Origin of the sequence: Acetobacter sp. DmW_125128 (assembly GCF_008704325.1) — a bacterium.
Classification (GTDB): Bacteria; Pseudomonadota; Alphaproteobacteria; order Acetobacterales; family Acetobacteraceae; genus Acetobacter; species Acetobacter oryzifermentans.
On record NZ_VHOP01000049.1, the window covers coordinates 1 to 113,389 of the forward strand.

Sequence of the window (113,389 nt, forward strand, 5' to 3'; positions counted from 1 at the left end):
TCGATAAGGTCGATAAGGTCGATAAGGTCGATAAGGTCGATAAGGTCGATAAGGTCGATAAGGTCGATAAGGTCGATAAGGTCGATGGTAATCTGCCTCAGAAAGAATCTGAACACATTTTAGAGAATATTAGGAAAAATAAAGTGGAAAATGAAAAACTAATCGAAATTGCCAATAGAATAAGAGAGGAAAAAATATCGAAAAACAAACTTTATATAAAAGGGAAAAATAAACCTTTATTTGTTGATGTTGAAACAACTGGTCTTCATAGTGATGATCAAATTGTTAGCATATGTATGATTTTATTATATGCCGATAAAAGCCAAGAACTGCAAAAGCTAACATATAAAAGTTTATATTATATATTTGACCCTTGTAAAAAAAGTCATCCTATAGCTGAAGGTATACATGGATATAATGACTGGACATTAAGGCATCAAAATTTATTTGAAGAAAAAATGGAGCATATATTATCTTTCATAGAAGAAAGTGATGTTATAGTTGCGCATAATGTCAATTTTGACATGAAATTCATCCGAAATTCTTTCGCAAACGCTAAAATAGATATCGGTAAGATTGATACAATGTGCACAATGGAAATGCATGGAGGTAGCTTATCTGCATGCTCTAAAAGATTGGGAATACAAAGAAAAACATCAATTCATGATGCAGCTGAAGATGTTCTCATGTGTATGTGTCTATATTTGGAAAAGATGAGCAATATTAATGTTTTAGATATGTATCATAGCTTTACTCTTCCAAAGCTGAAAAATTTTATTGAACCGCCTCCCATTCCAGATGGAAAACTTCCCCGTAGAAATAATATCAAAAAACGTAATGAAATTTTAGGAGAAAAATTTATTAAATAAAAACAGAATTTTACGCGCGAATTTAAATTTCTTCTAAATTTTGTGCGTTTTTTACGCTTGCATTTTGTGCGTCTTTGTCGCACAAAAATACCCATCACAACCCGTGGTGGAGAAAAACCGTGTCGAATACACGATACAAAATTGAAGAAGCCGATGGCGGCTTTGTGCTGGTAGAAGAAAAGGGCGCGCCCGGTCGCCCGCCTATCAGCATTGTTCGCGTGCCCTATTCCATCGCGCAGGAAGCAGAAAGTGGAACAGACGCTGCATCCCGTAACGGTGATGTGCTCAGGGATCAGCGCAAATTGGAAGCGCTTAGGTTAGCGCGGTATGCCGCATCATTTTTTATCGAAAAAGATCCAGATGCCCACCACCTGCTCCGTATCCGTGAGCATGTGGAAAAACTGGTAACAGCTTCCATTGCGGAATTGCGCAAGAATGCAGCCGTGCCTAGCCAGCAAACAGAATAATAGGCACGGCCTATAGTTTAGATGTTAGGCGTTAGATACTATTTTGGCTTTGGGTAATCGGATTTCAGGCGCTCCAAAAGGTTATAAAACTCACCAGAAACCTTAGAGTGCTCGTATTCAGTGTTAGGATTACATCCTAAAGCAGAACGAGCACTTAAATGAGAAGCTGTTAATGTTGCAGCAGCCTGAATAAGAGCCGCCTCAATAGTTGTATCTATTTCGTCTGACATAGCGTTTTTCCTTTCTTGGGTCTGTTGGCGCGCCAAGAATGGAAAAAGTTGGGGGAGTCTGGCAACAGACTTCCCCTTCAAAGAGAAGCAAGATGACTTATAAGTCAAAACCGATGCTTGCAAGAGCAGAGACAAGCGAGGGGCCATTAGCAGCGCAGCAAGCGCGTGCTATCCTTTGCACAACACCTACACAGCATACCAAAACAGGCTTGCAGCATGATACAAATCCCCAAGACCACAAAATGTGGGAAAACACCCCAATCTGGTCTCAGGCTTTGGAAGGCAGCTCAGGCTATCAGGTTGGCAGAACTGCGCCTTGCGGCTCAAGCATCTGTTCTTATGGGGGCGCAAACACGCGCCACCAGCATGATTGGTTGGGTAGTAGCCGCTTTGGCCGCTTCTGCCGCTTTGGCTTTCAACACCCCGTATCATATAGCCGGAGCAATATTGTTGGTGGGGGAAAGCATTACGGGCATTTTAGCTGTTGTGGCTATTTATCCTTGCAAATGGTCAGAAACAGGCGCGCGCCCAGAAGTGTTTATGGATTCACCAGCGCAAACAGAATTAGCCTGTCAGGAATCTCTTGCTCTTTATTATCAAAATGCCATCCAGCGGAATATAGAGAGGCTAAATATTATCAGCATACTTATATCCGCAGGATGGATTATGTTTCTAGCAACGCCAATATTAGCTTGCTTGTTTCAAATGGTAATTTTTATGCAGAAGGCGTCTTAACCGGCCACTGCACGCGCCCTGTATCATCTGCTGGTAATGGTGCAGGCCGTGGCGGATATGGTTTTTCTTTGTCGCTCATTAGTTTCCTCATCGAGTCTTGTGAACGCCCGATGATGGAAAATGCGGGAGAGTACGGCAACCGTCTCTCCCGCAATTCCGCCAATAAAACCGCAGGGGCAAGCGCATGAACGCTATTCCCTGCCCTACGCTCTTGAGCGCATCCAAAACAATAAAATCAGCACGTCAGCGTGCAGAACTTATCCGCATTCAGGCAGATGCTCTTATGTCTCATGCCGCCGTGTTGGAAACCTACCACCGCGCAAGCGCAGCAAGCGAAAACGAATACGGCGCAGAATCATGGCGCAGGGTCGCACATCATGCGCGTGAAGAAGCCGAGCTTCTCTACACCCGCGCCAATATCATCGAAAGCTACATAAAATGAACAGCAAAACATTTCAGGCTGCCCGCACGCAGTTGGAGCAGCTTATCCACAACAATGTGGACACCAAAGAAAAGCTGACCATGCTTGCCCTGGTAAAAGATATGGCAACCGCAATGGAAGCCGAGCAGGACATTGCAGATGCCGCCTGCCGCATAGGCTACGCCAAACGCCGCACACCCCTAGCACGCGTGCAGGATTTCATTCTGGGTGAAGTGAGGGCTGCATGATGACAAATAAAGAAAAAGCGCTTTTTGATCTGGATCGCACATATGCTGAGTTCAAAAAACTTATCCAGTCTGCCCCTGAAAACGCTCGGTTCAGCATGGCCGCAGTTGCCACAGCAATAGAAGATGGTGGCTATACACCTGCCATATCTATATTTGGAGATACACCCAGCGATATTGTTTTGGCTGCTGCAACTGTATTTGGTTTTTCTTCTGGCCTGTCTGCACAATTCAAAAATCCAGAGGATTTTGTAGAGATTGTAAATTCTGGAATTCAATGTGGCACTGGCGAATTTCCTAACAGAAAGGTGGATGCGCCATGCTCCGCAACCAAACACTAGGCTGCCACCATGCACAACCCTGCCCCCACCCAGCGTCTAGTTATTCTGTGGTTCGTGCTGTCAGTTATCGGCATATGCGGAAACACGTTCCTATGGCTGCACAGATAGATATTGAGCAACTGCTTGGTACCTACGCACCACCACCGCAGGTAGAAGCGCCAAAGCGTATCCGTAATGATAAACACATGGGTTTTCGCATACGCCAACGCCGCCACGAATTGTGCATGAGCCTAGAACAACTAGGCCACGCCATAGGCTGCACCTACCAGCAGATGCAGAAATACGAAACCGGAAAAAACGCCATAAAAGCAACGCTACTGCCAACATTCGCCACCGCACTGGACGTACCACTGACATGGTTCTTTGAGGGATTGGAAGCATAATGGATGTCACGCCGCGCGGTATGCCTATTTCTGTGGCCGCTCAATATGTGGGGCTCAAAGAAACGGCATTTCGCAATACAGTCGCCAAAGAGGTTAAGCCTGTCTATTTAACACCGCGTAGGCCTGTCTGGCTACGTGACCAACTGGACAGATGGATAGATACACGCGCAGGAATTGCATCCAGCCCAGCACAAAACGATGATTTGATGCATGCGATCACCAACAATTAGACTGAAATACGTCCAGAGCTACAAAGATCGACACGGAAAACAGCGCTGCTATCTGCGGGTGCCAGGAAAAGAAAAAGTAAATCTGCCGCCCATAGATAGTCCTGATTTTGCCATTGAGTATGTAAAAGCGCTTGAAACCTTAAAAAACATGGAGCGGGAACGCAAATATGCTCCACGCTCCCTCTGTGACCTGATAGAAAAATGGTATGGATCACCGCATTTCTTGGGAATAAAGCAAACAACACAAGTAACGTATCGCCGTATATTAGAATACATGCGTGCGCAGGCATATGCGCAGTTCCATGTTATTAAATTCAGACCAACGCATATCAGGAAAATATTGGAGTCGCGTGCGGCCACACCAGCGCGGGCAAACCATATCCTGCGGATGTTCCGCATGCTGTTTGCATACGCAATAGAAATGGAATGGGTAGAAACAGATCCAACTGTTGGTGTGAAGCGCCTGAGAACCAAGGAACAGGGCGTACAGGCGTGGACAGAGGAACAGATATGCCAATATCAAAATCATTGGCCAATAGGAACACGGGAGCGCCTAGCATTTGCACTGCTGCTATACACCGGGCAACGGCGTAGCGATATTGTAGAGCTAGGCCGCTTTTCAATCAGAGATGGCGTTCTGCGTTTGTCGCAGATCAAAACAAACGCATACCTCGAAATACCAGTGCATCCAGAATTGCAGGCCGCAATAGATGCCTGCCCATCGTCTGGGCCAACATTCCTACAAACTGACAAGGGGAAGAAATTTTCCTCAAACGGATTTTACAATCAGTTTGTAAAATGGTGCGCACAGGCCGGGTTGCCAGCGGGATGCGCTCCTCACGGCATCAGAAAGGCCGCTGCACGCCGATTGGCCGAGGCAGGCTGCACAACGCACCAGATTGCAGCAATAACAGGTCACACAACGCTGGCAGAGGTGGAGAGATATACAAAATCAGCGCAGCGCAAAAAGCTGGCGGAAGATGCTATGGCAGCCCTGCAAGGCCGCAAAATTGTCTAACCTAATTGTCTAACCTTGGAGAGAATGGCGGTTTACCGCTATTTTTTGGGGGGTGTGGTGAGCCGGGAGGGACTCGAACCCTCGACCATTCGATTAAAAGTCGAATGCTCTACCAACTGAGCTACCGGCTCACACCTTTTAACCGAGCAAAACTTAATGTCTGCGCGATGGAGGTGTTCCTAAACGGATTACCTTACCTCTGTCAAGCAGTAGAAAGAATTTTGTGCCATTCCTGAAAAATCAGATGGTTCGATCGGTTTCAGATATAAAAAAAGCGCCACCCCAACCGGAGTGACGCTTTTTTGCAGATATTCGAAAAATCAGGATTTTTCGCCAACAGCCGGACGCATGCGAGAAATCCGATCCGGATCCTTCACCATGCCGGACATGCCAGACCCATGTTTGATTTTATCGACGTTTTCCATACCTTCGATCACTTCACCCACAATGGTATACTGGCCATCAAGGTGCGGAGAAGGTTCAAACATGATGAAGAACTGGCTATTAGCACTGTTCGGATCAGACGTCCGCGCCATGCCAATCGTGCCACGTTCAAACTTGGCTTTGTTTGTGAATTCTGCGGGCAGATCCGGTAATTTGCTACCGTGCATACCCGTACCCGTTGGATCACCACCCTGTGCCATAAAACCGGGGATGACACGATGGAAGGGTACGTTATCGTAAAAACCTTCTGCCGCCAGCGTGCGAATACGTTCCGCAGCCTTGGGGGCTAGATCTGGACGCAGTTTAATAATAACGCGACCGTGCGGGATATCCATATGAATGATATCGTTTTTATCTTCTGAAGACATCAGAAACTCTCCTTGTGTTTGCAACACCCATGTTTACCACGTCAGGCAGAAACGTTTTTCCTGTCAGCAAGGTGTGCCAACAAACGCACCTGCGTGCCCGGTGTTACAAATTCCGAAATATCTCCGCCGTAACTGGCAATTTCTTTCACCAGACGGGAAGAAATAAATTGGGTGCGTTCTGAAGCCATAAGAAACACGCTTTCAATTCCGGCATCCAGCTTGCGGTTTACGCCGCTCATCTGGATTTCGTAATCAAAATCAGAAAGCACCCGAAGACCACGAAAAATCAGTGTTGCGCCATGTTCTCGTACAGCTTTCACCAGCAGAGAATCAAATGGCACCACCAAGATATCCCCACCCGTGTTCTGACGAATAGCAGGCAAGGCTTCTTCCACACAGGCAATCCGCTCATCCAATGGCATAAGTGGATTTTTGCCTGGGTTATGGGCCACACCTATCACCAGCCGATCCACCAAACGGGATGCGCGTTCAATCACATCCAGATGGCCAACCGTTACTGGATCAAAAGTGCCCGCATAAAAACCTACACGTTTGGGCACCACAGAGCCTGCGGGGGCGTTCATTCCCCCTCAGCCTCTCCCGCTTCATCTTCACCATCATCCATAACAGGGAAGACACTGGTTACGCGCTCATCATCATTCAAGCGGAACAACGTTACACCGCTTGCCTGACGCGCCATAACACGCACCTGATCAACCGGCACACGGATAAGGCGGCCCGCATCTGTTACCAGCATAACATCCGTGCCTGCCAGAACCGGCAAAGTAGCAGCCACCTCTTTCCCACGCTTGTTGGCCGAGAACGTCATGTTGGTAATGCCTTGCCCGCCACGCCCACTGACACGGTAATCATACGCGGAAGAGCGACGACCAAACCCACCATCACTCACGATCAGCAGGATTTCCTCGGCGACTTCAAGCTGCTCAAACCGTTCTGGAGAAAGCAGAGCATCCGTATCGCTACCTTCTTCATCCGAATCGGGCTGCACCGCATCCACATCTTCCTCTGCCGCTTCCGCAGCATTTTCCGCTCTGCGCTTGGCATTCGCCATCCGCAGATAAGCCGAACGCTCTTCCACCGTTGCTTCAACGTGGTTCAGCACAGCAAGGCTGATCACACGGTCACCCTCGGCCAAGCGAATACCCCGCACGCCAGAAGAGCCACGACCGGCAAAAACACGCAATGTGTCATCGGTAATCTGGAAGCGGATACAACGTGCCCCACGCGTGGCAAGGAACACATCCTGCCCTTCACGACAGGTAGCAACACCTATCAGGCTATCTCCTTCATCCAACTTCATGGCAATCATGCCAGACGAGCGGATATTCCGGAAATCACTCAAACGGTTACGACGCACATTGCCGCTGGCCGTGGCAAAGACCAGATGCAAGGCTTCCCACAGTTCTTCATCCTGCGGCAGCGGAAGCACGGCCGTAATGCTATCAGAGCCCAAATCTGGCAACAGATTCACCAAGGCGCGGCCTTTAGCAGCAGGCCCGGCTTCTGGCAGACGCCAGACCTTCTGACGATATACCTTACCGCCTGAGGAGAAGAACATGACCCACTGATGGGTGTGCGCATTAAAGGATCGCACAACAATATCATCGCCACGTGTGCTGGCCCCCGTACGGCCACGGCCACCACGGTTTTGCGCCCGGAACACATCCAGCGGTGTGCGTTTAATAAACCCTTCCCGCGTGATGGTTACAACCATCTGGCCCGGTTCGATCAGGCTTTCATCGTCCTGATCTCCTGCATAATCCGCAATTTCGGTCATACGTGGGGTGGCAATTTCCGCCCGTGCTACGGAAAGTTCATCACGCAGCACTTCCATACGGCGAACGTGGCTACCGATAATTTCCAGAAGCTCGTTAATACGCTGAGCAACTTCCGAGAGTTCCTGCTGGATCTTGTCTCGTTCCAACCCTGTCAGACGTTGCAGGCGCAGTTCCAGAATGCCGCGTGCCTGTGCTTCTGTTAGCCGCACTTTGCCATCCACAACCACGTTGCCGTCATCATGAATCAGGGCCAGCAGCGGTTCCACTTCTGCGGCGTCCCACTGGGCGGCCATCAGGGCTTCACGCGCTGCGGCTGCATCTGGCGCACCACGAATAAGAGCAATAACCGCATCAATATTGGCAACGGCAATGACCAGCCCAACCAAAATGTGCCCGCGATCTCGCGCCTTATTCAGTTCAAAGCGCGAGCGACGCAGAATCACTTCCTCACGGAACGCAATAAAGGCTTCCAGCACATCCTTCAGGCCCATCAGGCGAGGCTTGCCACCATCCAGCGCCAGCATATTCACGCCGAAGGAAGTCTGAAGCTGCGTGAAGCGATAAAGCTGATTCAACACCACTTCTGGTGTGGCATCCCGCTTGATTTCGATAACCACACGCATACCGGAGCGGTCAGATTCATCGCGGATATCAGCAATGCCTTCAATCTGCTTGTTACGTACCAGATCAGCAATACGTTCCTGCAAGGTGGCCTTGTTAACCTGATACGGAATTTCCGTAACAATAATGGCCTTACGATCCTTACGGATTTCCTCAATATCTGCCTTGGCACGAATAATAACGGCACCGCGCCCTGTGGCAAAAGCACTGCGGATGCCAGAACGCCCAAGAATAATACCGCCTGTGGGAAAGTCTGGCCCCGGCACATATTCCATCAGATCATCAAGTGAAAGATCCGGGTTAGCAATCAGCGCCAACGTGGCATCAATAACTTCTGATGGATTATGCGTAGGAATATTGGTGGCCATACCCACCGCAATACCTGTGGCACCATTGATCAGCAGATTCGGGAATGTGGCTGGAAGAACAGTTGGTTCTTCCTCACTTTCATCATAGTTCGGCTGAAAATCTACCGTATCGCGGTCAATATCATTCAGCAGAAATGTAGAAGCTTTGGCCAGCCGAGCTTCCGTATAACGCATGGCAGCGGGGCTATCACCATCCACCGAGCCAAAGTTGCCTTGCCCGTCAATCAGCTTGACCCGCATGGACCAAGACTGCGCCATACGCACCATGGCATCGTAAATGGAGGAATCACCATGTGGGTGGTATTTACCCATAACCTCACCAACCGCACGGGCAGATTTACGGTAAGGTTTATCGTAGGTAAAACCACTTTCATGCATGGCATACAGGATGCGACGATGAACAGGTTTAAGACCATCTCGCACATCCGGCAGCGCACGGCTGACAATAACCGACATCGCATACGCGAGGTAGGAAGAGCGCATCTCCTCCTCAATGGTTACGGGCAGAAGGTCTGAGGGTTCCGGTACACCCGGCTGGTCAGAAATCTCGGTCAAGGTTTATCCGCTCTGTCATGCTGCACGCCCCGGATTATGGAGCATGTGCCAAATCCACTTCTGCACCGGTTACCCGGCACTTGCAGAATATTTTCTAGCACACAAAACCCGCACCACCTAGCGGCTGAAAGAGCAGACTTGCTTCAGGCAAAAGGCTGTGCCCATCATGACGGGCACTATAAGGAGTTTCAGCCATGCGCCTGCTTTTGGCATTACTGTTTCCGTGGTTTCAGTTTTTTACAATTGGTCGCCCTTTTTCGGGCATTATCTGCCTAATATTGCAGATAACGGTTATTGGCTGGATTCCGGCAGCCATCTGGTCTGTTTACGCACTCAATCAGTATGAAACAGATAAAAAAATTTCCCGCATGGGGCGATAAGCCTCCAATTTATGAGATGAGTAAAAAAGGCGGCTCCCAGTAGGAACCGCCTTTTTTATAGAAATCAGCATTTATATCTGGCAGGCTTAACGTCCTGTCATAATCCGATCCACCAACTGCTGTACTGTTGGCACAAACCCGTTGGCATAGAAAGGATCGGTCGCAAAGCGCCAGGCGTTTGTGCCACCGAACATCAGATTATGATCCAGCACCTGAGCAGCATCTGGCCCGCTGGCATGTGCCACAGCCTGAAGCGTTTTCTGAATACAGAAAGAACGTGGATCTGCTTTATGGCCCGTTGAATACTTGGGGCCACGCTGGCTCCAGTTAGAGAACTGACATTCAGACAGGCAGCCCATACAATCAGCCTGATCTGCCAGAATTTCTCGCGCTCTGTCTGGCGTTACAAAAATCAGGGTAGAATCCTGTGTGCGCAAGGCTTCAGTAAAACCCTGCTGTTCCCATTGCTGGATGCGCGGCACATCTTCTGCTTTTACAAACACTTCACGCTTACGTGCGCCAATGCCGTAGGGCGTAACCAGATCTTCTTCTGCCGCCATAGCAAAAGGAACCTGCCGCTCTGAGCGCTCGCGCAGTTCCTGTAAGAAACTGTTGTTAACCGCAGAAGAGTAAAAACCCGTAGGAGAGAAGCGGTTCAGGTACACATCACCCTTTTTCAGGGTGAGTAAGCGCTGCTTCCATGCTTCTGGAATAGGGCTTTCCTTCGTCAACAGCGGGCGCGTGCCAAACTGGAACACAATGGGGCCAAGTTCTGGATTATCAATCCAATCTTCCCATTCTTCCAGCCACCACACACCACCAGCCATGATGATGGGCGTATTATCCAACCCAAACCCGCGCATAAGTTTACGCAAGGCTGCAACACGCGGGTAAGGATCTTCCGGCTTTAATGGATTTTCCGTGTTGGAAAGGCCATTATGACCCCCTGCACGCCAAGGATCTTCATAAACCACGCCACCCAACAGATCGGCGGATTTATGATAGGCCCGCTTCCACAATGCATTGAAAGCACGTGCAGATGACACGATGGGATAATAATGCACCCCAAACCGTGTTGCAATTTCAGACAGCCGATACGGCATACCCGCGCCACATGTAAGACCGTGAATAAGGCCTGGCGCGCCTTCCAGCACGCCAGTAATCACCCTTTCGGCTGACCCCATTTCCCACAGAATATTGGCATGAATCCGGCCTTTTCCGCCGGATATTTCATGCGCTACACGCGCTTGGGTAATACCGCCACGAATGGCGTAATCTACCAGTTCCTCATGCCGCTCACGGCGCGTACGGCCGTGATAGATCTGGGGAACTGGCTGCCCGTTTTCATCATAACTATCTGCATTGACGATAGAAACCGTGCCCGCGCCGCCTGCTGCAGCCCATGCCCCGGCCGATACGCCTGTGGAGACAGAGACCCCCTTACCGCCTTCTACCAGCGGCAGGATATCCACACCCCCCATGCGAACCGTATTGATCGCCTTCATGACCGTCCTATCGTTCCTGCAACTATCCGTATGATTGAAAGTGACCCGAAAAAGGATGCTTATTCAGCATCCCGACGGGGGCCACGTGAGGGCTTTTCACCCACAGTTTCCGTGATATCCGCACCCGTGTTCTGATCAACAACACGCATGGACAGCTTAACCTTACCGCGATCATCAAAGCCGATGACCTTAACCTTCACGGTATCGCCTTCCTTCACCACATCCGTGGTTTTACCAACGCGGCCCTGCGCCAGTTCGGAAATATGTACTAAGCCATCACGTGCACCAAGGAAGTTTACAAACGCACCAAAATCGGCAGTTTTAACAACTTTACCGTCGTAAATGCGGCCCAGTTCCGGTTCCGCCACAATGCCGTTGATCCGGTCAATAGCCTTCTGTGCCTGATCATCAGAAGCGGCGGCAATGGTGATTGTGCCGTCATCCCCAATATCAACCTTGGCGCCAGAATATTCCACGATTTCGCGGATCACTTTACCGCCAGAGCCGATCACATCACGGATCTTTTCCCGAGGCACCTTCATGGTGGTGATCTTCGGTGCTGTGGAAGACACGTTGGTGCGTGTTTCTGTCAGCGCCTTGCTCATTTCACCCAGAATATGCATCCGGCCATCACGAGCCTGACCCAAAGCAATCTTCATGATTTCCGGCGTGATGGAAGTAATCTTAATATCCATCTGCAGGGCTGTCACACCCTGTTCGGTGCCAGCCACCTTGAAGTCCATATCCCCAAGATGATCTTCATCGCCAAGAATATCAGACAGAACAGCGAAATCATCGCCTTCCTTGATCAGACCCATAGCAATACCAGCAACCGGACGCTTCAACGGCACACCAGCATCCATCAGAGCTAGAGAGCCACCGCATACAGTTGCCATGGAAGAAGACCCATTGCTTTCCGTAATTTCGGAAACCACGCGCACTGTGTAAGGGAATTCCTTTCGGGAAGGCATCAGCGGGTGAATAGCGCGCCATGCCAGCTTGCCATGCCCGATTTCACGACGGCCCGGAGAACCGATACGCCCACATTCCCCCACAGAGAAGGGTGGGAAGTTATAATGCAGCATAAAGTTGGTGCGGTATTCACCTTCCAGCGCATCAATAACCTGTTCGTCCTGCCCTGTACCCAGCGTGGTCACAACCAGCGCCTGCGTTTCACCACGAGTGAACAGAGAAGAGCCATGTACGCGCGGCAGAATACCAACTTCCGGCACGATCGGACGGACAGTTACCAGATCACGACCATCAATACGCTTGCCGGTTTTCAGAACGGAAGAGCGCACAACATCAGCTTCCAGATCCTTGATCATCGGCTTGGCGGCTGCAACGTCCAGTTCATCAGCAGTCAGCTTTTCAACAATGGCTGCACGTGCTGCTTTCAGCTTTTCGTAGCGCACCTGCTTCTGCTTCTCCTTGTAAGCATCAGCAATCAGCTTGCGACCAGCTTTTTCCACCTGCTTGCGCAGCTGAATTTCTTCCTTGGTGGGCTCTGCCAGTGCCCATGGTTCCTTGGCTGCGTGCTCTGCCAAGGAGATAATGGCATCCAGAACCGGCTGGAATGCTGTATGGCCGAACGTTACGGCATCCAGCATAACTTCTTCAGACAGTTCGGAAGCTTCGGATTCCACCATCAGCACGCCTTCTGCCGTGCCAGCCACAACCAGTTCCAGATCTGATTCTTTGATCTGTTCCTGTGTCGGGTTCAGGATGAATGCGCCATCCTTAAAGCCAACGCGGGCTGCGCCAACGGGCCCAAAGAATGGGATACCAGACAAAGTCAGAGCGGCAGAACAGCCGATCAGCGCAGGAATGGAAGGATCATTTTCCATATCGTGCGTCAGCACAGTTGCAATTACCTGCACTTCGTTGCGGAACCCTTCAGGGAACAGCGGACGCAGCGGGCGGTCAATCAGGCGGGAAACCAGTGTTTCATTTTCAGAAGGGCGGCCTTCACGCTTGAAGAAACCACCGGGAATCTTACCTGCAGCGTAAGCTTTTTCCTGATAATTAACTGTCAGCGGGAAAAAGTCCTGACCGGGCTTTACCTCTTTTGCACCAACAGCGGTGCACAGCACAACGGTTTCACCGTAAGTGACCATCACGGCGCCATCAGCCTGACGGGCAACTTTGCCGGTTTCCAAAATCAGCGGGCGACCGCCCCATTCAATCTCTTTACGGAAGTAGTTAAACATTCTGTAAGCCTCTGTTCTATTTCACTTCAGAGCCACAGAACAACAGGACAGACCGGCTGGGCGGACAGCGCCTCGGACGGCATGGTGACTGGCGGAACAAACCTCCCAGGCGCCATGTGGTCGGAAACGCCGTGGCTTACCGGGCACGAAACGCCCTGATGCAAAACCTGTGGCTGTATCCAATATGGTGACGCCAGCAAACAAGTGCTAGCGAAAATTCCGAACGGGAAGAGAGATCATGCCTACACATCCCCCTCTTCCCGCCCGTTGAGCCGTTTTTAGCGACGCAGGCCCAAGCGGCCAATCAGCGTTTCATAACGCGTCTGGCTCTTGCCCTTCAGGTAGTCCAGCATGCTGCGGCGACGACCAACGAGAATCAGCAGACCACGGCGAGAATGGAAGTCCTTCGCGTGAGTCTTCAGATGTTCGGTCAGGTTGTTAATCCGTTCGGTCAGGATCGCCACCTGCACTTCCGGGGAGCCCGTATCACCCGGTGCAGTCTGGTATTCAGCAATAACTTGCGTGCGACGTTCAGCAGTAATCGACATCACATGTCTCCATCAAAAAACATATCAGGTTTTAGAGAATCCGTACCGGCTTCAACCACCCGTCTTCCAGGCGGCCAATACCCAGCACGTGCTCACCGTCCATAACACGCACAACGCCCCCCTCCTCGGCGGTCTGTGGGATACGCCCCATCAGATCAACAAGGCCGAGAGCTTGCCCGTGCCGTAGCAGAACCGCTTCATCCTGTGTCAAGGCCAGCGCCGGGATGTCGGCCAGCGCGGTCGAGACCGGACGCAGAAGTTCCGGTGAAGCATGGGCGTTGTCGTCGTTTGGGGTGATTTTGTCCAGCACAATCGCATCGGCTTCTGTAAAAGGCCCCACACGCAGGCGGCGCAGCACGGTAATATGTCCCACTGTTCCGCATGCCAAAGCCACATCACGCGCCAGCGCACGCATATAAACGCCCTTGCCGGATTCGACTTCAAACACTGCTGTATCCCGATCTGGCCGCTCGATCAGTTCAAACCGATCTACGCGTGCGGGCCGCGGCGGCAATTCCGGCGGACGACCTTCTCGCGCCATATCGTAGGAACGCTCTCCCCCCACTTTCAAAGCAGAAAAAACGGGAGGTACCTGCATGATATCACCCGTAAGCGCGGGTAAGGCTGCTCGCAGTTCTTCATCAGAAGGCCGCACATCAGATGTACCAATAACATTGCCATCGGCATCATCGCTATCTCGCGCTTCACCCATTTTAAGAGTGAAGCGGTACACCTTGGTTCCATCCATCACGTAAGGCACGGTTTTTGTAGCGGCACCAAAAGCCAGTGGCAGCAAACCCGTCGCCAGTGGATCGAGTGTGCCGCCATGCCCAACTTTTTGCGCATCAAACAGCCGTTTGGCGCGCCCCACTACCTGTGTTGATGTCATGCCGGAAGGCTTGTCTACTATAAGCCAGCCATTAAGTGGCCGCCCACGTCTGCGTCGCATGAAAACTCCCGTATGTGATTCATCAAATACCATGCAGCAGCCATGAACGGCTCAGCCAAAAGGTTTTTGCGTTAGTACAACTTATAATGGAGTGTGCACTCCATCTGGGGGTGCATGTAGCCGAAGGCTGCCATGCCGTGCAATGTTGCCATCAGGCGCAACGCTGGCCTGTTAAAAAGGACTGCCGACCAAGTTATTGTTCTTAAACCAAGGCAAACCCAAGGTTTGCCGCTTCTAGCATGTATGAACCAAGGGGGCTGGTCATAGGCTTGCCTGTGCCGTAATGTCGCCACCAAATTATGGTTGATCAATCTTCCTCTTCCGGTCTTCACAAGACTCCCGACACCCCTTCGTGGTCTCTCCAGAACACGGCAGATGGTGTATGTTTGAACGTTGAAGGGGCTTGGACAGTTCAGGCAGGGGGCGCAACTCCCTTCCCGCAAGATAAACTACCGGTAGAGCCGGGCCATACCCTCCATATTAATACAACCGGTTTAAAAAACTGGGATTCGGCTTTTGTTGCCTTTTTATGGGATGTCAAACAGGCCGCCAGCAAGGCACAGCTTCATTTTGATGAGCAAAACCTTCCGGCTCCCGCGCAAAGGCTTCTCGCCCTTTTACCCGATGCACCTGCCGAGCCTGCACAACCTCCGCGCAACAACGAAGGTATTTTTGCGCGTGTAGGTGATATGACCCTGAATGGGTTGACCGAAACAGGCACAGTAAGTGAGCTGGCATTAGATACCGCCAAAGGTGCCGCACAGGCTGTGCGTGGCAAAAGTGCCATGCGCATGAAAGACCTGTTGCTGGATATCTGGAATGCTGGGCCAGATGCCTTGCTGATTGTCGGCATCGTCAACTTTTTGGTAGGTGCCATTCTGGCTTTTGTCGGACTGGTAGAACTGCGAAAATTTGCTGCGGAAATTTACGTTACAGACTTGGTAGGCATTGCCTGCGCGCGTGAAATTTCTGCTATCATGACTGCTATTATCATGGCGGGCCGAACTGGCGGTGCTTACGCAGCCCGCATTTCCACCATGCTGGGCAACGAAGAAATTGATGCCCTACAGGTGTTTGGCATTCCCATCTCCAGTTACATTCTGCTGCCATCCATTGTCTCTCTCGCGCTCATGATGCCGCTGCTCTATCTATATGGCACTATTGTTGCGATTTTTGGTGGCTTTGCCGTTTCCATGAGCATGATGGATGTTTCCCCCATCGGCTATTGGATTTCCACCTTTGATGGTGTGGAGCTGAAGGAATTTATCTTCGGGTTTATCAAATCCTTCTTTTTCGCCAGCTTTATTGCACTGGCAGCTTGCCGTGTAGGCTTAAAAGCCGGGCGCAGTGCGGCTGATGTTGGCATTGCCGCCACACGCGCTGTGGTTATTGGCATTGTGGGTATTATTGCCATGGATGCCATTTTTGCCGTGATAGCCAACGCGCTTGGAATCTGATGATGTCTGATGCAGAAACCCTTATTTCCGTTCGCGATCTGCAATTATCGTTCGGCCCCAAGATCATTCAGCAAAATGTTTCCTTTGATCTGAAACGTGGCTCCATCTTTGCCATCATGGGTGGTTCAGGCTGCGGCAAAAGCACGCTGCTTAAAAGCATGATCGGGCTGCTACGACCAACTGCCGGGCAGATTCTGGTAGATGGGGAAGATTACTGGGCGCAATCAGATAACCGTCGCACTGATATTAACCATCGTTACGGTGTACTGTTTCAGAGTGGTGCTTTATGGAGTTCCATGACGGTAGGGGAAAATGTAGCCCTGCCCTTGGAAATGTTCACCTCACTCAAGCCTGACACCATTCGGCGGTTGGTGGAATTAAAACTCGGGTTTGTTGGTATGGAACAGGCGATTGATCTGTTCCCCTCTGAAATCTCCGGCGGCATGTGCAAACGCGCAGGACTTGCGCGCGCCATTGCTCTGGAGCCCGATATCCTGTTTTTTGATGAACCCTCCGCAGGGCTAGACCCCATTACGTCTGCCCGGCTGGATGATCTGATCCTGACATTACGGGATGGGCTGGGGGCAACCATTATGATTGTCAGCCATGAACTGCCCAGCCTGTTTGCCATTGCAGACGATGGCATCTTTTTAGATGCCAAAACACACACACCCATTGCGCATGGTTCACCGCGCGCATTGCATGACACCTGCAAGATTCCAGAGGTGACGGCGTTTATGAACCGATCTGCCTCTATTCCCTCCGCAGATAAGACAGAAGGCTGAGCGGCATGTCTCAAAGCACAAACCGGAAAACTCTGATCGGCGCGTTTGTGATCCTTGGCGGCTTGCTGGGCCTGTTCATTATTATGGCTTTTGGACACATGCGCTTTTTCACACCCTCGCGTGAAGCCGCTGTTGTGTTCCAGAACTCTATCACCGGTCTTTCTGTGGGTGCGCCTGTAAATTTTCGCGGCGTTAAGGTTGGAACAGTTAAAAACATTACGCTGCGTTTTGATCCGCAAGACCGTAAAGCTTACATCCCTGTTGTGCTTACGCTGGAGCCAGATCAGATTCATGTAGTGCGGGATGTGCCGGGGGGCACAAAAGTGAGCATTCAGGAAATGATCAGCAACGGACTCCGCGCTGAACTGAACCTGCAAAGCTTTGTAACGGGCCAATCCAATATTGAACTGGATTTTGATAAATCCGTCACACCCGTTTTACACCCACGCATTACCGACTTGCCGGAAATTCCTGTGCGTCTTTCCACTATGGAAAAGCTGAAGGACACTATCGGCCAGATTCCGATCAAGGATATCAGCCACCATGCAGATCTGGCTCTGCTGTCTATTACATCCCTAAGCGATCATCTGCGTGATGATCTGCCGCCGTTGATTTCCAGCGTAAAGGAAACAGCAGATCGCTCCCACGAGACGGTGCAGGCCGCAACCGATGCCATTAAGGATCTACAAGCCAAGCTGGATGTAACGCTCCTGAAAATGGACAAGCTGATGGACACCGGAAATACGCAGCTTGATGCACGCGGCAAAGATCTGCACGCAACGTTGGCCTCTGCTACAAAAACTCTGGATTCCTTGCAGGATATTCTCTCACCACGTTCTATCGACCGAGCAAATCTGGATGCCTCACTGCGGGATATTGCTGCTGCGGCGGCCTCCCTACGTGGCTTCGCCAGCGATGTGGAACGTAACCCGCAACTTCTGCTGATGGGACGCCGCCCATGATGTTTCCTCCTCGCCGTATTGCTCTGGCTTTTTTGGGAGCCTGCACCCTGCTTGCAGGCTGCGCCTCTCCTCCCCTTCGGCTTTACACACTTGGCATGCCGGGAGACCGGGACGTTCAGCAGCCGCACCTTTCTACCCACTTGACCACCATAGAAATTAGCCGCACGGTACTGCCTGATTATCTTGATAGCCAGGACATGATCACCCGGCAGGGAGAAGAAGTTATCCGTAGCCCGCGCTCACGCTGGGCAACACGGCTCTCTCTCGGCATTACGGATTTGGTGACCAACGAAATTGCATCATCCCACCCCAACGAACTGATTACAGATCAGCCATTGGCCGATGCAGCCAATATGCGCGTTCAGATCAACGTTTCTCGTTTTGATGTGAATGTAGATGGGCAGGCGGTCTTGGATGCAAACTGGGCCGTTATCCCACGGGATCCTAAAAAGCCGCTTATTCGTAACCGTGCGCATCTTACAGCTACCGGGTCTGTTTCTACGGATGCGGATACAGCATCCTTAATGCGTAATCTGGTTATTCAACTGGCAGACCAAGTTAATCTGTCCATTCCATCCACGCAGTAACAAAGCTGCCCGATATAACCACTTACGCGTAATTTCTGGTTATATCGGGTTGGGCTGCTAACCCCGCTTTTTAACTGAAGCAGTTTTGCGCGGTTTTGCGGCTACTTTCTGAGCCACAGGACGTATTGTTTTTGCCGCAACAGAAGGCGCTGCTTTTTTGGTAGTGCGTGCAGCAACAGTTTTACTGGCAGCACGACGAGACACTGGCTTTCTTACAGGCTTTGCTGGCTTTTGTGTTTCTTCCAATTCTTCAGAATAAAAAAGACCAGCCTCAGCTCTGTGCGTTGCAATCAAACGCGCAATAAGCGCTTCATATTCAGCCAGATACGACTTGATACACAGAGTTTGTTCAGCTTTTTCTCTAACTGCGCGACGCAAACGGGTTGCCAGCGGCTTATTATTCAGCAGTTCCAGCACACCATCGGCAATTTTGTCTGGTTCTGTAAACGGCACCAGCACAGCCGTTTCCTGATCTGTCAGAAATTCCTGTACTGGGGCTGTCGCGCTTCCAACAATAGCGCACCCCATAGCCATTGCCTCACGCAGAGACCACGAAGCCACAAAAGGATATGTGAGATAAACATGCGCATCTGAACGTTGTAGAAGACGCAGAAAATCTGGGTAATCAACTTTACCAGCAAAGTGTACCCGGCTTAAATCCAGTTGCCCTTCCAGCTCCTGAAGCATTTTCTCCCGCCAACAACCAGATGCCAGCGGTGCGCCGTAACTCACACCATCTCCCCCAACCATAATGACATGCGCGTTAGGTTCTTCTTCCAAAATTTGGGGAAGCGCACGCATAAACACATGGAAGCCGCGATAAGGCTCCAGATCGCGCGAGACATAGGTAATCAGCTTGTTCTTAGGTGAAATTTTGATATCACCCAGCTTGAATATTTTTTTTGCAAGTTTGGGATCTGGTTTACAGGTCTCCAGATCTACACCTTCACGCAGCACGGTAATTTTGTCTGCGGCCCATGCTGGGTAAGCGCTTTTCTGGAAATCAGTAGGCGTCTGGCCATAGCTGGGGCCAGTAAGAGCCAATAAGTTAATGGCGTTCTTGGCTCGCACAACAGGCAACATTTGGGGCTGAAGCGGAAATTCTGGATCAAACCCAACATCAAACCCAGGTTCTGTATGATAATAGAACTCAAAATACCCCAAGACAGGCACATCAGGGTACACATCCTGAATATTCAGCAGTTCTCCCCACCCGTGGTGGCCGATAATAATATCAGGCTGAAATCCTAGGTTTTTGAGGGTGCGAGCGGCTTTTTCTACTTCATTGGCCCGCACCATTCCCATATCCAGCTCGCGCACGGCCAGATGAGCCTGTGCCGCAGCCCCACGGGGCATACGGTACCTTACCCGGCGCACACCCTTGATGGCGTTTTGATTATCTTCACTAATGAAAACAACTTCGTTATCACCGTTTTGCACCAGATGGCGCACAATGTGCAGATACTGGCCGGGAAAATTTTGATGGATAAAAAGGTATTTCAAACCTGCACCTGCGTGCTGCTCTAATCACAAATAAAAAACAGGCCCGATATTTCAACCGGACCTGTTCCTACATATTTAACGGCGGGAAGGCTTGCGCCCACGTGCGCCACCGCGCCCTGCTGCTTTAGGCTTTGCCGCTTTCTGAGCGGTAGAAGAAGCACGACGAGGCTGAGGTTTGGCTGCGCGCCTTACTGGTTTAACCAGAATTTCCTCTTCAGCATCATCTTCTATTTCTTCTTCAAGCTCTTCTTCCTCAAGAAGTTCGGCTGCCTCTTCCAGAACTTCAGCTTCCAGTTCTTCTATTTCTTCTTCCAACAGAGCGGCTAAGTCTTCTGCAGCATTCTGCTTCCGTTTACGCCCACCCCGCTTGGCTTTACTTTCTGCATCGCGCGGAAGAATTTCAACAAGGAAAGCTTCTAATGGTGCAAGGCTATCAGCTTCTACGGGTTCACCGTTATCAACAGGCCCAATTTTGGTGCCATCCGTAAAGCTGGCTGTAACTTGGCAAATGAATTTTTTAGCCGCAGCACCTTTCAGGCGCACACACAAACCCAAAATAGGCAATGCCATTCCGCGGCTGCCACAATACTGGCCACCTTCTACCCACGGAGAGAGCCACCCTTTACCCAGAACAGCCTGATATTCAATATCATCAGACTGAATGAGATGAGCGGGTGCAATACCAAAACCTTCAATCCATGCCTGGCTACCCGGCACACCCATCCATTCACCAAGGATACCGGTAACATCACCACGCCGTTGGATATGGGCCCCAATTTCTGGCTTCTGGGCCAGCGCAGCTTCTGCGGGTGCTGTTTCTTTTGGAGCAACAGCGGCTCCTTCAGGTGCTACAGGTACAGCAGCAGTTGCAGGAACGGGCAACGGATCAGATTCCGCACTTAGCTGAATCACTTGCAAACGCGGTGCATCATGCCGCGTGTTCATTTCCTGATAAATAGTGATCATCACCTGTGCTGGGCCACGGCGCACACGTACCAATGCAGCATTGTTTCTGCCGCCCATCCAGCCATCTTGCTCAAACGTGACAATCTGCACATTGCCCGGAGCAGAAACAGGAGAAAGAGAAACACGAACCCCAGGCAAACCGGCAGATGTTGGCGGCTGCTGACCTGCTGCATGGCTGATGCAGAACAGACCGGTCTGGAGTGTCATCAGATGACCTGTGACTTTCAGATCAGTAATCCGCTGCTGGCTTGCCTGAGACATAAAACCTCTTCCATCCTAAATTTTCAGCTAAACTGTAAAACAAAAAAACACCGGTAAGTAAAGAAAGAGTTAGGTAAGCGAAAGCCTTCTTTTTTTCTCCATCTCTCTCCCCTTTTCCAGTAATTTCTTATTCAACTCCTGTATGGAAATACCAAACGGTACCACGCTTCCCAATCCTGTGGAACGAATGCGCTCTGCTGGGGCTCCCAGATCAAATGCAACAACATGCAATCCCGCTTTCCAGATATCTCCCAAAGCAAAACACCATGTTTCCGGCCATACAGACGGAAGCAAAGCGATGTCCGCATCTACTGCATGGATTAAGGAAACAACATCCTCTTTTTGGAACTCACCTGTTACAAAAATACGTTCTGTTTTTAACAATCGCGCATCATCACGTGTATGGCCTACAACCACAAACTCCAGCGGCAAATCGCGCAAAGCAGCATCCACTGCCAGTGCGAGCAAAATGTCATAACCTTTTTCTGGCCCTATGCCACCCACAACACACACCCGAATACGCGGTGCAGTGCGTTTAAGACCTTGCGCCAAAAATGCACTTGCTTGTGCTGTTTTACGTTCAACCTGAACTGGAAACTGAAATTGCTTTTTTAAAAAGCTGTCTTTTTCCAGCCTTCGCACAGAAAAACGGACATCAGAAAAATATTTTTGCATCCTTCGCCCTGTATCGCGCGAGGGCACAAAAACCTGCTCTGCTTTTTTTAGAAAAATATGTGCCGCTTTACGATAGGCCGCAACACTCAGCGCATCATCCACGCGCCGCCCTAGCACCGCCACGCACACTTCACATGTGGCCACATCGGGTTCACCGCAATAACGATTTTCCCACCCCATTAATGAAATACGCGGGCAAAACCAGATATAATCATGCACAAACACATCATATGCGCATTTCAAACGTGCAGGCAGATCCATAACTTGCTGATCATGCCCGGCAGTTTGATGGAACTCAATTCGTCCCACGCCTTCTGCATGTAAGAGACGCAGCAAAAGCGCCATCTCCTTGGCAAACGTAAAATATAAGGAAGGATATTTTGCTGGGCTCCCCCCATCTTCCAGCACACATCCCTGCTCAGATGGACGTAAGATAAGTGGGCGTATTTTCCGGTCACACCAAAAGGCTATGCGCTCTTGCACCACCTTTTCCACACCACCACCTACGGCATGTGTGACCAACAAGACGGCTTGATCTGAAAAATCTTCTGCCCTGGCACTTCTAAAACGAACAAGATCAAGGCGCCTGCGTTCTGGAAAAAGTGGATCTGCCGCCATCCAGCGCGCAACGTAATCATGATACCCAGGGTGCAATTGCTCCAGAACCTTTTGGTTCCGCACCATTAAGGGGCTGCCACTTTCTCCAAACGAACTGCTACCCACATGCGCCACAAAAACACCGGAAGCAGCCATATGCTTCCACCCAAGAGCACGGGCACGCATACAAAAATCGTTTTCTTCACCATAGCCTTGTGCAAACACATCCTCACGGAGCAACCCGGTCTGCTGCAAACAGTCATGGCGAATATACATGCAAAAACCATGAGCCGTGGGCACTTCTACAGCACGCCCCTTATTGGCTGCCTGTGCCATTTGCATGAACATATCTGTTTCTTCCTGATCCGGTACCGGATTTGCACCGTTTTTATCTGGATAGGAAAAAATACTGGCATCATTAGAAAGCGGCGTTACTGTTCCTGTATCTGGTGCTGCATAGGCAATTTTGCGTAATGCTTCCAGCCATCCTTCTGCCACCAATGTATCGCTATTCAGCAAGACAGCATCATGCGCAATGAGATGACGAAGCGCTTCGTTTACCGCACATGGGAATCCACCATTGCGCGCCCTTTCCAGATACCGGAAACCTGCCTGCTGACAAAAAACTGAAACAGAGGTGACCAAATCTGGCTCCGGGGATGCATCATTCACTACCCAAACGTGCACAGCGTCTTTTGGTTTCAGACTTGCTCGCACACTATGCAAACATGCTAAAGTAAGCATAGAATTTTTAAAAACTGGAATAACAACAACGGTTCCAGCAGTATCACCCAAAACCTTTGGTTGTGCGCCACCATCTTCCATAACTGGAATAGGTATAATTTTTGGAACAGACACGCATGCTTGAGACAGATCTTTCCCTTTGGTCTGCTCTGCTATGTAGTGTGCAATCTGGCTAACCCCAGAACGCAGCATATCCGGATCTATCGGACTCCCAGCTAGATCTTTTCCATCAGGCCCCACCACCCTTACCGGACCTTCTGGCAATGCAGAAAAAGGAATTGTGAACGCCCTATATCGCGCTAATGGTTGTTTTGAACTCACAGAATCACAAAAATCTTCTGCGGAAAACGTTAGAATTTTCTTATTTGTTTTTGCATCTAGAATGTTCAAAAGAGGCGCGTTAGCGGAATCATGCGGCAACCAGACCCAGCCTGTCAGTCCTTCTTCTCCTGCATCCACCAATCCTTCGCACTGCATGATTTTTTGTGGACACACACCGCCATCTGGAAAAATCATGCCCTGAGCAGGCATTATGCAAAGCGTATGCGCCGTTTTCCACCCTGATGGACAAAACCAAGCCCCCTTTTTACGCACGGCTTTTTTTAGATGACCATCAACAACCAGTTGCAGTCCTTTTGCTGGAAGGCCTACCCCTACAATTTGGCCATTCCCCCGCACTCCATACCAACTGGGCACGCCATTCAAACGCGCAATAATTGTTGCCAATTTTTCTATATCTGGTGTGCAGGCATAATATGTGAGCAAATGCCGCATAGAGAGCAAAGCCTGATACCCAACACCATTGGCCTGCTTTAATGTTGCCCGCAGGCTCCACCCTTCACGAAAATCAAATTTTTCTAAAAGCTGATCTAAAAGTTCAATAGCAGCATCATTGTCTCCCACTGCCTGACGCGCCAAAACCAGCGCAAACATAACATGTGGGTTATCACGCGCTTGTCTGTTCGCTCTTTCCAGCCAATCCCGCGCTAGGGCGTAAGACCCTGCTTGCCAGGCAACATTTCCCTGCCTAAAAGATTCCTGTGCTGCCGCACTTGCATGTTGTTCATACGCTGTTCGGTCTGCCTCCGTGACAAACCCTGCCTGCTGACTCTCAGACTGTTTCAGGGCTGCCATAAATATGCACCTACTCTTTTAATTATACTGTAAAATAAAATACCAAACCTTTTGAAATTTGAAGAACTTTTCTAGGAAGGTGCTTTGACACCCTCATCAACTCCAAGCTTGGAAAGCTCAATACTTGCCTGCAGAATATTCTGCTTTTCTGCTTTGCGATACCAAGATCTGGCTTCGTCCAGATTCTTGTCTCCACCAATTCCATTGGCCAGATAACGCCCCATCATCAACTGCGCGAGGCCATGACCGCCTTCTGCCGCCTGTTGAAACCATGACCGTGCCAGAACCAAATCTTCTGGAATTTCATGCCCGCCACCATACATAGCGCCAATAGAGAACATAGCATCCACATTGCCAGAATCCGCTGCTTTTCTATACCATTGTAGGGCCTGTGGATGATCTTTTACACCGCCTGTTCCTGTAATCAGCAAGTGTCCATAGGTAAGCTGCGCTTCGGTCATGCCAGATTCAGCAGCCTTTTCCATCCACTCCCGCCCTTCTTGAGGGTTACGTTCTGCACCGCGTCCCTCTAGCAGCATACGTCCATACCAATACTGCGCATTTACAACCTTATCGGCAGCTTTACGTATCCACTTAAGAGCCTCTTCCTCATTCTTCTGAGAGCCAAGCCCTTGGGCAAGCGCAACACCAACATTAAACGCAGCCAGAAAATCATCCTGTGCCGCAGCTTTCCGATAACATTCTAAAACTTCGGCAGCTTCTGCTGTGGGAACAATACCTGCCAAGGCCAGATTACCCAATTCAGCCGTAGCTTCCTTATCGCCTTGCTCTGCTGCAATTTTAAACCACTGCGCGGCTGCCTGCGGATCTTTTGGTACCCCCGTACCACTCAGATAAATATTGCCTAATATACGACTGGACGCGGCATGCCCCTGATCCGATGCAAAACGATACCAAGAAATAGCTTCTGCATAATTGGGGGGCATATCGCCTCCCCGTCCGTGCATATCCCCCAAAATGGCAGCGGCTTCACCATCCCCCGCCAAGGCGGCACGCCTTAACCACGTTTCACCTCGCACAGTATCACGCGCAACACCCTTGCCAGAAAGCAGGGCCAAACCATATTTTGCTTGCGCACCACGAACTTTCTTTTCCGCTGCTTTTGCAAAATATTGTGTGGATTCAGGAATGTTTTGCGGAATACCTATGCCACGTTCCGCCATAACACCCATAAGATATTGGGCAGTACCCATATCGCCATCAGCAGCTTTTTTTAGCTCAACTGCGGCATCTGCATAATCTTCCTGCGTTTTTGCTTTAGCAAGCGCTGCAAGACCAAGCCCCAGATGCCCCTGCACGCAACCACTGGCAGCAGCTTTTTGATACCAATCCAAAGCCTGTTCAGGATTACGAATTTCTTCCGGGCCAGCTGTTAAAATATACCCATACAGGGCCTGACCATCAGCATATCCAGCCTCTGCTGCACGCTGGGCCCAGTGTGCAGCTTTAATAAAATCGGGCTCTCTCTTGGTTTGCTCGGCTGAATTATCAAAAATTGATTTCGGTGCTTGATCTTCCACTTCCTGTGGCAGACCATGCAGATACAACGTTGCAAGAATAAAAGAAGCCTGCGCCCATCCATTCTGGGCAGCGCGGCGCATCCAGCGTGCGCCTTCCACCAAATCTGGCGGTGCCCCTTTTGCCGTTAAATAACATTGACCTACTAGAAATTGAGCTTCAGGACTTCCTTCCCGCGCAAGAACGGCCAGTTGGCTGAACGCGACATTAGGTTGGTTTTCCAGTTGTGCTTTGGCCTGCTCAAGCCGCGTTTGTATATCTTTGCCCGACTTGCCAAACGTTTTCTGAAACAGTTTCCAGACCAAAGCACCAACCCTCTACAACTCAGAGTATTATATTTCACCCTTTCTAATCAGGGTTCGCGCATACCATTTGTCATCAATGGCACAAAGCTGTTCAGCATATATTGCATGATAGTACGCTTACCAACACGAATATCCGCCGTAACTGGCATACCTGGCTGTGGGTGAAAGAAATTGGGCACATTATGCAATGTATATTTATCTACCCGCAGACGAACTCTGTAAAAGGACTTGGAAGTGTTATCTGGCGTAACATCTTCTGAGCTTGGCCCACTTCCGTTACCCGACACAAAAGAGTCTGCACTGATAGTTTTTACAGTTGCTTCAGCACCACCATATTGCTGGAAAGGGAAGGTCGCAAACTTCACCAAAGCTTTATCACCAAGACGCACAAAACCTGCATCTTCTCCGGACATAGCAGTTTCAATTTCCAGCCCCTTACCTACAGGCACAAGAGTCATAATTTTTTCGGCTGGCGTTACAACAGATCCGACTGAAACTTTGGCAATATTAAGCACAACAGCATCTTCATCCGCTTTAAGCCCTACCATACTGTTATGTAAAACAGCTTTTTGATAAGAGCCTTTGGCTTCGGACAGCTTATGCTGCGCGGAAATCAGATCTTTATAAATCTCTGCTTTCCACGTTTGAATGTAACCTTCTTTTTCAGATATAGCAGCCGCCAGTTTATTCCGTGTTGAAGATGCCTGCTGCTGGGCCGAAATCTGTGAGCGCTCAACTTCCATCAAATCGTTCTGAGCACTTAAAGTGGAAAGTCGGCTACCTACCTGATCCTTCTGCAACTGCATACGCATTGTATGCACATCACCAGCTACCTTTGCGCGAGCGGCATACATTGCAGCATTTGCAACGTAACCCTGTAAATCACTTTGCAAACTGGCAATCTGCCTGTTGTAGTTTTCAACTTTAGCATCAAATTCTGCCATCCGTCGCAAATAGGCTTCGCCCTGCGGCAAGGTTGCAGCATTGTTTAGGTCGGGTTTGTAAGTCTGTCCGTTAGCTTCTGCTGTAAGGCGATCCACCTCTGCTTGATACTGATCCATCTGAGTTTTCAGATTTTCACTATCTGCACCAGTTTGCGTGGGGTCTAGATGCGCAAGAATATCACCTTTATGGACAAAATCCCCTTCCCTCACATCAATAGACCGCACAATTGATGTATCCAAAGGCTGTATTACCAATGAAGCTTCACTGGAAACCAATCGCCCTTGAGTAGAAACAACACGATCCAGCGGAAACACTGTAAGCCCGATTAAGGAAAACAGCATCAATCCGCCAATAATCCAAATCATATACTGAGCGGTGGGCGTGGGTGGCATATTGACCAGCGCCGCCGTTGGAGAATGAAACTCCAACAATGCAACGGGCATATCCCCTGGTGCATACGGATCATCCGCCTGCTTAAGGAAATCATCCGAAGAGGGCACTACCTCTTGCTGCTGGTTATTGCCTGAAGAACCTTGTGGCACAATATGTGCATCCTGTTCGCTCATGGGATTATTCTCCTTCCGCGATCAAAGATGCATCTCCAGATTGGGCACGAGATTCCGTATGCCGGTTCTGCTGCATCCAAAGTGTCCGATAAATATCACACCGTTCAAGCAGAACGTCATGTGGCGCAATATCAACCACTGCGCCCTGATCCATCACGCAGATCTGATCACAATTCACCAAAGAAGATAGTCGATGAGAAACAATCACCATGGTACGGCCTTTACCAATCCGTTCCAGGTTGGCGTTAACCAAAGCTTCACTTTCTGGATCCAAAGCAGACGTTGCTTCATCCAAAATCATTAGCTTAGGATCAGTAATGACAGCACGCGCAATGGCAAGGCGCTGGCGTTGCCCACCAGAAATATTGGTTGAACCTTCCTCAATAAAGGTTTCGTAACCTGCTGGCATCCGCTCGATAAATTCTTCAGCACCTGCCATTCTGGCAGCGTGAACGACATCATCTATCGTAAACCCTGGGCGGCCAGCGGTAATGTTATCACGAATAGTGCCACGAAACAGGAAGTTATCCTGCAACACAACCCCGAACGAACGGCGCAAATGGGTTAGATTAATTTCACGCAGATCAACACCATCCAGCTTGAGATAGCCTGTATAAGAACGGCTAACACCTTGTAGCAGACGTGTAATGGTGGATTTACCCGAGCCGCTTCGGCCAACAAGCCCAAGCATGGTGCCTGCGGGAACTGAGAAGTTTACATCCTTCAAAGCCAGCCGGGTAGAACCTGGATAAGAAAAATTCACATTTTCAAAGGAAAGTGCCCCCTGAATACGTGGACGCATACCCGTTGTAAGGGCTTGTGTTTCTGTAGGCTGGTTCAACACCGAAGCAGCTTCCCCCAAAGAAGCCATAACTTCGTTGAAGTCATCCATAAGCCTTGCCAATCCAACCAACGGAGCAGCCACACGGCCACCCAGCATCATGAACGCAATCAAGCCGCCCACGCCCACTGTGCCAGGGCTAACAAGAGCCAGATAGGCCCCCACAAGAATGATGCCACGACTGATAAACAGATCTAGCGGCATAACCAATGTTTGAGGCCAGTTTGAAAAACGCCCCACGGCAAGCTTCCAGCGGATAACGTTTGCCGTAGCATCATCCCATGTCTGTTTGCGGATTGGCTCCAAGGCCAATGTTTTCAGCGTACGAATACCAGCCACGCTTTCATACAAAATGGCGCTTCGTTCCCGGTCTGCAGCAAGCTGATTCCCCATCAGCTTGGCCAGCGGCCCCATAGCTACCACCACAATCAAACCAATAAGGCCAGCACACGCCACAGTCATCCATGCCAGCGTCGAACTGAGAATGAACAGGAAAGGCAAAATAACAACCAGTGTGAACAAATCCAGAAAGGTCGACATCAGCCGACCTGTCAGAAAATCTCGCACTTTATAAATGGCCATTACACGCCCAAGCACGTTCCCCGCCTGTTGCCGTTCAAAATACTCCAACGGCAAGGATACAAGACGATTAAACAGATGCAGTGAAATACGAGAATCGATACGCGTTGTGAGCACCAAGGACAGCTCACGTCGGGCGTAACTGATTAAAACTTCATAAATCGAAAATATAAACAGCAACCCAGAAATCGACACAAGTGTCGACATCGAATGGTAGCCTACAACCTTGTCCACCACCTGCATAACAATAAGCGGGGGGAAAATTTGCAACAAACTCAATGTCATGGATGCAATGCATATATCACGCAAGGAGCGCTTTTCACGCAGCACCATCTTAGCCAGCCAACCCAGACTGACTGGTGCCTCGGCTTCTGATTGCCCTTTGCGCTGCTTAATAAGCAGAATATCGCCCGTCCAGATTTGGGACAAGCGCAGCTCATCCACCGGCACGGCGGCTACGGCAGCCCCTTTAAGCGGATCTTGCAGCCATACAACACCACGCTCTGGTGTTGCGTTGGTCATCAACGCTGCCGAACCATCACGGAACATCAGAACGATTGGCGGCGAGTTCACCATCTTAACAAGATAACGCCACTTTATCCGTATTGCCTTTGCAACAGCACCCTGATCTTCCAACCAGCGCACCAACGTTGCAGGAGATGGCGTATTTTCCCCCGGTTCTGCCGCAAAATCACGGATATCCAGCTCCAGACCGTGATACTTGGCAGCTGCAATAACAGCTTTCAGCCTGATAACCGGTGCAGAAACAGGAGCCCCTTGGCCGCGCTCTGTATTTGAAGAAGAACCGGCCTGTTCCGGCACATGATCAGTCTGGTCCACGCACAACCCTTTTGGTTAAACCAACTCAACAAACAGCAATACCGTACAAATATAGCAGAGACTTGTTCGCCCGGCACATGCGCCGTTATGACAGGAGAAGACACACTCTCCAAGTTTTTCTATGTGGTTTATCACAAAATCCATGAAGAAAACGAAGCAGTACCTAAAGTTAGAAACCATTTTAATCAGGAAATTGATAAAAAGAATTTAAAAACCCTTCTTTCCGCAACCGGTTGCGCACTTTTTGTGCTTCATTTTCGCAACATATAACCCATACCGAGCGATAAGGCTCGCAGCGCCCCAGAACACTTTGTTGAGCCTGCGCCAGCAAAAAAGCCGATAGGCCCCCTTGCCCCACACAACAGACGCATTGGGTAGAATGACGCCCAAATTCTGGCCCCAGCACTCCGCTCCAGCGCCAGACATGCTGCCATTTTGCCTTCTGCTCTTCTGTTACTTCTGTATTAACAAGTAAAAGTGCATCTTTGCACCCATATGCTGCATCATCTGGCACTGATGTACAAACATGCAGCATTATCCGGCCATCCTTGGGCTTTGCGCTCTGCTTCATAAGGCTAGTGGACATACGGGCTGCTCTCTGAAATAACGTGAAACCCTGTGCTTTGCGGTGTTGGGAAAGCACTCTTCCCTTTCCTTTTATATTTTATGGTCGCCATGTCTTCTCGTCTGCCTCTTCTTGATGCCCTCCGTGATCAGGTTCTGCTTTGTGATGGAGGCATGGGCTCACGTATCCAGATGCTGGATCTGGATGTCCAGCGTGATTACTGGGGGCAGGAAAACTGCACCGAAATTCTCACGCTCTCACGCCCGGAACTTATCCGTGAAATCCACCGCGGTTATTTTGAAGCTGGCGCAGACATGGTGGAAACCAACACGTTTGGTGGCTCCCCCATCACACTAGGCGAGTTTGGGCTGACAGATAGAACGCGGGAGATCAACAAAAACTCCGCCCTATTGGCGCGCGAAGCCGCAGAAAGCTTTGTCGATGGACGCGCCCGCTATGTTCTGGGTTCCATGGGGCCTGGCACCAAGCTGCCCTCTCTGGGCAATATTGATTATGATAGTTTGGAAGCTGCTCTGGCAGAACAAGCACGCGGTCTGATTGAAGGCGGCGTAGATGCCATCCTAATTGAAACCTGCCAAGACACACTCCAGATTAAAGCTGCCGTAAACGGTGTAAAAATTGCCCGTGCAGAACTTGGTGCTTCCACGCCTATTTTTGTACAGGTTACCGTAGAAACCACAGGCACCCTTCTGGTAGGGCCAGATATTGCTGCGGCAGCCACAGTCATTCACAGCCTTGATGTAGATCTGATGGGTCTGAACTGCGCTACAGGCCCGCAGGAAATGGCCGAACATGTAAAATGGCTATCTGAAAACTGGCCGCGGCTGATTTCGGTCCAGCCCAATGCGGGCCTGCCTGAACTCGTAAACGGCCAGACCCATTACCCCCTAACCCCCGCAGAAATGGCCACATGGGTTGAGCGCTTTATTACAGAAGATGGCCTAAATCTGATTGGCGGATGCTGTGGCACTTCCACACCGCATACAGAAGCGCTGGATGCCATGTTGCGCCGCCGTGCAGAAGGAACAGGCCGCCTGCGCCCTGCCCCTGTGCCGCGCACATCCGTATGGGTGCCTTCTGTTGCCAGCCTTTATTCTCAGGTGCCGCTCCGGCAGGAAAACGCCTATTTCTCCATTGGGGAACGCTGCAATGCCAACGGCTCCAAGAAATGGCGCGAACTTCAGGAAGCGCATGACTGGGATGGCTGTGTAACTGTTGGGCGCGAACAGATACGAGAAGGCTCTAATGCTCTGGATATCTGCACGGCCTTTGTAGGCCGTAACGAACGTGCAGAAATGGATGAAGTAATCAAACGCTTCACCTCATCCGTAAACGCACCATTGGTAATTGATTCCACCGAAACACCGGTGATTGAAGCCGCTCTCAAGCTGCATGGTGGCAAGCCCATTATCAACTCCATCAACTTTGAAGATGGTGAAGGTCCTGCTTCAGACCGCATGACACTGGCCCGTAAGTTTGGTGCCGCTGTTGTTGCCCTGACCATTGATGAAGAAGGCATGGCCCGCAAGCCAGAAGACAAGCTGCGCATTGCCAGCCGCCTTGTGGAATTTGCCTGCGAAAAATACGGTCTACCACAATCTGACCTGATGATAGACCCCCTCACCTTTACCATCGCCACCGGTGCGGAAGATGACCGCAAACTGGGGCAATGGACGCTTGAGGGCATTAAAATGATTCGGGATGCCTTCCCGGATATTCAGATCGTACTCGGCCTCTCTAATATTTCCTTCGGGCTGAACCCAGCAGCCCGTGCCGTGTTGAACTCGGTCTATCTGGATCATGCCGTCAGAGCAGGCATGACAGCCGCTATTGTGCATGTTTCCAAAATCCGTCCACTGCACCTAATTGCCCCCGAAGAGGTAAGGGTTGCGGAAGATCTGATTTTTGACCGCCGCACAGAAGATTATGACCCATTACAAACACTTCTGGCCATGTTTGCAGACCGTAAGGCAGCAGATGCGGTGAAGCGCAAACGGGCTGAAACGGCAGAAGAACGCCTGAAAGACCGTATTGTTGATGGGGACCGAAAAGGGCTGGAAGCAGACCTTGAAGAAGCCATGCAGAACATGGCTCCGCTGGATATCATCAACACCGTTCTGCTGGATGGTATGAAGGTGGTTGGAGAACTGTTTGGTGCAGGCAAAATGCAGCTACCATTCGTGCTGCAATCTGCCGAAACCATGAAAGCCGCCGTTGCCTATCTGGAACCGCATATGGAGCGGACAGATGGCCAGCAGCGCGGCACAATTGTGCTGGCTACAGTAAAAGGCGATGTGCACGATATCGGCAAAAACCTTGTAGATATCATTCTCACCAACAATGGGTACCGTGTTGTCAATCTGGGCATCAAAGTGCCTGTGCAGGACATGATCGAAGCCGCACGCAAGGAAAAGGCCGATGCCATTGGCATGTCTGGCCTGTTGGTGAAGTCCACCGTTATCATGCGTGAAAATCTGGAAGAAATTTCACGCGCTGGGCTGGATACACCCGTTCTGCTGGGTGGCGCCGCCCTTACCCGCAACTATGTAGAAGAAGATTGTGTTGCTGCCTATGCACCCACAGGCCGGGTGGCTTATGCGCGTGATGCTTTTGATGGCCTGACCCTTATGGATCAGGTCAGCCAGAAAAATTTTGATGATTATCTGGCCGCCATCCAAAAACGGCGTGAAGGCAAAGCCACCCGCACCAATGCCCGCGCGCCAGAAACGGCAGAAACACGCGGTTTTGGCCCTGTTGATGTTGCAGCAGCCCGCGCACGGCGCGAACGCCTGACAGCAGATGAACCACCCATGATTCCGCCATTCTGGGGTTCCCGCGTTCTGGAAGCTACACCGGAAGCCGTTCTGCCGTTCCTGAACGAACGCGCACTTTACCAGTTCCAGTGGGGCTTCCGTAAACAAGGCCGCTCCTTGGATGACTTCTTGATCTGGGCACGGCAGGAATTGCGCCCGATCCTGCGCCGCATGCTGGATCTGACAGCCAAAGAAAATATTCTCAAACCGCAAGCCATTTATGGCTACTGGAAAGCCGCCGGCGATGGCAACGATCTGGTGCTGTTTGAAGAAGACGGCACAACCGAAGCCTGCCGTTTCACCCTGCCACGGCAGCCAAAAGCGGATGGCGAATGTATTGCTGACTTTGTGCGCGATATATCAAACCCAGAACGTGATGTTATCGGCTTACAGGTTGTAACAGTCGGCCAGAAAGCATCCGACATCGCCCGCGATTGGTTTGAAGAAAACCGGTATCAGGATTATCTGTACCTGCACGGTCTTTCCGTTGAAATGGCAGAAGCCATGGCCGAATACACCCACAAGCGTATCCGGGCCGAACTTGGCTTTGCTGGAGAAGATGCCCGCGATATGGAAAAGCTGCTTCAGCAGGGATATCGCGGATCTCGCTATTCCTTTGGGTATCCGGCCTGCCCACGCCTGGAAGACCAGCACCCCATTCTGGCCCTGCTGGATGCCGAACGCATTGGGGTTTCCCTAACAGATGGAGATCAACTCCATCCAGAACAGTCTACCTCCGCCCTTGTTATTCTCAACAAGCACGCAAAATACTTCACAATCTAACACCATTGACCAAGGGTGAAGATGCAGCGCATCATTCACCTTATGGTTACCTCACCCCCACCTGCCTCTCCTCCAGCCAGCGTCGCTCTCAAGCGGCTCTGTCGGCAGGTTGGGCTCCATGCCACAAACTGCACTGCTGCGTTTATAGATAACCGGCAGCAGGATGTGGTGCATGAAAGTGCCTTGTTCCTGCAAACCCTACACAAATTGTGGGAAAGCCAAGACGTTGATCCGGCTGAAGTATGGACAGAACTGCTACGTAGGCTGGAAGTGGCAGAATTGCTGATGAAGCTGAACCAACCCCCGCACAGAAAAAAACGAAACGGCAAGATCGTGCGCCCTTGGCGCGTCACCACCAGCAAGCTGCCATAAAATACAGAAGCGCATGACAGGTCGCTCATTCATTGGCATAAAGCGTCCCTCATGGCTGCCATAGATGCTCTCTCTCTGCTGATTATTGGCCTGTCTGCTCTGCATGGCGCATGGCGGGGGTTTACGCGGCATGCGTTAGGCTTTGTCAGTTGGGGCATTGCCATTGTGCTAGCTCTGCGGTTTCACGCAGTTTTTCTGCCCTATGTGCAGCGCTTTATCACCTCTTCTGCGGGTGCGCAGATAGGCGCCTTTATTCTGCTGCTGCTGGGCGTGCTGTGCGCTGGCTATGTGCTGTCTGCAGCTATTGTCCGAATCGTGAAAGCAACACCATTGGATGCGCTGGATCGGCTTCTTGGGCTGCTTTTTGGTATTGTGCGCGGGATGTTTTTGGTGGTCGTGCTCTTCATGGCGGCACAATGGCTTTTGCAACCCCAAGACATGGCCGCCCTGACAGAAGATAGCCGACTGGCCCCTTACATCCGGCTCGGTGCATCCCATATCCAGCCATATCTACCGGATTTAAGCGCAAAAGGGGTTGCGCGGAATCCTTCTACAGGTCATGACGCCACCTTGTGATCCCATACGGCCAGTTTCTGACCTTCTGCGGAGGCCCTGCACGCTTATGCTCGCCCATCCCACGCCGTCTGCTTCCTTACCTGATCCACTGACACTGGATGATGACCATCCGCACGAAGAATGTGCTGTCTTTGGTATCTGGAACGCTAAGGATGCTGCCCCCCTTACCACTCTGGGTTTGCACGCCCTTCAACACCGCGGGCAAGAAGCCGCTGGTATTGTGTGTTTTGACCCGCAGGAACGTCGCTTCCATTCTCACCGGGGCCTTGGCCTTGTCAGTGATGTGTTTGCAGATTCCCGCGTTATGGCCACGCTTAAAGGCACACGCGCCATTGGTCATAACCGCTACGCCACAACAGGCGCTACGCTGCTCCGCAACGTGCAGCCTTTGTTTGCTGAATTTGCGTTTGGCGGCTTGGCCGTTGCCCATAACGGCAACCTCACCAATGCGGACACCCTGCGCAGCGAACTTATCCGCCGTGGTTGCCTGTTCCAATCCACGACAGATTCGGAAGTTTTCATCCATCTGATTGCCATCTCTCTGTACGCAACAGTAGAAGACCGGCTGATTGATGCGCTTAAACGGGTAACCGGCGCATATTCGCTGGTTGTGCTATCTGAAGAAGCGCTGATTGGTGTGCGAGACCCCATGGGTGTGCGCCCGCTGGTGCTCGGCAAGCTGCCATCTGAAGATGGTAAACAACCTTCTTGGGTGCTCGCATCAGAAACCTGTGGTCTGGACATTATCGGCGCAGAATTTGTGCGTGATGTGGAACCGGGCGAACTGGTTGTGATTGATGAAAACGGTATCCGCTCTTTGCGTCCGTTTGGTGACACGCACCCACGCTTTTGCGTGTTTGAATACATCTACTTCGCACGCCCCGATTCTGTTCTGGAAGGCTTGCCTGTTTACGAAGTGCGTAAGCAGATCGGCCACGAACTGGCGCGCGAAAGCCATGTAGATGCGGATGTTGTGGTGCCAGTGCCCGATTCTGGTGTGCCTTCTGCTATCGGCTATGCTGAAGCCAGCGGCATTCCTTTTGAACTGGGCATTATCCGCAACCATTACGTGGGCCGCACCTTTATCGAACCCACAGATCAGATCCGGCATTTGGGCGTGAAGATGAAACACTCCCCCAACCGCCCTATTCTGAGCGGCAAGCGCGTTATTCTGGTAGATGATTCCATTGTGCGCGGCACCACATCCCGCAAGATTGTGGATATGGTGCGGGCTGCGGGTGCAACAGAAGTGCATATGCGCATTTCTTCCCCACCCACACGGCATTCCTGCTTTTATGGCATTGATACGCCAGAACGCAGCAAGTTGCTGGCTGCCCAGAATGATCTGAAAGCCATGGCGGAACTCATTGGCGTAGATAGCCTTGCCTTTATCTCGCTTGATGGGTTGTATCGCGCTATGGGTTATAAAGACCGTCAGTCGAGCGATGCCCGCTATTGCGATGCCTGCTTTACGGGGGAATATCCTATCCCCCTTATTGACCATGATGCGGAGTTTGGCCCGGGCACCGCCTGAAGCCAGCATTCTCACCAAATAAAAAAGCGGCCAACTTGGCCGCTTTTTTTTGTAACCTTTATTCTCCACGCTTTCGCGCAAGATCACCCATGCTGTGCTTTCTTGCGCACAATAGTATGCCGCCCAGAGGATTGCCCGGAAGGAAGCTGGCGCAACTGCTGCGCAGCAACATCTGCCAATTGGCCCAGAAGCTGGCTTAACACCTGTACCATTGGCATGGTGGCACTGGCCTGTGTGCCTTGCAGTGTAAAGTTCTGCATATAATACTGCTCATCCTTACCGGGAGCGCCAGCAGAAGCAGGCTGGATGGATAACGTGGCATCCAACTCCACATTACCTGATGGGCCAGTTGAGAAGCGGCTGATGGACATATCCACATAGGCCTCTGGTTCTGTCGCCACTGTATCATTCTCTACAAACACGCCTGTACCCGGAAGGCGCTGTGCCAGATCACCCGCCATAACGCGGCTGATCTGTGCTGGCAGAGAATCACTCCATGCATCAGCAGAAGATACTGTAAGCTTATAGCCACTATCTACCGTAACAATCCGATCCCGATCCAGACCAGATGCCACGGTTGGTAGGCGCACTTCTACAAAGCGCGGGCCACCCGGTTGCGGTTGGCCGGGCGTAACCGCCAATGTGTAAAGTGAAGGGCTACCGCCAGAGCATGCGGTTAGCGTAACAGCCATAACACCCAATCCGGCCACACCACTCAGGCGGAGCAACATACGCCGGTCAAGACGGGTGTTCATGGGCTTACAAGAAACAGTTTGCGTCATGATCTTATCGTCCTGAAAGCAGTGCGGAAGGATGATTGGTCAGGAAGTCTGACAGGAAACGCAGGGAGCGCGCTGTCTGCCCCAACTGCACCACCATGGATTGCAGATTGCGATGGAAATCACTGTTGCCGCCATAACTGGCCAGCAAGCGGTTGGCATTTTGCAGGGTTTGATCAAGCTGCTGTGCCATTTCTGGTAGACGCTTGCTCAACGGTGCCATGCCGTTGCGCAGATCCTTTGTAAGTGCCTGCAGGTTCTGCATGGAATTCCGCAACCCAACCAGAGACTGCTTTACATCTGGGCTCACCAGTGTCTGATCTGCATGGGCTAGCAGGTTATTGGCGTTTGTACCAATCTGTTCAAATGGCATCGCGGCCAAACGAGATGTAATGGTGGACAGGGAATCCATAATCCCGCCCATACCACCAGCTTGGCTTGGAATAACCAGTGTTGCGCCTTCCATGCTGGTTGTAGCGGGCGCTGGGTTCTTGATAAAGTTAAGGGAAATCATCCCCTCCCCCGTCAGGAAGCTCACGCTATCTGTTGAGGCACGCAGGCCGTTCGCTACCAAAGTGCGGAACATGTCTGTCAGATTATTATTCCGTAGCTCAGCCGAAGACAGCACACGTTCAGGCTGCACTTCCATGCCAATACGTACGCGCGGATGCCCGGGGTTGGAGCTTAGATCCAGCTTTACACTGGTTACATTCCCCACCTGAATCCCAAACATCGTCACCTGGCTGCCAACATCCAGACCTTTGACAGAAGACATCACATAAGTCGCAAGGGGCACGCGCTCACGGTAGCCCGCATTATCTGCATCCTCATGCGTGTCATACAGCTTGAACACTGTATTAGCCGGAGCCTCTGATGCCGGGTGCATGCGGCTTTCTGCAACAGGTGGCAAACCAAAAGCCACGCCACCAGAAAACAAAGCCTGCAAGGATTGCAGCTGCACTTTAAGCCCACCGGCACCAAATCCAACCTTAACGCCAGACACATTCCAGAAGCGGGAATTGGTATTCAGGTAATGGTCATAAGGGTCGCGCACAAAAATCTGGATCATCACCGGGCCGCGGCCGCCGGGTGGCATGGTGTACCCCAGCACTTCCCCAACATCCACATCACGGAAGAAAACAGGAGCGCCCTGCCCGATAGACCCAATATTACCCGCTACCAGCGTGTAAATACGGCCCGGCTGATCAGACCGCACACCCGGGGGCGCTTCCAACCCTTCAAACGTTGTGGTGCGTTTGCCTGCGGGGTGGCCATTTTTGTTCAGGCCAGGATCAAACGCAATATACGCACCAGACATCAGGGTTTCCAAACCGGTAATGCTGGCCCCATTGATACGCGGACGCACAACCCAAAACCGGCCGCTATCCGTAAGCATATCATTCGTACCCTTGTTCATACGGATACGCACTTTGACATGCCGCAGATCATCAGTCAGCGAAACATCTTCCACCGTACCTAAAACCACAGATTTGTTTTTCACCTGTGTCTGGCCGCTGGTCAAACCATCTGCCGTATCAAATACAACGGTAATTTCTGGCCCGTTATCCATAAAACTGCGCCAGACCAGAAAGCCCGCAATCAGCACGGAAACAATGGGGATAATCCAGATAATGGAAAACCGAATGCGCCTTACCAGAGCATCCTGAGCACTTTCCCCTTCTGGAGGAGAGAAATGATTATGACTGTGTCCGTTCACGCCCTGTCCGGCTCCATGTTGTCCCAATATGCAGCGGCCTCAATTTTTGCCGGACAATTTTGCCCGGCATCGGCTGGGGCCGTATCGCCGTTTTTGCCCGCTGCATCCCACATCAGCCGAGGGTCAAATGCATGCACTGCAAAAATTGTCAGCACCACTACGGCGGCAAAACATACCACACCACCATTGGCGCTGATGCTAGCCATACTGCTGAAGCGCACCATAGCCACCAGAATGGAAACCATGAACACGTCAATCATAGACCAGCGCCCGATAACATCTACCAGCCTGTAAAGTCTGGATCGAGCAGGCAGATTTCGTGCAGAATGGCACTTGGTGCTGATCACCATAAACATCAGCCCGATAATTTTAAGAACGGGCACCAGCACGCTGGCAAAAAGTACCAACAGGGAAAGCGGGATCATGTTGCTCTCCCACAGCTCTATGGCCCCTTCCACAATAGTATGCCCTGTTCCCGCACCCAGCCGGATAACGGTCATAACCGGGTAAATATTGGCAGGCAGGTAAAACACCACCGCAGAAACAAGCAGCGCCACAGTGCGGGCAATGCTGTCTGGCTTGCGTTGCCGCAACACATGCCCACAGCGTGGGCAAAAACCCAGTGGAGCTGTTTGATCCAACTTTTCATCAAACACCAGCACCGCAGAGCAAGAAAGGCAGGATACCATATGGCTGGCTGGTGGGATCTGATCATCCGGCCCGATTTCCTCGCAGGTCAGACGCACACGTTGATTATCCATCCGCCGCAAACTGGTATCTGTTTGCCTGCGTCGCCAAATCAGTTCCGTATCCAAAGTGGCATCTGTGGCAGACATGGTAACCATAAGTGAGGCAACCAGAAAGACTGCTGCCCCAACTTGTACGTAAGCCATATCTGACAGCTTGGTATAGGCCACGAAAACGCCCAGAATATATACTTCCACCATCGACCACGGGCGTAAACGTTCATACCACTTCAGAAGATGCGGCACCCAGAACGGCAGCTTGGGCTGAAGCGCGCCCACCAGCACAAGCATCATCATGCTGATAACAAGCCCCGGCACAATAATGGTGGCTATTGCCACCAACACGCCAATTTCGCCCCAGCCCTCATGCAGTAATTCTATCGGGCCGGTAAGGATATCTACGGTTCTCTCCCGCCCATACAGATCCAACATCATCAAGGTGGAAAGCAGCATGGCCAGGTAGAGAGATGCCGAACTGATGCAGAAGGCCAATGGCGTTGCGATAGGAGAGGTACGATTACGCCGATCCAGCAACTGCCCACACCGACAACACCGTGCCTGTGTTCCGGGCTTAAGCTCTGAAAGGTGCTGGTAATGACCACAACAGGGGCATTCAACAATACCCTGCACAAGCCGAACATGCCGCTTTTCATCAACCGGAACATTCTGCCCGGGATTAAGGGCCTCCCGCACCAGGCCAAATAACTGCGACATATTCATACGGATAGTTCTTAAAACGAAAAAACCGTTCCGTCACACTCAAAACAGAATGGCACCCCTGCTTAAAGCCAGAAATGCCGTTTTGTTGTTGTTCAAGTCACCAAGTGAATTGCAATTTCTCCTTGCGTAGGCATGGGGATCATGATAGTCACCGCCCCGCAAACAAAATGTGCCCGCTTAGCTCAGTTGGTAGAGCACGTCATTCGTAATGATGGGGCCGGTGGTTCGAATCCGCCAGCGGGCATTTCCTTTTGCACTTCCCAAAATACTGAATACGCTTTTGCATTATGCTGTAGAATTGCGTTTTATATCCACCCAATCAAACAGATTTACTACTTTGGTGGCGTATTCAGCTTGTACAAACTTATAAGCAAATGGCGGCCGTTAGAATAATTCATCCCACCTACAGTGCCCAGACTGACGGCATCTTTCGCTTTATTCCCCAACGCTGCCATAAATACTGATGTATCTCGCTTATCAACAAGCGCGACCGTGCATTTTGCATCTGCCTTCATGGCTGATGCCGCATTTTCTGCGCCTGTTAGCAGCACTTTGCCCCCAAGCAGAAAGACCAGACTGGGTTCAGAAAATGACACTGAAACAACATGCGACTCTGCACACGGTTGGTGCGCCTGCACCAGTGCTGTCAGGCGTGGTGCCAACCAGATGCTCTGAATCTGCGGCACAACAACTGTAAACAGCCCCACATAAAGCAGTATGGCAGCAGCCACACTGCTTAACGCTGCCTGCTGCAAACGCGCACGCGTAATGTACCATGCAGAAAGACCAACAAGCGGCAACACACCCACAGCCAAAACAATTGCTGCTACAGATATCTGGTGTTCAAGCACCCAAACAAGCGTTGGACCGGCAACAGCCAAGGCAATACCTACCAAAGCCCATGCAACAGCATAAATGCCTAGCAATACCTTGCCCCAAACACGAACAGGCCAATTGCGCCATACATCCCCACCCTGAACCAGAAACGCGGCTGTAAGAATGGCAATAGCTGGATAAGTAGGCAGCACGTAATGCGGAAGCTTTGTAGCAATAGCTTCAAACACCAGCCAATGCGGCATAATCCAGCACAGCAAATAGCGCACAGTCTCTTGCTTACGCGCATGCCAAACCAAGGGCACCACGCACGCAGCAAAAAATGATCCAGGCCAGAACGCCAGCAGGAAAACCAGCAGATGGTAACCTGGCGGCAGCCCATGCGCTTGCTGCCCAGAAGCCACTTTGCCTAAAAAATTGGTGCCAACAGCATTCCGAAAAAATTCACCGTGGCTCACAACCCCAATAGCTACACACCACGGCACCAGAATAGCAGCAGACAAAAGCCAGCCCCATGCCGGGCGCATTCTGCGCCACAAACCGAAATCCCGCTCCAGCATCCCCAACACCAGTGGTGTGGCAAGAGATGGGATAAGAATGACCGGCCCTTTCAACATCAAGCCGCAGCCAATAGCGCCCCAATACAGCAAAGCCCGTTTTACTGGTGTGGCCACGCCTTGCTGGCGATCTCGCAAAGCACCTGTTAGCGCCAATTGGGATAGCAGCACCGTCAGCAACAAGCAGGAATCGATCGTAGCCATCCGGCTTTCTGCTGCCACCAGAACAGAAGCCATAAACAGCAAACCCGCACCAAGTCCGGCCGATGCCCCAAACAGCATGGAGCCAATAAGCGCCGTTAGAACAACAGCACCAGACATGGCCAAAAGCGAGGGAATGCGATACGGCCATACAACCCGCTGATGCTGCATGCCTGTAAGAGAAACAGCAGCAGCCTCCAGCCAGTAAATACCAGCGGGCTGTAAATAACGTGGTTTATCCTGAAAGCGCACATCTACAAAGTTGTGCGATTCTAGCATCTGCGCCGTGGCTTCCATGTATCGGGGTTCATCCCGATCGAATGGTGGCGTAACGGCCCGCCCCGGCAAAAACAGCAAAAAAGCAGCAAGGCCTAAAAGCAGCAGGGCTTTAATAGAAAGTGATTGGTGACCGTTTTTCTGCTTCAGCATTCACGAATCGATTTTGGAAGATGTGTGCGATTCCGTAACCACATCACGCCCAGCAGATCCCGCACCCCAACGACAGCGCGATTGAAGTTGGTATATTTAGACTGCCCATGCAAACGCGGCCTGTGTGTAACTGGGTGACACACCAACGGCACACCGTAAGATGCAAACAATGCTGGAAGAAAACGATGCAAACCTTCAAACTGCGGCAAGCGCAGAAAGTCTGCTCGCTGAAAAATTTTGATTGGCGCACCTGTATCCGGGCACTGATCATTTAGTAATTTTTGTCGCAGCCCGTTAGCGAAACGTGTTGCAAAGCGGCGAGACCAACCATCTTTACGGCGTGTGCGCACCCCTACAACAAGCGGTGGCCTACCCTTGGTAGCCTGTGCCTGCGCAAGGGAAATCAACTTACCAAGTTCACGCGGATCATCCTGGCCATCGCCATCAATTGTGGCAATCCAAGTCCCTCGGGCAGTTGTAATGCCTGTACGCAACGCGGCAGACTTACCGCAACGCCGATCATGAGAAAGAATACGCAAGTTCGGCAAACACTCATCCCGCAAGCGTTGCAAAACTTCTACGGTTTGATCCTGGCTGCCGTCATCCACAAAAACAACTTCGGCCGCAGGCAACTGCTGCATGGCCTCGGCTAATTCTCGGCAAACCTGTGGCAGGTTATCCTGTTCATCCAAAACAGCAATAACGATGCTCAGTACGAACTGAGCATCGTTATGCTGTGACGGTGCGGCTGAAACCAGACCTGTCACATCTTCACCATTCAGCTGATAATGTTTCAGGCTGCCTTGCGCGCAAGAGCGGCAGGCAAACCAGCCAGCGCCTGATCAACAAGCCCTGCGGCTTTCTGTTCATCAAGCGTCTGAGGAATAACACCATTGGCAGCCTGTACAGCCACATCAATTGCAAGCTGGCGCACTTCTTTAATAGCCGCACGTTCTACAGCAGCAATACGATCACGTGCCATTTGTTCATGGCGCTGCACAGCGGCTTCTGCCTCTGCGCGTGCTTTCTGGGCCATTTCGGCAGCCTGCTGATGAGCCTGCTCCACATAAGATTTGGCTTCTGCCAGTGCCTGCTCACGATCACGCGTGGCATCTTCTAGCATCTGCTCTGCTTCTCTTCTCAAGCGGGCAGCTTCATCCAGTTCTTCACGGATACGGTTGGCGCGGCTGTCCAGAATGGTGGCAATAGGCCCCCAAATCTTTTTACCAACCAGCACAAAGAACAGAACAAACGAAACAGCGACCCAGAAACCCGCTTCGTGAAAAATGCCAGACATGACGAAAATTCCCCCGGAGCTGGTCAGATAGTGCTGTGCGCCGAAGCGCTTTCAACCTTCTGGGCAACAAGCTGAGCATCAGGCACAATACCCGTCAGACGCTGAACCAGAGCCTGCGTGGTATCACCCGCAATTTCTTTAAGCGCGCTCAATGCACGCGTTTTTTCCTCAGCCACGCGTTTTTCGGCATCAGCAATTTCTGCTGTTACTCGCGCGTTGATTTCCTGCATCTGCTGTTCGGCTGCTTTATGTTCTTCTGCCAGAACCTGATCAAGATGCGCCTGGGCTTCTGCCATAGCATCTTTACGGGCCTGCTGAAGTTCAGCAACAGCTTTATCGGCATCCTGCTTGGCCGCACGTGCAATTTCCAGATCCCCGGAAATACGCTTGCTACGGTCTTCCAGCACCCGGGTAATACCGGGCAGCATGGCTTTGCTGAGCACCATATAAAAGACGAAGAAAATTACCGCGCCCCACATAACCTGACCGGTTACAAGGGGGTTGGCAAAATCTAGCTGAGGCATTCCCGTGGCATATGCACCAGGCGCGGAAACGGCCAGAAGAGACACACCGGAAACCGTTGCGAACAGACCGGCACGAAGCATCTTCTTAATCACACCCACAGGAATGTTCTCCTCTTTCCTGAAAGCTTTCTCAGACGAACAGGATCAGGAACGCGATCAGCAGCGCGAACAGAGCGATAGCTTCTGTCAGAGCAAAGCCGAGCATACCCAGACCGAACACATGCGGACGGGAAGCCGGGTTGCGCGCAATGCTGCTTACCAGCGTGGAGAAGATGTTGCCGAGGCCGATACCAACGCCGGCAAGGGCGATCACGGCGATACCTGCACCGATTTCCCGGGCTGCAGCGATGTCCATATCAGTCACTTCCTTGTTTCAAGTACAGTTCAAACGAAACGGGCAAAGCAGCTCCTCAGTGAGCCACGGCCTCCCGCAGGTAGATGCACGTTAGAATGGCAAACACATAGGCCTGCAACACACCAACAAGCAACTCAAGAGCCATCAGTGCCACGTTAATGGCAATCGGCCCAACCGCAAACACGTCACCCACCACACCAAAACCGGCGAGCATGACAACAAAGCTTGCGAAAATATCGAACATGACATGCCCGGCAACCATGTTGGCGAACAGTCGGATGGAGAGGCTGACAGGACGCGAAAGAAAAGAAAGAATTTCAATCGGGATCAGCAGCGGAGCCAGGAATGGGCTAGCGCCTTCCGGCATAAAGTGCGCAAAGAAACGCAGCCCCTGCACCTTAAGGGAGACAATAACCGTAAGCACAAACACCATCATGGCCAGCGCAAAGGTTACAGCAATATGGCTGGTAAACGTAAAGGAAAACGGCAGCAGACCAATATAGTTACCGGCCAGAATAAAGAAGAACAGCGTGAAGATGAATGGGAAGAAAGCCGTGCCTTCTGGCCCGATCGTATCAACCGCCATGTTATGAATAAATTCGTAACAAACTTCTGCTGCGGCCTGCAAACGACCAGGAACCACCGCTGCTGGGCGCATACCAAAATATAGGAATGCCAGAACCAGACACACTGCCACAATCATGTACAGGGGGGATTGGCTGAAACGCAATGCTTCGCCCAGCCCACCAAGAACGGGATGAAGCTCAAACTGTTCAAGTACGTTGATGCTGGAACCGCCCGCCACAACCGCTCTCCTAAAACCCTTTACCGCATCCGAATCATATCCGGATTACAGCTTCTTACTTACCGTCTATCGACTTGACCAGCCGCCAAACATTCAGCACGCCAGCACCTCCGCCCATCAGTGCGAAAATAATGAGAAAAACTGCCCGGGTTTTTAGCCAGTGATCTAGCTCCCACCCAATGGCAACGCCCACTATCAGTGCTGAAAGCATTTCTGCCCCAGCTCTTAGCGCCAACCCAGGAAGAGATTGCTCTACAGCATCTTCTTTCTCGGCTGAATCTTCCTTTTTTTCCAGGCCGGAGCGGCGTTCTGCCGCCTTTAGCCGAGCATCAAAGGAATCGTTACCGTTCTTACTCATTCTTCGCCCCTTCAGAGGGGTGCAGGCGCTTGCTAACGGGGCTGTCATATCCTGTCAAGAAACCATGATGGGTAGATGCATCAAAATCTGTCTTTTCCATCATAATTCCCCACAAAAAATCAGACTGTGTCCGTCACGCCCACTAAACCGCGCGCATAATCCACAGCGGAGAACGGCCGCAGATCTTCTGCCTGTTCACCTACACCCACAGCATGCACAGGCAACCCAAACTGATCAGCCAGCGCCACCACAATGCCCCCACGGGCAGAACCATCCAATTTTGTCACGACCAAACCGGTCACATTCACAAGTTCGCGAAACACACGCACCTGCTCCACGGCATTCTGGCCAGTTGTGGCATCTAGCACCAACAACACGGAATGTGGCGCTGTTTCATCGAACTTACGCATGACGCGAATAATCTTGGCAAGTTCTTCCATCAACGCACTTTTATTGTGCAAGCGGCCAGCCGTATCTACAAACAGCAGATCAGCCCCTTCCGCCTTACCGCGCTTAAGTGCCTCAAAGGCCAGACCAGCCGCATCTGCACCGGGAGGACCGGCAATAACCGGGCAACCCGTTCTTTCACCCCAGATCTGCAACTGCTCTACAGCAGCGGCGCGGAAGGTATCACCCGCCACCATCATCACCTTCTTACCTTCTTCGGTAAAAAAGCGGGCCATTTTGCCAATAGTGGTGGTTTTACCTACGCCATTCACACCTACCACCAGCACAACATGGGGTTTGTGTTCAGGATCAGGCTCAAAAGGCTTTGCAACGGGCTCAAGAATCGCGGCAATTTCGTCTGCCAAAGTTGTGCGGATTTCCTCATCCGTCACTTCGGTTCCGAAACGGGAGGAACGGAAGGATTCGATAATACGCTCTGCAACAGCCGGGCCCATGTCTGCTGTAATCAGCAGGTCTTCCAGCTCTTCCAGCGCTTCGTCATCCAGCTTGCGCTTGGTGAAAATGCCCGTAATCCCCCCACCCAGTTTTTGGGTGGAACGCGACAAGCCCTGCTTGAGACGAGAGAAAAAACCAAGCGCCATCTCAGATCCTTTCCACCACCAGCCCGGCCTTATCGGCCATTGTGGGCTGAAGGGTTATAATTTCCCCCACTTCGGCTTCACCCTGCGCAAGCCGCACCGGCGCAAACTGTTCACTATGGCCGGTTGTGGGGGTTTCCATCAGCACACGTAGCGGCTGACCTATAAGACTTTCATAATACCGGGCGGCAGAAACCGCCCCCACCTCCCGCAACTGCGCAGCACGTGCCTTGCGCTCGGGCACAGGCACTGCACGCATACGTGCAGCAGGCGTTCCTGGGCGTTCACTATACGGAAAGACATGCAGATACGGCAGCGCCTGCTGGGCAAGAAAATTGCATGTTTCTTCAAACAGCGATTCGTCTTCTGTTGGAAAGCCCGCAATAATATCAGCACCAATTCCAATATCTGGCCGCAAGCTTCTTGCACGTTCCACCACCCGCGCCGCATCAGCCACCAAATGCCGCCTCTTCATACGTTTGAGAATAAGGTCTGACCCAGCTTGCAAAGAAAGGTGCAGATACGGCATAAAACGCGGCTCTTCTGCCAGAAGAAGCCAGATATCCTCGTCAATTTCTACCGGATCAACCGAAGACAGACGCATCCGCTCCAACTCTGGCACCAAACGCAACACGCGGCGGCAAAGCTGACCAAGCACCGGTTTGCCGGGCAGATCTTCCCCCCAGGATGTCATATCTACCCCGGTGAGCACGACTTCCCGATACCCAGACTGCACCAAAGCACGCACCTGCTCCACCACTGCACCAACTGGTACAGACCGGGAAGGCCCGCGTCCAAACGGAATGATGCAAAACGTGCACCGATGATTGCACCCTTGCTGAACCTGCACAAAGGCCCGTGTACGGCCTGCAAACTCAGTAACCAGATGCGCAGCAGTTTCCTTGGCTGCCATGATATCGGATACAGCAAGCGGCTGAGACAAAGCAGCTGCAGACCAACTTTCGGCCTTTAGCTTTTCCTCATTCCCCAACACACGGGCTACGCCGGGCAGATCACTCCAGCTTTCGGGGTTAATCTGGGCAGCACACCCGGTAACCACAATACGGGCATCCGGGTTTTCACGATGCGCCCGACGAATAGCCTGCCGCGCCTGCCGCTCTGCTTCTCCCGTAACGGCACAGGTGTTCACGATAATTACATTATCCAGTGAAGATGCGTGATTACGCATCACTTCACTTTCCCATGTGTTCAAACGGCAGCCAAATGTGAGAATTTCCGGCTTGCTCATTCCGGGTACACGGCCAGATCAACCGTCCCTTCAAAAGCTGTTGTTGCAGAGCCTGTCATGAGCACATGATTGTTTGGTGCCCATTCAATCTGCAAAATACCACCATCCAGCTCGACTTCACACACACGCTCTACCAAACCGCGCCGCGCCGCATTCACCACCGCGGCACATGCGCCAGAACCACAGGCCTCCGTCACACCGGCTCCACGTTCATGCACCTTAAGCCGCATACGTGCAGATCCATCAATACGCGCAAACCCAATATTGGCCCGTTCAGGAAAAAGCGGATCATGCTCCAGCGCCTGCCCTTGGGAGAGACGCGCAAAATCTTCCACAAAAAACGTTGCGTGCGGGTTCCCCATAGATGCAGCCGCGGGATCACCCTCCAATGGCAGATGCAGCGTATCCATTTCCGCAACCAAAGGCACATCCTGCCAATTCAGGCGAGGTTCACCCATATCTACCGTAATCAGCCCGTTTTCTTCTATCCGTGCAGGCAAACGCCCAGCACGCGTTTGCAGCACAGGCGTTCTGTTGCCCGTTTCACGCCAGATCAGATCAGCCACACAGCGTGATGCATTTCCGCACGCGCCTGCCTCTGATCCATCGGGATTAAAAAAGCGCACAAAAACGTCTGCCCCTTCCGCACAGGCCGGACGCAACGTTACCAACTGGTCACACCCAATGCCACGGCGCCTATGCGCCAAGGCAGCAATACGGGCTGGCGTAAGGGGCAAATGCCCACCACGCTCGTCCAGAATGACGAAATCATTCCCCAGACCATGCATTTTACGGAAAGATGTCAGCATGCTGTGGCTTATACGCCACTTTAAGCGCCGATGCCATGAGAGAAAGCAGCCAACAGGCCCGGAAATCAGTCTTTTCCGCGCCCTGCTGGCATAATTGTAACGTGCTTACACAAAGCGCCCCGGAGCACCGCGCTGCAATACTTCAATTTTATAACCATCCGGGTCTGTCAGAAAAAAGAACTGCCCAACCACATGGCCTTTGTTTTCCAGCGTTTTAACCGGCGTAACCGGGTGCCCGGCAGCTTCCATACGCGCATGTTCACGCTGCACATCTGCAACAGACACGGCAAGATGGCCGTAACCCTCACCTAAATTATAAGGCTCAGCCCGCCCGTGGTTAATTGTAAGTTCAAGCTCAAATGTCTGCTCATCATTTGCCAGATATACCAATGTAAAACTCTCAAATTCAAACCGACCCACAGGTTTGATGCCTAACGTATCTGCATAAAAATGTGTGGATCGTGCCTCATCCAACACCCGCAACATGCTGTGGATCATCTTGGCCATAAAAATATTCCTTTACCAAACAGAGCATAATAAAAACCGAAGCCTGTGCTTAACGCACATCTTTTTTCCCTGAAATTATTTTTTAAGGAGAGAGCTCTTTACGGCAAGCCAAGGAAAATGGTTCACATTCATATAAGAACCACTTCAACAATATTTGAAAAGCGAATGCGCATCTTCCGCCAGTTTTCCTGCCGCATGGCACATCATATTAAAACAGGCCTATGCATGGGCACTGTGCTGGCTTCTGGCGGAATGGCCATGAATTACGCTTTTCCGGCTTATGCCGCGGCAGATGATGCGGCCTCCCTTGATGCGTTGGAACAGCAAATTTCGCGCATTCAAGCCGAACAGCACGAATTGCAAAAAGCGTTGGTAAGCGTGCAAAAGCAGATTGCCCAGCGGCGCGGCACAGCACACGCCAGCAATGGCAACTCCTCTACGGGCAGGGCTGTTTCTGGCAGCCACCACGCAGTTGCCAACTCAGGTTCAGGCTCTGGTGTTACCGTTGCCATGCAGGATGGCACAATTGCCAGCACAGCTTCCACTGATCCGGGTATTAGTGCGCCAGCCTCAACGCGTTCTGGCGGTTCCTTGCGCCATGCTATGGGCCCAGATGCACAACCTGTGTTTTCTGGCAAAAATGATACCCCGGAAGTGGAATCTGTTGTCGGGCATCGCGCAGAAGATATGATTGCCCGCATTGCAGACAACCAGGTTGGCGCGCATCAGCGTGAAACTGCTGGCGCACAGGCTGCTGGCGCGCTGGGTGACCACGGGGTGTTCCACCTTGGGCCGCTTACCCTGATTTTGGGTGGCTTTCTGGATGCCGCAGCGGTGGAATCAAACCGCCATACCTCCACCGGCACCTTCAACTATTGGGCGGACATGCCTTACAAAGGGGATGCCCGTTACCATACAGACAACTTTGAGGGTAGCGCACGTTACAGCCGCATTTCTCTTATGGCTCGCGGCAACATAGATAAAAACTCCACCATTTCCGGCTTTTACGAAATGGACTTCGGGGCTGGCGCCTCCACAACAGATCCGTACGAAAGTAACAGTTACACTTTCCGTATGCGCCAGCTTTATATGGCCTACGATAACAGTGCTCTGAACTTCCACTTTCTGGCTGGGCAAGCATGGAGCATGCTCACACCAGGCCGCGTGGGTATTATTCCGCGTCAGGAAAATCTACCACTCACCATCGAATCCTCCATGCTGGCAGGCCAGACATGGGCGCGGCAGCTACAGTTCCGGTTTGTAAAAGACTTTTTCCAGCACAGACTGTGGGCCGGTCTTTCCATCGAAAACTCGGCCACGCTGTATAATGTCGACAGCTTTTCCAGTGTAACGGATGGGCAAGTGCGCTTACCAAACGGGCGTATTGCAACCATAGGGTATGACGGCACCGGCCTGACCAACAATGCCCTTTTCCCCAACGAAATTGCTCCAGACATTATTGGCAAACTGGCATGGGATCCACACTGGGGCCACTACGAAGTTGAAGGCATTCTGCACTTTCCTCATACACGTGTTTCTGAACTTGGGGGCGGGCGCAACCATACTGCCATTGCTGGTGGTGGTGGTGGCTCTGTTGTCCTTCCAGTTCTGCCGCATAAGGTAGAGGTGCGTCTTGCTGGTTTGGCTGGGGTGGGTATTGGCCGTTACGGGTCTGTGCTGCTGCCGGATGCTACGCTTAATTCTAAAGGTGAGCCCTCACCAATTCCATCCATACAAGGCACGGCTGGTATCATTGCCCATCCTAACCAACTTATTGATGTGTATGGTTACTTTGGATATCAGCAGGCTGGACGTCGTTACTTTAATGCCAATGGCTCTGCCTATGGGTATGGCAACCCATCGTTTGATAACAGCGGCTGTAATGTTGAAATGGCCACCGAGCTTTCAACCCTTGGCTGCACAGGCAACACCCGCAGCGTCATGGAAGCCACCGTTGGCGCATGGTATCGTTTCTTCAAGGGCCATTACGGCACTGTGGAAGCCGGTTTGCAGCTTGCTTATTCCCGCCGCAAGGCTTGGGAAGGGCTAGGTGGCGCGCCAAGTGCTGGTATGAGCCAGGTTTTTATGGATTTCCGCTATCTTCCTTTCCAGTAAAAGCGCATAATTCCTGTGCTATAAAATCATGCAGTACAGGGTTCTGCCGTCAAACTACTAGCTTTTCCGGGCAGGAACCTTTATCTCGCATTTCTATTCCCGTTGCCCGGATCCGGATTGTATGCCTTTTCAGAATGCTCCTGCCCCTCTCGCTCGTGCTCTTGCTGCACGCGGCTTTACTGCTCCTACCGCTGTTCAGGCCGCCGTTCTGGCCGATGATGCCAAAAATCGCGACCTGCTGGTTTCAGCCCGCACCGGATCTGGCAAAACTGTTGCTTTCGGCCTCACGCTGGCTGACCTGCTGCTGAATGATGCAGGCCGCTGTGTGCCATCTGGCGCGCCTATTGCTCTGGTTATTGCCCCCACGCGTGAACTTGCTTTGCAAGTACGCAGTGAGCTGGAATGGCTGTACGCCGAAACCGGCGCACGGATTGTTTCTTGCGTTGGTGGCATGGAACCCCGCAAGGAAGCCCGCGCCCTTGCCTCTGGCTGCCACATTGTTGTGGGCACGCCGGGCCGCCTGTGTGACCATCTGCGCCGCGGCGCACTTGATCTTTCACACCTGAAAGCCGTGGTGCTGGATGAAGCAGATGAAATGCTTGATCTGGGCTTCCGTGATGAGCTGGAAACCCTGCTGGACGCCATGCCCAAAGAGCGGCGTACCCTGCTGTTTTCCGCAACCATTGCCCGCGATATTGCAGCCCTTGCACGCCGCTATCAGCAGGATGCCCTGCGCATTGACACGGTGGGGACAAACACCCCCCATGCCGATATTACCTACCGCGCCGTTCTGACAGAACAGGGCGATATGGCAGGCACGGTTGTAAACGTGCTGCGGCTGATGGAATCCTCCGCTGCCATCGTTTTCTGCCATACGCGTGAAGCTGTACGCCAGTTGCAGGCGATTCTGACGGAACGCGGTTTTTCCTCCGTCGCCATTTCAGGCGATCTGGGACAGAATGAACGCAGCCGCGCCATAGAAAGCCTGCGCCACGGCCAAGCCCGTGTATGCGTGGCAACAGACGTGGCCGCTCGCGGTATTGATATTCCGGATTTGGGGCTGGTTATCCATGCCAGCCTGCCTTCCAACCCTGCAACCTTGCTGCATCGCTCCGGTCGTACAGGCCGCGCAGGCAAAAAAGGCACTTGTGTACTGCTGGTACCGCCAGCACGCAGAAGATTGGCAGAGCGTCTGCTTCAGGCCGCCAAGGTAACCGCAGAATGGAGCGGTGCCCCTACTCCAGCAGCTATTGCTACTGCGGATGCCGAACGCCTTTTGGCTGCGCCATTCCTTTCTGCCCCAGCACCAGAAGATGCAGAAACACAAACGCTGATCAGTCGCCTAGCTGCCGAACACACACCAGAGCAACTTGGGGCGGCCCTTGTTGGCCTGTGGCATAAAAGCCTGCCTGCCCCTGTTTCCGTGCGGGTGCTCACACCAGATGCACGCCGTGCTGCCCCGCGTGAGCGTGATCCCAACCGTCCTGTGCGCGAAAGAGAACGTGCACCCGCCATGGATGGCAAATGGTTCCGTCTTTCTGTTGGTCGTGAAGATCGGGCAGACCCCAAATGGCTGGTGCCTATGCTGTGCCGGTTGGGGAACATTAAAAAGCAGGATATCGGGTCTATCCGTATCACGCAGGATCATACACTGGTTGAAATTTCTCCAGATAAAGCCGAGCAGTTTGCATCTTGCGCCTCTGCTACGGACCCGGACGAAATTACAGTTGAACCCGCAGCAGCACCCCGCAAAGGTGGCGGTGGCGGATCTCGCCCAGCCTATGCTGATCGGAAACCAAAAGGTGGCCGCTCCTTTGCACCACGTCGGGAAGGCGCTAGCAAAAGCAATTCTTCCCGCAAGCGTAAGCCGAAATAAACTTTATACGCATCAACTCATCAGGCCGCACGTAGCGGCCTGATGTCGTTTAAGCCAGCCTTACAAAGGCGGTAGAGTGGTTGCATCCCGAAGGTCGGAAGAAACCCGGTCTTTCTGAGCTTTCCAAGCCTTCCGCGTATTTTCCCCCGCATTAGTCCAACGATCTGTAACATTTTTTTCTGCATTGGTTACACGGTCGCGTTGAGCCTGCAGCTTCTCACGTGCTTCCTCACCACTGTTGTTCCAGCGGTCACGCACATTCTTTTCCGCGTTGGTTACACGGTCGCGCTGAGCCTGTAGCTTCTCACGTGCTTCCTCGCCACTGTTGTTCCAGCGATCACGCACATTCTTTTCCGCATTGGTTACACGATCGCGCTGAGCCTGTAGCTTCTCACGTGCTTCCTCACCACTGTTGTTCCAGCGGTCACGTACATTCTTTTCCGCGTTGGTTACACGGTCGCGCTGAGCCTGTAGCTTCTCACGTGTTGCTTCGGTGCTGTTGTTCCAACTATTTCGCACCTGATCCCGCGCAGCCTGACCACTATTTCTGAAACCAGATGTCAGATTATTTGCATCATTACGCACGCTGTCACGCGTTGCATTCAATTGATCTTTTGCATCCTGCTGTAAGCAACCTGTTAGAGACAAACACGGATCAGCGTGTGCCAAAGATGCCGTACCTGCCAGAGCTGCTACAGATAAACTCATCACCGCAAATTTCTGAACAAATCGCATAATAACCTATTCTTTCTTCAATCCTGTCCACATAAAGCGGAACGTTGATGAATTTTTAGACATGTAATTCTGGCAAAAAATAGTCCACCCCGGCCCTTGCGAGAACACGATTGCAGACGCAGCATAGCGGTAAGTATTTTCGACAGAACCAAGGATCATGCGTATCGTGATGAAACCTGTTTTCCACCCGGCAAAATGGCCAAATTTTAACAAGCTAAAGCTTGCTGGCTCTTTGGCTGTTGCCCTTAGCCTCTCCACTACAGCCATAGCCGCAACTGAACCATCACCACCGCCCGCCAAGGCCGTCCCCTCGGTAACGGGGCCCGCTCCAGCGCAAATCCAAACAGATACATTCCACAATGCAGCCGCCCTGCTGCCCCAAGATGCCATCACACATCACACTGGCATTTTTGATAAGCGAAAGATCTCCTACACAGCCCATACCGGCACCCTGACTTTACGGGATGATGATGGTGCCCCTACTGCACGTGTTTTTTACGTTGCCTACACGCAGGATGGCGTAGATCCGGCACATCGGCCTGTTGCCTATTTCTTTAACGGAGGGCCCGGCGCAGGTACGGCTTACCTACATCTGGGTGCCGCTGGCCCCTCTATTCTTTCTTTTCCCAATGGCAACCCGGCAGATGGTGCCAACGCCCAGCTTACCCCCAACACAGAAAGCTGGCTGGCTGCGGCGGATCTGGTGTTTATAGATGCCCCTGGCACTGGCTGGTCTATCCCCACAGATGCTAAAAAAGCTGCCAAAACATTTTATGGCGTCAAACAAGATGCCCACGCATTTGCCAAGGCCATTCAGCTTTGGGCGCAAAGCAATAACCGCCAGATTTCTCCGCGCTATCTTGTAGGTGAAAGCTATGGTGGCCTACGCGCCATTGAGGTGGCAGATGCCTTGGCGCAGGATCAGAATATTCTGGTGAATGGGATCATCATGATCTCACCTGCACTGGATATGACATTGCTGGATACGTCCAACGATATTCTGGCAACCAGTTTTGTCCTGCCTTCCTTAGAAGCATCTCAGCTAGCGCTCCAACATAAACTGACACCAGAAAACGCTGCGGGGCATTTGGATAGCGCATACCATTACGCTATTGGCCCTTACCTGAGCACATTGGCCAACGCACCACTTGCCGGAAACGCTGCGCAGGATTTTTACGAAGACGTTGCCACGCATTCCGGCATACCGCTTGAAACGGTGGCAAAAGAACGCGGCATGCTGCAGCCAGAAGCCCATGATGTGCGCAGCCGCAATGGGCGGCTTTATTCTCTGTATGACGGCACGTTTTCTATTGCCGACCCGTTCCCCGAAGGTGTGGAAAATGGTGCAAGCCCTGACCCCATTCTGGATGGCTTTACCCGGGCCTATGGCAGCGCATTTGAGCAATATGCCGCAACCAGCCTGAACTTCCGCACATCACTGAGCTATTCACTTTTGAACATGAAGGTGAATGAGGAGTGGGATTATCGGGATGGTGGCAGCCCCATTGTCCGCCCTATTCCGACGCTCCGCCGCCTTCTGGCACTTAACCCAACCCTGCGGGTTTTTATTGCCAACGGGTATTATGATCTGGTCTGCCCTTTTGCCTCATCCCGCTGGGTGGCTGAGCATATTCCAGTAGGCAGAAACCGCATTGCCCTGCACACATACCCCGGCGGCCATATGATTTACATCCGGGCAGACAGCCGCGCAGCACTTGCGCAGGATGCCAAAACTTTCATGACACCATAAAAAAACGGGTGGGGAATTGCTTCCCCACCCGTTTCGGCCAAACGGTAAACCGTTTTTCCTGACAGATCAGCGCTTGCTGAACTGGAAGGAACGACGAGCCTTGGCGCGACCGTATTTCTTACGTTCCACCTTACGAGAGTCACGCGTAAGGAAGCCAGCTGCCTTAAGGATGCTGCGCAGTTCTGGTTCGTAATGTGTCAGCGCACGGCTGATACCATGACGAACAGCACCTGCCTGACCAGACAGACCACCACCCGTTACGGTGCAAACCACATCGAACTGATTGTAACGGTCAGACACAAGGAAAGGCTGGGTCAGCAGCATGCGCAGCACGGGGCGCGCAAAGTAAGTGCCAACCGGGCGACCGTTAACGGTGATTTCACCCTTGCCAGGCTTGATCCACACGCGAGCAACTGCGTCCTTACGACGGCCTGTTGCATAGGAGCGGCCCTGCGCATCACGCTTGGCTTCATAAACCGGGGCATCAGAAGCAATTTCTGGAACCACGGTCTTCAGATCGGCCAGCGTGCCTGTACGTTCCTGAGTTTCAGACATTCTGCTCAGCCCTTCTGCACGTTAACAACGTTCTTGCGGTTCATGGCCGCAACATCAAGCTGCTGGGGGTTCTGGCCAGCATGCGGGTGTTCTGCACCAGCATAAACATGCAGGCTGCGCATCTGCTGACGCTGCAGCGGGCCGCGCGTGATCATGCGCTCCACAGCTTTTTCAACCAGCTGACCCGGATTTTTGCCTTCAAGGCGCTGCTTTACAGTGCGTTCCTTGATGCCGCCGGGGTAACCGGTGTGATAGTGGAAGAGCTTCTGATCAGCCTTACGGCCTGTCAGGGCAACTTTTTCCGCGTTGATGACAACAACGTGGTCACCGCAATCAACATGCGGAGTAAACTGAGGCTTATGCTTGCCGCGCAGGCGCTGGGCAATGATGACGGCGAGACGACCTAGAGCGAGACCTTCGGCATCGATCAGGATCCAGTTCTTCGTCACCTCCGCGGGCTTCAGCGAGAGGGTGGTCTTCATGACACTGATTCCATACTAGAACAGTTGTGTATCCAAGATGGCGCCTTATGCGGTGCCTAAAACAAAACGTCAAGCATTGTTTGCGTTGATGTCTGTATTTTCAGGGGGTTTTCTATAGGTAACATGTTACCGTGCTAGCGCTTGCAGCCCCATCCGCCATGCACTAAAGCTGGTTTTGTGTCCCGAAACAGTAGGATTTCCAACGGGTGAAGAAGAACGTTCTGGTCATGATTTCCGGCATTGCCATTCTAGGCGGCATTGGTTGGCTTGGTGCACGCCATGCCGAACACCTTATGCTGGACAAAAGCATAGAGCGTTTTAGGCAAACCTTGGGGCCTGATGCTTCTTTTACCTACAAAAAAGCCACTCCCGGTGTGCTGGGGCGCAGTGTAAAATTTACCAGCCTTGTATTCCGCCAAGGGCCAGAAACCATAACGGCAGATGAAGCAGAGGTTTCTAAACCCGTTACCAAGGGCTCCGAGTCTCCGCTTATCGAGCATCTTTCCTTCCGCAACTTTCAGATGGCAGATACGGCAGGCAGCTTGCATCTGGCAAAATTGGCCATGGAAGGCGTTACGCTTCCGGTAAAGGAAGACGTGCACACGCCAGCCCATACGCTTTCTATCCAACATGCAGAAGCCACAAAGCTGCACGGGTTTATTGATAGCCTGCAATCCGATATCTCTGCTGATACTGTTACAGTAGATGATTTTGGAGAAAGCATGGCCTCGCATCTTGAGGCCACAAAGCTGCAATTTTCTGCGGATGTTCCCCCTGCCCGCCATGTTTCTGCTGACCATGTTGGCATTGATGGCCTAGATCTGGCTGGGTTGTACAATAGCCTTACAACCGGCGCGGCTTATACTGCCCGCAACGGCACCCGCGATATCCAGATTGATCATCTTGCCATTGATGGCGACAGCCCACTTTTGCGCGCTGTGAAGATTCTGTCTCATTCCAGCAAATCCGAATCTGCTGAGCAGGAAGTTTCCAGCGTGCAGGATGCAGAACTCTGGCCGAGCATGCCTAATCTCGCATGGTTACCCACCCTGGGTTATGATCGCCTACACGCCTCTCTGGTTTTGAACGATACACATGATCTAAAAACAGACAAACTGCATATTGAAGAACTGAGTATAGATGCTGCTCAAATGGGCCGTCTGCATTTGGATGGAGATTTTGCGCAGGCAGGTTCCCACGCTGTTGTGGCTGCAAACGCAGATATGCAGGTTTTACACATGCATATGAACTATATGGATCATGGGCTTGTGCCTAAAATATTGGATCAGGCAGCCAAGGCGCGCAACATGAACCTGCACGATATGCTGGCCACATGGCAGGAACAGACCAAGCAGGGCAATAACCCAATTCTGACCCAAGCACTTACCTATGCCCTACACCCTGAAAAAGGCCCGTTGGATATCTATATCCAGCCGCAACGCCCGCTCCCACTCATGACAGTTCTGGCATCTTTAGGGGCTGTGGGTGTGGCACCACAAATTGCGCAGCAGGTTGGCCTTTCCCTGCATACGCCGTAATGCTGCCTCTTCATACACTTCAGCCTGCGCTAGGTCCGGTTCATGTTATTGGAGCCTCAGGCCGTTCTGGGCGAGCTGTGTGTCAGGCTTTGCTGGCACAGGGTATTCCCATCATCCCGGTTGTGCGTAACGCCAGCCGGGCTGATGGGTTAGAAAATATTCGCATTGCCGATCTGACAGCCCCTACCGAGCTTTTAAAACCCGTGCTGGCAGATGCCACGCGTATTGTCTGCACAGCGCACGCGCGTAATATCCCTGCCTTGCTGGCCGCTGCGCCAGCTTCTGCCAAACTGGTATGCCTTGGCAGCACACGTAAATTCACACATTGGCCCGATGCACATGGCAATGGCGTTCTGTTAGGTGAAAAAGCCCTTATGGCTTCGGGGCGAGACAGCATTATTTTGCACCCCACCATGATTTATGGCGCTCAGGGTGAAAATAATGTGCAGCGCCTAGCTGCACTCCTACGCTTTTTGCCAGTTATCCCTTTACCAAATGGCGGAACAGCTTTGGTGCAGCCTATCTGGCAGGGAGATGTAACCGCCAGTATTCTGGCCGCACTTGCACAAACATGGCACGGCCCACGCAGCCTTGTTATTGCTGGAAAAAACGCCGTAACCTACAAACAGTTTGTCACTTTGGTGGAACAGGCCAGCGGATTGCGCCCGCGCCCATTTATTTCATTACCTGCCAAATTGCTGATGGCGTGCACCCATGTAACCTCTCGGATTCCGGGGTTACCTGAAATCGGGCCAGATGAAATTCGTCGCCTGCTTGAAGACAAGAATTTCGATATTTCACCAATGCAGCATTTTTTAGGCGTGCAGCCCATAGATCTGCAGGAAGGATTAGCGCGTACCTTTAAAGGCTGATACGCGCCAACCTTTGATCTTATACAATCAAGACTCTTTATGAGTGTCTTTTCTGGCAGCGCCACCGCGTGGGCGCACTGCTGGCAGCATATTGCCGGTTACAGCGTAGTACACCCGCTCTGCAATATTGGTGGCGTGGTCACCAATACGTTCCAGGTTTTTCGCAACAAACAAAAGATGGATACATGGGCCGATCTTACGCGGATCTTCCATCATATACGTGACCAGTTCACGGAACATGGCTGTATACAGCTCATCCACAGCGGTATCTGCATTCCACACTTCCATGGCGCGGGTGCTGTCATTTTCCACCATGGCCTCAATGGCCTTGTGCAGATTTTCCTGAACAAGACGCGCCATTGCCCGTAACGGGCTGAAGGAAAACGCACCGTCCAGCGGCTCCACCTTCATGGCGCGGCGGGCAATACTGGAAGCGTAATCACCAATACGCTCCAAATCACCGCTCATTTTCAGAACAGCAACAATCATGCGCAAATCCACCGCCATTGGTGCGCGCAGGGCCAGAATGCGGATCGCCAGCATTTCTGCCTCACGCTCCAGCGCATCCACCTCTGTATCCAGTTCGGGTGGTTCAATAGCGGCTTCTTCGTCCTGATCCACTACTGCGGCAATAGCCTGCGCGGTTTGGCGTTCCACCAAGCCACCCATGCGGGCAACAATTCCACGCAGTCGATCAAGCTCCTGATCGTATCGGGTAACGGTATGTGCGGGTTCGTTTCCCATAACGTGTTCCTTTCTGCTTACCCAAAGCGGCCGGTAATATAATCCTGCGTCTGCTGTTCACGCGGGGTTGTGAACATGCGCGCTGTGCTGTCCACTTCAATCAGCTTGCCCATATAGAAAAATGCTACCTGATCCGCACATCGCGCAGCCTGCTGCATGTTGTGCGTTACAATAGCAATGGTGAACTCCGTTTTCAGTTCATCCAGTAACTCTTCAATACGAGCGGTGGAAACTGGATCCAACGCACTTGTGGGTTCATCCAGCAGAATAACTTCAGGCCTTACGGCAATCGTGCGGGCAATGCACAAACGCTGCTGCTGGCCACCAGACATAGCCGTAGCAGAACTGCTGAGCCTGTCCTGAACCTCAGACCACAAAGCCACGCGTCGCAGAGCATCTTCTACCCGCCCATCCATTTCTGAACGAGAAACACGCTCATGCAGCCGAATGCCAAAAGCAATGTTATCGTAAATGGACATGGGGAATGGTGTGGGTTTCTGAAACACCATGCCAATACGTGAGCGCAGTACGTTCAGGTCCACTCCGGCAGACAGAATATTCTGGCCATCAAATATCACCTCACCCGTGGCCTTTTGCCCCGGATACAGATCATACATCCGGTTCAGCACACGCAGCAGAGTAGATTTACCGCACCCTGAAGGGCCAATCATACCCGTTACGCTGCGTTCGGGAAAATTAAGAGAAATATCGTGCAGCGCGTGTGACTTACCATAATAGAAATTCAGATCCCGCACTTGCAAAGCAATCGGGCGGGCATCTTTTTCTGTCTCGGCAACAGTCACTGTCTGCTCTGCGGCAACGGTTTCCGTTTGGACCTCTATGCTCATGTCCGTCCTCCACGGGTTCCGACCCGCACCACAATATTAATAATCAACACACCGAGTGTAACCAGCAGCGCGCCTGTCCAAGCCTGCTGCATCCAATCCTGATAAGCTGAACCTGCATACTGGTAGATAGCCACAGGCAGGCTGGCCATGGGCCGATTCATATCAACAGACCACTCGGAATTCCCCAGTGATGTAAACAGCAACGGTGCTGTTTCACCCGCCACACGCGCCACAGCCAGCAGCACACCTGTAAGAATGCCGCCACGTGCTGCACGCAGGCAGATAAACAGGATCACCCGCCATTTTGGAGCCCCTAGCGCAATACCGGCCTCACGCATGGCAACGGGCACCAGATAAAGCATATCTTCGGTTGTGCGCACCACAATCGGCATGGCCAGAATGGCAAGGGCCAGAGAGCCTGCATAACCAGAAAAATGTCCTAGCGGCGCCACCAGCACCATATAGATGAACAGGCCAATCAGAATGGATGGAGCAGAAAGCAGCATGTCAGAAACAAAGCGCACCGTGCGCGCCAGCACACTGTTTGTGCCGTATTCTGCCAGATAAATACCTGTCAGCAGACCTGCTGGCGTGCCCAGCAGAATTGCCAATCCAGTTTGCAAAATGCTGCCCATAATGGCATTGGCCAGGCCGCCATTCTGGCCCGGTGCGGCCATGGAATGTGTAAACAGGTTAATGCTTAGCCCAGCTAACCCGTTTTTAAACAGTGTCCATAAAATGGACCCCAGAACACACACAACAATCAGCATGGCCAACCAGCTCAGGCCGGTTGCCATTCTGTCGGTCACTTTCCTGCGCAACAGAAGCGAGGCAGAACGATCAGACCGAAGCAGGGAACGTGATGTGGCCATTCTTAACCTCCCGCAGCTTTCTGCCCACGGGCCAGAAGCCAGCGAGAGAACCAGAGTGTCAGGAACGAAATCGCCATCAGAATAGCCCCCAGCGCCATAAGAGACGCCAGCTTCAGGCTCCCTGCCGGGCTTTCGGGAAATTCCAGAGCAATAAGAGAGGCAATGGTGTTGGCCGGTGCAAAAAGTGACCAACCAATATGGTTGCTATCCCCAATAACAAAGGTCACAGCCATTGTTTCACCCATGGCACGGCCCATGCCCAACACAACAGCGCCAATCACACCCTGCCGAGACCACGGCAGCACCACGTTGCGCATAACCTCCCAGCGCGTTGCGCCCAACCCGTAGGCACTTTCACGCAATACCGTGGGCATGGAAACAAACACATCCCGCATAACGGCGGTAATGGAAGGCGTAATCATAATCGCCAGAATAAGGCTGGCAGTGAACAGGCCGGTGCCAAACGGTGCGCCTGCCACAAGCGCAGAAAGCCCAGGCACATGCCCGAACAGATGCCGCGCTGTAGGCTGCACATAGTGGGCAACCAACGGCACCACCACAAAAAAGCCCCACATCCCGAAGATAATGGAAGGAACAGCAGCCAGAAGCTGCACAGCCATGCCAATAAAAGCCGCCGCTGCCGGAGGCGCAAGGGCTGCCAGCCAGAATGCAGTCCCAAAAGCCAATGGCACCGCCACAACAAGCGCCATCGCACTGCTGACAATAGTGCCAAAAACGGGTGCCGCTGCCCCAAAGTGCTGGGTAACGGGGTTCCACACCGCAGATATAAGGAATTCAGGCCCAAACACAGCAAAGGCTTTCCAGCCCCCTACTGCCATCACGCCAATAATGGCCCCCAGCACCACCAGAACACCAACACCGGTTGCTATCACCAGCATCCTGAAGAAAGGATCTGCTGTGCGAACACCTCCGGCTGGGTGGTTCTTTTTTGTTGCGGGCAGGGGCTGCCTTGCGGAAATTTCCATCTGCTCTCCGTTCCGAACGTCCGCCGGATGCGAGGAGGAATACTGAACGCCTCCGTCTCCTGCAACATATCCCCCGCAAGAAAGCTGGGTAAAAGCAGATTTGTCACAAAACTGTAGCAGGAAAAACCACTATCCGCGGTCTAGCCACAATCCCGGCCTGACAGAAGTTTCTTTGTAGTCTAATGTGCAGCCCCCATATATCTGGCGGAAGCCAGATTGCTCCGGAACCACACAGCAGACAGAAACCAGAGAGAAGACCCCACCATGGCCGGTTACAGATCCCGCACCACCACACACGGGCGCAACATGGCAGGCGCTCGTAGCCTGTGGCGCGCCACCGGGATGAAAGACTCCGATTTTGGCAAACCCATTATTGCGGTTGCCAACTCCTTTACCCAGTTTGTGCCCGGCCATGTTCATCTTAAGGATATGGGCCAGCTTGTGTGCCAATCCATTGCAGAAGCTGGTGGAATTGGCCGTGAGTTCAACACCATTGCGGTGGATGATGGCATTGCCATGGGCCACGGCGGCATGTTGTACAGCTTGCCCTCGCGCGAGCTAATTGCTGATGCTGTGGAATATATGGTGAATGCACATTGCGCAGACGCATTGGTGTGCATCAGCAACTGCGATAAAATTACGCCGGGCATGCTTATGGCCGCCATGCGGTTGAATATTCCCACTATTTTTGTTTCCGGCGGCCCAATGGAAGCCGGGCGCGTAACATTGGCGGATATTGAACAGCGCGCAGACCTTGTGACCTCCATGGTTTCTGCTGCCAACCCAAATGTAAGCGATGCCGATTCGCTGGCTATTGAACGCTCCGCCTGCCCCACCTGCGGCTCCTGCTCTGGCATGTTCACGGCCAATTCCATGAACTGCCTAACCGAGGCACTGGGCCTCTCCCTACCCGGCAATGGCAGCCTTGTGGCCACACATTCCGCACGCCGCGGCCTGTTTGTAGAAGCAGGCCAGCGTATTGTGGATATGGCCCGGCGTTATTATGAGCAGGACGATACCTCCGTGCTGCCACGCAGCATTGCCACAATGGATGCGTTTGAAAACGCAATGTCCGTGGATATCGCCATGGGCGGCTCTACGAACACCGTACTGCACCTTCTGGCCTCCGCCCATGAAGGCGATGTGCCTTTTACGATGAAGGACATTGATCGCCTTTCCCGCAAGGTGCCGCATCTGTGCAAGGTTTCTCCTTCCCGCCCAGATGTGCATATGGAAGATGTGCACCGCGCTGGTGGTATTCCAGCCATTATGGGTGAGCTGGATCGGCTGGGCCTGTTGCATCGCGATGTGCCCATGGTGCATGCCGCCAACTTGCCTGAAGCCTTGAAAAATTGGGATATCCGCGCACCAGGTGCTGAAACCAACACCACAGCACGAGACTTCTTCCGCGCCTCTCCGGGCGGGGTGCGCACTACAGAAGCATTCTCGCAGTCCAGCCAGTATCATGAACTGGATATGGATACAGAAAACGGTGCCATCCGTAATGGCGCACATGCGTATAATCAGGATGGTGGCTTGGCTGTTCTGTACGGCAATCTGGCCGAAGATGGCGCTATTGTTAAAACAGCAGGTGTTGCGGCTGGCTTGGAAACATTTTCTGGGCCAGCACGTATTTTTGAAAGTCAGGATGCCGCTGTTTCCGCCATTTTGGGCGACAAGATCAAACCCGGTGATGTGGTGCTGATCCGCTACGAAGGCCCCAAAGGCGGCCCCGGCATGCAGGAAATGCTCTACCCCACCAGCTATCTGAAATCCAAAGGGTTGGCTGAAAAATGCGCCCTCATTACAGATGGTCGCTTTTCGGGCGGAAGCTCCGGCCTGTCTATTGGCCATATCTCCCCTGAAGCAGCCGAAGGCGGGGTTATCGGTTTGGTAGAGGAAGGCGATATTATTGAAATTGATATCCCCAACCGCAAACTGGCTGTAGCTGTACCGGAAAGCGAATTGTCTGACCGCCGGGCACGTATGGATGATCTGGGTGATCAGGCATGGCAGCCCAAGCGTGACCGTGTGGTTTCCAACGCCCTGAAGGCCTATGCGGCCCTGACCACCAGCGCAGCCCGTGGTGCCGTAAGAGATGTAAGCCAGCTTACGCGGCGGACACCGCGTTAATACACAGCTTTTCAGCACATTAAGCAACAAAAAGCCCCGGTGGAAAAATCCACCGGGGCTTTTTCATGCCGTTTCATCCAGACCGGATATCACCTCAAAAAAACGATATCCACGCAGATAAACTCTTACTGCCCTGCTGCTGCCGGAGCTTCAAGCGGAGCAGCAGCAGGAGCCGCCTGTGTTGCAGGGGCTGCTACGCTATCACCACCCGGAGCGGCAAGTTGCGGCCCACTGGTGGGCGGCTGGGGCACGTTTTCATTGGTGATGACGTAAGAAATGGATTCCGCACGGGTAATATCCACCACATCACCAATTTTCAGAGTCGCCAGAAAATCCTGCATAGCCTGCGTACGCAAAACGGCAACATGCAGCGCGCTATCGTCCGTTACAAAAGAAACCGTGTGGGTTTTCAGGTCAATCGCCTTAATGGTGCCACGTTCACGATTGAAAGCTGCAATAACACCACGCGGGTGGCCGTGCGCATAACCACGGGCAGTTGTGAGTGTGGATTCGGGCAGCGGGCTACCTGGAGGAGCCATCTGGGCACCCAGTGTTTCCACAAAGCGAATTTTGAGGTGATCACCTTCATGCAGATGCGGCAGATCACGCACAGCACTACCATATTCAATGGTGATCAGATGCCCATTGCCTTCACGCAGCAGCACTTCACGCGCATCACGGTCCACTGTTTCAACCACAGCGGTTGCGGTCTGGTTTTTCAAAAGCACGGAAGCCTGAGCATGAGCTGCGGAAGGAGCAGCAGCTAAGCCAGCTACAGCGAGCGTGCACACAGCCACAGAACCTGTGACCAAAGAAGACATACGGGAAACGAGAGGATGCAACGCTCTTAATCCTTTCCAACATCAGTCTGATGCAGCCATGCGCCAGACACTGGGTTATTTTAATGCCCGTGATACAATGGTTTCACCATAACACAAGCCATGACGCCATGTTATGGTGTCTGACAACGACGCGATCAGAAAACAGAAAGCCCGTCTGGCAGACCAGACGGGCTTTGCTGCATGAAATCTGCAAGAAGCAAATTTTATGCGCAGGACTTCTTCTTACGCAGAAAATACACCACTGTTGCAATCAGTCCGGCAACCAGAAGGCCACGCACACACGGAGATTTCGGGCACTTAACCGCACACTTGGACATGTTTTGTTATCCTTGATCTATTCCGCCCGTTACAATCAGGCAGATAAGTTACCCTACCCTATACGGGCCTGCACGTCATGCCATTGAAACAAATGTTGGCATATGTTCATGACAGCTGCGCAAAAATCTAGACTGTCAGAATCGTACTACCTGTTGTGCTGCGCGATTCCAGCGCCCTATGCGCTTGCTCGGCTTCTGCAAGCGGGAAGCGTTGGCCAATTGCTGGCTTCAACACCCCCTGCTCTACCATTGCAAACAGTTCCTGCGCCCCGACCTCCAACTCCTTGCGGTCTGCAATATATGTCATCAAAGATGGGCGTGTCAGATACAAGCTTCCATGGGCACTTAAGGTACCTACAGATACCCCTGTCACCGGCCCGGATGCATTACCATAACTGACCAGAAGCCCACGTGGCGCAAGGCAGTTCAGGCTGGTTTCAAAAGTATCTCGCCCAATGCTGTCATATACAACGGGTACCATTTTCCCGTCAGTCAGTTCCCGTATCCGGGCAGGTAAATCTGATATGCCAATAACAACATCTGCTGCACCGCAAGCCTTAGCAATAGCCGCTTTTTCCTCTGTAGAGGTTACGCCTATCACCCGCACACCCAGATGCCGCGCCCATTGGCACACAAGCTGCCCAACACCCCCTGCCGGGGCATAAACCAAAATATCCTGTCCTGTACGAACCTGATAAACTTGGCGCAACAACATATGGGCCGTAAGGCCACGTAAGGTAACTGCCGCAGCAATCTCAAATGGAATAGCATCTGGCAGCACCACCAGCCTGTCTGCTGCAATGGTGCGATAACGGGCATAGGCCCCCAAAGCTCCGGCATAAGCAACTCGCATACCGGGCCGAAGATGTTGTACCCCTTCACCCACTTTTTCCACCACGCCTGCGCCCTCATTCCCCGGAATAGCTGGCAAAGTTGGAAACGGGTACAGACCGGAACGAAAATAGGTATCTATAAAATTAACACCTATGGCTTCCTGCCGTAGCAGCACTTCCCCTTTTTGAGGCTGAGGAACAGGAAGCGTTTCAACACGCAATACATCTGGTGGCCCTGTGTGATGTACACGCACAACTGTGTTGAGATCACTTGCCATTTCTTGCCTCATTTTCCACTGCCCGCTGCATGCCCCTCCGTCATGTTTCCAAGCAACACAGCGGCCAATAAGTTTATAGCGTTCCAGACATGCAGGGCCTGCCTTCCTGAAAATCAGGGGCGGTCTGCGTCATCCTCACCCAGAAAACTGATAATATGCTTCAAATCCGTCAGCAGGATTCCCACAACAAAACGTATGATGGGGTCTGCCGTTTCATCTTCTGCTGGAAGGGCAGAAATAACTTCTGCCGCCACACGGCTATCATTACCTGAACGGGCAGTGGCTTCATCATTGCAGCGCTGAATAACCCATTGGAACCCACGCAGCAGACCAGCACTAATGGTGGCCACCTGTTGTGGAGGGATAGTGGAGCCTGAATGTGGAAAACGCAGCATGGCGCGCGCTACCACCAATGCATCCATTTGCAATTGCCGCACTTCCTTGGGCAGTTGCGCCAGCATGGGGTCTCGTTGCTCCAACGGTTTCCAGTGTTCGCGCCGCGCCTCTTCCAACGCAGCCTGAACCTTGCGCAACGATGCCGCGCAATCATCATTCATGTCCTGAATGGTCACCCAGTCTGTATTTCCAGAGCGGGCTTTTTGCAGCATGGCCACAATTTGCGTCACTGTTTCCGCAGCGTTGCGAAAGGCATCTCGTCGTGCCTGCTCATGCAGCACAACGTACGTTACCAGTGTGGAAACACCTACCCCGATCAGAATAGCCAACACGCGCTCAATAGGCCGGAGGTAAGGATCTCCTTCTGATGGAAACAAAGTGGCAATCATAAGCGTAACCACGCCCATGCGTGCTGCGGGCTTCCAACTGACCAACACGGCCAGTGGAATAAAGGCGATTGCAAAGGCCTCCCATAATGGCCAACGCAAAAACATCATCAGCGTAATGGGTACAATACTGGCAACCGCTCCAATCAGGGTGCCAACAATCTGATCCCGCCCTTTGGAAATAGTGTCCGTAATGCTGTTTTGCGTGACAATGACGGAGGTAATAATGGCCCAACCCGGCTCCTGCAGATTGGTAAGCCACACCATAAAGCCAGAAAGACCAACGGCACTCAGCAGCCGTACAGTCTGCCGCGCCACAGCATTGTTCAGCCATGGCGCCTGAATAGAAAATGGAACCATTTATTGAGACGTATCTTCACCCGTTAAGGAAAACGGAATCCAGCGCAAACCATCCGAATCATGCACAAGCAGCAGCACTGAACGCTTTTTGTCCTTCTTGGCTGCTTCAATCCGTTTTTTCAGATCTGCTGGCGTATTGACTTCTGCCTGCTGCACTTCGGTAATCACATCTCCGGGCTTTAACCCTCGGTCTGCGGCAAGACCATCATCCTGCACCGATGTCACCAGCACCCCTTTCTGATTTGCAGACAGGCCGTATTTCTGCCGGGCTGCTGTATCAATCACACCAACAGAAAAACCAAAATCTGCAAAACTAATAGTTTCCTTGGTTTTAGATGGGGCCGCTGGTTTCTGCGGCGTATCAGCCGCAGGCTCTGGCAATGCTGCAATAGTGACAGGCAGATCCAAGATTTTACCATGCCGCCATACGCCAAGATGAGCCACACTGCCTACCGGCAATTGGGCAGAAAGGCGTGGTAATGCCTTGCCTTCAATCGGCTGCGCATTCAGCGCCTGAATAACATCCCCGGTCTGCAAGCCCGCTTTGGCAGCGGGGCCATTTTTTTCCACCCCGGCCACCAAGGCGCCGCGGGCAGGCGTAAGCCCCAGACCATCCGCAATATCCTGCGTAACATTCTGGATTCTCACTCCCAGCCACCCGCGTGAAACCTTGCCGGTTTTACGCAGTTGCTCGACCACATTGCGGGCCTCGTTGGAAGGAATGGCAAACCCAATACCAACAGATCCGCCGGAGGGCGAATAAATGGCTGTATTTACGCCAATAACCTGCCCATTCATATCAAACAACGGGCCACCGGAATTGCCTTTGTTGATAGGCGCATCTGTCTGGATGAAATCATCATACGGGCCTTGGTCAATATTGCGCCCGCGTGAGGAAATAATACCTGCCGTAACCGTGCCAGACAAACCAAACGGGTTACCAATAGCCAGCACCCAATCCCCCACTCTGTGGCTATCACTATTACCGAACTGCACAAAAGGCAGAGGCTTTTTACTTTCCACCTTCAGCAGTGCCAGATCTGTTCTATCATCATGCCCAACAGCCTTGGCCGTTAGTACCGTGTTATCCTGCAAGGTAACCGTAATACGGTCTGCCTTACGAATAACGTGGTTGTTGGTCACGATGTACCCGGTAGGATCAATAATAAAGCCAGACCCCAATGCCTGCATCCGCCGTGGCGGTGCATCTGGCTCGGTCTGCCTGTTCATGAAATCATGAAAGAACTTCTCGAACGGAGAGCCCTGCGGAAAATTGGGCATCTGTGGCAGTTGGTCATCTTCATCATCATCGTCCGAATCTGCCCGCACTGTCTGGGTAGTGGAAACATTCACCACAGCAGGCAAAAGCTTTGCCGCCAGATCTGCAAAGCTTTCCGGCACACGCTGCGCAACCACGACAGGTGGCGCAGCCGTGGAAGCCTGATCTGCCTGCGCAGGATACGCAAAGCTTGCCCCCGCCAGCAAAAGACCAGACAGAGAAAAAACACGGGCAAAACGGGCAGATATACGCATGAAGAAACAGTCTTTCTGTCAGACAGCGGCAGGAAAGGATATTGTGAGTTTATGGCATGAACATACTGAAAGGTCAGCCCGATTTACACATGCGGTTTTTTGTTCTGCCCATATCGACCCAATTTGAAGCCGTTATTCCGCCGCTAAATCCAACACCCACTGAGCCACGGCCTCACCTAACAGGCGGTAGCCCGTATCACCCATATGAATGCCATCGGGGGAAAGATCTTCCCGCCCTAAACCGTATGCTTTGCTCCACAGCTTCATCAGCTCAAAACGTGGGAACACAGGCATTTCCAGTTCCTGCCCCAGCGCATGCACCGATGCCTGAAAAGCTGGCGCCACGGGGCATTCATCCAACAAACGGCACCATTGCAAATCCATGAGCGCAACGTCTGCTCCATTTTCACGCAGGGCAAGCAGATCATCCCGCGTTATCTGTTCAAAATCTGTCAGATTTATGCCTGTTAGCGGATCATTTACACCGCCTTGCCAAATTACAAGATCTGCCTTGTCTGCCAGAACCTGTGCCAGCCGTGCATGCATCTGCATGGCCCCTTGCCCACCAATACCGCGATTGATGACTTCCAGCTTATCAGGCACCGCAGCGCTCATTTTTTGCTCAAAAACACCTGCATAACTGGCAGCGAGTGATGAGGCACCTACCCCTTCTGTGGAGGAAGATCCAAACAACGTTATTCTTACTGGCTTTTTGTGCCGCAAAAGCTGGGCCACATGCGGTAGGGAAGAAACCTTGGTTAAGGACATGGTGTTTCCTTCACAACAATCGCTGGCACTGTATTACTTACTGGCAGCCAATGCAGCCCGTTGGCGTGTACGGCGGGCATCCAGCCAAGCGGCCAGCCAGAACAGCACAGCCAGCCCCACAATGTTGACCGCCACCTGTAAGCCCCAACCTTCACCAAACGTGCTAAAAATAAGCCGTGCGTACAGATCCAGCACCGTGCCCACCACAAAGATTTCCAAGGAATGACGGCCAACCCGTGCCAGAATTTGCCCCAGCTTACTTTCCGCCGCCCACTGCCGCGCTTTATCTGAGGACTGAACCAGATAAAAAATGGCCACAACATCCAGCAGACGAAACGGAGAAAGCCATGTTTTAGCAGGCGCTATGGAATCTCCAAACGGGCGGAAATCTGGCAGCCCCCACAATGTCCACGGAAAAGCCTGAATGGCAGAAAACGCCAGATACAACATGCCGGCTATCACCAGTAACCGCTTCTGCGGCAGATCCCCCCCACGCCGCTCGGTTTCGGCTGAGGCCGTAAGACCCAGCGCAAACAGAAACTGCCATGCAAACGGGTTGAAGTACCACCCATCCGGGTCCAGCCAGTTAGGAAAGTTTATTTCCGGATCAAAATTAACGAACAACCATACGGCACCAGAAAGCACGAGCGCGAGTGAGCGATGCACACGCATTAGCACATAAAAAAGTGGGAACCCGCCCAGCAGAACAATATAAAGAGGCAAAATGTTAAGGTTACTGGGCAAGGCATCAAACATCATCACACGCCAGACCCAGCCCATGCCATGTGCCAGTTCAGGCTCCAGATAATCGACTGAAACCGGAGTAAAATGACGCCATGCCCTTACGGTGAAGACATAAGCCGCCACCATAATAGTCTGGCCAATATAAAGCTGCACACACCGGCGAAAAATCCGCTTTAGAATTGTGGTTACACCGTATTTTCTAAAGCCACGCCCATATGCCAACCACGATGCATACCCTGCAAGCAGCACAAATACTTCCGCCGCATCTGCAAACCCGACATTGCGCATGGTAAAACGGTTGAGCAGGTTTTGAGGGATATGGTCTATAAACATCATCAGCAACGCCACACCACGCATGGCATCAATCCGATGATCTCGCCCTCGGCCCGCAACAGGCTTGGGTGGCTGTGCAGAAACAACACCAGATCCTGAAGTTTTTTCAGCCTGTGAGGTCATTTTGTTCACCCGGCCATCCGCCACTGCATTTACCATGTGCGTCATCTACCGGCCTCATCTGTTCTGTGCCAGAAAAAATCTGTCACACGCAGGAAACACTCTAAGCCTGCACACCATCCCGCGCAGCGTTGCCTCTTGACGGCAAGCCATGCTTGCTGTTGCCAACACACCAAACCTCATTACCTTCAACAGGAGCAAAATTGTGGCCCAGCCTCCCTCCATTTCCTCTCAGGACATCGCGCGCGTTCTGGAAAATGTAAAAGACCCACAAACGGGCAAAAACCTGCTGGCTTATGGGCATCTGGAAGGCTGTTCACTCACAGAAGGCAAACTTTCTGTGGCCTTTGCTGTCGCGCGCGAACACGCCCAAACAATTTCTGCTTTATGTGATGGTGCAGCCCGCCAACTAGAAACACTCCCGGGTGTGCAAAGTGCAAGCATCATTCTCACCGCACATCGCCCCGCCGGAGCAGCAGCCAAACCTAAATCAACATCTGGCGGACATCGCCCTTTAGGGGGCACGACACCCGCTGATGGCAATGCCCCTATTCTTCCCGGTGTAAAAACCATTATTGCCGTAGCTTCGGGCAAAGGCGGCGTGGGCAAATCCACCACCGCAACCAATCTGGCTGTTGGGCTTGGTTTGGAGGGCCTGAAAGTTGGTCTGCTGGATGCCGATATTCACGGCCCTTCCCTGCACCGCATGTTGGGCGCAAGGGGCAAGCCTGAAGTTGTAGATGGCAAGCTGCAACCCGTTGAAGCATGGGGCATCAAGGCTGTTTCCCTTGGCATGCTGGTAGATGAAAAGGCCGCCATGATCTGGCGAGGCCCCATGGTGATGGGCGCCATCAACCAACTGCTGACAGATGTGACATGGGGAAATCTGGACGTGATGGTGGTGGATCTTCCACCCGGCACTGGGGATGCGCAGCTCTCTCTTACGCAAAAAGTGCCTCTAACTGGGGCTGTTATTGTGTCCACTCCGCAGGATATCGCGCTAATTGATGCGCGCCGTGGGGTGACAATGTTTGAAAAAGTAAATGTGCCCGTATTGGGGCTAATTGAAAATATGTCCTATTTCTGCTGCCCGAACTGTGGACACAACACAGAACTATTCGGCCACGGCGGCGCCAAAAAAGAAGCCGAAGCCATGGGCGTACCTTTCCTTGGGGAAGTCCCTCTGCTGGCAGACATTCGCGCCAGCGGAGACAAAGGCGTGCCTGGCATTATTGAAAACCCGGATGGTGAAGGCGCCAAAGCGTGGCGCCACATTGCACATACAGTTGCAGAGATGCTGCGACCACAGATACAAAAGTAAACAATTTTAAAAGCAGAAACAGACCTTTCCATTAAGTATAAGGGAAAGGCCTGTTTTTTCTATAAACCCAACAAACAGTTTATTTGGATTTCGGCTTATGTGCCGGAGATGTTTTTGAACCCTTTTTGAAAAAAGCCCGGCACTTAGGGCTGAGCTTATCCTGCTTACGTTCCATACATGCTGTAATTTTCTTTTCATTGGGAATAGCCAGAGCACAAAGGCGCACAGCATCCCCTTTACAGGCTTCTGTCTGCTTATCCCGCAATGTGTCTGCATGAACAGGATATGCCAGCCCGATCATGGCCACACCAGAAAATACCATAGAGATACGCCGCATAAAATGTGTCATTCTATACTCCATTAAATTTCAGAATTTTCCAAGCACTTGTAACATGCCAAGATTAAGGATTTGTACATTTAAAAATACTCACAAACCCAAGCAGGTTGAAAGACATATCCTCACCTGCCCTTCTGCATGACATCCTTACCGGCCAAGCTGAGGGCAGATATTTTTCATTCCACCTTGCTCATGATCACAGAATTGAAAGTGCCAATTATCTTTGGTGGGTGGAGCATTCAAAAACAGAACACCCCACACAACTACAAGCGCTACAGCAATAACCACAAAAGGCCATAGTGGCGGCAAATGTCCTGCCTTCAAAGGTTTCCGTAGCGTTGTGCTTTGCTGGCCTTCCTGCACAATCTGCTCAAAGAATGGCGTTCCCCCCTTTGATGCATCTGTATCATCCGGCTTGTTTATCATGATCAGGATAACACTCTAGCAATCAGCCTTTCAAACTGGCCAGCATTTCATCCCATTCACGACGGCTAAGGCCAGAACCTTTCTGCTCTACTGTTTCTCCAGCCAGCATACGGCGCAAAACCTGCATCATTGTTGCCGAGAACGTGACAGCACCACGGCGATATTCTTCAAAGGCGCTGGCTGTTACCGGCACCCATGCATGCAGAATTTTCAGCATGATTTCTGCATAAACCCGGATTTCATACTGCGCATGCGGGTCTATCCGCAGGGCCAGAAAGTGCATGAGGTTATGGAGGTCTATTTTCCAGTACCATTGGGTATAGGTGTTCAGGGTCAGATTAATACGCCCCAGTTCACGCGCCAAACCGTATCCATTTTCCGCATCCAGCATTTTTTCGTAATCACGATACGTGCGCATGGCATCATCACGCAGGATATCCAAAACCTCTGCTGCCTGCTCTGGGGCCAGAATCTGCCCTCGGCCCTGCCGGTTTACTTCGCTCTGGGCGGCCATATGCTCTGGCGCAGGCAGATAAAATTCACTGTCCAGAATGGAATAGCGTGCCGAATATTCATTCACGCTGGCCATGCGATGGCGAATCCACTGCCGCGCCACAAAAATCGGCAGTTTGACGTGAAATTTCATCTCACACATTTCAAACGGTGAGGAATGGCGATGGCGCATCAGATACCGGATCAGCCCCGCATCTTCTGAAACCTTGCGGGTGCCCCGACCGTATGAAACGCGTGCAGCCTGCACAATGGCAGCATCGTCCCCCATATAGTCAATAACACGCAAGAACCCATGATCCAGCACTTCCTGCGGTTCATACAGCATAGCTTCCAGCGCCGGCACGGTAGGCCTGCGCGTGGCAAAGGTTTCCTGCCCGTGAGCTGCTATTTCCGCCCGCTGTTCGTCGGTCAGTGACATGGTCTGGCCCTTACTAAAATCTTTGCAAAACACGGAACTGAGCCAATAGCGACCACCCCGCGAAACGCGGGTATTTTACGTACACAACGCACTATAGGAAAGAGGGAGAAAGGGTTAATTCCGCTTGCAATCCATTACCGGACTTCCTATGTTTGGGGTGTGAGAAGTTCGCTTCTGACTATGGCAATAAACGGGGTATGGAATAGGCGTAGTGGACCCGGGGGCGGTACCCGGCGTCTCCACCAATCATTCAGCCTGTAAAGGTTTGGACAGATGGGGACGAAATAGGCTCGACACGCGCAGTAAAGATATTCTTTTTGCCCGGTATTGTACCACCGTTATCGGGCTATTTTTACAAGTGCCAATGATAACACTGAGGTGCTCGCTGTCGCTGCATAAGCGATAAGCGCGGTTCGGGAGGGCACCGGGCAACAGAAGCCCTCCCACCTCATTTCCCCGTTCAGTTCTGCTTCAAACACCACGGCTTGCATGGCTGGTGTTGCAACAAACATGCCCGGCGTGCTTGCGCTTGCGTGATCTTTCGCGCATCCCTGCGTTATATAGATATCGATCAAAAAGCCGGGGTCTCCCCGGTGGCGGCAAGGAGCAAATGATATGGCTGATGACCACGACCCCACACAGGACGAATCCCTTTTCCCGGCCACCAGCCTGCTGCCTTATGAACGCTGGTTGAACGATGCCTCACGCAGCGTGATGCTGAATGCGCTCGAACATGTGAGCCGTGAAGGGCTTGCAGGAGAGCACCATTTCTATCTGACTTTCCTTACGGATTTTCCCGGCGTGGATATTCCTGCCCGACTTCGCGCCCAGTATCCGCATGAAATGACCATCGTGCTCCAGCACCAGTTCTGGGATTTGAAGGTGGACCGGGCAGCCAAAACTGTTTCTGTCGGCCTTTCCTTTGGGGGTGTTGGCTCCATACTGGTTATTCCCGTGCAGGCCATTACTGGGTTTGCTGATCCTGCCGTAAGGTTCAGCCTGCATTTTGCTGCCATGGAGCCAACGGAGGAACCCACACCGGAAGAACCCACCACTGGCCAGCCCGAACAGGACAGGCCGGAGGAAAGCGACTCGTCCTCACAGGTCGTGAGTCTTGACGCTTTCCGCAAGAAAGGACCATCACCCGCCTGAAGCCCCGGCGCAAACGGGGCCAGGTTGACGGAGAAGACACGAAGAAATGACCAGCCAGCCCCCTCGCCCCCCGGTGCCGGAATTTGCCTATTCTCCCCTATTCCCGCTGGGAGAGGATAAAACCACCTATCGCAAGCTGGATCTTGCGGGTGTGAGCACATCACAGTGCGGTGGCAAAACCGTGCTGCATGTTACCCCCGAATCCCTTACAGAACTAACAGCGCAGGCTTTTCATGAAGTGGCGCATTTTCTGCGGCCAGCACATCTGGCGCAGCTTGCTTCCATTCTGAAAGACCCCGAAGCTTCGGATAATGACCGCTTTGTGGCGCTTGATCTGCTGAAAAATGCCTGCATTGCAGCAGGTGGCGTGCTGCCCATGTGTCAGGACACTGGCACCGCTATTGTGTTCGGCAAAAAGGGCCAGCGCGTCTGGGTGGAAGGGAACGAGGAAGTTGCCTTCTCCAAGGGGGTGTACGAAACCTATACACGCACCAATCTGCGCTATTCCCAGATGGCGCCGCTAACTATGTTTGATGAAAAAAACACCGGCACCAACCTGCCCGTTCAGTGCGATCTTTTTGCCAGCCCCGCTGGTGAGCACGATGAACAGATGGATCTGATGTTCGTGGCCAAGGGGGGGGGCTCTGCTAACAAAACCTTCTTGTTCCAAGAAACACGCGCCCTGCTGGGGTCTGAACAGCAGTTGCTGGATTGGCTGGACACCAAAATCAAGACGCTTGGCACATCTGCTTGCCCGCCGTACCATCTGGCCATTGTTATTGGCGGTATGTCTGCTGAACAGACACTCAAAACAGTTAAGCTGGCTTCCACCCACTGGTACGATTCCCTTCCAACCAAAGGGGATATGACCGGCCACGCCTTCCGTGATGTTGAGATGGAACAGAAGGTGCTGGAACTTACCCGCAAGTTGGGCATTGGCGCACAGTTTGGTGGTAAATATTTCTGCCACGATGTGCGCGTTATCCGCCTGCCCCGGCACGGTGCATCTTTGCCTGTTGGCATTGGCGTTTCCTGTTCGGCAGATCGGCAAATCAAGGCACGCGTTACAGCCGAAGGTTTCTTTCTGGAACAGTTGGAGCATGACCCTGCCCGCTTCCTGCCTGAAACCACAGATGAACATCTGGAAGGCGAAGCCATCAAAATCGACCTGAACCGGCCGATGGATGAAATCCGTAAGGAGCTTTCCAAATATCCCGTCAAAACCCGTTTGGCTCTTACAGGTACCGTGGTGGTTGCGCGTGACATTGCCCATGCCAAATTCCGCGAACGCCTGCAAAAAGGCGAAGGCCTGCCGCAGTATCTAAAAGATCATCCCGTTTATTACGCAGGACCGGCCAAAACGCCGGCTGGCATGCCTACAGGCTCCTTTGGCCCCACAACTGCTGGCCGTATGGATTCTTACGTAGCAGAACTTCAGGCCAATGGCGGTTCCTACGTCATGCTGGCTAAAGGCAACCGCTCCAAGGCCGTAAAGGATGCCTGCCAGAAATATGGTGGCTTCTATCTGGGGTCTGTTGGCGGCCCTGCCGCACGCTTGGCTAAAGACTGCATCCGCAAAGTAGAAGTGCTGGAATACCCCGAACTGGGTATGGAAGCTGTCTGGAAAATTGAAGTAGAAGATTTTCCTGCGTTTATTGTTATTGATGATAAGGGCAACGACTTCTACGCTGAGTTGTAAGACAGCAGCCTTGGCCCCTTTGCTGCAAAGGGGCCAACAGCAAGGGAGCGATGCGGTTTCATGCGTTTTACAGTAGATCGGTTAGACCATGTGGTGCTGACCGTAAGGGATGTAGAAATTTCTGCCTCATGGTTCCAGCGCGTGCTGGGGATGGATCGGGAAGAATATGGCCGTAACAATCGCACGGCGTTACGTTTTGGGGGGCAAAAACTTAATTTGCGCCCTTACAACGCCGAAGGGTGGGAAACTGCCACCCACGCCCTACCCGGTGGAAACGATTTATGTTTTGTAACTGCCATTACCAGTGAAGATGTTTGCGAACACCTAAAAACCTGCGGTGTGACCATTGTAGAAGGCCCCGTGGCACGTCTGGGTGCATTAGGCCCTATTACATCCGTTTACTGCCATGATCCGGATGAAAATCTTATCGAAATTGCATCTTATCAAGGTTAAAAAATGGCTTCCCTCTTAAGTTTTATAAAAGAGGGAAGCCTGTCATTTTCAGCCTTTACGGCGCACGATTGATGAAGGTTGTTGCGCAACCTGTTGCAGCCACCCACCATGAAAACCAGCTTGAAGCAGGCCGCGGCGAATAACGGTGCTTTGCCGCATTGTCTCCCACACAAGGCCACTTCGCCAGTTTTCCACCATCAGCAAAATAGGCCCTTGGTCGATACCCAGGTAAGTATTATCCGCCCAGTAATCCTGCTTTGCATCATGAAAGCTGGGATTGAACGAATCTGCAAAACCATATTTGTCATAAATATGATTTCCGTATTTGCTTTTCATGGTGCGTAGCGCTGGAATAGCAATTTCTGGCGCAAAGGCAACAGAACCACCGGCTGCCGTTGGGGCAATGGTGCCATCATCCTGCGTATAATCACGCCCAACACCGCGTGCACTGTAAGACAGAAAATGGCGTGTCTGCCCGTTTTCTGTTTTGGTCACATCGCCGGGGCCATCACTGGCTGTCAGGCCCCATGTATTGGCATCGTATCCCTGCCATTTACCGGGGTTAGACACAGCATAATTACGTTGTGCATACACAGCGCGCCGGCTGTTTTCAAAATAATCAATGCCCTTGCTGCTAATCCAATTATCCTGAATGCCACGGAAATCTATCCACGCGTGGGAATACTGATGCCCAAACAACGGCGCAAAATTCAGGAATGTCTGCCCGTATTCCTCGCCCCATCGCTTATCATTTGTTGCCAACCACGCCTGCCAAGAAGCAGGCTGCAAGCCATGTTCTGGGGCACCTAAAGCAAGAATATACAGCATCATCCCTTCGCTGTACCCTTCCCAGTAATTGGGAAGGAAACCATGCTCGGGTGACCACCCCATGCTCAACCGATGGTCGGGACGTTCCATCCACTGCCAGTCCACCCGATTAAAAAGTTGGTCTGAAAGCTGGCGAATTTCTTTTTCCTGCGTTGTATCCTGCGTATAAAAATTACGACAGAACAGAACACCCTGCATTAATAATGCGGTATCAATACTGGAAAGTTCAATATCCGGATTCAGACGCAAGCCTGTGCGGTTATCCAGAAAATGATAGAAAAACCCGTGATAACCAGAAGCTTTGTCCGCACTCTCATTTTGCGGTAGTTTCCACATATAGCGCAGCGTTGTAAGCGTACGTTCTACAGCCTGCTGCCGCGAAATATAATGGCGCTTAACACCAATACCATAAGCAGTCAGGCCAAAGCCTACGGAAGCAACACTATCCTGCTTTTGATCTGATGGATAGCGATCTGGAATAAGCCCCGTAGCCGGATCTGCTGAATCCCAGAACCACTGGAATGTACGGTGTTCCAGATCCGATACCATCGCCACATCAGCCGGTGTGGGAACATAAGCCTGTGGTGCCTGCCCAGAAGGTGCAAGCGCATAGGCCTGCCCACTGATACTGGCAACGCCAACAAAGAGGCTTCCGGCAAGGAGCAAAGCCCCTGTTTTTAGAAAAGATTTTCTTTTTTCAGAAATATCCGGCTTTTTACTTTTCCATACATCAGGCACGCACTTTGTTTTCATAACCGCCAAAAATCCGATTGTTACCCCAAACCGCCCCGACCATTACGTTACAAAACCGCACTGCCACGGCTTGTATGCAAGACGCATGAAAACATTCCAGCAACTGTGCAAAGTTCCCACAAACGTGAGCATGAAACACAGAGCATGCAAAAACAATGCTTTTCAGGATAGATTTTTTGCGGTGCGCACAAGCGGAAAACGCATAAAGCACTTTCCGCCCGCACCTGAAAACAAGTTCTGATAATGAAATTATGACTGACGATAACGGAAGATATTCAAATCAGCCGTATCAATATCTGGCTTTTTGTTGGACATAAGATCCGCCAAAACTTTGCCAGATCCACATGCCATAGTCCACCCTAACGTACCGTGCCCAGTGTTCAGGAACAGATTATCCAAGCCTGTGCGTCCGATAACTGGTGTGCCATCTGGAGTCATTGGGCGCAGCCCTGTCCAGAAAAGCGCCTGCTCTACATCGCAACATCCAGGAAACAAATCTGTTACGGAATGTTCCAGCGTTTCACGCCGTGGCTTACGTAAACGGCGGCTAAAACCAGCCAATTCCGCGGTGCCCCCAATACGCACTCTGTCTCCCAGCCGAGTAATACCAATTTTGAATGTTTCATCCATAATAGTAGAAACCGGCGCAGCATCTGCATTTTGAATAGATGCTGTTAAAGAATAACCTTTTACAGGATATACTGGAAGATCAATCCCCAAAGGCCGTAGAAGGGCGGGAGAAAAACTGCCTAATGACAGCACATAGGAATCTGCGGTTAATACACCGCGAGACGTTTCTACACCCGTAACACGCCCACTTTCTGAACGAATGCGGCGCACAACCGTATCGTACAGAAACTTCACGCCTGCTTCCTGCGCCATACTGGCCAAACGCTGTGTGAACTTAAAGGCATCTCCGGTTTCATCACCCGGCAAACGCAAACCACCTACAATCTTCTGGCGAGATGCGGCTAAACCTGGTTCGGCAGCCACGCAACCTTCTACATCCAAAAGTTCGTAGGGCACATTGTATTGTTTAAGAACAGCAATATCCTTGGCTGTTGCATCAAGCTGTTTCTGGGTTCTAAAAACCTGTAGCGTGCCCTGCTGGCGGTCATCATACGTAATGCCTGTGCTGGATCGTAAATCCTGCATCACATCACGGCTATATTCTGCCAACCGAACCATACGGCCCTTATTGCGATCATACGCAGCAGCCGTACAGTTTTCCAACATCTGTAAAAGCCATTTCCACAAATGCGGGTCTGGCATTGGCCAAAACACAAATGGCCGATATTTCATCATCAACCAGCTAATGGATTTTAGCGGCACACCCGGCCCTGCCCATGGCGCAGAATAACCGGGGGAAACCTGCCCCGCATTAGCAAAACTGGTTTCCATACCAGCTTCCGGCTGGCGGTCCACCACTGTAACCTCATGCCCTGCCTTGGCCAAATACCAGGCAGATGTAACCCCTACAACACCACTTCCCAGAACCAGAATTTTCATTTCTGCTTATCTTTCTGTTGGGTAAACTGTTCAGGCAGCCGTTGTGTAAACACGGTGATAACGCCGCCCCAGAGATGTCAGTACTTCGTAACCAATTGTGCCTTCTGCTTTGGCTACAGCATCCACGCCGTAAGACGCGTTTAAAAGTTCCACCATGCTATCTTCCTCCAGCAACCCTTCGGGCACTTCAGAAAGATCAACAGTCATGGAATCCATAGAAATGCGGCCCAGAATTGGCAGCCGATACCCTTTATACCAAGCACAGCCAGCTGCAGCCCCTGCACGGGCAAAGCCATCTGCGTAACCAGTTGCAATGGTGGCAACACGGCACGGACCATGAGCCTGCCATGTCAGCCCGTAACCTACCCGATCCCCTTTGGATAAATGGCGAATTTGCAGAATATGGGCTTGCAGGCCAACCACTGGCTTAAGTGGGTTCTCACCCTCATTTTGTGGTGCCACGCCATATAAAGCCGCACCAGGGCGCACGAGATCAAACTGAAACTGCGACCCCAGAAAAATGCCAGATGAGGCAGAAAGGCTTAAAGCTGCTTTGGGCAGCATACGTGCATATACCTCAAACCGTTCACGCTGCATGGTATTTGCTGGGTTTTTTGGAGTATCTGCGCAAGCAAGATGGCTCATCACCAAGCTGACGGATAAGCCTTCCAGCAGTTCTGGAGATACTGCCAGTTTATGGATATCAGCTTCTGAAAGGCCAAAACGAGACATGCCCGTATCAAGCTGAATGGCCACATCCAGCGGCTTATCTATTTTGGCTGCCAGCTCTCGCAAAACAGCAAGCTGTTCTAAACTATTCAGAACAGGCCGCAAATTATTGCGTACACAAACTTCAGCTGCATCTGGCCGAGGGCCATGCAACACCGTTACCGATGTTGTGGAAGATAGATAGGGCCTAAGAGCAAGTCCTTCATCTACGTGTGCAACAAAAAAATGTTCTGCACCCGCTTTTTCCAAAACGGGAGCCACCTGCGCAACACCCAGCCCATAGGCATCTGCTTTAACCACTGCGGCGCAAACTGTTTTGCCCAATCGGCCTTTAAGGTAACGGTAATTTTCAGCAATGGCGGATAGATTAACCGTAAGAACTGCCCCAGCGCGAGATGCTGGCCACAGTGTTCTAGCTGAGGACGAAACAGTATTCACAACCGCCACCCTTATTTGTTTCGATTCCAGAATTTTAACAGGTATTTTATAAGATATCCTGTCTGTGTGTTGCAGAATATATTATTTTTCCTATATTTTAGAATAAAATTTCAATATCAGCCCACAAAAGGCAGATTATGCCAGACCGTGTAACAGAAGCTATTTTACGGCACCTTGAACATAACGGCCGCCTAAGCAATGCTGAACTGGCTGAAAAAGTGGGCCTTTCGCCTTCTGCTTGCCTGCGCCGCGTGCGCATGCTTGAACAGCAGGGCACCATACAAGGCTACCGCGCCCTTATTACCCGGCAAAAAAGCCCAGCAGTTGCCACGATTATTGTGCAGATCACGCTGGAGAAGCAGACAGAAGAATGCCTTCGGCGTTTTGAAAGCCGCATCAAGGAATGTGCCGATGTTAAGGAGTGTTACCTAATGACAGGTGATGCCGACTATCTACTACGCGTAGAAGCCCGAGACATGCAGGATTACGAACGTATCCACAAAGAGGAATTATCCCGCATGCCCGGTGTTGTGCGTATTCAAAGCAATTTTGCCATTCGCCCCGTTGTGCAGCAGGGCAAATGTAACTGAACGATTAGTCTTCCGGTTCTTCATCTTCCGAGGAAGCGCCCAAATCACGCTGCACTTCGGGTGAGCGCAGCAGTGTATCCATATGCATGGCCGTATCCAGCGCTGTATCTGGCTGGAAATGAAGCTCCGGCACAGTACGCGCACGTATTTTATGCGCAAGCTGTGTTCTTAACCACGGAGCCACCCGCTTTAACGCAGGTAGAAGCTCAGCAACATCACTACGCCCCAAACGAGTAATAAAAACCGTTGCGTGACGAAAATCTGGAGAAAGCCGCACCTCTGTTACCGTAAGGGCAACATCTACCAGATCTGGATCACGAAACGTGGTGCGTGCAAAAACTTCAGCCAGCACACGCCGCACTTCTTCCCCTACCCGCAACTGACGCTGCGATGGGCCAGATGGAGCAAGACCGGCGAGATACCCCGCCGGCCCTGCTACTTTACTGCCTGATCCGTTCTTACGGCTCATGCTGGAACCAGCTCACTTTCAAAGCATTCCACCACGTCGCCTTCGCGCAGATCATTGTAGCCTGCAAAGGAAAGGCCACATTCGTAACCTTTGCTGACTTCCTTCACATCGTCCTTGAAACGCTTGAGCTGGCTCAAATCACCTTCATGAACCACTACGCCGTCACGCAGCAGACGCACGCCACAGCCACGTTTGACAACGCCTTCTGTAACGTAACAACCAGCCACCTTGCCCACCTTGCTGATTTCGAACACACGGCGGATTTCGGCATAGCCAAGGAACTTTTCGCGATGCTTAGGTGCCTGCTTACCGCGCACAAGCTGTTCCACATCATCAGCAACCTGATAGATGATGGAATAGTAGCGGATATCCACACCTTCGCGCTGCGCCAGTTGGCGCGCCTGTGCTGTGGCACGCACATTGAATGCAATAATCACTGCATCCGATGCCTTACCAAGCTGCACATCGCTTTCCGTGATCTGACCAACAGAAGCATTAAGAACGCGAACGCCCACTTCTTCATTTGCCAGCTTGAGCACTGTTGTCTGAATAGCTTCCGCAGAACCTTGAACGTCTGCCTTGATCAGAACAGAAACTTCTTTCTGATCACCCGCCTGAATACGGGCTAGCATCTGATCCAACGTGCCACGTGCAGCAACCTGACCAGCCACCTGATGTTCTTTCAGCTTACGCTGACGGAACTCGGAAATCTCACGTGCGCGGTTTTCGTTTTCAACCACCACGAACGGAGCACCAGCAGATGGCACACCAGAAAGACCCAGCACTTCAACCGGCATGGAAGGTCCTGCATCCGTAACCTGGCGGCCACGATCATCCAGCAGAGCACGCACCCGGCCCCATTCGGTGCCCGCAACCACGATATCGCCTTTATGCAGCGTACCTTTTTGCACCAGCACAGAAGCAACAGAGCCGCGACCACGATCCAGACGGCTTTCAATAACAGCACCTTCAGCAGCCCGATCTGGGTTGGCCTTCAGTTCCAGAATTTCTGCCTGCAGAAGAATGGCTTCTTCCAGCTTGTCCAGACCAGTGCGTTTAAGAGCGGAAACTTCGATATCCTGAACGTCACCGCCCATGGATTCCACCACAATTTCGTGGCTCAGAAGTTCCTGACGAACCCGGTCAGGTTTAGCGCCCGGCTTGTCGATCTTGTTGATAGCAACAATCATCGGCACGTTTGCAGCCTTAGCGTGCTTAATGGCTTCAACCGTCTGAGGCATAACACCATCATCAGCCGCCACAACCAGCACCACCACGTCCGTAATGGATGCACCACGAGCACGCATAGCCGTAAAGGCTTCATGGCCCGGGGTATCCAAGAATGTGATCTTGGAGCCGGAAGGCAGAGTAACCTGATAAGCCCCAATATGCTGGGTAATACCGCCTGCTTCTCCACCCGCAACGTCTGTTGTGCGCAGAGCATCCAGCAGAGATGTCTTACCGTGGTCAACGTGACCCATGATTGTAACAACTGGCGGACGCGGACGCAGAGCTTCTGGTGCGTCTTCCACACCTTCAATCCCCAGTTCAACGTCTGCTTCAGAAACACGGCGCACGCGATGGCCGAATTCTTCAACAATCAGTTCTGCTGTATCTGCATCAATCGTCTGGGTAACTGTTGCCATCACGCCCATTTTCATCAGCGCTTTGATAACTTCACCCTGACGGGCAGCCATACGGTTTGCCAGTTCCTGCACGGTAATGTTTTCCGGCAGAACCACATCACGCACAACCTTCACCTGATCGGAACGCAAACGTTCCAGTTCAGCCTGACGGCGTTCACGCTCGCGCTGACGACGGACAGATGCGAGTGACCGCGTCTTATCATCATCACCTTCAATCGCAGCCTGCACGTCAATACGGCCTGCACGACGGCCACCACCAACATCGGACTTACGCCCACCACCACTTTTACGATGGTTACCAGGTGGCGCCTTGCGAGATGCACCACGGCGCGGCGCATCGTCACTTTCCATGTCACGGCCGCTACGCAGACGCAGTGTTTGCGCTGCCGCTGGTTCTTTTTCCTTAGCTTCAGCAGGCTGAGAGCGTGAGGGAACAGGCTTCAGCGGCTTGGCGGGCATAATTGCACGTTCAGCCAACGGACGCAGGCGCCCAACCGGCGGAGCCAGTGTGACTTCACCCGGAATGGGCACAGCCGAAACAACTGGCTCTTTCACGGCGATAGGCTGAATGGAATCAATGCGTGATTTACGCTCTTCCTCTTCAGCGGCAGCCTTTGCTGCTTCGGCTTCTTCAGCCGCGCGCTTATCTTCCTCTTCCTTACGGCGCGCTTCTTCAGCAGCCGAAAGAATACGGATTTTTTCAGCTTCGCGCTGCTCGGCTTCACGCCGGGCGGCTTCTTCCGCTGCTTTTTTCTGTTCCGCCAGCACACGCTGACGCATGGCCAGTTCAGCGGCTGTTAGCGTACGACCGCCACCGCGCGCTCCACCGGCACGTCCGCCAGAACCACCCGGGCCGGCACCACGTTTTTTGCGCACTTCAACCTGCACAACCTTGGAACGGCCATGACTGAAACTCTGCCGCACGGACCCGGCATCAACCGTCCGTCCGACCTCCGAACGCCCTGCCGGCCGAAGGGACAAACGCCCCTTACCCTGATCCTGATCCTTGCCTTCGCTCATTGACCCGCCTGTTCACACCCATGCGCCGGAAAGGTCCGGGGCATGCGAGGGCCGCCTTCAGCAACCCCCGTAAAACGCTTATTCTCACAACGTAAGCGCTGTGCCAGCCCTCCGGCTGAAAGCGCCACGTTCACCACTCGTTCCCGCCCAAAAATCTTTGCCAGATCTTCAGATGACAACGCCTCAACGACAGGAATATCGCGTTGGCCGGAAACCAGCCTCTCCCGCTCTTCCCTGCTTCCATCCAGTGCATGAACAACAATGGCAGCTTTACGCTGCACCAGCCATTCCCGCACCTTCATAAATCCACTTGTAGCCTGACCAGCTCTGCGAGCCAGCCCTACAAGTTCACTCATCCGCCGGAGCAGTCCTGTTTCTACACGGGCTACTATATCTTCCGGCACCTTAACCTGTTGGCGTGCGGCGCGTGAAAAAACGCCCCGAACACGCGCCTGTTCTATCACATCCCGGCGGGGGCTCAACCATATTCCCCGCCCCGGCAGACGTGCATCTAGATCAGGCACCACTTCACCAGATGGTGAAATCACAAACCGGATCATTAAAGAAGGTTCACCTTCTTCACGCGTTACCGCGCACCTCCGAAGGCTGCCTTTCTCTTCTGTTTCTGGCAAGAAATCACCACCCACTTTATATCAGGCCTCAGGCGTTGGCCTCACCTTCCTTGGTATCGGAAGGCTGCTGATTTTCATCCTCAAACCAATGAGCACGTGCTGCCATGATGATTTCATTGGCGGCATCTTCCTCAATGGCATCGGTGCCCAAGATCTCAACCAGTTCATCACCGGCCAGATCTGCAAGGTCGTCTAAGGTTTTTACACCCTTTTCACCCAATGTCACAAGCATCTGGTTTGTAAACACGCCCATATCGGCAATATCGTCCACAACACCTAGCTCTTTCCGCCGATCATCCAGCTTTTGTTCCTGCTGAACGAGGTAAGATTCAGCACGCTGAACCAGCTCCTGAACGACCGACTCGTCAAATCCTTCAATGCCAATCAGCTCATCTGGATCTGCAAAAGCCAGTTCTTCGATGGAATGGAAGCCTTCCGTGACCAGCAGACCCGCAATTACGTCATCCACATCCAGCGCTTCAACAAACAGCGCTGTCCGACGGCGGAACTCTTCCTGACGGCGTTCGGATTCTTCCGCTTCTGTCAGAATATCAATATCCCAACGCGTCAACTGGCTAGCCAGACGGACATTCTGCCCACGACGGCCAATAGCCAAAGAAAGCTGCTCATCCGGCACAACCACTTCTACGCGACCGGCTTCTTCATCCATCACCACCTTGCTGACTTCAGCAGGCGCCAGCGCATTCACTACAAAAGTAGCGGCCTGCGGGCTCCACGGGATGATATCAATCTTTTCGCCCTGCAATTCGGCCACAACGGCCTGCACACGGGAACCACGCATACCAACGCAAGCCCCAACAGGATCGATAGACGCATCACGAGAAATCACGGCCATTTTGGCGCGAGAACCAGGATCACGCGCAACGGCTTTAATTTCAATAATGCCATCATAAATTTCTGGCACTTCCTGCGCAAACAGCTTGGCCAAAAAGGCCGGATGCGTGCGAGAAAGGAAAATCTGCGGTCCACGCGGCTCATCACGCACATCGTAGATATAGGCGCGCACGCGATCCGAGTTACGGAACGTTTCACGCGGGATCAACTCATCACGTCGCAGCAGCGCTTCTGCCGAACCAATTTCAACCAGCAGATTGCCGTATTCGGTCCGCTTAACGGTGCCGTTTACAATTTCACCTACGCGGTCCTTGAATTCGTTATACTGGCGCTTGCGTTCATATTCACGCACGCGCTGCACAATCACCTGCTTGGCGGTTTGCGCGGCAATACGCCCAAAATCAATCGGAGGCAGCGGATCGATCAGGTATTCGCCTGCCTGAATTTCTGGGCGAAACTTACGGGCAATGGAGAGCGCAATCTGCGTATCTTCATTTTCCACTTCATCCACCACTTCCGTCCAACGGGACAAGCGCACATCACCTGTCTTGCGGTCGATGGTGGCACGAATGTCCTTTTCGTGCCCATATTTGGCGCGTCCGGCTTTCTGGATCGCCTGTTCCATGGCTTCCAGCACTTCTTCACGCTCAATACCTTTCTCGCGCGAGACAGCGTCTGCAACCAGCAAAAGTTCAGGACGGGAAACAGAGGTATCCATACTCTCAGCTCTCCAAAACAGGCAGCTTTATCAATGCACCTTGGGCCCGGAAGAATCGTTATCATTCTTCTGGGCGGGATCAGTGCCGGGCGCAGGTTGCACCATACGGGCACTAGCTTCAATCAGAGCATCTGTCAGCACCAGCCGTGCACGCCGGAGTTCTTCCAGCGGCAAGGCAACTTCCGTGCCATCATCCAGACGCATCCGCGCAACAGTTCCATCAGACCCCAGAACCACACCAGAAAAGCGGCGGCGCCCATTTACCGGCAGCAGAACTTCTGCCTTGGCCTGGTGCCCGGCAAAGCGGTTCCAGTCCTTCGCACGGGTAAGGGGCCGATCTATTCCGGCAGAGGAAACTTCCAGCGTCCACGCCCCAGGAATGGGGTCTTCAACATCCAGCACGGCACCTACCGCGTGGCTGATCCGCTCACAATCTTCCACATTAATCAGGGAACCATCTTTGCGATCCGCCATAATCTGCACGGTCGGACGCTCACGCCCCAGCACAGCAACACGCACAATCTCATAACCCATATCCTCAACGGCAGGGGCTATCAGCGCAGCAACGCGGGCTTCTAGGCCAGAGTGAGTAGAAAGGTCTGTATCCAATGCAAAAAAGGCGGCCGTCAAGGCCACCCCCCGAAACGTAAAACAAATTGAGAAGGATGGCTCTTTATGTAAGGGATGTGGAGTGAAACCGCAAGGGTAGAATAAAGCTACTGCCCGCCATGCAAATCTTTACCCTTTATAAAAAACAATTTTACGGGCTGGATGCAAATTGCACATTGCAGGGCACACCGGACATGCTTTTATTAACCCTATTGCGACATATTTGCCATCCTCCACACTGCAAGGGCTGACCTTTCAATATGCACAAAGAGCCAGAACCCGCATGGAAGCCACAACCGCAGCCACAGGCAGCAGATAAACCTTCTGGCGTGCGTATGGCTCTGATTGGGCTGGCAACATGCGTTATCATGGCGGGAGCTGGCGTGCATTTTATGGGCGGTGGGCACGGAAATACCGCCACCCCTGCGGCAGAAAACAACACCCAAGATCATGATAACAGCACCAACCGTATGGGAATCCCCCTTACGCTAATTGCCTCGCAAAAAGCTGCTCAAGCGCTTGCCAAATCCGATTATACGGAACAGGAACAGGCAGATATTCTGGCAGGTATCAAACGGCGAGACATTCGCTTAGTGGCCATGCCTGTTTACGATGCCACAGGCGCAGGAGGCACAATTACGCTTATTTGTGGGCCGTGGCACCATACAGTGCATTTGTCCCCCACCCCGCAAACCGTCATTCTACCCATTACGATCAGTGGCAATGTTGATATCATACCGGCATCAGACCCCGGGCCTACTGGTATTGGAGGCGGTGCCATTACGGTATTCGGCCCACAAACACTGCCGATTATGTATAAAGGGGATACTCTGCCACTAACGGTGATTGCGCAATGAAGGGACTTTTACCCGCCCTAAACCGGCTGATGCCGTTGATGATGGTGATCTTTCTGGTGCTTGCCAGCATACAGATTGCCCTCAGCCTGCATCTTTCCCTGCATTCCATTACGCATGTTTTGCAGTGGTGCGCACCAGCATGGCCGATTTTGGCCGTAAGTGGCATTATACTTACAGTAGCAGGGCTGCTGTTTGAAACACGCGCCGAGAAGCTGGCGCGCAAAGGGCTTTTACGCCGACGGGGATTCATCATGGACGTTCTTGCCAGACTGACCAACCGCGCCGCACTGGAAGAAATGATGGCGCGCGAACAGCGTGAAACCACCATTGATGCGGAAGAACTGGCAGCCAACCTGCGCGCCCGCGTTATTGGGCAGGATCAAGTATGCGAAGATGTGGCTGCGCAGTTGCGCCGCCGCCTTGCCTTGCAGGTACGCGGGAAACCAGTAGGTATTTTTCTGCTGGCCGGGCCTCCGGGCACAGGCAAAACCTATCTGGCCAAACAACTTGCCCGCCAACTTGAACGCCCCCTGCTGCATTTTGATATGACACAGATGAGCAGCCCCCACGCAGCAACCCAGCTATTTGGCTCCCCCAAAGGTTATGTGGGTTCAGACACTTACGGAAAGCTGACTGGCGGCCTGAAGGAAAAGCCGGATGCTGTTGTGCTTCTGGACGAAATTGAAAAAGCACATCCGGATGTGTTCAAAAAGTTCCTGACAGCATGGAACGATGGGCACATTACCGAGGCCTCTACCGGGCAACAGATTTCTACCGTGCGCGCAATTTTTGTGCTGACATCCAACATTGCAACAGATGCACTAACAGAAATTGCAGACCGCCTACATGATGACCCAGACCGTATGCGCGCCGAATCGGTAGAAGCCTTGCGTCAGGCTGGGTTTGCGCCGGAAGTTCTAAACCGGTTGGATCGTATCTTTATCTTCCGTCCGCTACAGGGGCTGGATATCGCCCGCGTGGCCGCGCTGGAAATTGAAACCATGATTGAAAGCTACGGCCTGAAAGTGGAAACCGGCGGTATTGATGCCACTCTGCTAATGGACGTTATGCGCCGCCAGAGCCGCATGGGAGATGCTGCCTCTGCCCGAGATCTGGTGCGTTCGATTGAAGATATGATCAGCGAATCCCTGATTGTAGCCCGCCAGCAAGGCGCCAATATGGTGCGGCTGGTAAAGGAAGATGATGGTGCAGTTGTTGCAAAAGTGGCGGACAACCGCACGGATGAAGGCGATGGCATTCATGCGCGCCTGATCCCATAAGCGGCCCTTTACTGTTTATTATTCCGGCACAAGGCTGTTCTGCATGTCTGCTTTTACCCGATTGTGGCAACGCGCTCCTGTTTGGCGTGTAGCGCTGTTTACCGCTGGCGCATGCAGTGTGTTTTCCGTGATGTTTCCTGCCCCTTGGCTAACTTCACGCTTGCCAGCTTATGCAAAACTTACATCCAAAATCAGCCATATGCTGCCTGCTGGTGCACCTTCTGCCGATTCGTCGGAAGATGCACTTCGGCCGGATGAAGATCGGCGCACCGTTTCCGCGCCCCCTATGGATGCACAATTTGAAGGTACGCTTTCTTTTGCGGGCCGCCAGCTTCCCTTACCTGCGGGTAAATGGCACCCTCTCCTGAATTATCAGGATGATGTTGCACACGGGGAAATTCTGACATCGCTTTATGTGCGTTCTGAACAAGGCATTGTAACAGGCTTACTGGTTGCTCAGGCCACCACGCAATCTTTGCCTATTACAGATACGCAGCTTGTGCAGGATGAATGCCACAGCAACTTTAACTTTATGTCAGAAGCCCTCCCGCAAGATGGCACGCATACAGAATGCTGGATGACATCCCCTATTCGAGTAGTGAATAACGTTTTTCTGACATCCAACCCCGCATTACAGGCTTTACTGGGAAGCCCCATGTTTATTCCCCCTGCTGTGCAGCGCCTGACAGGTATGGGCTTTGATCTGCCCCCCGTTCTGGTGGATGCCGGCTGGAATCGGATTGAAAAAAGCAAATCCGGCCCCGGTGTGGATTTCATGAGTGTTCACATGCTGACAAGCCCGGCGGAAGCTGGCAGTAAAATCGTACCAGGTGCGCCAGAAAACTGGTCTCGCGCAGGTATGTCCGATTCGTCTGCTGTGTCAGACTTTGTCCGCCGCACCAACGCATGGCTACGCGGATGGAGCCCTTATCTGCGCCAAGGGTTTGACAGCAAGCTACCGGATACTGCTCTACCCACAACTGTATCGGCAGATCCGGCGTTCCACGGTTAAAAACCGTTAAACGGCCTGATGCATCTTACCTTCCCGCAAGAGATCTGCGGAAACTTCTATCAGAAAATCCAGAACTGTCCGGGTGCGCAGGGGGATTGTACGTGGGCCAGTATGCACAGCATAGAATGGCAGGGAAGGAATATTCCAATCTACAAACAGGCGAGTAAGCCGACCATCGGCAACAGCCTCACGCACCTGAAACTCTGGCAACAGGCCAATGCCCAATCCAGATTCCACTGCATACAACACAGCTTCACTGCTATTAGCACGGAAAACAGCTGATGGTGCAATTACGCTTTCTTCACCATCCCGCTCAAAATTCCAATCCAACCGACTAGAGCCGTAATTATATACGACTCCCGGATATTCAGGCAGATCACGCGGGTGCATTGGCGTGCCACAGCGGGCCAGACAAGATGGTGCGGCCACCAACCATTTGCGCACAACGCCCAGTTTACGGGCAATAAGAGAACCCTCGGCTATATCCCCTACCCGCACAGCCAGATCCAGCCCTTCTTCTACCAGATCACCAAATGCATCACGCATAACAACTTCAATAGCCAGATCAGGGTGCCTTTCTAGCAACTCCCCTATCCGGCGTGTCAGACACAATCCAAAAGCTGTGGTTACCCCCAGGCGTACCAAACCAGATACAGAAGCACGACGGCGCCCCAGCACTGTTTCTGCCGTTTCCAGAATTTCCAGCACTTCATAAGCATGTGGAAGAAGGCTTCTGCCATCTTCCGTCATGGTAAGGCTGCGCGTGGTGCGCGCAAACAAAGTTGTACCATAATGCGCCTCTAACAACGCAATATGGCGGGAAATGGTGGGCTGACTAACACCTGTCTCACGCGAGACGGCAGAAAACGAGCCTGTAGCCGCAACGCGAACAAAGCTGTGAAGCGCGGAAAGAAGATCCATTGAAGTCCAGCACTGTTCCTGTGAACACGCGGACATTACATTACAACTTCTTACCAGCAAGAAGTGTATCTAATGTTGCGCGTATTCCTGATTTATCGGCAATTTTGGAACAAGCTGGCAGGTCGCACAACATCCGTCAGGCTCTATTCCGCCATGTGACAGATGCACTTGCATTTGTCTTGCATGACGGAACAGATATCCCAAACAAGTTTTACCGGCGGCGCATATGCGGTTGTGCCAGCTTTTTTTCTGCCATACGTGCCAGACGCACAAAAGGCAGCCCCAGCAACAGATAGGCTGCGCCTACCATCAGCCCTGTTCCGAAATAGTCGAAATAGGAAGAAGACAGGCGGATGTAAGTCTGGGTCAATTCTGTCAGCGTGATCACGCTAACCAGTGACGAATCTTTCAATAACGAAATAAAGTCGTTGGTCATAACAGGCATAACCAGACGGAAAGCCTGTGGCACAACCACGTACCGCAATGCCTGAGCGTGCGTCATATTCAGAGCCAAAGCAGCTTCCATCTGCCCATGCGCCACAGATTGCAGGCCTGCGCGATAGTTTTCGGCTTCATACGCCGCATAATTCATACCCAAGCTGACAACGCCAGCCAGAAAGGGGGTAAGGCTGATGCCAAATTCAGGCAAGCCGTAGAAAATGAACAGAACCTGAATCAGCAATGGGGTGCCGCGCACCACTTCCACGTATGTGGTCGCCAACCAGCGGAGCGGTGTAGGGCCGTACAGGCGCAAAAGCGCCAACGCCAAACCCGCTCCAACCGCCAGCACCATCGCACACAAAGAAACCAGCAGAGTCAGCCATGCGGCTTTTGCCAACTGCGGCAGAAACCCAACATAGCGATCCAGCTTAATGCGCCAGCCGCCTTTACCTTCCAGCTCCGCCACATATGCGTTCCACGCCGCAGGCGTAACGTTAAGCGTGGTGTGATCATTGGTGAACTGCGCCATTTCTGGCGTCCACAAATCCCACCGCAGCAATACGCGATGGAGCGTACCATCATGCTGCATGGTTGCCAGGGCGGCATTCACCTTTGTACGCAGGGCTACATTCTGCCCTTTGGCAAAAGCTATGCCATATTCTACACGGCCAATGGGTTCACCCACCACCTGCAAGGCTGGGTTGGTATCACCGTAATATTTGGCAATGGGGCCATCAATCAGAATGGCATCCGTGCGACCATTCGCCAGATCCATGAATGCATCGGTTTCTTCATCATATGTCCGAAGCTGAACCTTGGCGTTCTCCGTCAGGATACGCTCAGCTTGCGTATCCTTGATTGTGCCAATGGCATGACCATTCAGATCCGCGAGATTTTTAAGTTGCGGGCCATTACGCCGCACCACAATCCGTTCGGATGTGATGTAATATGGATTTGAAAAATCAATACCTTCGGCATGCTCATCTGTCATTTCAATGCCACAGATGACCATTTCATACAGGCCACGCTGCAAGCCGGGAATAAGACCATCCCAATCATTCTGCACGAACTGAAGCGGCGCACCCATGTGCTTGCCCAGCTCCTGCATCAGGTCGTATTCAAACCCGGTCAGCTTGTCCTGATCTTTCAGATCATGGAAGGTATAGGGTACGTCTGATGAAGCATCCGCAGCCCAGCGAATCGGCTTTTCTTCCTGTGCGTATGCCACATGCGCGCCAGCACTCAGCCAACTTGCGGCCAGCAGCAGACAAACACAGCGCAAAAACAAACCCCAAAGGCGTGGCGGGCAATGCTGTGCGTTCTGTTTCACAGAAGTGTCCTCAAAAAGCGGCGTGTCTGTTCATGGGCCGGGTTCACACACAGAACCTCCGGCGGGCCGGATTCAACAATATGGCCACCATCCATATAGACAATGGTATCCGATGCCACTTGGGCAAAACGCATATCGTGGGTGACGATAATTTGCGTCATCCCTTCATCATCAAGGGTGCGCATTACTCCCAGCACTTCTTCCGCAACAATCGGGTCCAGCGCTGATGTGGGTTCATCATACAGCATAATTTCTGGCCGCATGGCCAAAGCGCGTGCAATGGCGGCGCGTTGCTGCTGGCCGCCAGAAAGCGAAACTGGGTAACGTTGCGCCACGCGCGCCAACCCTACTTTTTCCAGCAGAGCCATAGCCTCGGCACGTTCAACTTCTCCGCCCTCACCCTTAACCACGCGGGGGGCCAGTAGAACATTGTCCAGAACTGTAAGATGAGGAAACAGGTTAAAGCTCTGGAACACCATGCCCACGTGGGTGCGCAAGCGGTGTGCCATATGCTCATCTGCGCGACGCCAGACAGCATCTTTGCGCTCTATGGTCACCCCCATGGCGGTTATCTTACCGCTATCGGGAATTTCCAGAAAATTCAAACACCGTAGAAAAGTGGATTTCCCGCAACCGGACGGGCCAATAATAGAAACCAGCTCACCCTTTCGCACCTGCATGGATACACCACACAGGACATCCCCTTCGCCGAAATTTTTGTGCAGATGTTCCGCACTCAAAACGACTGGGTCTTCCACAGAAAACGCCGACCCGGTGCGTACCGGGTCGGCATCTCGACGTTCACCTTGAACGAAATGGTTCTCAGGCAGCTTTCGTCATCCCTCGCAAGACGTACTGAAGGATGCCACCATGCCTATAATACTCGACTTCGTCTAGAGTATCGACACGGCAAAGCAGTGGTACTTCCTGCGTGGAGCCGTCATTTCTTGTAATTGTCATAATTACATCCATGCGCGGCGAAAGTTTATCAACACCCTTGATGCTGATCACCTCGTCACCCTTCAGACCAAGGGTCTTACGGGTTGTGCCATCCTTGAACACCAGCGGCAGAACGCCCATGCCCACAAGGTTGGAACGGTGGATACGCTCAAAGCTTTCAGCAATAACGGCCTTTACGCCCAGCAGCAGGGTGCCTTTTGCGGCCCAGTCACGGGAAGAACCCATGCCGTATTCCTTGCCACCGATGACCACCAGCGGAGTATGTTCCTTTTTATACTTCATGGCCACATCGTAAATGGCGCCTTCCTTCCCATCTGGGAAGTGCTTGGAATATCCACCTTCCGTACCCGGCAACATTTCATTTTTGATACGGATGTTGGCAAAAGTACCACGCACCATCACACGGTCATTCCCACGACGGGAGCCGTAAGAATTGAAGTCTTTCGGTTCAACCCCGTGTTCCATCAGGTAACGACCAGCCGGTGAATCCTTTTTAATGGAACCAGCCGGAGAGATATGGTCGGTTGTGATGTTATCACCCAGCAGGGCCAGAATACGCGCACCTTCGATATTGCCGGGAGCTTTAGGCTCAACGTCCATATGCTTGAAGTACGGCGGATCCTGCACGTAGGTAGATTTTGGATCCCACTTATAGGTTTCAGAACCCGTAGCAACCTTCAGGCCCTGCCATTCTTTTGTGCCCTTGGACACGTTCTTGTAACGGTTGATAAACTCGTCACGGCTGATGGCAGAAGCAATAAGGTCTGCAATTTCCTTATTGGTGGGCCAGATATCCTTCAGGTAAACTGGCTTGCCATCCTTGGATGTGCCCAGCTGTTCCGTTGTAATATCTTGCCGCATGGTACCCAGAAGGGAATATGCAACCACCAGCGGCGGGCTTGCTAGATAGTTGGCCCGAACGTTGGGGGAAATACGGCCTTCAAAGTTACGGTTGCCAGACAGGACAGAAACAGCAACCAGGTCGTTGTTTTCAATCGCATCCACAATGTGGGAAGGCAGCGGACCGGAGTTACCGATACAGGTGGTGCAACCATACCCAACGGTATTGAAGCCCATGGCATCCAAGTCTGTCGTGAGGCCAGAACGGTTCAGGTAATCCGTAACAACCTGAGACCCCGGAGCCAGAGAGGTTTTCACCCAAGGCTTAGGCTTCAGGCCCAGAGCGCGTGCTTTACGGGCAACCAGACCAGCCGCAATCAGCACAGCCGGATTGGATGTGTTGGTGCATGAGGTAATGGCGGCAATAACGATATCGCCCTGCCCCAGATCATAGTTTGTTCCGGCAACCGGCACCTTTTTATTGGCATCGTTGGCGGCTACACCCAAAGAGCTGGTCAGTTCTTTTTCAAACGCAGTTTTGGCGCTTTTCAGCTCCACGCGGTCCTGCGGACGCTTGGGGCCTGCCAGAGACGGCACAACCGTGCTGAGATCCAGCTCCAGAACATCCGTAAAGACGGGTTCCGGTGTTTCGTGCGTGCGGAACATACCCTGTGCACGCAGGTATTCTTCAACCAGCTTAATGCGATGTTCATCGCGGCCAGTCTGACGCAGGAAGTCCAGCGTAAGCGCATCAACCGGGAAGAACCCGCAAGTTGCACCATATTCCGGAGCCATGTTGGCAATGGTTGAACGGTCAGCAACCGGCAGATGGTCCAGTGCCGGGCCAAAGAACTCAACAAACTTACCAACCACGCCTTTTTTGCGCAGCATCTGGGTAACTGTCAGCACCAGATCGGTAGCTGTTGCGCCTTCTGGCAGCTTGCCTGTCAGTTTAAAGCCGATCACATCCGGGATCAGCATGGCAATGGGCTGGCCCAGCATTGCGGCTTCAGCCTCAATACCACCCACACCCCAGCCCAACACACCCAGACCGTTGATCATGGTGGTGTGGCTGTCTGTGCCGTAAAGGGAATCCGGGTAAACGTATTCCTTACCACCAACATTGGCGGTCCATGCCACCTGGGCAATGTATTCCAGGTTCACCTGATGGCAGATACCCGTATCTGGCGGCACAACAGAGAAGTTTTCGAAAGCTTCCTGGCCCCAACGCAGAAAGGCATAACGTTCTGCGTTGCGTTCAAATTCCAGGGTGATGTTTTCCTGCAGCGCTTCTTTTGTGCCTGCATAGTCCACCATCACGGAATGGTCGATCACAAGGTTGACCGGAACCATTGGGTTCACCTTCTGCGGGTCCCCCTTCAGGCTCACAATCCCATCGCGCATGGCTGCAAGATCCACCACACCCGGCACGCCGGTGAAGTCCTGCATCAGAATGCGTGAAGGCTTGAAAGGCACTTCCTTGCTGCTGCTGCCTTTTGGCAACCAACCTGCAATGGCCTTGGCGTCATCTACATTGTAGGAGCGCCCATCTTCAAACCGCAGAATATTTTCCAGAAGAACCTTCAGCGAAACCGGCAGGCGGCTTACGTCGCCAATGGTTTTTGCCGCTTCGGGAATGGAAAAATAATGGTAGGTCTTGCCGTCAACCTCAAGGGTGCGGCCTGTCTTTAGCTTATCGTGCCCAACCGTTTTCATAATCGCTCTCTCCCCGATCACAGCCGATGGCTGGTGATGCGTTCAGGACACCGTAAACATGCCATTCGGCGCCGAGTGCCTGCCTGATCTGCCGGGCAACCGGCTTGATATCCCGTTGGGCCTAGAACATACCGGCAGTTGGAAAAGGCACAAGGCGGGGAGCGACCACGAGAACGCGAGCACCCCGGCTTTTGCGGCCTTGCACGGTAACAATAAGGAGAAGTGTTATCGCCGACAGTCCTTTCCCTGCCGGGCACTCTGCCCCAACCAGGCCTGTAACTGGTGCATTTCCGGCACTTTATGCTGAGGATCTTTGTGTTTTCCGTGGGGAAAGACTGGTACTGGATGGTGTCAGCTTTCAGATGGAAGCCGGAGCCGCCATGCTGCTAACCGGCCCTAATGGTGCAGGAAAATCCACTTTGCTGCGCGTTCTGGCGGGCCTACGCAAACCCGATTCCGGCCAGTTGCTCTGGCATGGCGAATCGGTTTTTGCAGATCGCGCGGCCCATGCCAGCCAAGTGGCCTATCTGGGACATCAGGATGCGCTTAAGCCGGGGCTGACTGTAACCGAAAACCTCGCATTATTCGCACGTGCAGGCCAAGGTGACATGCAGGAGGCCCTTGAGGCCATGGATCTGCTGCCACTTGCCAATCTGCCAGCCCGCCTACTTTCTGCTGGACAGAAACGGCGCACGGCGCTTGCGCGTGTTTTGCTGGCCAATGCGCCTTTATGGTTGCTGGATGAACCTAGCCTTGGCTTGGATACCAATGCCATTACCCTGTTAGGACAAGCCCTTACAGCACATAGGCAACAAGGCGGGTTGGTGATTGCCACCACACATGTGCCCTTACCGCTAGAAAACGTGCAGCCCCTTACATTGCCGGGCGCGGGCGATTCGGCTGCTTCCACCTTTTGCCAGCAGGAGGATGACGCATGATCGGGCTGTTTTGGGCCATTGTTGGGCGTGACCTGCGCCTTGCCCTCCGGCATGGGGCAGACACAATGGGGGCTATTCTCTTCTTTATCGTTACGGCCACCCTGTTCCCGCTTGCTCTTGGCCCCTCCCCAGAATTGCTGCGCCATATGGCGCCCGGCATTATCTGGGTTTGCGCCCTGCTGGCCGCTCTTCTGCCACTAGATCGGCTATTTGGTGCGGAGCTTGAAGATGGATCACTGGATCAGCTCCTACTTCTGGGCGTTCCAGCCTCCCTTGTCGCCTTAGCCAAAATAACTGCACACTGGTTGACCACAGGCATTCCCCTGCTTTTGGCCGCCGTACCATTGGCCACCATGCTGGGCTTGCCAGCTTCTGCCTTGCCTGTGCTTTTGGCCGGGCTTTTCCTTGGATCTGTTGTGTTATCTCTGATTGGGGGGATGGGCGCATCTATTGTGCTGGGCGCACGACGCGGCGGTGTGCTGCTACCACTGCTTACGTTGCCTTTGGCAACACCTGCGCTAATTTTTGGGGCCGCGGCTATTGATGCCGCATCAACCGGCCTGCCTTGGCAACCAGATTTGGAACTTTTGGCAGCCTTTGTGGTGGGGGCTCTCCCACTCTGCCCGCTGGCAGCCGGTGCTGGGCTGAGGGCCGCCGCAGAATAATACGCATCTGCTGTTATGGCCCTTTGAATAGGCCATAACAGCAGCATATTTGGCAAAATTACTTAGATGTATTGCCAGATGTCGTCTGCTGATGGCTGACAGCCTGAATATCAACAGAGGCATAACGCACAGAATTTTCCGCATCACGCAGGGCTTCACTTGCCTTGTACGGATCGTTCTTGATGAACTGTGCAGCGTGGTTCACGTCCTGCCGTGTCTGTTCCAGCGGCACAGCAGCAATGACGTAATCTGCATCCACACCAGAAACTTTTAGCACCTCAGAAGCGCGATCCGGGTCACCTGCACGCAGATGACGGTTGGCCGCGGCAACAGCTGCACTTTTTTCTGTTGTGGGTTCAACTGTTTCATCCAGAACCAGTTCGCCATCAATCGGCAACCAAGCCACAGGCGTAGTGCTGCCCGTGCCTTTTTTAGCTGTCTGAGCCTGCTTAGTTTTCACCGGCATCAGTTCAGCTTCTGCTTTCTGGAAAGCAGTATTATCGGCCCGTGCCCGATCCAACGCCTGCTGTGCGCTTGTAATCAGGGTTTTAGCCCCTTTAAGATCACCATCAAAAATGGCGCGGCGTGCCAGCATCAGTTCTTCAAACGCTGTGTTCCCATCGTCTGAAAGGCGGCCGAAATCCTGCGTTGCCGCAGATGTTGCAGCATTTGTTGCAGGCACAGCGGCCGTAGATGCTGCCTGCGGCTGTGCCCATGCTGGCGCAACAGCCGTTGTTGCTGCCAGTAGAGCGCCCAACAGCATACCCGTTTTCTTCATGATTTCTCCCTTTCTGAACGCCATCCATAATGGCCTTGTTTGCGTTCTAATTGTTGAGCGAGAAAGCACGAAAGCAAAGGCAGGCAAACACAAGGCTGGCCTGCCCTCACATCGGATCAGATATAATGCTCGGTTAATGGCGCAAAACCATTAAACCCCGTTGCACAGTAAGTGGAGACATAAGCACCGGCCCCCAGCAGATCAACCTGTTCCCCCGCAGCTAAGTCCAGCGGCAGTTCGTAATGCGTTTTCTCGTACATGATATCCGCACCATCACAGGTTGGCCCGGCCAGCGCCACACGCCCTGTTGGAGAACCATCCCGACTGGTGCGAATCGCGTAACGAATGGATTCGTTTTCTGTTTCCGCCAAGCCGCCAAACCGCCCAATATCCAGATATACCCAACGCAGCCCATCCTTACGCCCACGCGCACTGACAAGCACAACTTCCGAGCGCACCACACCGGCTTCACCCACAATAAAACGACCAGGTTCCACCAACATTTCTGGCAATGCATTGCCAAAGTGCTCTGTCATGGCGCGGAAGATGGCCGTAGTGAAGTGATCGATTTCGGGCACATCATCCCGGTAGCGGATGGGAAAACCGCCCCCCAGATTGACCATGCGCAAATCCAGCCCGGCAACACTTAAATCTGTAAACAGAGCCGCCGCACGGGCAATGGCAACCTCATAAGCTTCTGCAGAAAGCTGCTGGCTGCCCACATGGAAGGAAAGCCCATACGGATCCAGCCCCAGTTCTCTGGCTGCCAGCATCAGTTCCTTGGCGGATTCGACGGTAGTGCCAAACTTGCGGGAAAGTGGCCATTCTGCCCCGTAATTATCCACCAGAAGGCGGCAATAAACGCGGCTTCCCGGTGCGTGTGCAGCCAGTTTTTCCAGCTCTTCCCGGCAGTCAAAAACAAACATCCGCACACCGGCTTCATAAGCAGCACGGATAGCAGAAACCTTTTTAACCGTATTCCCAAAGGAAATGGCATCCGGGCTGGCGCCTGCCTGCAGGCATAGGGAAACCTCTTCCCACGAAGCGGCATCAAAGCAGGAGCCAAGCTCAACCAACCGCCGCAGAATAGGCTGTGCTGGATTAGCTTTAACGGCATAGTAAATACGAGCCTGCGGCAAAGCTTTGCCCAATGCATGATAGCGGTCTGCTACGGCATCCACATCGAGAACAAGACAAGGCGTTGCCGGCTTTTGCTCGGCAAGAAAACGGGTGATTTTGGGATTCATATCCCCACTCCCCCAGATCAGGCTCCTCCGCCTGAACAGCGCGGAGAAGGACGTTGCGAAACGGTCTAACGGACCAGCGACCAAAGGCAGATGCACGAAACATCCCGATTGCCAGAACGCTTGACGTCGTTGCGTAACCTCAGAGGGCCAGTGGCACGTGCGTTGCTGCGTAGGGGCGTGCATATGAGGCCAAAGCGCAACAAGTGCAAGTCAAAAACATTCAAAAAACAAAAAAACATGGCACTTGGCCATCATGCCCGATAAGACAAGGCAAGCTTTATACACGGCATTTACGCTCGTTTTTGGCAAACGCATGCAGAGTTAACTTTTTGTTCCTGCAAGAAAGCATGCCTCTTTACCGCACACCATGCCGTTATTGTTTTGGTGTGCTGCTACAAGTTTATCGCTGGTGCCGCAGAAGGTGCCTCTTACCTTAACGAAGGACGCTCCAATCCCGATGCAGGTTATCTGTCAGCCCGATACGCGCCCATCTGTGCACCCGGATTCTCACTCCCACACGATTCATGAAAACGTGCAACCCAATTTTTCTCGCCCTTCTGAACTGGGGCGGAAAGATTGGAAGATTATTTTACAGCGCACAGTTAAAAGCCTTATTTCAGGCCCCACCACGTTGGTGGCCGCTGGTTGCGCATTTTATACCACGCTCTCCCTATTTCCGGCCATCAGCTCCCTGATCTCCATTTATGGGTTGGCTTTTGATGTGCAGACCGTGGCGCCACAGATGGAAGTCTTGCGCAACCTGCTGCCACCCAATGCCTTCACTCTGCTTTATGATCGTGTGCAAACGCTGGTAGCTGAGCCACCCTCATCTCTCACATTCAACCTGATTATTTCAGTCAGCGTGGCTTTGTGGTCTGCCTCTGCGGCAACGCGGTCTATTATTTCTGCCTTGAATATCGCGTATAATACACGTGAAAATCGTAATTTCTTTATATTTCAGATTACTGCCTTTGCCCTTACTCTTTGCGGCATTCTGGGCGCAGTGCTTACTTTGGCCCTTATGGTAGCCATGCCTCTGCTGCTTAACCTTCCGGCATTGCTACACATTCCCACTCCTCCCGGTTCCATTGAATTTATGGCCCGGTGGAGCGGCCCGGTGGTGATGTTTACATTTGAAACTCTGGCTCTTTCCGCACTGTACAGATTTGGCCCCAACCGGCACATTTCCACCCAATGGCGCTGGGTTCTGCCCGGAGCCGTCTGCTCCACGTTAACGTGGATTGCGGCATCACTCGGCTTTTCCTACTACGTGGCACATATTGCCAGTTACAGCGCCACTTATGGGCCACTAGGGGCCTTTATCGCCATTATGATGTGGTTTTTTGTAACCGCATGGGTGGTACTTATGGGGGCTGAACTGAATGCTGAGATGGAAAGCTACGCCCGCGGCATTACGCGGCAGCCTCTGGAAGTTTGATCAACCAGAATCCAGCACTTACCAAAAAAGGGCATCCCGATCGGGATACCCTTTTTTAATTCTCTACAATGCTTTTTGTAAAAACCTGCCGTATTCGTCTTAACGGCGGTGACGTGCCCTATGAAGAGGGCGCGCTGTGTGCGGTGCGGTGTCCTGCAAGGAAAGGCTGCTATCAGCCAAACCACCTTCATCTGGCGCAGATGCCACTTCAACCGGAGCGGGCTCTACCCGCACATGGGCAATACCACTGTTCAACATCCCCAATTCCGCGGCTGCGGCTTTGGAGACATCAATAATACGGCCACGGCTGTAAGGCCCACGATCATTGATTGTAACCACCACAGAGCGGCCTGTATCTTCTGAAACAACCCGTAGTTTACTGCCCAACGGTGCCGTAGGATGCGCGGCTGTTAAGCTGCCCTTATCAAACCGCTCCCCCGAAGATGTGCGTCGATTATGGAAGCGCCCCCCATACCAACTGGCCACACCTTTTTGAAAAATGCGCTGCGCCTTATTTGTATCAGAATCCGCAGTGGCGACTGTCTGTGCGCTACGCCCAGCCAATGCACGGCGGACAGAATCTGCCCACGCCGTACCACCTTGCCCGGCCTCTGCTGCCTGAACAGCGGAAGCCGACAAAAGAGAAGACATAACAAACACACTTCCAAGAAGTGCCCGGCGCAGGGCTGACATCCGCCTGTTTACTCCATTTTCTGACATCGTTCTGTTCGCCAGAAGACCGTGTTCACACTGTAAAAGCAATCTTTTTCAACCTTCAGAATGCAAATACAGATTTATAGTCACTTATGTTCAACACGCTTATCGTGACAAAAATATGGCCTTAAAGCACGCAACTCCGCTGCACGTATTTTTGCTAGACTGCATTTTCCTGCCCACCAGCATGCCTCTTCTCTTGGATACGGGGCAGCATCGTGCTACGGCCCCTTCCTGTTATGGAAAGACCTCTTATTGCTGTACTCAACGGCCCCAACCTGAATATGCTTGGCCAGCGCCAACCCGAAATATACGGGCGGGCGACGCTGGACGACGTGGAACAACTTTGCCTGCAAACAGCTGAAAAGCTGGGCTTGGCCATAGATTTCCGCCAGACCAACATTGAAGGTGAGCTGATTTCCTGGGTGCAGGACTGCCGCAAGCGTGCGCGGGGCATTATCATCAACCCGGCTGGCTATACACATACGTCTATCGCCCTGCTGGATGCCCTGCTGACAACAGACTTGCCTGTGATAGAGGTTCATATCTCCAACATTCACCGCCGCGAGCCATTCCGCCATCATTCCTATGTCTCTCGCGCCGCTACAGGCGTTATCTGTGGGCTAGGCGTGGCGGGGTATTCTCTGGCATTGCAGGCAATGACCGATCTTATTCTGAATGAGGATGACTGATGAGCGGATTGCTCGTGGATGCGGAGGCCATTCGGGCTCTGGCTGAAATTCTGGCCGAAACCGGCCTGACTGAAATTGAAGTATCGGAAAAGGACAGCCGCATTCGCGTTGCCCGCATGCCTGCCCCCGTGCAAGCTGTGGCGGCCGCGCCTCAGGCCGTTGCAGCTCCGGCACCGGCACCCGCCGCAGCCCCGGCGGAAGCCGCAGTGCCTGCCGCCCCGGCGGACCTTTCTCGCCATCCGGGCGCTGTAAACAGCCCAATGGTGGGTGTGGCTTACCTGACCCCAGATCCGTCCTCCCCTCCTTTTGCCAGCGAAGGCCAGATTGTAACTGCTGGCCAGACCCTGATGCTGATTGAAGCCATGAAAACCTTCAACCAGATCAAGGCTCCTAAAGGTGGCACGCTTAAAGCCCTGCTGGTGGCTTCGGGCGATCCGGTAGAATACGGCCAGCCGCTTGCTATTATTGAGTAATGTTTTCTAAGATCCTTATCGCCAACCGAGGCGAAATTGCCCTTCGTATCCTGCGCGCCTGCCGGGAGCTAGGGATCAAGACTGTAGCGGTACATTCCACTGCGGATGAAGACGCCATGCATGTTCGGCTGGCAGATGAAGCTGTTTGCATCGGGCCACCAGCCTCGCGCGATTCTTATCTGAACGTAGCTGCAATTCTTTCTGCAGCCACCATTACCGGGGCGGAAGCTATTCACCCCGGTTATGGTTTTCTTTCAGAAAATGCTGATTTTGCCGAAACGGTGGAAGCACACGGCCTAACCTTTATTGGCCCTACGGCGGAGCATATCCGCATGATGGGGGATAAGATTACCGCCAAAACCACCATGCAGATGCTGGGCGTGCCCTTGGTGCCCGGTTCTGATGGTGAACTGACAAGCCTAGAAGAAGCCCGCGAAGTTGCTGATAAAGTGGGCTACCCAGTGCTGATCAAGGCTGCGGCTGGCGGTGGTGGCCGTGGCATGAAGGTGGCCCAAACGGCTGACGATCTGGAAGATGCCTGGAAAATGGCCCGCGCCGAAGCACGTGCTGCTTTTGGTAACGATGCTGTTTATCTGGAAAAATACATGGATCGGCCACGCCATATTGAACTCCAGATTCTGGGGGACAATTACGGCAACGTGGTGCATTTTGGGGAACGCGACTGCTCTCTCCAGCGCCGCCACCAGAAACTTCTGGAAGAAGCAGGTTCTCCTGCCCTTACGGCAGAACAGCGTGATGCCATTGGCCAGACAGCCACGCAGGCCCTTTCCAAAATGGGCTACCGCAACGCGGGCACGCTGGAATTCCTGTATCAGGATGGACAGTTCTGCTTCATTGAAATGAACACCCGCCTTCAGGTCGAACATCCAGTAACCGAAATGGTGTGTGATGTGGATTTGGTGCGTGAGCAAATCCGCTTGGCCGCTGGTGAGCAGCTTGGCTACACGCAAAAAGATATTTCATTTTCTGGCCATGCCATTGAATGCCGTATCAATGCGGAAGATCCAGACAACTTTACCCCCTGCCCCGGCACGGTTGCTGTTTACCATCCACCCGGCGGTTTGGGTGTACGTGTAGATAGCGCCCTTTACACCGGTTACCGCGTACCACCTTTTTACGACAGCATGATTGCCAAGCTGATCGTACACGCCCCTACGCGTGAGCAGGCTATTGCACGCATGCAGCGTGCGTTGGATGAATTTGTGGTGGAAGGTATTAAAACTGTTATTCCGCTGCACCGCCGTATTCTGGAAGATCCAGAATTCCAGAAGGGTGAGTACACCATCCATTGGTTGGAGCAATTTACAGCCAAACCACACTAAACTGCGGTTTGACTGTTTTATGGCGACCACAAAAAACCCGGCGCATCTTTTAGGTTGCCGCCGGGTTTTTTGTATTTGGATCTTAAGATCAGCAATTAGGCACTAGGCGTCACCCCAACAGCTTCCTCTTCTTCCTCATCATAGGAGCGAATGCGCGGATCTTGCCCCACACGCGGGCGGAATTCACCACGGCGCAAAGCTGTTTCAATATCTTCCAATGTTGCCCCAGCTGTTTCCGGCACACAGAAGAAAACAAACAAGACAGACGCAAGGTTAACACCAGCATAAATCCACATGGTGCCGCCCAAAGAAACTGTCTGCACCAATGTAAGAGCCGTGGATGTTACCAGCAGATCAGCCCCCCACAGCATGGCCGCATGTATACTGGTTGCCGCAGCACGCATAGGCAGCGGAAACAACTCTGCCCCCAAAAGCCAGCCCACAACCTGAATACCGCCAGAATTAAACAGCATAAACAGCAGCAAGAAGGCCACAATCAACCAGCTTCCCACACTCCCCTGAGCCGGGTGCATGGCAAAAACAATGCCCAGGCCAATAAGGCTTACAACAGAGCCCGGCCCCATAATAAGCACCAAGCGCCGACGGCCAATTTTATCTACAAACAAGCACCCAAGCAGGGTCATGATGAGATAAACAAGCGCGATTCCCAAGCTTGTCAGCAGTGCTGATGAACTTCCAAACCCTGCGTCAGACAGAAAGGTAGGGGTATAGTAGATCATCATCTCCAGCCCACCAGCCTGCGTAAAGAAGGCAATCCCTAAGGCAGCTATCAGCGCAGGGCGCACCCAAGGTAGCTTCAGGCCCTTCCAGCCACGCTCATCTTCATCCAGATTTACAACATTGGCGTGGATCTCATTGATCTCGCGCTGAATGACCTTGCGGGAAGAACGCACACGCCCAAGCTGCTCTACCGCAGATTCCAGCCCTTCATTTTCAGCAGTCCAACGTGGGCTTTTGGGCAGAAAAAACATGCTGATAAAAACAAAAGCAGCCGGGATAGCGGCCACAGAAATCATGGGCCGCCAACCCCATTTTTCACGCATGGTAAAACCAACCAAGTTGGCCAGAAAAATGCCAATCCCAATAGCCACGTTAAACAGCGTTACCAGATTGCCGCGCTTGCTGGCTGGGGCCAATTCCGAAATATATGTTGGCACCACCTGCGTGGCCCCACCCACTGCGCAGCCCAAAAATACACGGGCAATAATGAGGCTGGTAAGATTGGGTGCGTAAGAACACGCTAATGCACCAATTACAAAAACTGCGGTAACGACCATAACCGAAACACGGCGGCCAAAGCGTTCTGATAAGTTGGCAATGCCCATGGCACCAATAACAGCGCCTACCAGAATAGCTGATGTAACAATTTCCTCCTGACCAGCAGTCAGATGAAAATCTTTTGTAATAAGAAGAAGGGCACCAGAAATAATACCGGTATCGTAGCCGTAAAGACCACCACAGATGGCAGAAACAAATGCTGCAATCCACAACACGTGCTTGGCATACGGAGAAATATCGAGATTTTGTATAGCTTCTTGAGCTCGTTTCTTTTCAGATTTCATGCTGTGATTATGCCACGATTAGAAAATTATTGCATAGCTGACATAATTTTATTTATTATGTCACAAATAGGCTTTTATGCCTTACGCATTTCACCCTTCTAAAACGCACGCATACGTTTTTCGTTTCCCTTTGATTTTTCTTGACATAATTGCACTTAAAGCTATCTGCTGTCCGATACCAAGGGGGGTTCCGGTAAGGAACTGAGAGGCCACTTTTTGCACGATTCGTTCGGGCACCGTGGCGACCCTGCCGCCAGAACATGATGTTTTGGCGGGGAACCTGATCCGGCTTATACCGGCGGAGGGACTGGTGCCTGAAAAGACAGATATGTTCTTCCCGAACCTAGCCGCCCACAAAAGCGGAGTCTCTTCAGACCTGTCCTCCTCGGCAGAGGAGACGATGACATTATGTCTTCAGTTGATTCCAAACAAAACGCGGCCCCTTCCAGTGTAGGGGGCAACCCTAAACCTGCCAACACGGCTGCACCCGCTCCGGGGCATGTCACCACCGGTGCCATCCGTGGTTCATGTAAAGTGTATTCTAGCCCCGCAGATCGACCAGATATGCGTGTGCCGTTCCGCGAAATCATGCTGGAACCTTCTGCAAACGAACCACCGGTGCGTGTGTACGATACTTCCGGCCCCTACACAGACAGCACTGTAGAAATTGACGTTAACAAAGGGCTACCCAAAATTCGGGCACCGTGGCTGACTGCCCGCGGTTTTGAGAACATCAAACCGCGTGACATTAAACCAGAAGATAATGGCAATGCAGAAGGCACCTATCTTGTAGCCCCCTGCCCTGCTCCGCATACCGTGCTGAAGGGGCGAGAAGGGCAACTTGTTACGCAGTATGAGTTCGCTAAAGCAGGCATTATTACAGATGAAATGATTTACGTGGCCCACCGCGAAAATCTGGGCCGACAAAAAGCTGCTGATGATGCCGCCCAGTGTCTGGAAGATGGTGAATCCTTTGGAGCCAGTATTCCAGAATTCATTACGCCTGAATTTGTCCGTCAGGAAATTGCCCGCGGCCGAGCCATTATTCCGGCAAACATCAACCATCCAGAGTTGGAACCCGTTATTATCGGGCGTAATTTCCTTGTAAAAATTAACGCCAATATCGGCAATTCTGCCATTACTTCATCAGCGGCAGAAGAAGTTGAAAAGCTTGTATGGTCCATTCGCTGGGGTGCGGATACCGTAATGGACCTTTCCACAGGCCGAAACATCCACAATATCCGTGATTGGATTTTACGTAACGCTCCCACACCTATTGGCACAGTGCCACTGTATCAGGCTTTAGAAAAAGTCGGCGGTGATGTCAGCAAACTGAACTGGGAAGTTTTTCGCGATACTCTGATCGAACAGGCAGAACAGGGCGTGGATTACTTTACCATTCATGCGGGCGTACGGTTGCAGCATGTGCCGCTAACAGCTCATCGCGTTACAGGCATTGTTTCACGCGGCGGCTCCATCATGGCAAGCTGGTGCCTAAATGGTCACCGCGAAAGCTTCCTTTACGAACACTTTGCAGACATATGCGACATCATGCGCGCCTATGATGTTTCCTTCTCTTTAGGAGACGGCCTACGACCAGGCAGCATTGCCGATGCTAATGATGCCGCACAGTTTGCCGAACTGGAAACCCTGGGTGAACTCACAGAAATCGCTTGGGCAAAAGGCTGTCAGGTTATGATCGAAGGGCCAGGCCATGTGCCCATGCACAAGATCAAGGCCAACATGGATAAGCAGCTTAAAGAATGTAAGGAGGCCCCCTTCTATACGCTTGGCCCGCTGACCACAGACATTGCACCGGGGTATGACCACATTACATCTGCCATTGGCGCAGCCATGATCGGATGGTTTGGCACCTCTATGCTCTGCTATGTCACACCCAAGGAACATCTGGGCCTACCAGACAGGAATGACGTAAAAACAGGTGTGATCACCTACCGTATTGCAGCGCATGCCGCTGATCTTGCAAAAGGTCATCCATCCGCAAAATATCGGGATGATGCGCTTAGCCGTGCGCGGTTCTCCTTTAGGTGGGAAGATCAGTTCAATCTTTCTTTAGACCCAGATACAGCCTGCGCGTATCATGATGAAACCATGCCGCGGGAGGCACATAAAAGTGCACATTTCTGTTCAATGTGCGGCCCTAAATTCTGTTCAATGCGTATCAGTCAGGATCTGAAGCAAGACGCCATACGCATTGCTGGCATGGAGCAGAAAACAGAAGAATTCCGACAAGCTGGTGGCAAAGTTTATGTGCCAGCAGAGTAAGTTACCAAACTGATAACAAAAAGCCCCGGGCCAATAGCGCGGGGCTTTTTTTATGCCCACAAAAATCACGTTGTTAGAAATAGTGCCTTAAATAAACTTTCGGCACGCCTTCACTGTTCAGGCATGAAAATACAATAACAGCGGCCCATACCACGCAGGACGCCACACAAAACGCTTTTGTCCATTTTGGCAGATCATTATCCCGACCAGCCATCACCGGCCAGTAAATAGATTTATGCCCAAACCATGCCAGAACACCCGCTACGGCCAATGCTATCAATTTAGGAGAAAGATACGCCCGATTGCCGATATGCACTGGATCATAAAAAAACAAAGCGAAACCAGAGATCATCGCCAAGGCATAACTGATATGCAGTGGCTTCACCATAAACCGTGAAATGCGCACCACTGTTGGCCGATCCAGATTTTGAATAACAGCGAGAATAAACAGAAATTCCAGACCAAAAAACGCTGCCATTGTAAGAATATGTACAATTCTCGCAAGGTAATGCACTGGCTGGAACCAGAAATGATAAGCCCGACTATCTAACGCCATAAGCAAGGAGTTGGGCAGGCGCAGGAACGCCAAGGGATGAGATGACATAAGCGTTAAGCTCGCGGGTTATCTGGTGTGATTGACTTTGACAATGATTCGCACTAATCCAAACGGCATGACTGATGGAGTATCATACAATGAAACTGCTTGTAGCAGCCATTCCTCTGTTAGCAGGTGCATGGATATGTTTCCCTCAGCAGGCCCATTCTCAAACAGTTTTTCAGCTTACTGTCAAAGATCATCATTTTGAGCCTGATCATATCACCGTTCCTGCTGGTGAGCGATTCATGATCGAACTCAACAATCAGGACACAACAACTGATGAGTTCGAAAGCTACGATATGAAATTTGAAAAAATTGTTGTTCCACAAGGAACAATCAAAGTGCATGCTGGGCCTCTTCACCCTGGAACCTATACTTTTTTTGATGATTACCACCCAGACGAGGCCAAGGGTACAGTTACAGCAGAAGAAAAGAAGTAAATTATGCTTGGAAGCCTGATTATTGTCTTTCGCGAGGTTATGGAAGCCGGGTTGATTGTTGGCATTGTGCTGGCAGCCACACGGGGCATTCCGGGGCGCGGATGGTGGGTTTCCGGCGGCATTGGCGCAGGTGTTGTTGGCGCAGCAATTGTGGCCATGTTTGCGGGTGAACTCTCTCAGGCTTTTTCAGGAAACGGGCAGGATATTTTTTCTGCTGTTATCCTGTGCATCGCGGTTCTTATGCTTTCATGGCATGTTATCTGGATGGCCAGCCATGGCCGCGAGCTTGCTCAGGAAATGCGTAGTGTTGGCAATGAAGTATCAGAAGGAAGCCGCTCTCTTTTCGCTCTGGCTACTGTTGTTGCAGTAGCTGTTCTGCGCGAGGGCATGGAAGTTGTGCTGTTCCTTTATGGTATTGCTGTTTCCGCACATACCGGTTTTGTGTCCATGTTTACAGGCGGCCTCCTTGGCGTTCTGGGGGGAGCTGCACTTTCATGGGCTCTTTATAGAGGTTTGATTATCATTCCTCTGAAACATCTTTTTGCAGTCACGAATGTTCTGGTCTCCTTTCTGGCTGCTGGTATGGCCAGTCAGGCTGCTGCCATCCTTGCGAATGATGATCTGATCCCCGCTCTGGGTTACGATATCTGGGATACATCTTGGCTGCTGTCTGATGGCAGCATGCTTGGGCGCACGGCCAAAGTTCTGATTGGATACACAGATAGACCAATGGGCATTCAGCTGCTTGTATGGGTGCTGACACTTGCCGGACTGGTTGTTGCTGAACGCTTTGTTCGCACACGTCCTCAATCCAGCGCTTCATAATCAGTCACAGGTGCGCAGAAAATATCTGCCACTGTGCCTTACAAAAACTTGAGGTGCAGACATATGAAATCCTATCTTTCAATTCTTTCCGCGGCATCGGTTCTTACCCTTGCCATCGCTCTTCCGGCTGCAGCCCGCGAATACCCAGTGGGTGGCCCCGTGCATGCACATGACATGGAAATTGCAGCAAACTATCTGCTTGATATTGACATGATGCCCATGACATCTGACATGGCGATGGGCAAAGATACCATTCATCTGGAAACCGATGTACATGCCACGGCAGATAACCAGTGGGGCTTTCCTGATGGAGCTTGGGTTCCTTACCTGAAGGTAGATTACACTCTGACCAAAAAAGGATCCAGCTGGAAAAATCAGGGCACGCTGCACCCCATGACAGCAAAAGATGGCCCGCATTACGCCAACAATGTTAAAATGGATGGCCCTGGCAGCTACACGGTTGTGTTTAACTACAGCTCACCGGAAGCCAACGGGTTTATTCATCACACAGATAAAGAAACCGGCACGCCGGGCTTTTGGCAGCCCTTTACAGAATCATTCACTTTTGAATACCCACAGAAGTAATAATGATGTTTTAAAAGAGAGGGCATTGCCCTCTCTTTTTTACATTCCAGCCCTGCGTTTATGAAGACAGCATTCTAATTGCATTTTTATACGCTCTAATTGAGAATGATTATCCGTTGCTAAATGCAGATCATCCGCGCCAATTACCAGAGCAGCTTACAACCATGCAAAAATCCCGTAAAATAAATAGAAAATTTCTAAAGTTTTTTTGTCTTTACGCGACAATTCTGACTACTCCCGTCTTAGCGCATGGTGAGGAGACGCAGATTGAGCAGGATCGTCGTCGGTTAGGCAATTCTGGGCCTTTGATTGAACAGATTGACCCGG

The 113,389-nt window shown here is 52.2% G+C and carries 104 protein-coding genes, 2 tRNA genes, 1 other RNA gene and 1 pseudogene; 45 read left to right on the forward strand and 63 right to left on the reverse strand.

Annotated elements, in window-relative coordinates:
- The first annotated feature begins 143 nt into the window (after window positions 1-143).
- Window positions 144-869: a 3'-5' exonuclease gene (locus tag FKW19_RS12885; RefSeq protein WP_238333239.1), complete on the forward strand. Its 726-nt coding sequence runs from the start codon at window positions 144-146 to the stop codon at window positions 867-869.
- 119 nt (window positions 870-988) lie between these two features.
- Window positions 989-1,336, forward strand: coding sequence for a hypothetical protein (locus tag FKW19_RS12890; RefSeq protein WP_238331292.1), 348 nt, complete (start codon window positions 989-991; stop codon window positions 1,334-1,336).
- Between the two features lie 38 nt (window positions 1,337-1,374).
- Here FKW19_RS12890 and FKW19_RS12895 read toward each other — a convergent pair whose 3' ends face one another.
- Window positions 1,375-1,566 carry a hypothetical protein gene (locus FKW19_RS12895; protein WP_089179711.1) on the reverse strand — a complete coding sequence of 64 codons (192 nt, stop codon included), beginning with the start codon at window positions 1,564-1,566 and terminating at the stop codon, window positions 1,375-1,377.
- A 92-nt stretch (window positions 1,567-1,658) separates the two neighbouring features.
- On the opposite strand from FKW19_RS12895, the gene FKW19_RS12900 reads away from it, so the two are divergent.
- From FKW19_RS12900 to FKW19_RS15470, 7 genes are all read left to right on the forward strand, one after another.
- Window positions 1,659-2,489, forward strand: a complete 831-nt coding sequence (locus FKW19_RS12900; protein ID WP_123809154.1) for a hypothetical protein — start codon at window positions 1,659-1,661, stop codon at window positions 2,487-2,489.
- Window positions 2,486-2,743: a hypothetical protein gene (locus tag FKW19_RS12905; protein ID WP_089179713.1), complete on the forward strand. Its 258-nt coding sequence runs from the start codon at window positions 2,486-2,488 to the stop codon at window positions 2,741-2,743. The genes FKW19_RS12900 and FKW19_RS12905 overlap by 4 nt, the downstream gene beginning before the upstream one ends.
- Window positions 2,740-2,970, forward strand: coding sequence for a hypothetical protein (locus FKW19_RS12910; RefSeq protein WP_089179714.1), 231 nt, complete (start codon window positions 2,740-2,742; stop codon window positions 2,968-2,970). Before FKW19_RS12905 ends, FKW19_RS12910 begins: the two co-directional genes overlap by 4 nt.
- Window positions 2,967-3,308: a hypothetical protein gene (locus FKW19_RS12915; protein WP_089179715.1), complete on the forward strand. Its 342-nt coding sequence runs from the start codon at window positions 2,967-2,969 to the stop codon at window positions 3,306-3,308. The genes FKW19_RS12910 and FKW19_RS12915 overlap by 4 nt, the downstream gene beginning before the upstream one ends.
- Window positions 3,309-3,400: 92 nt before the next feature.
- Window positions 3,401-3,691 (forward strand): helix-turn-helix domain-containing protein, encoded by a 291-nt coding sequence (locus tag FKW19_RS12920; protein ID WP_238331293.1) that lies wholly within the window; start codon window positions 3,401-3,403, stop codon window positions 3,689-3,691.
- Window positions 3,691-3,921: an AlpA family transcriptional regulator gene (locus FKW19_RS12925; protein WP_089179717.1), complete on the forward strand. Its 231-nt coding sequence runs from the start codon at window positions 3,691-3,693 to the stop codon at window positions 3,919-3,921. The genes FKW19_RS12920 and FKW19_RS12925 overlap by 1 nt, the downstream gene beginning before the upstream one ends.
- Window positions 3,922-4,318: 397 nt before the next feature.
- Window positions 4,319-4,939: a tyrosine-type recombinase/integrase gene (locus tag FKW19_RS15470; RefSeq protein WP_162870678.1), complete on the forward strand. Its 621-nt coding sequence runs from the start codon at window positions 4,319-4,321 to the stop codon at window positions 4,937-4,939.
- Window positions 4,940-4,994: 55 nt separating this feature from the next.
- On the opposite strand, the gene FKW19_RS12935 is transcribed toward FKW19_RS15470, so the two are convergent.
- The 4 genes from FKW19_RS12935 to gyrA all read right to left on the reverse strand — a co-directional run bounded on the left by FKW19_RS12935 (window position 4,995) and on the right by gyrA (window position 9,094).
- Window positions 4,995-5,070, reverse strand: a tRNA-Lys gene (locus FKW19_RS12935).
- Between the two features lie 189 nt (window positions 5,071-5,259).
- Window positions 5,260-5,751, reverse strand: a complete 492-nt coding sequence (locus FKW19_RS12940) for a peptidylprolyl isomerase (RefSeq protein ID WP_014457518.1) — start codon at window positions 5,749-5,751, stop codon at window positions 5,260-5,262.
- Window positions 5,752-5,792: 41 nt separating this feature from the next.
- Window positions 5,793-6,335 (reverse strand): pantetheine-phosphate adenylyltransferase, encoded by a 543-nt coding sequence (gene coaD, locus FKW19_RS12945; RefSeq protein WP_089179719.1) that lies wholly within the window; start codon window positions 6,333-6,335, stop codon window positions 5,793-5,795.
- The gene (gyrA, locus tag FKW19_RS12950; protein ID WP_089179720.1) at window positions 6,332-9,094 is read right to left on the reverse strand and encodes a DNA gyrase subunit A; all 2,763 of its coding nucleotides are present in this window, start codon (window positions 9,092-9,094) and stop codon (window positions 6,332-6,334) included. Before gyrA ends, coaD begins: the two co-directional genes overlap by 4 nt.
- 194 nt (window positions 9,095-9,288) lie before the next feature.
- Here gyrA and FKW19_RS12955 point away from each other — a divergent pair, with 194 nt between their 5' ends.
- On the forward strand, window positions 9,289-9,474 hold the full coding sequence (locus FKW19_RS12955; protein ID WP_006115375.1) for a YqaE/Pmp3 family membrane protein: 186 nt from the start codon (window positions 9,289-9,291) through the stop codon (window positions 9,472-9,474).
- 86 nt (window positions 9,475-9,560) lie between these two features.
- Here FKW19_RS12955 and FKW19_RS12960 read toward each other — a convergent pair whose 3' ends face one another.
- The 4 genes from FKW19_RS12960 to truB form a co-directional block, all read right to left on the reverse strand.
- The gene (locus tag FKW19_RS12960) at window positions 9,561-10,979 is read right to left on the reverse strand and encodes a nitronate monooxygenase family protein (protein ID WP_116100202.1); all 1,419 of its coding nucleotides are present in this window, start codon (window positions 10,977-10,979) and stop codon (window positions 9,561-9,563) included.
- A 59-nt stretch (window positions 10,980-11,038) separates the two neighbouring features.
- A complete protein-coding gene (pnp, locus tag FKW19_RS12965; protein WP_006115377.1) occupies window positions 11,039-13,189 on the reverse strand; it encodes a polyribonucleotide nucleotidyltransferase in 2,151 nt (716 codons plus the stop codon).
- A gap of 278 nt (window positions 13,190-13,467) precedes the next feature.
- On the reverse strand, window positions 13,468-13,737 hold the full coding sequence (gene rpsO, locus FKW19_RS12970; protein WP_014457520.1) for a 30S ribosomal protein S15: 270 nt from the start codon (window positions 13,735-13,737) through the stop codon (window positions 13,468-13,470).
- Between the two features lie 31 nt (window positions 13,738-13,768).
- Window positions 13,769-14,686 (reverse strand): tRNA pseudouridine(55) synthase TruB, encoded by a 918-nt coding sequence (gene truB, locus FKW19_RS12975; protein WP_035352292.1) that lies wholly within the window; start codon window positions 14,684-14,686, stop codon window positions 13,769-13,771.
- 299 nt (window positions 14,687-14,985) lie between these two features.
- Here truB and FKW19_RS12980 point away from each other — a divergent pair, with 299 nt between their 5' ends.
- From FKW19_RS12980 to FKW19_RS12995, 4 genes are read left to right on the forward strand one after another with little or no spacing between them, the layout of a single operon-like run.
- On the forward strand, window positions 14,986-16,143 hold the full coding sequence (locus FKW19_RS12980; RefSeq protein ID WP_089179721.1) for an ABC transporter permease: 1,158 nt from the start codon (window positions 14,986-14,988) through the stop codon (window positions 16,141-16,143).
- Entirely contained in the window at window positions 16,143-16,928 is a 786-nt protein-coding gene (locus FKW19_RS12985) for an ABC transporter ATP-binding protein (RefSeq protein ID WP_006115380.1), read from the forward strand. Before FKW19_RS12980 ends, FKW19_RS12985 begins: the two co-directional genes overlap by 1 nt.
- A gap of 5 nt (window positions 16,929-16,933) precedes the next feature.
- The gene (locus FKW19_RS12990; RefSeq protein WP_006115381.1) at window positions 16,934-17,890 is read left to right on the forward strand and encodes an MlaD family protein; all 957 of its coding nucleotides are present in this window, start codon (window positions 16,934-16,936) and stop codon (window positions 17,888-17,890) included.
- On the forward strand, window positions 17,890-18,477 hold the full coding sequence (locus tag FKW19_RS12995) for a PqiC family protein (RefSeq protein WP_193561114.1): 588 nt from the start codon (window positions 17,890-17,892) through the stop codon (window positions 18,475-18,477). Before FKW19_RS12990 ends, FKW19_RS12995 begins: the two co-directional genes overlap by 1 nt.
- Window positions 18,478-18,534: 57 nt before the next feature.
- On the opposite strand, the gene FKW19_RS13000 is transcribed toward FKW19_RS12995, so the two are convergent.
- From FKW19_RS13000 to FKW19_RS13030, 7 genes are all read right to left on the reverse strand, one after another.
- Window positions 18,535-19,980 carry a glycosyltransferase family 4 protein gene (locus tag FKW19_RS13000; protein ID WP_089179722.1) on the reverse strand — a complete coding sequence of 482 codons (1,446 nt, stop codon included), beginning with the start codon at window positions 19,978-19,980 and terminating at the stop codon, window positions 18,535-18,537.
- A 75-nt stretch (window positions 19,981-20,055) separates the two neighbouring features.
- Window positions 20,056-21,207, reverse strand: a complete 1,152-nt coding sequence (locus FKW19_RS13005) for a hypothetical protein (protein ID WP_089179723.1) — start codon at window positions 21,205-21,207, stop codon at window positions 20,056-20,058.
- Window positions 21,208-21,276: 69 nt separating this feature from the next.
- Complete coding sequence (locus FKW19_RS13010) at window positions 21,277-24,363, reverse strand: glycosyltransferase (protein WP_089179724.1); 3,087 nt, start codon at window positions 24,361-24,363, stop codon at window positions 21,277-21,279.
- A 65-nt stretch (window positions 24,364-24,428) separates the two neighbouring features.
- Complete coding sequence (locus FKW19_RS13015) at window positions 24,429-26,201, reverse strand: tetratricopeptide repeat protein (protein ID WP_089179725.1); 1,773 nt, start codon at window positions 26,199-26,201, stop codon at window positions 24,429-24,431.
- 47 nt (window positions 26,202-26,248) lie between these two features.
- Window positions 26,249-27,712, reverse strand: coding sequence for an HlyD family type I secretion periplasmic adaptor subunit (locus FKW19_RS13020; protein WP_006115386.1), 1,464 nt, complete (start codon window positions 27,710-27,712; stop codon window positions 26,249-26,251).
- A 4-nt stretch (window positions 27,713-27,716) separates the two neighbouring features.
- Window positions 27,717-29,972: a peptidase domain-containing ABC transporter gene (locus FKW19_RS13025; protein WP_089179726.1), complete on the reverse strand. Its 2,256-nt coding sequence runs from the start codon at window positions 29,970-29,972 to the stop codon at window positions 27,717-27,719.
- A gap of 181 nt (window positions 29,973-30,153) precedes the next feature.
- Window positions 30,154-30,558, reverse strand: coding sequence for a hypothetical protein (locus tag FKW19_RS13030; protein WP_193561112.1), 405 nt, complete (start codon window positions 30,556-30,558; stop codon window positions 30,154-30,156).
- Between the two features lie 89 nt (window positions 30,559-30,647).
- Between FKW19_RS13030 and metH the strand changes: the two genes are divergently transcribed.
- The 4 genes from metH to purF are packed head-to-tail and all read left to right on the forward strand — an operon-like array spanning window position 30,648 to window position 36,636.
- Entirely contained in the window at window positions 30,648-34,154 is a 3,507-nt protein-coding gene (metH, locus tag FKW19_RS13035; RefSeq protein WP_089179727.1) for a methionine synthase, read from the forward strand.
- A 21-nt stretch (window positions 34,155-34,175) separates the two neighbouring features.
- Window positions 34,176-34,526, forward strand: coding sequence for a hypothetical protein (locus tag FKW19_RS13040; RefSeq protein WP_063354978.1), 351 nt, complete (start codon window positions 34,176-34,178; stop codon window positions 34,524-34,526).
- Between the two features lie 51 nt (window positions 34,527-34,577).
- On the forward strand, window positions 34,578-35,102 hold the full coding sequence (locus FKW19_RS13045; protein ID WP_006115391.1) for a CvpA family protein: 525 nt from the start codon (window positions 34,578-34,580) through the stop codon (window positions 35,100-35,102).
- A 46-nt stretch (window positions 35,103-35,148) separates the two neighbouring features.
- Window positions 35,149-36,636, forward strand: a complete 1,488-nt coding sequence (purF, locus tag FKW19_RS13050) for an amidophosphoribosyltransferase (protein ID WP_035352246.1) — start codon at window positions 35,149-35,151, stop codon at window positions 36,634-36,636.
- Window positions 36,637-36,719: 83 nt separating this feature from the next.
- On the opposite strand, the gene FKW19_RS13055 is transcribed toward purF, so the two are convergent.
- From FKW19_RS13055 to FKW19_RS13065, 3 genes are read right to left on the reverse strand one after another with little or no spacing between them, the layout of a single operon-like run.
- Window positions 36,720-37,418 carry a membrane integrity-associated transporter subunit PqiC gene (locus tag FKW19_RS13055; protein ID WP_089179728.1) on the reverse strand — a complete coding sequence of 233 codons (699 nt, stop codon included), beginning with the start codon at window positions 37,416-37,418 and terminating at the stop codon, window positions 36,720-36,722.
- Window positions 37,419-37,422: 4 nt separating this feature from the next.
- On the reverse strand, window positions 37,423-39,132 hold the full coding sequence (locus FKW19_RS13060) for an intermembrane transport protein PqiB (protein WP_063354686.1): 1,710 nt from the start codon (window positions 39,130-39,132) through the stop codon (window positions 37,423-37,425).
- The gene (locus FKW19_RS13065) at window positions 39,129-40,598 is read right to left on the reverse strand and encodes a paraquat-inducible protein A (RefSeq protein ID WP_063354687.1); all 1,470 of its coding nucleotides are present in this window, start codon (window positions 40,596-40,598) and stop codon (window positions 39,129-39,131) included. The genes FKW19_RS13060 and FKW19_RS13065 overlap by 4 nt, the downstream gene beginning before the upstream one ends.
- Before the next feature lie 171 nt (window positions 40,599-40,769).
- Here FKW19_RS13065 and FKW19_RS13070 point away from each other — a divergent pair.
- Window positions 40,770-40,842: transfer RNA gene (locus FKW19_RS13070), tRNA-Thr, on the forward strand.
- An 88-nt stretch (window positions 40,843-40,930) separates the two neighbouring features.
- On the opposite strand, the gene FKW19_RS13075 is transcribed toward FKW19_RS13070, so the two are convergent.
- From FKW19_RS13075 to FKW19_RS13125, 11 genes are all read right to left on the reverse strand, one after another.
- Window positions 40,931-42,619, reverse strand: a complete 1,689-nt coding sequence (locus tag FKW19_RS13075) for a glycosyltransferase family 39 protein (protein WP_089179730.1) — start codon at window positions 42,617-42,619, stop codon at window positions 40,931-40,933.
- Window positions 42,613-43,386 (reverse strand): glycosyltransferase family 2 protein, encoded by a 774-nt coding sequence (locus FKW19_RS13080; protein WP_006115397.1) that lies wholly within the window; start codon window positions 43,384-43,386, stop codon window positions 42,613-42,615. The genes FKW19_RS13075 and FKW19_RS13080 overlap by 7 nt, the downstream gene beginning before the upstream one ends.
- 26 nt (window positions 43,387-43,412) lie before the next feature.
- Complete coding sequence (atpF, locus tag FKW19_RS13085) at window positions 43,413-43,916, reverse strand: F0F1 ATP synthase subunit B (RefSeq protein WP_006115398.1); 504 nt, start codon at window positions 43,914-43,916, stop codon at window positions 43,413-43,415.
- 23 nt (window positions 43,917-43,939) lie between these two features.
- Window positions 43,940-44,521, reverse strand: a complete 582-nt coding sequence (locus FKW19_RS13090) for an ATP synthase F0 subunit B' (RefSeq protein WP_035352300.1) — start codon at window positions 44,519-44,521, stop codon at window positions 43,940-43,942.
- Between the two features lie 49 nt (window positions 44,522-44,570).
- A complete protein-coding gene (locus FKW19_RS13095) occupies window positions 44,571-44,795 on the reverse strand; it encodes an ATP synthase subunit C family protein (protein ID WP_003624142.1) in 225 nt (74 codons plus the stop codon).
- A gap of 55 nt (window positions 44,796-44,850) precedes the next feature.
- Window positions 44,851-45,600 carry a F0F1 ATP synthase subunit A gene (locus FKW19_RS13100; protein WP_006115401.1) on the reverse strand — a complete coding sequence of 250 codons (750 nt, stop codon included), beginning with the start codon at window positions 45,598-45,600 and terminating at the stop codon, window positions 44,851-44,853.
- A gap of 55 nt (window positions 45,601-45,655) precedes the next feature.
- On the reverse strand, window positions 45,656-45,958 hold the full coding sequence (locus tag FKW19_RS13105; RefSeq protein WP_063354691.1) for an AtpZ/AtpI family protein: 303 nt from the start codon (window positions 45,956-45,958) through the stop codon (window positions 45,656-45,658).
- 119 nt (window positions 45,959-46,077) lie between these two features.
- Window positions 46,078-47,007 carry a signal recognition particle-docking protein FtsY gene (gene ftsY, locus FKW19_RS13110; RefSeq protein ID WP_089179731.1) on the reverse strand — a complete coding sequence of 310 codons (930 nt, stop codon included), beginning with the start codon at window positions 47,005-47,007 and terminating at the stop codon, window positions 46,078-46,080.
- A gap of 1 nt (window position 47,008) precedes the next feature.
- Window positions 47,009-48,253 (reverse strand): tRNA (N(6)-L-threonylcarbamoyladenosine(37)-C(2))-methylthiotransferase MtaB, encoded by a 1,245-nt coding sequence (gene mtaB, locus FKW19_RS13115; RefSeq protein ID WP_089179732.1) that lies wholly within the window; start codon window positions 48,251-48,253, stop codon window positions 47,009-47,011.
- Window positions 48,250-49,062 (reverse strand): diaminopimelate epimerase, encoded by an 813-nt coding sequence (dapF, locus tag FKW19_RS13120; RefSeq protein ID WP_089179733.1) that lies wholly within the window; start codon window positions 49,060-49,062, stop codon window positions 48,250-48,252. Before dapF ends, mtaB begins: the two co-directional genes overlap by 4 nt.
- Window positions 49,063-49,167: 105 nt before the next feature.
- Window positions 49,168-49,569 (reverse strand): VOC family protein, encoded by a 402-nt coding sequence (locus FKW19_RS13125; RefSeq protein WP_089179734.1) that lies wholly within the window; start codon window positions 49,567-49,569, stop codon window positions 49,168-49,170.
- A gap of 45 nt (window positions 49,570-49,614) precedes the next feature.
- Here FKW19_RS13125 and FKW19_RS13130 point away from each other — a divergent pair, with 45 nt between their 5' ends.
- Together FKW19_RS13130 and FKW19_RS13135 are read left to right on the forward strand one after the other, a co-directional pair.
- Entirely contained in the window at window positions 49,615-51,684 is a 2,070-nt protein-coding gene (locus FKW19_RS13130) for a hypothetical protein (protein WP_006115407.1), read from the forward strand.
- 121 nt (window positions 51,685-51,805) lie between these two features.
- A complete protein-coding gene (locus tag FKW19_RS13135; protein ID WP_006115408.1) occupies window positions 51,806-53,560 on the forward strand; it encodes a DEAD/DEAH box helicase in 1,755 nt (584 codons plus the stop codon).
- Between the two features lie 60 nt (window positions 53,561-53,620).
- On the opposite strand, the gene FKW19_RS13140 is transcribed toward FKW19_RS13135, so the two are convergent.
- The gene (locus FKW19_RS13140; protein WP_238331295.1) at window positions 53,621-54,268 is read right to left on the reverse strand and encodes a hypothetical protein; all 648 of its coding nucleotides are present in this window, start codon (window positions 54,266-54,268) and stop codon (window positions 53,621-53,623) included.
- A 184-nt stretch (window positions 54,269-54,452) separates the two neighbouring features.
- On the opposite strand from FKW19_RS13140, the gene FKW19_RS13145 reads away from it, so the two are divergent.
- Complete coding sequence (locus tag FKW19_RS13145; RefSeq protein WP_089179736.1) at window positions 54,453-56,045, forward strand: S10 family peptidase; 1,593 nt, start codon at window positions 54,453-54,455, stop codon at window positions 56,043-56,045.
- Between the two features lie 66 nt (window positions 56,046-56,111).
- On the opposite strand, the gene rpsI is transcribed toward FKW19_RS13145, so the two are convergent.
- Together rpsI and rplM are read right to left on the reverse strand one after the other, a co-directional pair.
- Window positions 56,112-56,600 carry a 30S ribosomal protein S9 gene (gene rpsI / locus FKW19_RS13150; protein WP_003624653.1) on the reverse strand — a complete coding sequence of 163 codons (489 nt, stop codon included), beginning with the start codon at window positions 56,598-56,600 and terminating at the stop codon, window positions 56,112-56,114.
- Window positions 56,601-56,605: 5 nt separating this feature from the next.
- The gene (gene rplM / locus FKW19_RS13155) at window positions 56,606-57,082 is read right to left on the reverse strand and encodes a 50S ribosomal protein L13 (protein ID WP_006115057.1); all 477 of its coding nucleotides are present in this window, start codon (window positions 57,080-57,082) and stop codon (window positions 56,606-56,608) included.
- 206 nt (window positions 57,083-57,288) lie between these two features.
- Here rplM and FKW19_RS13160 point away from each other — a divergent pair, with 206 nt between their 5' ends.
- Both FKW19_RS13160 and FKW19_RS13165 read left to right on the forward strand, forming a co-directional pair.
- Complete coding sequence (locus FKW19_RS13160) at window positions 57,289-58,620, forward strand: hypothetical protein (RefSeq protein WP_063354698.1); 1,332 nt, start codon at window positions 57,289-57,291, stop codon at window positions 58,618-58,620.
- Entirely contained in the window at window positions 58,620-59,492 is an 873-nt protein-coding gene (locus FKW19_RS13165; RefSeq protein ID WP_089179737.1) for an SDR family oxidoreductase, read from the forward strand. The genes FKW19_RS13160 and FKW19_RS13165 overlap by 1 nt, the downstream gene beginning before the upstream one ends.
- A gap of 27 nt (window positions 59,493-59,519) precedes the next feature.
- Here FKW19_RS13165 and phoU read toward each other — a convergent pair whose 3' ends face one another.
- Genes phoU through pstC form a run of 4 tightly spaced genes read right to left on the reverse strand, consistent with a single transcriptional unit; the run spans window position 59,520 to window position 62,942 of the window.
- A complete protein-coding gene (gene phoU, locus FKW19_RS13170) occupies window positions 59,520-60,236 on the reverse strand; it encodes a phosphate signaling complex protein PhoU (protein WP_006115060.1) in 717 nt (238 codons plus the stop codon).
- A gap of 17 nt (window positions 60,237-60,253) precedes the next feature.
- Window positions 60,254-61,084 (reverse strand): phosphate ABC transporter ATP-binding protein PstB, encoded by an 831-nt coding sequence (gene pstB, locus FKW19_RS13175; RefSeq protein WP_089179738.1) that lies wholly within the window; start codon window positions 61,082-61,084, stop codon window positions 60,254-60,256.
- On the reverse strand, window positions 61,081-61,956 hold the full coding sequence (gene pstA, locus FKW19_RS13180) for a phosphate ABC transporter permease PstA (protein WP_006115062.1): 876 nt from the start codon (window positions 61,954-61,956) through the stop codon (window positions 61,081-61,083). The genes pstB and pstA overlap by 4 nt, the downstream gene beginning before the upstream one ends.
- A gap of 2 nt (window positions 61,957-61,958) precedes the next feature.
- Window positions 61,959-62,942 carry a phosphate ABC transporter permease subunit PstC gene (pstC, locus tag FKW19_RS13185; RefSeq protein ID WP_063354702.1) on the reverse strand — a complete coding sequence of 328 codons (984 nt, stop codon included), beginning with the start codon at window positions 62,940-62,942 and terminating at the stop codon, window positions 61,959-61,961.
- A gap of 264 nt (window positions 62,943-63,206) precedes the next feature.
- On the opposite strand from pstC, the gene ilvD reads away from it, so the two are divergent.
- A complete protein-coding gene (gene ilvD, locus FKW19_RS13190; protein ID WP_063354703.1) occupies window positions 63,207-65,075 on the forward strand; it encodes a dihydroxy-acid dehydratase in 1,869 nt (622 codons plus the stop codon).
- A gap of 125 nt (window positions 65,076-65,200) precedes the next feature.
- Here ilvD and FKW19_RS13195 read toward each other — a convergent pair whose 3' ends face one another.
- From FKW19_RS13195 to FKW19_RS13220, 6 genes are all read right to left on the reverse strand, one after another.
- A complete protein-coding gene (locus tag FKW19_RS13195) occupies window positions 65,201-65,896 on the reverse strand; it encodes a hypothetical protein (RefSeq protein ID WP_063354704.1) in 696 nt (231 codons plus the stop codon).
- Between the two features lie 465 nt (window positions 65,897-66,361).
- Window positions 66,362-67,357, reverse strand: coding sequence for a quinone oxidoreductase (locus FKW19_RS13200; protein ID WP_089179739.1), 996 nt, complete (start codon window positions 67,355-67,357; stop codon window positions 66,362-66,364).
- Between the two features lie 101 nt (window positions 67,358-67,458).
- Window positions 67,459-68,487: an aromatic acid exporter family protein gene (locus tag FKW19_RS13205; protein ID WP_006115067.1), complete on the reverse strand. Its 1,029-nt coding sequence runs from the start codon at window positions 68,485-68,487 to the stop codon at window positions 67,459-67,461.
- Entirely contained in the window at window positions 68,488-70,020 is a 1,533-nt protein-coding gene (locus FKW19_RS13210; RefSeq protein ID WP_089179740.1) for a DegQ family serine endoprotease, read from the reverse strand.
- Window positions 70,021-70,152: 132 nt separating this feature from the next.
- Window positions 70,153-70,788 carry an SGNH/GDSL hydrolase family protein gene (locus tag FKW19_RS13215; protein ID WP_089179741.1) on the reverse strand — a complete coding sequence of 212 codons (636 nt, stop codon included), beginning with the start codon at window positions 70,786-70,788 and terminating at the stop codon, window positions 70,153-70,155.
- A 33-nt stretch (window positions 70,789-70,821) separates the two neighbouring features.
- Complete coding sequence (locus tag FKW19_RS13220; protein ID WP_089179742.1) at window positions 70,822-72,033, reverse strand: OpgC family protein; 1,212 nt, start codon at window positions 72,031-72,033, stop codon at window positions 70,822-70,824.
- Between the two features lie 157 nt (window positions 72,034-72,190).
- Between FKW19_RS13220 and FKW19_RS13225 the strand changes: the two genes are divergently transcribed.
- Window positions 72,191-73,306: an Mrp/NBP35 family ATP-binding protein gene (locus FKW19_RS13225; protein ID WP_089179977.1), complete on the forward strand. Its 1,116-nt coding sequence runs from the start codon at window positions 72,191-72,193 to the stop codon at window positions 73,304-73,306.
- 79 nt (window positions 73,307-73,385) lie between these two features.
- Here the strand turns inward: FKW19_RS13225 and FKW19_RS13230 are convergent, their stop codons facing one another.
- The 3 genes from FKW19_RS13230 to thyX all read right to left on the reverse strand — a co-directional run bounded on the left by FKW19_RS13230 (window position 73,386) and on the right by thyX (window position 75,000).
- Window positions 73,386-73,667 carry a hypothetical protein gene (locus FKW19_RS13230; protein WP_089179743.1) on the reverse strand — a complete coding sequence of 94 codons (282 nt, stop codon included), beginning with the start codon at window positions 73,665-73,667 and terminating at the stop codon, window positions 73,386-73,388.
- Between the two features lie 123 nt (window positions 73,668-73,790).
- Window positions 73,791-74,069 carry a hypothetical protein gene (locus tag FKW19_RS13235; protein WP_089179744.1) on the reverse strand — a complete coding sequence of 93 codons (279 nt, stop codon included), beginning with the start codon at window positions 74,067-74,069 and terminating at the stop codon, window positions 73,791-73,793.
- 22 nt (window positions 74,070-74,091) lie between these two features.
- Complete coding sequence (gene thyX / locus FKW19_RS13240) at window positions 74,092-75,000, reverse strand: FAD-dependent thymidylate synthase (protein ID WP_035352263.1); 909 nt, start codon at window positions 74,998-75,000, stop codon at window positions 74,092-74,094.
- 120 nt (window positions 75,001-75,120) lie between these two features.
- Here thyX and ssrA point away from each other — a divergent pair.
- The 4 genes from ssrA (at window position 75,121) to FKW19_RS13260 (ending at window position 78,304) form a co-directional block, all read left to right on the forward strand.
- Window positions 75,121-75,448, forward strand: a transfer-messenger RNA (tmRNA) gene (gene ssrA / locus FKW19_RS13245).
- 167 nt (window positions 75,449-75,615) lie between these two features.
- The gene (locus FKW19_RS13250) at window positions 75,616-76,152 is read left to right on the forward strand and encodes an SspB family protein (protein WP_089179745.1); all 537 of its coding nucleotides are present in this window, start codon (window positions 75,616-75,618) and stop codon (window positions 76,150-76,152) included.
- A gap of 46 nt (window positions 76,153-76,198) precedes the next feature.
- Window positions 76,199-77,851, forward strand: a complete 1,653-nt coding sequence (locus tag FKW19_RS13255) for a fumarate hydratase (RefSeq protein WP_006115076.1) — start codon at window positions 76,199-76,201, stop codon at window positions 77,849-77,851.
- A gap of 60 nt (window positions 77,852-77,911) precedes the next feature.
- Window positions 77,912-78,304: a VOC family protein gene (locus FKW19_RS13260; RefSeq protein WP_006115077.1), complete on the forward strand. Its 393-nt coding sequence runs from the start codon at window positions 77,912-77,914 to the stop codon at window positions 78,302-78,304.
- Between the two features lie 48 nt (window positions 78,305-78,352).
- On the opposite strand, the gene FKW19_RS13265 is transcribed toward FKW19_RS13260, so the two are convergent.
- From FKW19_RS13265 to alr, 3 genes are all read right to left on the reverse strand, one after another.
- Window positions 78,353-79,885, reverse strand: a complete 1,533-nt coding sequence (locus FKW19_RS13265; protein WP_089179746.1) for a glucoamylase family protein — start codon at window positions 79,883-79,885, stop codon at window positions 78,353-78,355.
- Between the two features lie 249 nt (window positions 79,886-80,134).
- Window positions 80,135-81,394: a D-amino acid dehydrogenase gene (locus FKW19_RS13270; protein WP_089179747.1), complete on the reverse strand. Its 1,260-nt coding sequence runs from the start codon at window positions 81,392-81,394 to the stop codon at window positions 80,135-80,137.
- A gap of 30 nt (window positions 81,395-81,424) precedes the next feature.
- On the reverse strand, window positions 81,425-82,570 hold the full coding sequence (gene alr, locus FKW19_RS13275; RefSeq protein ID WP_089179748.1) for an alanine racemase: 1,146 nt from the start codon (window positions 82,568-82,570) through the stop codon (window positions 81,425-81,427).
- Between the two features lie 128 nt (window positions 82,571-82,698).
- Here alr and FKW19_RS13280 point away from each other — a divergent pair, with 128 nt between their 5' ends.
- Window positions 82,699-83,151 (forward strand): Lrp/AsnC family transcriptional regulator, encoded by a 453-nt coding sequence (locus FKW19_RS13280; RefSeq protein ID WP_006115081.1) that lies wholly within the window; start codon window positions 82,699-82,701, stop codon window positions 83,149-83,151.
- 4 nt (window positions 83,152-83,155) lie between these two features.
- On the opposite strand, the gene rbfA is transcribed toward FKW19_RS13280, so the two are convergent.
- The 5 genes from rbfA to rimP are packed head-to-tail and all read right to left on the reverse strand — an operon-like array spanning window position 83,156 to window position 89,127.
- On the reverse strand, window positions 83,156-83,620 hold the full coding sequence (rbfA, locus tag FKW19_RS13285; protein WP_006115082.1) for a 30S ribosome-binding factor RbfA: 465 nt from the start codon (window positions 83,618-83,620) through the stop codon (window positions 83,156-83,158).
- Window positions 83,617-86,286 (reverse strand): translation initiation factor IF-2, encoded by a 2,670-nt coding sequence (gene infB, locus FKW19_RS13290; protein WP_006115083.1) that lies wholly within the window; start codon window positions 86,284-86,286, stop codon window positions 83,617-83,619. Before infB ends, rbfA begins: the two co-directional genes overlap by 4 nt.
- A complete protein-coding gene (locus tag FKW19_RS13295; protein WP_035352270.1) occupies window positions 86,283-86,933 on the reverse strand; it encodes an RNA-binding protein in 651 nt (216 codons plus the stop codon). Before FKW19_RS13295 ends, infB begins: the two co-directional genes overlap by 4 nt.
- Before the next feature lie 13 nt (window positions 86,934-86,946).
- Window positions 86,947-88,491: a transcription termination factor NusA gene (nusA, locus tag FKW19_RS13300; RefSeq protein ID WP_003624601.1), complete on the reverse strand. Its 1,545-nt coding sequence runs from the start codon at window positions 88,489-88,491 to the stop codon at window positions 86,947-86,949.
- A gap of 30 nt (window positions 88,492-88,521) precedes the next feature.
- On the reverse strand, window positions 88,522-89,127 hold the full coding sequence (rimP, locus tag FKW19_RS13305; protein ID WP_006115085.1) for a ribosome maturation factor RimP: 606 nt from the start codon (window positions 89,125-89,127) through the stop codon (window positions 88,522-88,524).
- 233 nt (window positions 89,128-89,360) lie between these two features.
- On the opposite strand from rimP, the gene FKW19_RS13310 reads away from it, so the two are divergent.
- From FKW19_RS13310 to FKW19_RS13320, 3 genes are read left to right on the forward strand one after another with little or no spacing between them, the layout of a single operon-like run.
- Window positions 89,361-89,957: a hypothetical protein gene (locus tag FKW19_RS13310; RefSeq protein WP_089179749.1), complete on the forward strand. Its 597-nt coding sequence runs from the start codon at window positions 89,361-89,363 to the stop codon at window positions 89,955-89,957.
- Window positions 89,954-91,237 carry an AAA family ATPase gene (locus FKW19_RS13315; protein WP_063354719.1) on the forward strand — a complete coding sequence of 428 codons (1,284 nt, stop codon included), beginning with the start codon at window positions 89,954-89,956 and terminating at the stop codon, window positions 91,235-91,237. The genes FKW19_RS13310 and FKW19_RS13315 overlap by 4 nt, the downstream gene beginning before the upstream one ends.
- A gap of 43 nt (window positions 91,238-91,280) precedes the next feature.
- Window positions 91,281-92,249 carry a hypothetical protein gene (locus tag FKW19_RS13320; protein ID WP_063354720.1) on the forward strand — a complete coding sequence of 323 codons (969 nt, stop codon included), beginning with the start codon at window positions 91,281-91,283 and terminating at the stop codon, window positions 92,247-92,249.
- A 6-nt stretch (window positions 92,250-92,255) separates the two neighbouring features.
- Here the strand turns inward: FKW19_RS13320 and FKW19_RS13325 are convergent, their stop codons facing one another.
- From FKW19_RS13325 to acnA, 4 genes are all read right to left on the reverse strand, one after another.
- Window positions 92,256-93,170, reverse strand: a complete 915-nt coding sequence (locus tag FKW19_RS13325) for a LysR family transcriptional regulator (protein WP_089179750.1) — start codon at window positions 93,168-93,170, stop codon at window positions 92,256-92,258.
- A 211-nt stretch (window positions 93,171-93,381) separates the two neighbouring features.
- On the reverse strand, window positions 93,382-94,941 hold the full coding sequence (locus FKW19_RS13330; RefSeq protein WP_089179751.1) for an ABC transporter substrate-binding protein/permease: 1,560 nt from the start codon (window positions 94,939-94,941) through the stop codon (window positions 93,382-93,384).
- Complete coding sequence (locus FKW19_RS13335) at window positions 94,938-95,699, reverse strand: amino acid ABC transporter ATP-binding protein (protein ID WP_003624594.1); 762 nt, start codon at window positions 95,697-95,699, stop codon at window positions 94,938-94,940. The genes FKW19_RS13330 and FKW19_RS13335 overlap by 4 nt, the downstream gene beginning before the upstream one ends.
- A 64-nt stretch (window positions 95,700-95,763) precedes the next feature.
- Window positions 95,764-98,457 (reverse strand): aconitate hydratase AcnA, encoded by a 2,694-nt coding sequence (gene acnA / locus FKW19_RS13340; protein WP_089179752.1) that lies wholly within the window; start codon window positions 98,455-98,457, stop codon window positions 95,764-95,766.
- Between the two features lie 191 nt (window positions 98,458-98,648).
- Here acnA and ccmA point away from each other — a divergent pair, with 191 nt between their 5' ends.
- Together ccmA and ccmB are read left to right on the forward strand one after the other, a co-directional pair.
- Window positions 98,649-99,395 (forward strand): heme ABC exporter ATP-binding protein CcmA, encoded by a 747-nt coding sequence (gene ccmA, locus FKW19_RS13345; RefSeq protein ID WP_089179753.1) that lies wholly within the window; start codon window positions 98,649-98,651, stop codon window positions 99,393-99,395.
- Complete coding sequence (ccmB, locus tag FKW19_RS13350; protein ID WP_006115092.1) at window positions 99,392-100,060, forward strand: heme exporter protein CcmB; 669 nt, start codon at window positions 99,392-99,394, stop codon at window positions 100,058-100,060. The genes ccmA and ccmB overlap by 4 nt, the downstream gene beginning before the upstream one ends.
- A 58-nt stretch (window positions 100,061-100,118) precedes the next feature.
- Here ccmB and FKW19_RS13355 read toward each other — a convergent pair whose 3' ends face one another.
- Window positions 100,119-100,907, reverse strand: a complete 789-nt coding sequence (locus FKW19_RS13355) for a YfdX family protein (RefSeq protein ID WP_193561115.1) — start codon at window positions 100,905-100,907, stop codon at window positions 100,119-100,121.
- Between the two features lie 47 nt (window positions 100,908-100,954).
- On the reverse strand, window positions 100,955-102,268 hold the full coding sequence (locus FKW19_RS13360; RefSeq protein ID WP_193561113.1) for a type III PLP-dependent enzyme: 1,314 nt from the start codon (window positions 102,266-102,268) through the stop codon (window positions 100,955-100,957).
- Between the two features lie 184 nt (window positions 102,269-102,452).
- Here FKW19_RS13360 and FKW19_RS13365 point away from each other — a divergent pair, with 184 nt between their 5' ends.
- Entirely contained in the window at window positions 102,453-103,523 is a 1,071-nt protein-coding gene (locus FKW19_RS13365) for a YihY/virulence factor BrkB family protein (protein WP_006115095.1), read from the forward strand.
- 99 nt (window positions 103,524-103,622) lie between these two features.
- Here FKW19_RS13365 and FKW19_RS13370 read toward each other — a convergent pair whose 3' ends face one another.
- On the reverse strand, window positions 103,623-104,174 hold the full coding sequence (locus tag FKW19_RS13370) for a septal ring lytic transglycosylase RlpA family protein (protein WP_370512882.1): 552 nt from the start codon (window positions 104,172-104,174) through the stop codon (window positions 103,623-103,625).
- A gap of 302 nt (window positions 104,175-104,476) precedes the next feature.
- Here FKW19_RS13370 and aroQ point away from each other — a divergent pair, with 302 nt between their 5' ends.
- From aroQ to accC, 3 genes are read left to right on the forward strand one after another with little or no spacing between them, the layout of a single operon-like run.
- The gene (aroQ, locus tag FKW19_RS13375; RefSeq protein ID WP_035352282.1) at window positions 104,477-104,929 is read left to right on the forward strand and encodes a type II 3-dehydroquinate dehydratase; all 453 of its coding nucleotides are present in this window, start codon (window positions 104,477-104,479) and stop codon (window positions 104,927-104,929) included.
- Window positions 104,929-105,402 carry an acetyl-CoA carboxylase biotin carboxyl carrier protein gene (gene accB, locus FKW19_RS13380; RefSeq protein ID WP_006115098.1) on the forward strand — a complete coding sequence of 158 codons (474 nt, stop codon included), beginning with the start codon at window positions 104,929-104,931 and terminating at the stop codon, window positions 105,400-105,402. Before aroQ ends, accB begins: the two co-directional genes overlap by 1 nt.
- The gene (accC, locus tag FKW19_RS13385) at window positions 105,402-106,745 is read left to right on the forward strand and encodes an acetyl-CoA carboxylase biotin carboxylase subunit (protein WP_006115099.1); all 1,344 of its coding nucleotides are present in this window, start codon (window positions 105,402-105,404) and stop codon (window positions 106,743-106,745) included. Before accB ends, accC begins: the two co-directional genes overlap by 1 nt.
- A 95-nt stretch (window positions 106,746-106,840) precedes the next feature.
- Here accC and FKW19_RS13390 read toward each other — a convergent pair whose 3' ends face one another.
- Complete coding sequence (locus tag FKW19_RS13390) at window positions 106,841-108,328, reverse strand: sugar porter family MFS transporter (protein ID WP_063354727.1); 1,488 nt, start codon at window positions 108,326-108,328, stop codon at window positions 106,841-106,843.
- Window positions 108,329-108,736: 408 nt separating this feature from the next.
- Between FKW19_RS13390 and thiC the strand changes: the two genes are divergently transcribed.
- Complete coding sequence (gene thiC / locus FKW19_RS13395; RefSeq protein ID WP_063354728.1) at window positions 108,737-110,614, forward strand: phosphomethylpyrimidine synthase ThiC; 1,878 nt, start codon at window positions 108,737-108,739, stop codon at window positions 110,612-110,614.
- 73 nt (window positions 110,615-110,687) lie between these two features.
- Here the strand turns inward: thiC and FKW19_RS13400 are convergent, their stop codons facing one another.
- The gene (locus FKW19_RS13400) at window positions 110,688-111,218 is read right to left on the reverse strand and encodes a hypothetical protein (RefSeq protein WP_089179756.1); all 531 of its coding nucleotides are present in this window, start codon (window positions 111,216-111,218) and stop codon (window positions 110,688-110,690) included.
- Between the two features lie 74 nt (window positions 111,219-111,292).
- Here FKW19_RS13400 and FKW19_RS13405 point away from each other — a divergent pair, with 74 nt between their 5' ends.
- The 4 genes and pseudogenes from FKW19_RS13405 to FKW19_RS15830 all read left to right on the forward strand — a co-directional run.
- On the forward strand, window positions 111,293-111,652 hold the full coding sequence (locus FKW19_RS13405) for a cupredoxin domain-containing protein (protein WP_014457553.1): 360 nt from the start codon (window positions 111,293-111,295) through the stop codon (window positions 111,650-111,652).
- A gap of 3 nt (window positions 111,653-111,655) precedes the next feature.
- Window positions 111,656-112,477: an FTR1 family protein gene (locus FKW19_RS13410; RefSeq protein WP_089179757.1), complete on the forward strand. Its 822-nt coding sequence runs from the start codon at window positions 111,656-111,658 to the stop codon at window positions 112,475-112,477.
- Window positions 112,478-112,510: 33 nt separating this feature from the next.
- Window positions 112,511-113,062, forward strand: a complete 552-nt coding sequence (locus FKW19_RS13415; protein ID WP_006115105.1) for an iron transporter — start codon at window positions 112,511-112,513, stop codon at window positions 113,060-113,062.
- Between the two features lie 164 nt (window positions 113,063-113,226).
- Window positions 113,227-113,389, forward strand: a pseudogene (locus FKW19_RS15830) (carbohydrate porin); the annotation flags it as partial.

Excerpts from the sequence above, each read along its gene's own strand:
- FKW19_RS12895 (WP_089179711.1), bottom strand. The coding sequence starts at position 1,566 with ATGTCAGACGAAATAGATACAACTATTGAGGCGGCTCTTATTCAGGCT.
- FKW19_RS12900 (WP_123809154.1), top strand. The coding sequence starts at position 1,659 with ATGACTTATAAGTCAAAACCGATGCTTGCAAGAGCAGAGACAAGCGAG.
- FKW19_RS12905 (WP_089179713.1), top strand. The coding sequence starts at position 2,486 with ATGAACGCTATTCCCTGCCCTACGCTCTTGAGCGCATCCAAAACAATA.
- FKW19_RS12910 (WP_089179714.1), top strand. The coding sequence starts at position 2,740 with ATGAACAGCAAAACATTTCAGGCTGCCCGCACGCAGTTGGAGCAGCTT.
- FKW19_RS12915 (WP_089179715.1), top strand. The coding sequence starts at position 2,967 with ATGATGACAAATAAAGAAAAAGCGCTTTTTGATCTGGATCGCACATAT.
- FKW19_RS12920 (WP_238331293.1), top strand. The coding sequence starts at position 3,401 with ATGGCTGCACAGATAGATATTGAGCAACTGCTTGGTACCTACGCACCA.
- FKW19_RS12925 (WP_089179717.1), top strand. The coding sequence starts at position 3,691 with ATGGATGTCACGCCGCGCGGTATGCCTATTTCTGTGGCCGCTCAATAT.
- FKW19_RS15470 (WP_162870678.1), top strand. The coding sequence starts at position 4,319 with ATGCTGTTTGCATACGCAATAGAAATGGAATGGGTAGAAACAGATCCA.
- FKW19_RS12940 (WP_014457518.1), bottom strand. The coding sequence starts at position 5,751 with ATGTCTTCAGAAGATAAAAACGATATCATTCATATGGATATCCCGCAC.
- coaD (WP_089179719.1), bottom strand. The coding sequence starts at position 6,335 with ATGAACGCCCCCGCAGGCTCTGTGGTGCCCAAACGTGTAGGTTTTTAT.
- FKW19_RS12955 (WP_006115375.1), top strand. The coding sequence starts at position 9,289 with ATGCGCCTGCTTTTGGCATTACTGTTTCCGTGGTTTCAGTTTTTTACA.
- FKW19_RS12960 (WP_116100202.1), bottom strand. The coding sequence starts at position 10,979 with ATGAAGGCGATCAATACGGTTCGCATGGGGGGTGTGGATATCCTGCCG.
- pnp (WP_006115377.1), bottom strand. The coding sequence starts at position 13,189 with ATGTTTAACTACTTCCGTAAAGAGATTGAATGGGGCGGTCGCCCGCTG.
- rpsO (WP_014457520.1), bottom strand. The coding sequence starts at position 13,737 with ATGTCGATTACTGCTGAACGTCGCACGCAAGTTATTGCTGAATACCAG.
- truB (WP_035352292.1), bottom strand. The coding sequence starts at position 14,686 with ATGCGACGCAGACGTGGGCGGCCACTTAATGGCTGGCTTATAGTAGAC.
- FKW19_RS12980 (WP_089179721.1), top strand. The coding sequence starts at position 14,986 with ATGGTTGATCAATCTTCCTCTTCCGGTCTTCACAAGACTCCCGACACC.
- FKW19_RS12985 (WP_006115380.1), top strand. The coding sequence starts at position 16,143 with ATGATGTCTGATGCAGAAACCCTTATTTCCGTTCGCGATCTGCAATTA.
- FKW19_RS12990 (WP_006115381.1), top strand. The coding sequence starts at position 16,934 with ATGTCTCAAAGCACAAACCGGAAAACTCTGATCGGCGCGTTTGTGATC.
- FKW19_RS12995 (WP_193561114.1), top strand. The coding sequence starts at position 17,890 with ATGTTTCCTCCTCGCCGTATTGCTCTGGCTTTTTTGGGAGCCTGCACC.
- FKW19_RS13005 (WP_089179723.1), bottom strand. The coding sequence starts at position 21,207 with ATGTCTCAGGCAAGCCAGCAGCGGATTACTGATCTGAAAGTCACAGGT.
- FKW19_RS13020 (WP_006115386.1), bottom strand. The coding sequence starts at position 27,712 with ATGAGCGAACAGGATGCACATATTGTGCCACAAGGTTCTTCAGGCAAT.
- FKW19_RS13030 (WP_193561112.1), bottom strand. The coding sequence starts at position 30,558 with ATGTCCACTAGCCTTATGAAGCAGAGCGCAAAGCCCAAGGATGGCCGG.
- metH (WP_089179727.1), top strand. The coding sequence starts at position 30,648 with ATGTCTTCTCGTCTGCCTCTTCTTGATGCCCTCCGTGATCAGGTTCTG.
- FKW19_RS13040 (WP_063354978.1), top strand. The coding sequence starts at position 34,176 with ATGCAGCGCATCATTCACCTTATGGTTACCTCACCCCCACCTGCCTCT.
- FKW19_RS13045 (WP_006115391.1), top strand. The coding sequence starts at position 34,578 with ATGGCTGCCATAGATGCTCTCTCTCTGCTGATTATTGGCCTGTCTGCT.
- purF (WP_035352246.1), top strand. The coding sequence starts at position 35,149 with ATGCTCGCCCATCCCACGCCGTCTGCTTCCTTACCTGATCCACTGACA.
- FKW19_RS13055 (WP_089179728.1), bottom strand. The coding sequence starts at position 37,418 with ATGACGCAAACTGTTTCTTGTAAGCCCATGAACACCCGTCTTGACCGG.
- FKW19_RS13065 (WP_063354687.1), bottom strand. The coding sequence starts at position 40,598 with ATGAATATGTCGCAGTTATTTGGCCTGGTGCGGGAGGCCCTTAATCCC.
- FKW19_RS13075 (WP_089179730.1), bottom strand. The coding sequence starts at position 42,619 with ATGCTGAAGCAGAAAAACGGTCACCAATCACTTTCTATTAAAGCCCTG.
- atpF (WP_006115398.1), bottom strand. The coding sequence starts at position 43,916 with ATGTCTGGCATTTTTCACGAAGCGGGTTTCTGGGTCGCTGTTTCGTTT.
- FKW19_RS13090 (WP_035352300.1), bottom strand. The coding sequence starts at position 44,521 with ATGCTTCGTGCCGGTCTGTTCGCAACGGTTTCCGGTGTGTCTCTTCTG.
- FKW19_RS13095 (WP_003624142.1), bottom strand. The coding sequence starts at position 44,795 with ATGGACATCGCTGCAGCCCGGGAAATCGGTGCAGGTATCGCCGTGATC.
- FKW19_RS13105 (WP_063354691.1), bottom strand. The coding sequence starts at position 45,958 with ATGAGTAAGAACGGTAACGATTCCTTTGATGCTCGGCTAAAGGCGGCA.
- ftsY (WP_089179731.1), bottom strand. The coding sequence starts at position 47,007 with ATGGCGCTTGGTTTTTTCTCTCGTCTCAAGCAGGGCTTGTCGCGTTCC.
- mtaB (WP_089179732.1), bottom strand. The coding sequence starts at position 48,253 with ATGAGCAAGCCGGAAATTCTCACATTTGGCTGCCGTTTGAACACATGG.
- dapF (WP_089179733.1), bottom strand. The coding sequence starts at position 49,062 with ATGCTGACATCTTTCCGTAAAATGCATGGTCTGGGGAATGATTTCGTC.
- FKW19_RS13125 (WP_089179734.1), bottom strand. The coding sequence starts at position 49,569 with ATGGCCAAGATGATCCACAGCATGTTGCGGGTGTTGGATGAGGCACGA.
- FKW19_RS13135 (WP_006115408.1), top strand. The coding sequence starts at position 51,806 with ATGCCTTTTCAGAATGCTCCTGCCCCTCTCGCTCGTGCTCTTGCTGCA.
- FKW19_RS13140 (WP_238331295.1), bottom strand. The coding sequence starts at position 54,268 with ATGAGTTTATCTGTAGCAGCTCTGGCAGGTACGGCATCTTTGGCACAC.
- FKW19_RS13145 (WP_089179736.1), top strand. The coding sequence starts at position 54,453 with ATGCGTATCGTGATGAAACCTGTTTTCCACCCGGCAAAATGGCCAAAT.
- rpsI (WP_003624653.1), bottom strand. The coding sequence starts at position 56,600 with ATGTCTGAAACTCAGGAACGTACAGGCACGCTGGCCGATCTGAAGACC.
- rplM (WP_006115057.1), bottom strand. The coding sequence starts at position 57,082 with ATGAAGACCACCCTCTCGCTGAAGCCCGCGGAGGTGACGAAGAACTGG.
- FKW19_RS13165 (WP_089179737.1), top strand. The coding sequence starts at position 58,620 with ATGCTGCCTCTTCATACACTTCAGCCTGCGCTAGGTCCGGTTCATGTT.
- phoU (WP_006115060.1), bottom strand. The coding sequence starts at position 60,236 with ATGGGAAACGAACCCGCACATACCGTTACCCGATACGATCAGGAGCTT.
- pstB (WP_089179738.1), bottom strand. The coding sequence starts at position 61,084 with ATGAGCATAGAGGTCCAAACGGAAACCGTTGCCGCAGAGCAGACAGTG.
- pstA (WP_006115062.1), bottom strand. The coding sequence starts at position 61,956 with ATGGCCACATCACGTTCCCTGCTTCGGTCTGATCGTTCTGCCTCGCTT.
- pstC (WP_063354702.1), bottom strand. The coding sequence starts at position 62,942 with ATGGAAATTTCCGCAAGGCAGCCCCTGCCCGCAACAAAAAAGAACCAC.
- ilvD (WP_063354703.1), top strand. The coding sequence starts at position 63,207 with ATGGCCGGTTACAGATCCCGCACCACCACACACGGGCGCAACATGGCA.
- FKW19_RS13195 (WP_063354704.1), bottom strand. The coding sequence starts at position 65,896 with ATGTCTTCTTTGGTCACAGGTTCTGTGGCTGTGTGCACGCTCGCTGTA.
- FKW19_RS13200 (WP_089179739.1), bottom strand. The coding sequence starts at position 67,357 with ATGAGGCAAGAAATGGCAAGTGATCTCAACACAGTTGTGCGTGTACAT.
- FKW19_RS13205 (WP_006115067.1), bottom strand. The coding sequence starts at position 68,487 with ATGGTTCCATTTTCTATTCAGGCGCCATGGCTGAACAATGCTGTGGCG.
- FKW19_RS13210 (WP_089179740.1), bottom strand. The coding sequence starts at position 70,020 with ATGCGTATATCTGCCCGTTTTGCCCGTGTTTTTTCTCTGTCTGGTCTT.
- FKW19_RS13215 (WP_089179741.1), bottom strand. The coding sequence starts at position 70,788 with ATGTCCTTAACCAAGGTTTCTTCCCTACCGCATGTGGCCCAGCTTTTG.
- FKW19_RS13220 (WP_089179742.1), bottom strand. The coding sequence starts at position 72,033 with ATGACGCACATGGTAAATGCAGTGGCGGATGGCCGGGTGAACAAAATG.
- FKW19_RS13230 (WP_089179743.1), bottom strand. The coding sequence starts at position 73,667 with ATGGAGTATAGAATGACACATTTTATGCGGCGTATCTCTATGGTATTT.
- FKW19_RS13235 (WP_089179744.1), bottom strand. The coding sequence starts at position 74,069 with ATGATAAACAAGCCGGATGATACAGATGCATCAAAGGGGGGAACGCCA.
- thyX (WP_035352263.1), bottom strand. The coding sequence starts at position 75,000 with ATGTCACTGACCGACGAACAGCGGGCGGAAATAGCAGCTCACGGGCAG.
- FKW19_RS13250 (WP_089179745.1), top strand. The coding sequence starts at position 75,616 with ATGGCTGATGACCACGACCCCACACAGGACGAATCCCTTTTCCCGGCC.
- FKW19_RS13255 (WP_006115076.1), top strand. The coding sequence starts at position 76,199 with ATGACCAGCCAGCCCCCTCGCCCCCCGGTGCCGGAATTTGCCTATTCT.
- FKW19_RS13260 (WP_006115077.1), top strand. The coding sequence starts at position 77,912 with ATGCGTTTTACAGTAGATCGGTTAGACCATGTGGTGCTGACCGTAAGG.
- FKW19_RS13265 (WP_089179746.1), bottom strand. The coding sequence starts at position 79,885 with ATGAAAACAAAGTGCGTGCCTGATGTATGGAAAAGTAAAAAGCCGGAT.
- FKW19_RS13270 (WP_089179747.1), bottom strand. The coding sequence starts at position 81,394 with ATGAAAATTCTGGTTCTGGGAAGTGGTGTTGTAGGGGTTACATCTGCC.
- FKW19_RS13280 (WP_006115081.1), top strand. The coding sequence starts at position 82,699 with ATGCCAGACCGTGTAACAGAAGCTATTTTACGGCACCTTGAACATAAC.
- rbfA (WP_006115082.1), bottom strand. The coding sequence starts at position 83,620 with ATGAGCCGTAAGAACGGATCAGGCAGTAAAGTAGCAGGGCCGGCGGGG.
- infB (WP_006115083.1), bottom strand. The coding sequence starts at position 86,286 with ATGAGCGAAGGCAAGGATCAGGATCAGGGTAAGGGGCGTTTGTCCCTT.
- nusA (WP_003624601.1), bottom strand. The coding sequence starts at position 88,491 with ATGGATACCTCTGTTTCCCGTCCTGAACTTTTGCTGGTTGCAGACGCT.
- FKW19_RS13310 (WP_089179749.1), top strand. The coding sequence starts at position 89,361 with ATGCACAAAGAGCCAGAACCCGCATGGAAGCCACAACCGCAGCCACAG.
- FKW19_RS13315 (WP_063354719.1), top strand. The coding sequence starts at position 89,954 with ATGAAGGGACTTTTACCCGCCCTAAACCGGCTGATGCCGTTGATGATG.
- FKW19_RS13320 (WP_063354720.1), top strand. The coding sequence starts at position 91,281 with ATGTCTGCTTTTACCCGATTGTGGCAACGCGCTCCTGTTTGGCGTGTA.
- FKW19_RS13325 (WP_089179750.1), bottom strand. The coding sequence starts at position 93,170 with ATGGATCTTCTTTCCGCGCTTCACAGCTTTGTTCGCGTTGCGGCTACA.
- acnA (WP_089179752.1), bottom strand. The coding sequence starts at position 98,457 with ATGAAAACGGTTGGGCACGATAAGCTAAAGACAGGCCGCACCCTTGAG.
- ccmB (WP_006115092.1), top strand. The coding sequence starts at position 99,392 with ATGATCGGGCTGTTTTGGGCCATTGTTGGGCGTGACCTGCGCCTTGCC.
- FKW19_RS13360 (WP_193561113.1), bottom strand. The coding sequence starts at position 102,268 with ATGCACGCCCCTACGCAGCAACGCACGTGCCACTGGCCCTCTGAGGTT.
- FKW19_RS13365 (WP_006115095.1), top strand. The coding sequence starts at position 102,453 with ATGCCGTTATTGTTTTGGTGTGCTGCTACAAGTTTATCGCTGGTGCCG.
- FKW19_RS13370 (WP_370512882.1), bottom strand. The coding sequence starts at position 104,174 with ATGTCTTCTCTTTTGTCGGCTTCCGCTGTTCAGGCAGCAGAGGCCGGG.
- aroQ (WP_035352282.1), top strand. The coding sequence starts at position 104,477 with ATGGAAAGACCTCTTATTGCTGTACTCAACGGCCCCAACCTGAATATG.
- accB (WP_006115098.1), top strand. The coding sequence starts at position 104,929 with ATGAGCGGATTGCTCGTGGATGCGGAGGCCATTCGGGCTCTGGCTGAA.
- accC (WP_006115099.1), top strand. The coding sequence starts at position 105,402 with ATGTTTTCTAAGATCCTTATCGCCAACCGAGGCGAAATTGCCCTTCGT.
- FKW19_RS13390 (WP_063354727.1), bottom strand. The coding sequence starts at position 108,328 with ATGAAATCTGAAAAGAAACGAGCTCAAGAAGCTATACAAAATCTCGAT.
- thiC (WP_063354728.1), top strand. The coding sequence starts at position 108,737 with ATGTCTTCAGTTGATTCCAAACAAAACGCGGCCCCTTCCAGTGTAGGG.
- FKW19_RS13400 (WP_089179756.1), bottom strand. The coding sequence starts at position 111,218 with ATGTCATCTCATCCCTTGGCGTTCCTGCGCCTGCCCAACTCCTTGCTT.
- FKW19_RS13405 (WP_014457553.1), top strand. The coding sequence starts at position 111,293 with ATGGAGTATCATACAATGAAACTGCTTGTAGCAGCCATTCCTCTGTTA.
- FKW19_RS13410 (WP_089179757.1), top strand. The coding sequence starts at position 111,656 with ATGCTTGGAAGCCTGATTATTGTCTTTCGCGAGGTTATGGAAGCCGGG.